We start from the raw sequence: 115343 nt of genomic DNA, 5'->3' as shown, positions 1-115343 counted from the left end.
CCTCCGTTTTATCGGATCTCTTCCACTACAATGTTCGAGTTGGTGAATACACAAATTTCAGCCGCAATGTTCAATGCCTGTTCGGCAATTTCTTTAGCCGATAAAGAGGAATGTCTGGCGAGCGCACGGCCTGCCGCCAGCGCATACGTACCTCCGGAACCAATCGCAAGAATGCCGTCATCCGGTTCAATCACTTCCCCATTTCCGGAAATCAACAGCAGATGTTCCTTGTTCATGACAATCAGCATGGCTTCCAGCTTGTGGAGAATTTTGTCGGAACGCCATTCCTTTGCCAATTCTACGGCCGCCCGCTGCAGATTGCCGTGATACTCCTCCAGTTTCGTTTCGAATTTTTCATACAGTGTAAAAGCGTCCGCCACCGAACCGGCAAAACCGGCCACTACTTCCCCCCGGTAGAGACGCCTCACTTTTTTCGCTCCGTTTTTCATTACCATACTGTTGCCAAACGTAACTTGTCCGTCACCGGCCATCGCCGATTGTCCGTCTTTCTGAATGGCGAATATGGTTGTCGCATGAAACTCGCTGCCCACTAGAACCCCTCCATTACGCGCGCGGATGTGCATTCATATATACGCGCAAAAGTTTCTCTTTAGTCGTATGCGTGTAAACTTGCGTGCTGGAAAGACTTACATGCCCCAGCAATTCTTGGATCACCCTTAGATCGGCCCCCTCATCGAGCATGTGAGTGGCAAACGTATGCCGGAGAGCGTGCGGAGAAATCTGGTACTGCACCGCCAGTTGGTTTACATATTTGTCGACGATTCGCCGTACCGAACGAACGTTTAACGGTTGCCCCCGGTAATTGAGAAAAAGCGCATCCGTTTCGCCAGACGTCTGAGTATCCGCTTCCGCCAAAAGCTGCGGCCTGCTTTTCTCCAGATACATCCGAATCGCATCGCACGCCTGTTGCCCAAGCAGCACGATCCGTTCACGCGCCCCTTTGCCGAACACACGGGCCGTTCCGAGGGAAAGATCCACATCCCCCACAGATAGCCCCATACATTCGCTCACCCGGATACCCGTCGCATACAGTGTTTCCAGAATGGCGCGGTCCCGTATCCCCAAGGGGTCGGAAAGAGAGGGCGCTTCCACCAGCCGTTTCGCTTCTTCAATATAGAGAAACTTCGGTGTCCGCTTCTCCAGTTTGGGTGTGGAAACGGATTTGGCCGGATTGTGATCGACAATCCCCTCCCGCATCAAGAAACGGTAAAATGAACGCAAGCAGGACACCTTCCGGGCAATCGTTTTTCTGGCTGCTTTTGCATAGTGCAATTGCGACAGAAACGTCCGTATGATGACATGCGTCACCTGTTGCAGCGATTGGATTCCCTCTTTTTCCAGAAATTCGCAGAATTGTTGCAGGTCGCTTTGATAGGAATCGACCGTGTACGCGGAAGCGTTTTTTTCGATGCGGAGATATTCAAGAAACAGATCGATCGCCTGCTGTGAATTCATATCTTCACCTCAAAACAGGTTCGCCAAACGTCTCAGTGATAAAACGGCTTAAGGAAGCAAGCGCCCGTTCCGATATCTTTTCGTTCTTCAGCCGCTTGTCCCGAATTTTCTCAGACAATGGCGGCAGCAATCCGAACGTGGCGTTCATCGGCTGAAAATTGTCGGGTGCCGCATGCGTAATATAATAAGCCATTGCGCCAATTGCCGTGTCGGTAGGAAAAATCAAAGGGTCTTGCTGCTTCGCCAGGCGCCCGGCATTGATTCCCGCAATCAAACCGGCTGCTGCTGACTCCACATAGCCTTCCACACCGGTAATTTGACCGGCGAAAAAGAGCATGTCCCGCTGTTTTACCTGATACGTTTGCCGCAAAACACGCGGGGAATTGATGTAAGTATTGCGATGCATCACACCAAAGCGGGCAAATTCCGCGTTTTCCAAGCCTGGGATCATGCGAAGCACACGCGACTGTTCGCCCCATTTGAGATGTGTCTGAAACCCCACCAAGTTGTAGAGAGTGGCGGCCGCATTGTCCTGCCTCAACTGGACGACAGCAAACGGCGTTTTGCCGGTGCGAGGATCAGGCAGTCCAACCGGCTTGAGCGGACCGAACAACATCGTTTGACGTCCTCGCTTGGCCATTACTTCGATCGGCATGCATCCTTCAAAGTAAATTTCTTTTTCAAACTCTTCCACCGGCGCCGTTTCGGCAGTAATCAACGCTTCATAGAACCGACCGAACTCCTCCTCCGTCATCGGGCAGTTGATGTACGCAGCTTCCCCTTTGCCGTAGCGGGAAGCGAGATACACCTTGTCAAAATCGATCGAATCCTTATGAACAATCGGCGCCGCCGCATCAAAAAAATAAAGATATTCCTCGCCAGTCAGCCGCGCAATCGCTTTTGACAAAGAATCGGATGTGAGCGGTCCTGTTGCCACCACTACGATTCCGTCTTCCGGAATGACGGGCAGTTCTTCCCGTATCACTTCCACCAGCGGATGGTTGGAAACACGCTCTGTCACCAGTTCGGAAAATCGGTCTCGGTCAACCGCCAAAGCACCTCCAGCCGGAACAGCCGTCTGGTCGGCAGACGCCATGATCACCGAATCCAACCGTCTCATTTCTTCTTTTAAGAGGCCCACCGCATTCGTCAAACCTGCCGCACGCAACGAATTGGAACACACCAATTCGGCGAAATTGGCTGAGATATGGGCAGCAGTCCTGACATTGGGACGCATCTCGTACAGCCGTACCTTTACTCCCTGTCGGGCAATCTGCCAGGCCGCTTCCGAACCAGCCAGCCCTGCGCCGATTACCGTCACCTGTTCAGCCATCTGTCGAGCCCTCCTTCTCCAGAATGGCGGAAAGGCCAGGTTTCCGCAGAACCCCCAGCCTATCCGTTAATTCTTTGCTTATTCTGCCGCACCGCTCTCGATAAGAACAGCCGGTTCTTCTTTATGGGAACATTCGGTGTTGGAACAGACCCACATTTCCTTTCCTTCCCCTTTGCCGCTCCGCTTGCTGACAAGCGGTTGTCCGCATGTTGGACAATCACGGCCAACAGGACGGTCCCACAATATAAAATCGCAGTTCGGATATTGATCACACCCGTAAAACACACGGCGGCGTTTGCCGCGCCGTTCCACAATCTTGCCCGTTTTGCATTTTGGACAGGCAACTCCCACTTCTTTCAAAATCGGCTTCGCGTTGCGGCAGTCCGGAAAGCCGGGGCAGGCCAGAAACTTGCCAAATCGGCCGTGTTTGTAAACCATCATGCGACCGCATTTTTCACAAGGGATATCGGATACCTCTTCTTCCAGCGTCACGTGTTTCATCTCTTCTTCCGCGACGCGCAGTTCCTTCTCAAAATCCCCGTAAAACTGGTCAAGCATCATGACCCAGTCGACTTGCCCCTCTTCCACGCCGTCCAGATTTTCTTCCAACTGCGCGGTGAAATCCACGTCGATGATTTGCGTGAAAAACTCTTTCATCAATTGCACCACAATTTCGCCCAGTTCGGTCGGCACAAACCGTTTGTCTTCCAGCAGCACATAGCCTCTTTTTTGGATCGTTTCAAGCGTCGGGGCATACGTACTGGGACGGCCGATGCCCAATTCTTCCATCGCTTTCACCAACCGCGCTTCCGTATAGCGGGGCGGCGGCTGTGTGAAATGCTGTTTGGGATCGAGCTTCGGAGCTTTCAACGATTCGCCCTTTTCAAGCGGCGGCAGGAACTTTTCGTCCTCTTCCTTCCCTTCGTCAGTTCCTTCAATGTAGAGCGTCATGAAACCAGGAAATTTGATTTTTGAACCGGTTGCCCGAAAAATCGCATCGTTTGCCTGAATATCAACCGTCATCGTATCCAGAACAGCCGGCGCCATTTGCGACGCCACAAACCGCTCCCAAATCAGGCGGTACAAGCGGAGCTGATCACGCGTCAGATGTTCTTTGATTTTGTCCGGATGGTAATGAACGGACGTAGGCCGAACCCCTTCGTGAGCGTCCTGCGCTCCTTCTTTCGCCGTATACTGACGGACTGTTTTCGGGTAATAGGCATCCCCGTAATTATGTGTGATAAACTCTTTCGCTTCTGCCTGTGCGGTCGGAGAAATACGCGTCGAGTCGGTTCTCATATAGGTAATCAAACCGACCGTTCCTTCCGCTCCGATATCGATCCCTTCATACAGCTGCTGGGCAATCGACATCGTTTTTCCTGCGCGGAAATTCAGTTTGCGGGCCGCTTCCTGCTGCAGGGTACTGGTCGTAAACGGCGGAGACGGGTTGCGTTTTCGCTCGCTTTTCTTGACCTCAACGATCTGGTACTTGGCGCCTTTCAGATGCGCCAACAACTCGTTGACTTCCTGCTCGTTGTGCAGTTCCGCGCTCTGTGCCTGGCCATTTTTGGCATAGCCGTAGAATTTGGCAGAAAACTTCTGCTTATTCGATTCAAAAAGGGCGGTTACCGTCCAGTATTCTTCCGGCTTGAAATTGCGAATCTCGTTTTCCCGGTCGACGATCAAACGCACGGCAACAGACTGCACACGGCCGGCAGAAAGCCCCTTTTTCACCTTTTTCCATAACAAGGGAGAGATTTGGTAGCCGACTAAACGGTCCAAAATCCGTCTTGCCTGTTGGGCGTTGACCAGATCCATATTGATTTTGCGCGGATGCTTAAACGATTCCTGCACCGCATCTTTTGTAATTTCATTGAACACCACGCGGCATTCTTTGGTTGGGTCGATTTCGAGCACATTGGCCAGGTGCCAAGCAATGGCTTCCCCTTCCCGGTCAGGGTCGGCTGCCAGATAGACAGCTTTTACCTTTTTGCTCTGGTCCCGCAACTCTTTAATGACGTCCCCTTTGCCGCGGATTGTGATATATTTAGGAGAAAAATCCTCCTTTACATTAACACCCAATTGGCTTTTCGGCAAATCGCGGACATGCCCCATCGAAGCTTTTACCACATATTTTTTGCCGAGGTATTTGCCAATTGTTTTCGCTTTTGCGGGTGACTCGACAATTACAAGGTAATCTGCCAACGGAGTCTCCTCCTTTCATAAAGAAAACTTGGCGACAAAACGTAAATCGATATATTTTAAAAAATAGTGTATGTCAAGGTTTACCTTCTTTTGTCATGTTTCTAATACTAAACCGCTAAAACATTTATTGTCAAACGTTGTCTCTCATATACATCTGCCCAGGCAGTCTTTTCACAACCCCCTTCAGTTCCATCGCCAGCAAAATTTGATAAAGATCGGCAGATGGGATGCGGCAGCTGTTCAGCAACTGATTCAGGCTAACACCGCCGTAGCCGATGATTTCGACGATCTGTCTTTCCAGTTGGGTGAGCGAAACCGACTGCAAATCTTTTTTTGAATCATTCGTTTCCCATTCGGGATATTCCTCCCAAATATCCTGACTCCCCCCTGTAATTTTTGCCCCTTGGCGGATAAGATCATTCGTTCCAAAGCTTTGCGGTGAAGTAATCGGGCCAGGCACGGCAAATACGTCCCGTCCCTGCTCCAAAGCCAGATCGGCAGTGATCAGGGAACCGCTTTTGCGCGCGGCTTCCGTTACCAATACACCGCGGGAAAGACCGGAGATGATACGGTTGCGTACGGGAAACAAATTGGGCTGTACGGGGGTCAGGGGATGGAATTCGGAGATGAGAGCGCCCTGTTGAATAATTTGACGTGCAAGCGGCTGGTTTTGAACGGGATAAATACGGGCAAGGCCGCCTGCCAAAACCGCAAGGGTCCGACCGCCAGATTGGATCGCCGCTTCATGGGCGACCGTATCTATTCCGTAAGCAAGTCCCGATACGATCGTGATACCGCCTGCCGACAGTTCGGAACAGATTTTGCGGGTGACCAGTATGCCATAAGAAGTTGGGCTACGGGTGCCGACGACTGCAATCGAACGATGGTCTTGAGCGGTGAGCTTTCCTTTTACGTAGAGAATGTGAGGAGGATCGAAGATGGAAAGCAATGCTTGCGGGTAGTCGGGGTCTGTGCGGTGAATGACGGTAATGCCGTTCCGTTTTAAAAAATCAGCTTCCTGTTGAAACGAATAGACTCTCTTTGAACGTTGGATTTCGTCTGCTGTTTTGGCGGTCATCGAGGGAATCTGCCGCAGTTCTTCAGACGACGCCTCCCAGACGGCTGCCGCGCTTTCGAACGATTCGAGCAGCTTTTGACAGCGGACATGGCCGATCTGCGGGACAGCAAGCAGCCATTGGACATATTCTTTTTCGGTTGGCAAATGGAACACTCCTTACGGGGATTGGGTTCTGGAGGGTGAGAAGCAAAGAGGATATAAAGGGAGGCGCTGCCGCCTCCCTGGGTGCCTGCTATTTAACGGTTACTTTTTCGAGCATGCCTTTTTCTTTCAACAGTTCAACCAGGGTCGAGCCCATTTCGGACGGGGTCGGAGCCACGCGGATGCCGCACTCTTTCATGGTCGCGATTTTCTCAGACGCCGTTCCTTTACCGCCGGAAATGATGGCACCGGCATGACCCATCCGTTTTCCAGGAGGCGCGGTTACTCCGGCAATAAAACCGACAACCGGCTTTTTCATATTCTGCTTGATCCAGTGAGCCGCTTCTTCTTCTGCCGTACCGCCGATTTCACCGATCATGATCAATGCATCTGTATCCGGGTCTTCATTAAACATTTTCAGAACATCGATAAATTCGGTTCCTTTTACAGGGTCGCCGCCGATTCCAACGACAGTGGATTGACCGATTCCACGGTTGCTTAACTGAAAAGCCGCTTCGTAGGTCAAGGTACCGGAACGGGACACAACGCCTACACGGCCGGGAGTATGAATATAACCGGGCATGATGCCGATTTTACATTCGCCCGGGGTAATTACGCCAGGGCAGTTCGGCCCGATCAAACGGGTGCGTTTGCCTTCCATATAACGCTTCACTTTTACCATATCGAGGACAGGAATTCCTTCTGTGATACAGATCACCAGGTCAAGGTCTGCGTCTACAGCTTCCATGATGGCGTCCGCTGCACCGGCCGGTGGAACATAGATGACGGAAGCGTTGGCGCCGGTAGCTTCCTTCGCTTCTGCCACCGTGTCATAAACCGGCAAAGTTACCGTGCGGCCATTTTCCAGCGCGAAGTCGACGCTTGTGCCACCCTTGCCGGGAACAGCACCCGCTACCATTTGAGTGCCGTAGTCCAAACCTCCTTTGGTATGGAACATACCGGTTTTGCCGGTCATATTCTGCGTGATCACTTTCGTGTTTTTGTTGACAAGTATGCTCATGGTTTTCCCTCCGTCCCCCTTATTATTTCACAAGGCCGACGATTTTCTCGGCCGCGTCGGCAAGAGAATCGGCCGCTACAATATTCAGCCCGGATTCGTTCAGCATTTTTTTACCGAGTTCCACATTCGTTCCTTCCAGACGAACCACCAGCGGTTTATCCAGGCCAATTTCTTTCGCCGCCGTAATCACACCGTCTGCAATTACATCACATTTCATGATGCCGCCGAAAATGTTTACCAGAATGCCTTTTACATTTGGATCGGACAGAATAATTTTGAACGCAGCAGTCACTTTTTCGGCTGTCGCACCGCCCCCCACATCGAGGAAGTTGGCCGGTTGACCGCCGTAATATTTGATCGTATCCATCGTCGCCATCGCAAGACCGGCACCGTTCACCATACAGCCAATGTTGCCATCCAGCGCAATATAGGACAGATCGAACTTGGACGCTTCAATCTCTTTCGGATCTTCCTCATCCAGATCGCGCATATCCAAAATGTCTTTATGGCGGAACAGAGCATTCGAATCAAAATTCAGCTTCGCGTCGAGCGCTACCACTTTGCCGTCACCCGTAACCACCAGCGGGTTAATTTCGGCAATCGAGCAATCATTGTCAACAAATGCTTGATACAGACCGGTCATAAATTTGACCGCCTGATTCACAAGCTCTTTCGGTATGTTAATCGCGTATGCCAATTTGCGGGCCTGGAACGGCATCAGGCCAACAGCCGGATCCACTTCTTCTTTAAAGATTTTTTCAGGTGTTTTGGCAGCCACTTCTTCGATTTCGGTACCGCCTTCTTCCGATGCCATCATGACTACGCGGCCACTGGCACGGTCTACCACAACACCGACATAGTATTCTTTTTTGATATCCGACAGCTCTTCAATCAGAAGCCGCTTGACCACTTTTCCTTCTGGTCCCGTCTGATGCGTGACCAGCGTCATTCCTAAAATTTGCTCTGCGTATGTACGAACCTCATCCAAACTTTTGGCAACTTTTACACCGCCAGCTTTGCCGCGTCCACCTGCGTGGATCTGCGCCTTGACGACTCCTTTGCCGCCCAATTTCTCGGCAATGCGAACCGCTTCATCCACCGAGAAAGCAACTTGTCCCTGCGGGACGGCTACGCCGTACTTTCTCAGCACCTCTTTACCTTGATATTCGTGGATATTCATCTGACGTATCCCCCTTGACATGTTAAATGGAAAAATCTAACGCTGCCGTTTTGTCTACCTAGTTACTTTAACTCCGTGTCTGGAAAAAATCAAATATTTTTCACAATATTAGGGCTTAAATTTTTGGTCGCTTTCATACTTGACTTTCGCTTCGCAGGCGGGGCAAATATAAACCTGATTCTGTTTTGCCGTCTGCAGCAGATTCATATCGGTTTCAGCCGGCGCGTTAGCGATGCCGCACAAACTGCAGTGGAGAAGATAATCTCCCATCGGTTTCATTCCTTCCTGTTTTGGATATATATAGTATTGACACAAACACAGGCGATTCTTTCCCTAATTCCAAATGTTGTGTATAGTAAAACTAACCAGATTTTGAGGAGCGGAGAATCTTATGAGTCAAACCGGCAACGTTCTTGAAACTATCCGTACGCGGCGTACGATCAAAACATTCAAACCGGACCCGGTTGCCCGTGAACTGCTGCAGGAACTTCTCAACGCTGCCAGTTGGGCGCCGAACCACCGGATGACCGAACCCTGGCAGGTTCTGTTTGTCGGTCCGGAAACACGAGCAAAACTCCACCACAAAACCGATTTTGGCGGCGCACCCGTTTTGTTGGCCATTCTTTGCGAGCCGGGTAAAACGGAAATTGACCAGGAAGAACATTATGCGGCTGTCGCTTGTTTTATCACCAATTTTATGTTGGCCGCTTGGGAAAAAGGAATCGGTACCGGTTGGTCGTCCTTGGCCGCTTCCCAACATGTACGCGAACTGCTTGGCGTACAGGAAGGCACCAAAGTGGTAGGTTTGCTGCCCGTCGGGTATCCGGCAGAAGTGCCGTCTCCCAAAGAGCGGACGCCAATGGAACAGAAAATAAAATATCTGCCTTAAGACAAACATATGGTATAATCGTAAGACAAAAACAAAAGGCAGGTGATGTCCGTTTGGATCTTTGTTGCGGTTTGTCAATGGTGGCCCGACTGCAGCATATTTACACGGAAGGCGGCGTTCTGATACAGGACGTACCGGTTTTGTTCTGTCCAACATGTCTCCATACAGAAATTGCGCCTGACATTGAAATGGATTTCCATCTGTTTGCGCACAATTGCGAGACAGATAGAGTTCGTTCCGCCAGTTTGTCGGATGCGGTTGGAGATGAGAAAATCCTGCAAATCCTTGAAAAGTATCCGGAGGATGAGCGGATTCGAAGCAACCAAAGGGTGCTGCCGGAACAAATCGATGCGACGCTCGATTTGATGATTACGGCCAAACAGCAGAACGACCAGGCGTGGTATAACGAACTGGTCGAACGTCTTCAGATGTTTCGCAGTCTGTTAGGTGTCAAGCGAGGTTAAATTCACCATAAATCGTCCCATGTTCGTAATCCTTGATGTGCTGTTTGTAAACGATCAGATTGTTGTCCCGCAAAAAGGCTGAAAATTGCTCAACACTCATAGCAGCCGTCAAACGGTTGCCTTCTTTTGCCTGAAACCCCCATTTTTGTGTATCCTGCTCCGGTAAACGTGCAAATTGTTCCTGATTCATTTCCACCTGTATCATACGAATCCCCTTTCTGCTTGCCTGTTCTCAATTGCCAAGTTTATCTTTCCCTGCTTGTTTTCCTCTATGATTCCATTTCCCTCACCCTCTTGCCCTTATATCGATAGGATAAAATTTCCAAATTCCTATCGACCAAAAAAGTCAGGAGTGATTTCCATGTATGCGTCTTTTTCGAGTATTGCGCTGCTCGGTATTGAAGGTGAGCCGGTCACCGTCGAGGTGGACATTGCAAATGGCCTTCCCTGTTTTGATCTCGTCGGTCTGCCCAGTTCGTCCGTTCGTGAATCAAAAGAACGGGTCCGCGCCGCCATCCGCAATTCCGGATTTGAATTTCCGCTCGGCCGCATAACGGCCAACTTGGCACCGGCAGATTTGCGAAAAGACGGGCCAGGTTATGATCTCTGCCTGGCGCTCGGTATATTGGCTGCCAACGGAGCGCTGCCAGCCGCAAACGCACAAGGCTATGCCATTATCGGCGAACTGGCGCTTGATGGGACGGTTCGCCCTCTCACCGGAGTTCTGCCGATGGTGGCAGCCGCCAAAACTTTTGGCCTCCAAAACGTAGTGGTGCCAGCCGGCAATCGCAGCGAAGCGGTATTGGTAGAAGGTGTCAAAGTAGTTGCAATCGAAAATCTGAGACAGGCCGTATCTTATTTTCGGGACGACGCTTGGCCCGAACCGGCGCATGATCCCGGCCCGGATGCCAATGTTTCCCTTGCCGACGTACTGCACCGATCGTCAGCCGATTCTGCCGAATCTCCCATTCAGGATGATTTATCAGATGTAAAGGGGCAGCCTCATGTGAAAAGGGCGCTGGAAATTGCAGCCGCCGGCAACCACAACCTGCTCTTGATTGGACCGCCGGGTTCCGGGAAAACCATGTTGGCTCGCCGCCTCCCTTCCTTGCTGCCTCCCCTTTTGCCGCAGGAATCGCTTTCCGTAACCATGATCCACAGTGCAGCAGGCGTTTTGAAAGACACTGTTTCCTTGCTTACCCGACGGCCGTTTCGTGCTCCCCATCATTCCATTTCAAGCGCCGGTTTAATCGGCGGCGGTACCATTCCCCGTCCTGGTGAAGTATCGCTTGCACACGGCGGAATTTTGTTCCTTGATGAGTTTCCTGAATTCCACCGGACTGCCCTGGAAGCTCTCCGGCAGCCGTTGGAAGAGGGGCGGGTAACAATCGCGCGCGCCAACGCCTCTCTTACATATCCGGCCCGATTTTTGCTTGTGGTCACAATGAATCCTTGTCCGTGCGGATTTTACGGGCAAATGGACGAGACGGGCAACAGTCCCTGCACCTGCAGTCCGTTCATGATTCAACGCTATCACAACCGGGTTTCCGGTCCGCTGCTTGACCGCATCGATCTGCACGTGGAAGTGCCGCGCGTAACGTTTGCAGACATGCAACAAACCACGCCCGCCGAAACATCTGCAGATGTATCTGCCCGCGTCCAAAAGGCAAGATTTGTTCAGCAATCACGTTTTGCGGGCCGTCCTATGCCCGTCAATTCCGCGATGAGCAGCGCGGATTTACGACAACACTGCCGGTTAAACCGGCCATCCGCCGAACTGCTCCGCCATGCATTCGAAAAATTGGCCCTGTCCGCCCGTTCACACGACCGGATTCTAAAAGTGGCCCGAACCATCGCCGACCTGGCCGGAGAAAGCGAAATCCAGCAACATCACCTGGCGGAAGCGGTCCAATACAGGACCCTAGACCGGAAATATTTCAAATAATTGCGTGCTATTCAGACATTCACCGCATATTTTACTAACATAACCATTTGAGACGCGACAAATCATGCAGGACACAGCCTCCCGACTGACGAATAGAATGTTAAGAATCGGAAGGAGGAGTTCTAATTGGCGAACCAACAACCAGCTTTGAATCTTCCTTTGGTACTGAAAGGTTTTGCATGGTTGGACGTCTATCTTGACACGATCAACATCGACATTGGCGTACCGGATTTGTATGGTGCCGTCTACGGACAGGAACTGCCTTCCATTCAGATCGACATTTCGGACAGCGAACCGATGCTTTTGTTCGATATCTGCGAAATGTTGGAAAAAAACGGGTTCCATGCGCTGGTTCAGGAATTTTTCTCCCTGCTGGTGGAGAACCGAATCGATGTAACGTCCTGGAAAATGTCCGACATCCCGAATCGAAAACCCAAATAAGCGTAAAAAATTGGCCCCTGAATATCGGCGGGCCATTTTATTTATTGCCTTTTCCACTTATTTGTTGCCTGTTACCACAATCTGCGGCACATGCAAGGACGGGATGTCCAGAACAACGGTACGGATCTGGAAAACATCCTCGATTGCGGGGGAACGGAGCATGATGGCCGGGGCGGCCATTTGAACCAATTTTCCAGCGTCAAGCAATACCAATTGATCGCAAAACTGTGCCGCCAGGTTCAAGTCATGCAAAACGGCAATCCACGCCAATCCATTTTGCTGCTCCTGTTTCAAAAAAGAAAGCAGTTCCACCTGGCGGTGAAGGTCCAGGTACGTGGTCGGCTCATCGAGCAGCAGCAGTTTCGGCTGTTGCGCCAATACTTGCGCAAGCAAAACACGCTGCCGCTCCCCGCCGCTCAGTTGATCCAGATAGCGGTTGCGCAATTCCCATGTATCGGTCCGCTGCAAGGATTGGCGGCAGATTTCATGATCCAGCGGCTGTTCAGACGAAAAACGCTTTAAAAACGGATATCGGCCAAGCATCACCGTATCATAGACCCTATCGTTCAGTTCGTAAACCACATTTTGCCGCATGAAAGCGATGTGCCGGGCCAACTGTTTTTTGCCATAGGATTGGATCGGTTTCCCGGCAAACGTCACTTCCCCCTGCGACGGCATCCATTGCCCTGCAATCACTTTCAACAATGTGGATTTGCCTGCTCCGTTTGGCCCTATAATTCCGATGCTTTGCCCTTTCTCTGCTTGCAAACTGATCTTCTGCAAAATCGACCGGCCGCCAAACGATACGGATACTTCCTGCAGTTGGATCATCTTTCTCCCCTCCGGCTCCTCTGCAATTGCCACGCAAAAAAAGGAGCCCCGATAGCCGCTGTCACGGCTCCAATCGAAAGTTCAACAGGCGCCAACAGCGTTCTGGCAACCGTATCACAAAGCACAAGAAAAATTCCGCCTGCCAATGCAGCGAAAGGAATCAGCAGACGATGATCGGAACCGATCATCCGCCGCATCATATGCGGAATCACAAGACCGACAAAGCCGATGATTCCCGCCACGGAAACAGCGGCCGCTGTCACTAACGAAACGGTCAGCAGCAGCACCCATTTTGTGGGTGTAAGAGGAACGCCAAGCGTTGCAGCCCCTTCCTCCCCCATCCCGAATGTGTTCAGTTCTCTCGCAAACGCCCAAATGACCAGAAAACCTACGGCGAAAAAGGGCAACAGAATCAGATTATGATGCCAACTGCGCAGGCCAAGACTTCCCAACATCCAGAACACGATTTGCTGGGTCTGGTTGCCTGACGACAACGAAAGAAGAAAGGTCAAGGCAGCAGAAAAAAACGAGTTCACGACCACCCCGGACAACAGAAGGGTTTCTGTCCGCAGGCTGCGTGCGGCGCTTGCCACCCCAAACATTGCAAAAACAGCCAACAGCGCACCAACAAAGGCAGCCAGCGGAAGCAAAAATCCGGCTGCCGCCAGTCCACCGCCCACAACCGCGATCACAGAGGCCGCTCCGACCGAAGCTCCCGCCGACACACCTAAAATATAGGGATCGGCCAATGGATTTCGCAACAATCCCTGCAAGGCGGTGCCGGCCAATGCAAGCAATGCGCCAACCAACAGCCCCAACGTAACGCGGGGCAGGCGAATCTGCCAGAGGATCGACGCCTCTGTTTCCGTCCAATTGACAGGCAGCAGCGAGCCCACGACAGGCATTCTGGACAGCAAATAAGATACCGAGTGGGAAAATGGGATCGTTGTGCTTCCGACGGACACGGCAAATCCGACAGTTAAACACAAAACTGCCAAAAGCAAACTGATACCTCCTATAAATTTCCGTTTTTTGTGGAGGCTCCGCGTCCCGCTCTTCATTTCGCAAACCAGTCAGGATGGATCGCTTTGGCAATTGCCACAAACCCCTCCGGTAAACGGGGGCCCGGCCTGGAAACGAGGTTCGGATCCAAAGCAATCACTCTCTTGTTTTTAACGGCTGGGATCGTTTGCCAACCGGGCCGTTGTAAAATATCCTGCACGATCTCCTGCGGATTTCCCATCGTTGTGGTTAGAATCACGTCCGGCTTTTTGGCGGCAACCGTCTCTCCGTCTGTTTTCAGCCAGCCTGATTGTTCACCGAATGCGTTGCGGCCACCCGCCAGCGTCACCAGTTCATCGAGAAACGTATTTTTTCCGGCTGTATAGAGATCCGGCGAAATTTCCAGATAGACGACCGGCTCTTTCTGGCTCGCTGCTGCTGTACGTTTATCCTGAATCGAACGAACCGTTTCCTGCATGGAATGGATGACGGAAACAGCCGCTTGACTCCGGTTAGTCAACTTCCCTATCGTCTCGATAGCCTGCTCCGTTTCCGCCATGTTGGTCGGTTCTGTGGCAAAAACGGTCAGCCCCAGCGAACGAAGTTTGGCGACCCCTTGCGGATCGGCTGTTGCACCGCCTAAAACAAGATCCGGTTTTTGCGCCAATACCAATTCGGGATCTATTGTCATCGCTCCGACAACCGGCTTTTTCTTCGCCTCCGGCGGATAGTCGGACCATTTATCAACCCCTACCACGCGGTCGCCCAAGCCTAAAGCGAACAGAATTTCAGTCTGGCTCGGCAGCAAGGAAACGATCCTCTGCGGTTCCGATTGAATCGTTACCTGATTTCCTGTCGCATCCTGCAGTGTGAGCGGATAAACGGTTTGTCCCGTTTGACTGTGCGGGGCCCCCTGTTCCGGAACGGCCTGTCCAGCCGGTCCACATCCGCTTGACACACCCACTGCAAGCAGGAAAGAAAGAAACAAAACACCACTTTTTATCATGCTTGACCTCTCTTTTCCTAAACCATAAACCCCCGACCGAAGTCAGGGGCACCGCCATTCAAAGCGTCATTTTTTCTTTTTGGACTGGTTGGCCAACGCTTTTGCGTTGACATTTTTCATTTGACGTGAAATGCGAGCCAACTGTTTTTGATTCAAATTGCGCCCCATGCTTCTTGCCATTGCTTGAATGTCCTCATCAGACATCGTCATATTTGCCATTTGCCGTTTCATATATTGCACCGCTATGTAAAATCCGGCGACAATCCCGACTAAAAGAGCCACTATTCCGGTTACCCAATACCACACCATTTGATCCACTCCTCAAAATGCATTCTCTATATGTTCGAGCGCCGGAGTTTGTCCGTTCTCAACCATCCGTATGCTGATCATATCAAATCGGATGCGTGATACGCAAACCGTATTCATCGACAAAAAAATGGACGCTACTTGCCGAATCTTCTTCTGCTTTCGCCAATCGACCGATTCGGAAGGCGAACCAAACCGATTTGAGGTTCGTGTTCGTACTTCGACAAATACGAGACAATTGCCGTCTTGCGCCACAATATCGATTTCGCCTGCCCGGCACCGCCAGTTGGTTGCCACGATGTGCCAACCTTGCGACTCCAGATAACGTTTTGCAAGCTGTTCCCCTTGTCGACCTGTTTGGAGCCGTTGGTCTTTCATTCGTATCACTCCTGACACCAAGAAGCGAAGCATGCATTACTTCGAATGGTTCGATCTGCGCTCCATAGATTGGACGAATGCCAGCACCTCTGCCACCACCTGGTACAGTTCCGGCGGAATTTCGCGACCGATCTCAAAAGCCAGCAATGTTTCCACCAAAACAGGGTCTTCATGCACAGGTACCCCGTTCTGTTTGGCCGCTTCGATGATTTTGCGGCCGATTTCTCCCTGGCCGCTGGCTACCACACGCGGCGCTTGATCAGTCTCCGGATTGTAGGTCAGGGCAGCGGCACGCGGGACCCGATTTTTGTTGCGCTGTTGGTCACTCATTGTTCCACCGCCTCAGATTTTCAGATCCAGCAGCCCATTTGTCAAAATGGGAGAGAGGTTGGCGAACGGCTGCCTTGTGTTTGCCTGTCCCGCCTCCTGGCGGACACCGCCCAACTGATAGCCGATCTGTTTTAATCCATCCCGCAAAGGAGCCAATGTGTCATCGGCAAGCGAGAGATTTTTTTCCCGCTCCGTAATAAAACGGAGGGAAACGATTCGCTCGACGATTTGCACATGAATGCCCAGATCCCCCAATGACGGCAGTTGCAGATGAAAATAAAGAAAACAATTGTAAGGGTCTAATTCGCGCCCTTTTTTGCGCCGGGTCAACAGGTGAACCTTGGCGTCTGACGTCTGTTTGCCTACCAAAACAGGAAGCGTCAAATACTGATAAAGAAACGGGCTGTTGTCGTCTTTTGCAGAATGCATCAACTGCTGCCCTGTTAAATGGGTGAGAATCTGTTCCGCAACCGGCTGTGCCGTACCCGACTGAACCTCGGCCAGCAAAAGCGATTTGAGCGTTTCCGGCACTGCTCCGGCAAAATCCGTTTTCACCAGTTGGGCGACATGCTGTTCGTGCGACAATCCCAATTTTTCTACAACAGCCTTCACTGCCGCTCCCCGTTCACCTGGCGACAGATCGGCCAAGCGATCCAGTTCAATCCGCATATCTGTAAGCGGGAAGGAAGCTGCCAAACGATCGGCCAGTTTGGCAGCATCTTCCGGCTTGGTTTTGCCAAAAAGGTCAGCAGCCGCCGACATCTGCATCCGGTTGTCTGCCGCTTCCAACTGGCGCGGAGAACGGGTCTGGCCGTCAGGAACCGCAGAGGCTTGTCTCCACGCAGACGGTATTCTGTCTGCTGCCAGGTTTATCTCTTCCGCCGTATTTGCCTGTACGACCGTGCTTTGCTGTGCCGCCGTATTTGCCCGCGCTGCGGTTTGGCCGATTTCCGAGGATGATGGCCGATTCGCCATGGGATTTGCCTCTGCTCCCTTTGCATCTGCTCCCTCCCGCACGATGGGCTCTCTCGTTTGATCCGGTTTGCCGTCCGCACGATTCGGAATGTTGGCTTTTGGATCGGGAATTCCCACTTTCGAATCAGGGGGTCCGGCTTTCGGAAGGGACGTTTCCGCTTTTAAGAGAGACGTTCCGCCCCCCTGCTCGTTTTGATTCTCGACCGATGGCGCAATCGGTTGCGACAGCAGCCGGGAGACCATTTCGCTGAGCGATGGCCCCTGCTGCAAGGAATCGAGCGCGCGAAAAGCGGATTCGGTCAGCGGAATCTTTTTCTGTACCATTTGCAAAATGGTGTCCAGCGCAGACTGACTTTGTCCCGCCTGTTCCACCTTGGAATAGAGCTGCTCAATCGATTGCAAAAGAGAAGGGGTAACAGAAATCCCGGCTGACAGCAGGCGACTGGCAACCTGGCGGGTAAAAGCGGAATCTTTAACCTGTAAATTTTGCAGCAGCCTGTCAAGCGGAAGCGCTGTTTCCGAGCCTGTCGTGTCCCCCCGGGCTGGAAGCGCCTGATTCTCTGTATGTGCCATTGCAAACGAATTGATTTTCAGTTCGAACAGGCCGTTATCGGTTGTACCGACCACCACCAACGGCAATACGGCGCCTTTTGTCACGGCAGTATCCGTTTGCGCTCTGACTGTCAGCCCTTTAATGTCCACCAACGCGGTTTCACGGTCAAGCACATCCAGCACAATGCCATTCAACGTTTCGCCGACTGCCAGTTCGATCCGTTTGGCAGAGGTATCCGGACGCAATGTTTGCCCCAAAACCTGCAACAGCGACGGCAAAATATTCATCAGAATCCCCTCCCTCACGGCCGGAATGCCCTGCGTGCCTGTATGAACCCGGTTGCCTGCTGAAAAAACGGCCCCCCGATCAATGGGTTGACAACAGGGCTGTGACCGGGGCAAACGACTTGCGGTGAATCGGACAAACGCCGTATTTTTGCAAAGCCGCGATGTGTTCCGGCGTACCGTACCCCATGTGCTGCTCAAATCCGTACTCCGGATACATGCGTCCATATTCGATCATCATCTGATCTCGTGTCACTTTGGCCAATATCGATGCGGCCGCAATCGAATGGCTCTTTGCATCCCCTTTTATTACAGCCTGTTGCGGGACGGCGACATCTGGAATCGTGACCGCATCGGTGAGCAGATGGTCCGGTTCCGTACCGATCGCGCGGATCGCCCGCCGCATTGCTGCATATGTAGCTTGCAAAATGTTATAGGTGTCGATATAGTCAACATCTGCCATCCCGATCCCATACGCAACCGCTTGTTCCCGTATTTGGTGGAACAGTTCTTCCCGCTGCTGCGGACTGATCTGCTTGGAATCGTTCAATTTCGGTATGACAATGCCGATTGGCAGGATGCAGGCAGCCGCCACTACCGGACCGGCCAGCGGACCGCGTCCCGCTTCGTCGATCCCGGCAATCAGCCGGAACCCTTTTGCGGCAAGCGATCGTTCATAGTCCCACAATCGTTCCATGCGCTCCGCTTCCGCCTGAATGGCTGCCCGTTTGCGCAGCTGGGACTCCACCAGTGCCCGCACACCCGCTCTTGTGTCTTGTCTCAGTTGCTTTATGTCTGTTTCGGATAATTCGGTCTGTGAGGCCAACCAGTTTCTCAGTTGGTCGATTGTCAATTTACGCAGATCGTTCATGCAAGCCTCTCCTTCTAAGTTACTTACCATTTCGGCAGAGGCGTGCCTACTTCCTGCTATTCCGATTGGTTGTCCTGATACGAGATGTTTTTCACATACTCGTCACAATCAGGGCAATAATAAGCACTTTTCACTTCGTGTCCGCATGTATCATGCACCAATTTTTTGTATTTCGGGGTGAGATGACGATTTCCCCAAATCGCCAATGCATTCAGCACATGTCGGAGATCGCTCCCCTTTGCAGTCAATTCGTATTGGTAACGAGGCGGATGCGCCGAATACAGACTGGATGTTACGAGCCCCTGCTGTTCCAGCTCCTGCAGACGTTCCGACAGGATATTGGGCGAAATGCCGTCAAGCGATTTTTTCAAGTCGCTAAACTTGCGGACCCCAAACAGCAGATCGCGAACGATCAGCAGCGTCCACCTGTCCCCCACAATTTCCAATGTTCTCGCGATGTTGCACGGTAAGTTATATTGCTTGCTCATACGTTTCACCTTTTTTGGTTGGATGTTTACGAATATCATAGCATAATTACATTTTGCATAGTTAGTTGTTTTTATATATTAAGTATTATATATTAACTTTAAAATCACATTGGGAGGTTGTATACATATGATTTTACAGCGGTTGTCTTGGGCAGGCGTGTTCGTTCAGTCTGGCGACACGAGCATTTTGATCGATCCGATTGCAAATGTCACACCGGAATTTGCGCAGTTAATGGGCCATCCACTTGCACCGTTAGTATCCCTGGAGCAGATGCGATCCGTTTCTGCCGTACTGGTTACCCATTTGCATCCGGACCATTTTGATCCGCAGCTGATTGCGGGAATGTTCGGCGATCATATCCCTGTTTATCTGCCGAACGAGGCTGTTCTTGGCGCCCCAAAAACTTCTCTGCAAAACGTAAACGGGATGGCTTTCGACCAGCAGGAGAAAATCGGTTCCCTGCAGATAACCGCCGTGTATTCGGCTGACGGATTCGGATTTCCGCAAGTCGCCTGGATCGTGGAAGGAGGAGGCAAAAAGATGATTCATTGCGGAGATACGCTGTGGCACGGGCATTGGTGGCGCATTGCCCAAAAATACGGTCCGTTCGATGCCGCCTGTCTGCCGGTGAACGGGGCCGTTGTCCAGTATCCGGGATTAATTCCGAGCGGAGTGGAAGCCTGCCTGACGCCTGAACAGGCCGCGTCAGCCGCCTCTATATTGCGGTCCGGACAATTGGTTCCGATCCACTATCAGGAATTTGATAATCCGCCTCTCTACTGTGAAACGCCCAATTTGTTGGTACGATTAACGAACCGCGCAAAAGAGCTGGATGTTCCGGTTCGTCTCATGAAACCGGGGGACCGGCTGCAAATCGGGGAATAAGCAGCGGGGAGACGACTGGTCCGACAACAGAGAGGTGAAAACTGAAAACGTGTGAACCGATTTTCTCGATTCACACGTTTTCCGGTTCTTTTTGTTTGATGGTTGAATCGGGTGTGAGGCTGGGCCGTTCCAACGAAATTTTGCCAAGCAGTCCGCCGCGAAACTCGCGTAAAATCAAATCGCAGGCGGCCATTTCGTCAATTACGCCGCCAGATCGAACAGCGCCGCGTTTGCGGCCAATTTCGAGCACGATGTCCCATGCTTCCACCGGCAAATTTTCCAGTTTGTAACGGGATTCCAAAACGCCCGGGTACGTATCCCGCAGCCATTTCACCAGGAAATAGGCGACCTCCTGTTTGTCCGTTTCCAGCACCTCGTCTTTAATGGCACCCGTCAACGCCAATCTGACGCCGACTTCCGGATCTTCAAACTTCGGCCAGAGAATCCCCGGTGTATCAAGCAGTTCAAAATCTTTCCCTACCTTGATCCACTGCTGCGCCTTCGTAACCCCCGGCTTGTCGCCTGTTTTGGCGATGTTCCGGTTTGCCATCCGGTTAATCAGTGACGATTTGCCGACATTTGGAATACCTAAGATCATGGCACGCACGGCGCGGGGACGGATCCCTTTTTTCATCATCGCTTCCATTTTTGGTGCCACCAGACGTTTGGCTTCCGATTCCAGTTTGCGGAACCCTTCGCCCTGTGTGGCGATGACCGGAACGGCAGGGGTACCTGCTTTTTCAAAATAGCGAATCCATTCTTTCGTAATCTCAGAATCGGCCAAATCGGCTTTGTTCAATAGAACAATCCGCGGTTTCTGCTGCGTAATTTCGTTCATCATCGGATTCCGGCTGGAAAGCGGGATGCGGGCGTCCACCAGTTCATACACTACATCCACCAGCTTTAATTTTTCCGTGACTTCCCGCCGGGCCTTTGCCATATGGCCGGGAAACCATTGAATTGTCATCTTGCTTCCCCCTTGTCTACTTAAACGGGAAAAGTTTCATGTTGGAGACCGGCCAGAAAATCAGATCCGCACGGCCCACCACCAGATTATCCGGTACGAAACCGACGGAAGGATCCCGGCTGTCCTTTGAATTGTTGCGGTTGTCTCCCATCACGAACACCTTACCTGTCGGAACTGTCACCGGGCCATAGGCACCAAAGGTCGGTTCGCCCAAATAAGGCTCGTTTAACGCCTGCCCGTTCCGGTACACCTTGCCGCCCTTTACTTCGATCGTGTCACCGGGCAGTCCGATTACACGCTTGATAAAATCTTTGGTTGTGTCAGACGGGTATTGAAACACGATGATTTCTCCCCGTTGTGGAGAATGGATATGGTAAATCAGCTTGTTGACGATCAGACGTTCCTGGTTCTGCATAGTCGGCATCATGGATTCGCCGTCCACCATAAATTGGGCAAATACGAATTGGTGAATGGCAAGCGCCAAGATTATGGCAATTCCCAGTGATTTAATCCATTCCCATGTTTCGTTCTTCTTGTTTTCGGAATGATTTTCTGCCATAGCGTTTCCCTCCCGCCCAACTCTTAAACGAAAACGTGTTTATGAAAAAGGGACTTGCTTCCACAAGTCCCCTCTCAATATCTATTTAGCGAATTTCTTTAATGCGAGCTGCCTTACCTGTCAAGTTCCGCAGGTAGTACAGTTTCGCGCGGCGTACCCGACCGCGGCGAGCGACTTCGATCTTCTCGATCTTTGGGGAGTGGAGCGGGAATGTACGTTCCACGCCAACGCCGTTCGAAATTTTGCGAGCAGTAAACGTTTCGGAAATGCCGCTTCCCCGGCGCTTAATCACAACACCTTCGAACAACTGAATCCGTTCGCGGTTTCCTTCTTTTACTTTCACGTGTACTTTAACCGTATCGCCAGGACGGAAACTTGGGATGTCCTTGCGAAGCTGTTCGTCGATAATTTGACGCAAGAGTTCTTGGTTCATGCTGATTTCCTCCTTCCCTGCAGGCGTTCATGCCACATATTCAGGCTGACAGCGGACCGCCTTGATTAACAAATGACATTTTAACACAGGGTAAAAGGAAAAACAACTGGTGCTGCTTTATATAATTCCAACACCGCCAAAACCACTGAAAGATTGAGGGATCGTTGATGCCAGACATTTATATACGGCCTTATCAACATGCAGATGAACAAAGCGTCTTGCAAATCTGTTATCGGACCGGGTTTATGGGACAGGATTTATCAGGGACAAACCGGTTTAACGACCGCAAGCTTTTCGGTTACCTGTTCTGTCTGTTTTATCTGCGTTACGAAACGGAACACTGTTTTGTCGCTGTCGATCGATCAAATGGCGACAAAGTGGTGGGATATATTTTGGGAACCCTGGACACCCGCAATCAAAACAGACAGTTTGCCTGGAAAATGGGATGGAGAATTGCCCTCCGACTTCTGTTCTATACCGGATGGAGATATACCGAGTCTTTTCGCGAAGTCATCTTCTTTCTAAAGGGCGCCCGTTCCAAAATCGAGCCAAATCCCCTCTATAAGGTGTATCCGGCCCATCTGCATATTAATGTGCTGCCCGAATATCAGCACTGTGGAATCGGTTCCAAATTATTGGATCGATTTGAACAGCATGTGCGAAAAAGCGGCGTGGCAGGCATCCATTTGTCCACGTCCAACCGGAATTTGAAAGCAATTCCCTTTTACCGCAAAAAAGGATATGACTTACTGCTCGAGAAAGAGGATACGTTTTGGAGTAATGTTCCGGACTATAAAACGTTGGTGTTTGCTAAGAAGCTTTAAATGATGGGACAATTCATCACTCTAAAATCTTTCATCAAGTGCTTGCATTAAACTTTTAGTTCCCAGGTTGTTAGGAGAAGATAACCTCAGTAACCCACTGGCACATTTAACTCCATCTTAAAGCAGGCTAAGAGAGACCTAAATACCTCTTCGGATCTGCTCGGGTAATATACCGATAGGATGACCGAGTTTGCGAGCATTTACAAAAAGAAAACAGGCTCTCCATGACGTCGTCGATGTAACGTTAGTGATCTTCAAGTCCTAACAAACACTGAAAAGGGGCAGTCAGCCCAGATGCCGTTGCCCCCTTTTATCCTCCCAAGTTTCTCCGTTTCCCCAGGTTTCTTCATTTCCCCGTTTTCTCCGTTACTTCCCGATTTTCTCCGTCACTTCTCAATCACCCGCAGCTTGGTGGTCCTCGGCTTGACCTTTTTGGTACCGTACTTGGATTGGAAGGTGATCTCCAATTCGAGTTCGTCGTCTTTGCCGCTCATGTCCATAATGACCCCTACGCCATACTGCGGGTGACGGACGCGCAGACCGATGTCCCAGCGGGGGACGACCTGAAAATCGGCCCCCGATTTCTCCGTGTACTCTTCCGGTATTTCAGCAAGGAAACGGGACGGATCGTTCATTTGCAGCTCCCCGTAAATTGTCCGTTCCGAGCAGTACGTCAGATGCAGTTTCTCCTGTGCCCGCGTAATCGCCACATAGCACAGGTTGCGCTCCTCCTCGATTCCCTCCGGGCTGTCCATCGAGCGCGCATGCGGAAAAATCGTCTCCTCCATGCCAATCACAAACACGACCGGAAACTCCAATCCTTTTGCGGCGTGCATGGTCATCATGTGGACGGCGTTGTCTTTCTTCCCCGTTTCCTTGTCCGTATCGGACAACAGCGACGTCTCCGCCAAAAAATCGGCCAATGAACCGCGCCGTCTCTTGTCAAATGCACGGGTCACGGTCAGCAGTTCGTCTATATTCTCCAACCGGCTCTGATCTTCTTCTTTGCCGCTTGCCTCATACATTTCCCGGTAGCCGGTGCGGTGCAGCATCAATTGTAAAAATTCGGTGACCGACAGGCCTTCCTGCGCAAAGTGAAGGTCGCTCATCAGCAAGTGGAATTTTTTGACCGATTCCAGCGCCTTTGCGCCGATATCCGCTTTCTCCGCCTCGCCCATCGCCTGCAGCAGGGAAAGATCTTGGTCACGCGCATAGTCGAGCAGCCGTTTGATCGTGCCCTCGCCAATACTTCGTTTCGGAACGTTGACAATCCGCAGCAGGGAAATTTCGTCCTGCGGGTTGGAGATCGCTTTCAGGTAGGCCATTACGTCCTTGATCTCGCGCCGGTCGTAGAATGTCATACCGCCGATGATTTTGTAAGGAATAGCCGCCTGCAGAAAGACTTCCTCAATCGCGCGCGACTGAGCGTTGGCCCGGTACAGGACCGTGCAGTCACGGAATTGGCCGCCGTTTGCAATGTACTCCTGCACCTTTGCCACCACGTACGCCGCCTCATCCGCCTGGTCGAGCGCCGCGTAAACGGACAGTTTCTCGCCCGGCCCTTTGACGGAGCGCAGATTCTTTTCTTTCCGCATGGTGTTGTGACGGATCACGGCGTTCGCCGCATCCAGAATCATACCGGTCGAACGGTAATTCTCCTCTAACAGAATGACTTTTGCTTCCGGATAGTCCCGCTCAAAATTCAGGATGTTTGAGATGTCCGCGCCCCGCCAACGGTAAATCGCCTGATCCGCATCGCCCACCACGCAGATATTTCGATAGTTGGCCGCCAAAAGGCTGACCAGTTTGTACTGGGCCCGGTTGGTGTCCTGATACTCGTCCACATGAATGTAGCGAAATTTGTCCTGATAGGCGACCAGAACGTCCGGCTGCTCTTCAAACAACTGCACCGTTTTGAAAATCAGATCGTCAAAATCGAGCGCATTCACGCTGTTTAATTTAAATTGATATTCCCGGTATACGTCGGCCGCGACCGAATCGGCCAGCGAGCGCCCCGCCGATTTTCGAAACTCGTCGGGGGTCAGCAGTTCGTTCTTGGCGGCGGAAATTTTCCAATGGATCAAATTCGGGTCAAATTTTTTCAGATCGTAGTTCAGATCGAGCATGCACTGCTTAATGGCGGACATCTGATCGTCCGCATCGAGGATCGAAAAATTGTTCTGGTAGCCAAGCCGCTCCGCTTCCCGCCGCAAGATTTTCACACACATGGCATGAAACGTGCTCATCCAGATGTCGCCAGCCGCTTCGCCGACCAATTTCTCGACCCGCTCGTTCATTTCCTTTGCCGCTTTATTGGTAAACGTGATCGCCAAAATATTCCACGGCTGCACGCCCCGGCGACCCATCAGATACGCAATCCGGCGTGTCATCACGCTCGTTTTTCCAGAGCCGGCCCCGGCTAAAATCAGCAACGGGCCCTCTGTCGTCTCCACCGCTTCCTTCTGCTGCGGATTGAGGCCTTGTGTAATGGAATCGATGTCAATTTGCAACGAATGTGATTCTGTAGACATAAACGCCTCCGAAAGTTATGCATTCTGAGGTAGTAAAAAAGTGCTACCTAAAAGGGTAGCACGAAACACGTTTGGATGAAATACATATCTCACCTGTTTGCCAACACCATTTGTTCCCGAAGTTCCCCAAACGTTTCGATTCCTTTGGCAATCGACTCGGTCAGCAATCGTTTCCACAACTCCGCCGTCATTTTCGCGTCACCGAGTGCCGTGTGACGCCCCAGAACAGGAATTTGGTAGGTCTGCAGCAGATCGTCCAATCCGTATTGATTCCATCTCGGATGCAGCCATTTGGCTACATCGTGCGTATCAAGGATTCGGTGTGTCAGGTGCGCTCTTGAGAACCGCCACAGAGCGGCGTTTAGAAAGCGAATGTCGTGGCTCGCATGATGCATCACCAATACGCCGTCTTTGGCATATTCCAAAAACTGCTGCAGCACCAGTTTGATATCAGGTGCCGCAGCGGCCTGTTCGTTTGTAATACCGGTCAGTTTCGTGACCACCGCCGGAATGAACCGGTCAAATTCCGGTCGAATCAGAGAATGATACGGATTGCCCAATTCGATGCGATCTCCATGCATTTCCACCGCCCCGATCGAAATCAGAACATCGAACGAAGGATTGAACCCGGTCGTTTCCGTATCGACTACCACAAAGCGAGTCTGCAGAAGAGGCGCGTCCCAGCCGTCTTCCGATTTTGCCTCTTTCAGCAGTTGGCGAATAAACGCTTCCCCCTGCATTTTTTCCGGCGAAACGGCAGACAAGGCTGGCAGTACATTATGGGAACGGGTTTGTAACAATCTGCGGAAAAATCCGCTGCGATCTTGACTCATGCCTGCTCACTCCGGCTTGCGAAATTTTTTGGCTGTCAGTTTTTGCAACGCACGGATTCGCTTGATTGCATTTGCGAGTTCCGTTTTGTCTGCGTCAGATAAACGATTTGTTGGAACATAATTGCTCCAGAGCCGATGGCCCATCAAAACCAGAAACGCATTCGCGATCCCATCGGCCGTGACCGGCTCCCAAATACACCGCTGATGCAGTTCCTGAATCCGGCTTAGGGTGGCAACAGCCTCGATTCCGTTTGCGATCGACCAGAGCCGGACACAGTTGACCAATTGCAGATAGGTGTCTTTTAAATGGAACTCGCCTGCATGCTCGCCCCATTTGTCGACCAGAAAACGGCCTCTGAAATCGAGCGGAACCGACTGCTGCAAACCGTGACTGGCGACCTGCCAATGCACGAACGGTTGACAACGCAAATGTTCAATCAACCATCCCCGAAATTGACGAGGCAAATCCGGATCGCCAAAAACGGCCCGGATATCGGCTGCCATCATCAGGAACCTTGTGTGGTCCCAGTTTGGAACATCCGTATAGGATTGGATCTGCTCCTGCCAATTTTGCAACGACAGATTCCATCTTGGGTTGGTGGCCATCACAAAGCCCGGACAATAAGGGTATCCAATCTCGGCCAAACGGGTGACAACCCTCTCGGCTAATGACTTGAAATACAGCTTTACTTCGTCCTGTTCTGCGGCGGATCCACCCAGATACAGCAGTGCATTGTCCTGATCGGGTTGCAAGGTCTGTTCTCGCCGTCCGCCGCTGCCTAATAAAAGCCAGCAAAAAGGGGACGGAGGAGTACCCCAGCCAGCCTGTTCCATATCCGCGAGCACCAATTCGATGACCCGGCCGATCAGCGTATCGTGCCAACAGTTGATAGATGAGTGGATTTCGGTAGAGTGCATTCCCTGTTTCTGCCATGCAAGGGCCATATCCGGCATCTGGTCATGAATCGCTCGCAGAGTACGGACATCATTCGCGCTTCCCACTTCATTTTTGATCCACGTCAAGCTTAATTTCCGGTCTGCCTCCACCCCATCACTTCCTGTCATTTTCATTCTAAATTTACCGATAAAACACTATCTACTTTTGAGATTGTCTGTATGAGTTCCTGCCAATCAAGAGCAGCAGGGCAGGAAAATTCAATCGTGGTGGTAAAAACATCATCATCCGACTGCATGGATACATTGGTGATATTAATCCCATTTCTACCTAAAATTGCTGTTATTTCGGCGAGCAGCGCCGGCCGATCCACAGAGACATATACCAACTGTTTCCGTTGCGGTTTCTGAATCCGCCTCTGCAACGCAGGAATCCAAATCATGCACAGCATAACAGCCCCTACCGTCACAATCGAAACAAAATATTGACCACTGCCGACTGCGAACCCGATAATCATGGCTAAAAGTAACATCCCGGCGGTCGAATATCCGCTAATCGCAAACTTATCATTCCGAAGTACAATCCCGGCCGCCAGAAATCCACCGATACCTCCGCCGACTTGCGCCGCGAGCCGCGCAGGATCAAATCTTGCGTTTGGATGATCTGTAAAATCAATAAACGAATAGGTGGAGAGCCATATCAACAAACATCCGGAGACGGAAACAAGAATGTGAGTTTTTATACCTGCGGATTTATTTTTGCGCTCCCGTTCCCATCCCAGTACGCCGCCTAACAATATACTTAAGCAAAGCCGTAAAAGAAAAGTGAGATGGAGTTCCAATGCTGTAGACATCAAAGTCGTCACTCTCCCTTCTTGGCACTAATCTCTCTCTTGAAAATAGCGAAAGGGGCAACAGTTGTTGCCCCACCCGCATGTACGGAATCCTGTTTTAGAAAGCTTCCGTTGCCTTGCCGTAGGAACCTCCGTTGGGGAGTTGTTCCGGGTAACCGGACGCCCCGTGTTCGCTGACATCCAGACCGATAATTTCTTCTTCCCGGCTGATCCGAAGTCCTACCGTCACTTTAATCACTAACAGAATGATCAGGGAGGCGATAAACACATAAGCGAAGGAAGCCGCCACTCCTAAAAATTGCACCCATAACTGCTCCAACCCGCCGCCGTAAAACAGTCCCGGTTTGCCGACACCCGTTTTTTCCACCAAATCAGGAGCCGCAAAAAATCCGGTCGAAAGTGTTCCCCAAATGCCTGCCACACCGTGCACCGAAAAGGCGCCTACCGGATCGTCCACTTTCACCACCCGGTCAAAGAAGATTACCGAGAATACCATAATAATTCCGGCAATCGCACCGATGACAACAGCCGCCCAAGGTTTTACGAACGCGCAGGACGCGGTAATTGCAACGAGTGCTGCCAATACTCCATTTAACATGTAACCGATATCCGGTTTGCCAAGTACCGCCCAAGCCGTGATCAGCGCTGCAACAGCACCGGCAGCTGCCGCCAAATTGGTCGTCATCGCGACGTACGTGAAGAACGTTCCGTTTGCTGCCATTGTGGAACCTGGATTGAAACCGAACCAGCCAAACCAGAGGATAATTACACCAAGCACGGAGTAGACCGTGTTATGACCCGGAATGTTGTTCGACGTGCCATCCTTGTTGTATTTTCCGATTCTTGGGCCGAGCAGCAATGCGCCCACGAGCGCGGCCGTTCCACCTGCCAAATGCACAACCGTCGAACCGGCAAAATCCTGCATGCCAAGCGTCGACAACCAGCCACCGCCCCAAATCCAGTGACCGACAACCGGGTAGACAAAGCCGATAAACAATGCTCCAAATACGAAGTAGACAATCAATTTTGCCCGTTCCGCAATACCTCCCCAGAAGATGGCGAGCGAAACACCCGCAAACACCAGTTGGAAAAGGAATTTAGCAGCCAGCGGCGTATCCGTCCATGCAAGTGAACTGAACACGTCTTTAACTTGATCCTCGGCAACGTTTAAAAACCAGCCGCTTGTTCCGATAATGCTGTTTCCTGCGCCAAATGTGATAGCAAATCCGACGGCCCAGAACACGAGCGTTGCAATCGCAAAGCTAAGAATGTTTTTGCCTGCGATATGACCGGCGTTTTTCATCCGGGTAGCGCCTGCTTCCAGCAAGGCAAAACCGGCTTGCATGAAAAACACCAGAACTCCCGCCACAATTACCCACATCGCGTCAACCGCATGAATCGCATCGGTGACAGTCGGCTCATCCGCCGCAAACGCGTTACCCGTTAATGCAAAGTAAATCGCAGTCAGCATCAGAAGCATTTTCTTCATTGAAAACCCTCCATTCTCCTATTCAGATTGATTACGAAAACCCCGTCATGCGTTCCATCAGTAAGATGCTTTCCGCAATTTGCGCCATGGTCTTCCGTTGGCACATCGCCTCCGACCGGATTTTGCCAAACGCTTCCGATTCGGTCAGGTGAAGCCGATCCATCAGCAGCCCCTTCGCCTTTTCAATCGTTTTGCGGTGTTCCAGATCGGTCAAAGCCTTTTCGATTTTCTTCCGATAGGCAAGTTCCCTTTGCCAGTTCGCCATTGCCATTTTGATAGATCCCAGCACTGTAGTTCTGTCATGATTGGATGAAACAATTCCGTGACTCCCAGCCTGAATCGCCAAATCCCAGGCCTGTTCATCAAATTTTTTGGTGACTCCCCATAACACGGGGCCTATCCCACACGATACCAATTGCCTGGTCCATTCCTGCAGCTGAAGGAGATCTTCCATCAGAATGACAGTCTTGGCATAAGACTCAGGAACAATCGAGGTTGTTGCAGGAGATGTCTGTACATTCACCGGATGAAATTGAAACGAATACGGGGTATCCTTCAGGATAGCTCTCACCCATTCAGCCGACTTTGCATCTGCACCTACAACAACCGCCTGCATGCAGCGCTTCCTCCTTCCACAGATAGATGTTAACTTTTATTACATGAAATACTTGTGTCTGTATTTTATGATAAAAAAAACAAAAAGGAAACATTTGATGTTATCTTTTATTACATAATAGTTTCAAATGATAACGCTTTCCCTCTTGTTTTCTTCTTTTTTCATAACATGTTATATTTTCTTACACATTAATCTTAACCTGAGCCGTTTTGACTCGACCGCCTTCGCCAATCCAGGTATTTTTCCATTTCCCCTGTACGACGTATAAAATCACCAGCGCACAGACCGCGATGCCGCTCAAAATCAAAAATCCCCATGTGAAGGAACCTGTCAGCAATTTTAAATTGCCGAGAATCTTGGGCAGGAAATACCCACCAAGTCCGCCTGCCGCACCCACAACACCCGTCATGATGCCGATTTCTTTTTGAAAACGTTGGGGCACTAATTGGAATACGGCCCCGTTCCCCATTCCCAAGCTCATCATGGCGACAAACAACATCGCTGTTGTAACGCTAAGGCCCGGCAACGTGGAAATTCCCGCCATCATAGCCGCCACGCACGTATACAGGATCGCAAGCATGCGAACCCCGCCAAATCTGTCAGCCAACCAACCGCCGACAGGACGGAAGAAACTTCCCGCAATCACACACAGCGTTGTAAAGTCAGCCGCTTTGACCGGACTTAACCCATATTGGGTATTAAAGAAAATCGTCAGGTAGCTGGACATTCCGACAAAGCCGCCAAACGTTACACTGTAAAAAACGCAAAACAGCCAGGCGTCCCTTTCTTTTAAAACACGTCCGTAATCAGTCAGTGTCTGCGGAACAGGTTGATTCGGGCTGTCTTTTGCCAGCAGGGTGAACACCAAAAATGTCAGCGCAAGCGGAATCAACGCAATCCCAAACACAGCATGCCAACCTCCATAGTACTCCGCAATCCGGTTGGCAAACAGAGTAGCAAAAATCGTCCCGCTGTTTCCGGCACCGGCGATTCCCATTGCCAACCCTTGGTATTGGGGCGGATACCATCTGCTTGCAAGCGGCAGGGCAGCCGCAAAACTGGCACCGGCCACACCAAGCAAAAGCGCAACAAAATAAAGCTGGTTGACAGAATCAGCAAATTGCCATCCCCAGATCAAGGGAATCATCGAAACCAGCATGCCAATCTGTCCGGTCTTTTTGGGACCAATCGAATCGGTCATCCAACCAAGCACGAGTCGCAACAGGGAGCCTCCCAACGTCGGCAGGGCCACCAGGTTCGCTTTTTGCGCCGCATCCAAATGAAACTGATTGCCGATAACCACCGCCAACGGTCCCAACAGCACCCACAACATAAAACTGACGTCAAAATAGAGAAACGCACTGAATAAAGACGGGGTATGCCCACTCTTCAAAAAACCTTTGCCGGTCATCTAATTCGCCTCCTTTGCAAAATCAGCATAACTACAATATAAACAGAGGACAGGAAAATTCCTACAAAATACGTAAGAATACCTGACATAAAATTCTGCATTTTTATTGTAAATTTTCATTTCCGAGACGAATGGCTTGTTTTTCGATAACAAAATTTCTTTTTGTGTTATGTAACCTGACAATTGCTCTCACAATAAACCTTATTTCCTTTTACAATGGTCCTAACATAAAACGATAGGGGTTGAGTCGTGATGAAGAAAATCGTGGAGGCGATTATTCGTCCGGATCAAGTCGATTCCGTAGCCAAAGCACTTTCCGATCTAGACATCGCGTATCAGATGACAAAAGTGTCGGGTATTGGTTACTCCCATATATCAACCGTTCAACGTAAAGAAAGGGAGTTCTTTTATCCGTTGCCGAAAATCAAATTGGAGATTGTGGTAGATCATCAGTTGGTGGAAAAACTGGTCCGATCGATCATATATTCCGCGCAAACCGGTAATCTGGGGGATGGGAAAATCTTTATTTCCGATGAGGAGGCGATTGCTTATGATGAAGCTCATTTTTGATGTCAAGAAAGATTTGCGTGCAATCAAAGCGGTGTTGACCCGAAACGGGGTAACAGGCATGACCCTACTGGAAAATGAAACGACTGCCTGCTACACAGTGGAAGTTGTCGTACAAAATGAAACCGTCAAGCCGCTAATCGTTCAATTGTCACAAACCTTGGCCCCTGAAAAACCCTGTTTCCGATTGGTTCCACTCGATAATGTGTACCGTATTCGAACAGGCGAACAAAGCGTAAAAGCGATATAACGGAAAGGGGTTGACCACTATGTTTTATTGTGAAAAAACGATCCATGCCGACAAATACTATATGGTCATTCGAAAAAGGTATAAATACGGTGAAACCGCCCAATTTGTTGAAATTTCAGAAGGCCGCTTCCATAAATTAAAACTACCGCTGTACCAAGAAAAGATTTCGTACGTGGCAGAAAACGAGTTAATCTTCCTGTAGATTCGTAAAATAACAGCAGGTTCAAAAGATTGGGGCGAATGACAAAGTGTCAAAATTTTGTCATTAATTCCAATCCTTTCTTCTCCCCCATTTGATTTTTCTCTGTTAAAATATAACCGCTCTAATCGAGATGCTTGAAACGCGACTTGAGAGGGGAATTTCAAAACAGATGGAAAATCAGCAACAAGCTGCGCAACAGGGAGTCGCGCTTCCCATGATCGTTCTGATCCTGGCTACTTTTATGTCAGTCCTGGACACGACGATTATTAACGTATCGATTCCGAAAATGATGTCCGTATTTGGGGTGGGCACGTCTGATATTCAATGGGTGGTTACCGCCTATTCGTTGGTAGTCGGTGCGCTCGTTCCGATCACCGGATATCTGGGAGACAATTTTGGTTACAAACGGATTTTTGTGTATTCGGTTATCCTGTTTACGATCGGTTCGGCATTGTGCGGGATGGCCTGGAACAATAATGCGATGATCATCTTTCGTATCCTGCAAGCGATTGGTGGAGGAGCCATCATGCCGGTGGCGATGGCCATGATGTTCCGCCTGTTCCCGCCGGAACGCCGCGGACTTTCGATGGGGATATTTGGCATTGCGATCATGTTTGCGCCCGCCTTTGGACCGACATTAGGCGGATACATCACGGAATACCTCGATTGGCGGCTGATTTTCTACATCAACGTGCCGATCGGTATTCTCGATACTTTACTCGCTCTAATGGTTTTGCAAGAATTTAAGCAGGACGAAAAGAAAAGATTTGATTTTTTTGGCTTTTTGACTTCTTCTGCCGGATTCGCCAGTTTGCTGTATGGATTGGGTATTGTCGGGGATAAGGGCTGGACTGACATCGAGGTGATCTTCTATATCTCGGTCGGCCTCTGCTGCCTGGTATTGTTTGTGCTGATCGAATTTATAGTCGAACATCCAATGATTGATCTGCGTGTCATGAAAAATTCAATGTTTACCATCTCTCTGGTGATCTCCAGTATTGCCAGCATTGCACTGTTTGCCAGCCTGTTTTTGCTGCCTGTGTTTCTGCAAAACATTTCCGGTCTGTCTGCTGTCGAAACTGGACTCGTCCTATTGCCGCAAGGGATTGCCGCCGGTATTATGATGCCGATTTCCGGAATGCTGTTTGACAAATTCGGTGTGAAATGGTTGGCGATCACGGGCTTGACGATAACCGCCTATTCTTTTTATTTGATTCAATCGTTGGATATCGCCACAAGCTTTTCGACAGTCTCATGGTGGTTAATAATACGGGCGATTGGCATTGGAAGCGTGATGATGCCGGTGTCAACAGCCGGAATGAATACAGTACCGATGCAAAACCTCGGACAGGCCAGCGCACTGACCAACACGGTCCGACAGGTCAGCTCCGCGTTTGGGATTGCATGGTTGTCCAATCTGCTATCGGAGCGCCAATTTTATCACGTTACCATTAACTCCGAACAGATGCCGGTTGGCGGTTACGCGGTTACGAGTGCCCTGTCGCAGCTCAGTCAGTTTTATTCGAGCGGCGGTTTGACAGGCAACCTGGCAAACAGCGCCGCCACATCCTGGTTGATGTCACAACTTCAAAAAGTCTCTACCGTTCAGGCGATGGATGATGTATTCTGGGTTGTCACATGGGTGGTTATTGTAGCGATCGTTTTCGCCTTCTTCTTGAAAGACACAAAAGCGCCGCGTGGTGAAAAGCCGGTGATTATGGAATGAAAAAGATGGGGTGCCCCCCATCTTTTTTATTTGTTTATATCCAGATTTGGTTTGTAAAGTGATCGATTTTTCGCAAAAAGACAGAGCGACACTTTTTTATCACACTATTCTGAAATATAATAAGATAAATACTCTCCTGATGTACCAGAGAGTCGACAAATTCACGCGCAAGGCCGGTTGTCAGCGCGTGTACGCCCCCCTTGGCAGCGTTGTATGCCGCATGGTTATACAAGCCGGTTCGAACCGAATCGGCGCCTATGTTGATAATCCGGCCAAAATTTTGTCCGACCATGTGCGGCAGTACGGCGTGACACGCCCAGATCGTCGTCCACAGGTTTCGATCGATCGTCGTTTTCAGTGTTTCGCTGGTATGTTCCAGAAACGGCAGGATCACACCACCGCCTGCATTGTTAACCAGTACATCAATCTTTCCAAATCGGGCAATTGCCCGTTCCATCATTGCCAGTCCGTGTTCTTCACGGCTTAGGTCCCCCATGTAAAAATCGCTCGCAACCTCAAACTGCGCCGCAACAGATTCCGCTGTTTCCTGCACTTGCTCCTGTACATCGGCAATCAGCAAGCAGGTACCCGCTTCCGCCAACCGAATACAGATCTCTTTGCCGATGCCATTTGCTCCGCCAGTTACAATCGCCACTTTGTCCGCTGATTGGGCCCTGTCTGCAGGCCGATTTTTCCCCATACTGTCTCCCCTTCCCGAACACACACCCGGTTGCCACACCAATTGAATGTGTGTCAGACACAGATTCACATGTTCACCTGAAAACGCCCGCTACACAAGAATGCTGAGTTTGCCATGCGGACGCAGAGCGTCCAGGTCAAGAATCACACGTTTTTCCAGAATCTTGATCTGGCTGTCGTCTGTCTGCAGCAGTTTGTACCTAGTATGGCCGACAAACGTCCAGCACTTGCCGCTTTGTCCGATACGCCACAAAGTTACACTTCACCTGGGCCACACCGTCCGTTATTTTTTCAATCCGTACATTGCTGATCATGTGACGAGTGGTTGAATGCGGATATTCCACGTGGGCAGTCCGTTTCATCAGCCTTTTGGCCTGCTCGATCAGACGGAATCGGTCGTCCGCAATCAGGAACAGGGTGCTGTTTGGATCCGCATCCGGATAGCCGATGGGCGGTACCAGATACTGTCCGTTTTCGGCAAACAACTCGGACCATTCTATCAGTTTCCACTGATCCATCAGATCTGCCTCAAGGTAGAGGAAATCCTCCACCTGCTCCCTCGTAAACGTCATCTCCATTCCCCCTATCTGCCGGTCAACAACCGGTTCCACTGCAGCCAGAAGGCGCGCATATGTTCTTCGTCATCCGCATGGGGGACGACACGCAGCATGCCTTTTGACACATCATACCAATGTAGTTCATCACAGTTTGCATAGCCTTCCTGACAAAGTTCCAACGCTTCCACATCATCCGGTGTGGCAAATCCGCCCGGCCCCAGAAATTCCAAAAAATTGGACAAGCGCCTGCCTCGAAACTCTTCATTCTCTTCCATGGGAGCCAACGCCCAACCGGTAACCTCCATGTAATCGGGTGCAAGCGGTTCGAACGTGCGAATCGTAATCGCCATAATATCGTTGATGATCAGATTCGGGAAAATCAAAAGGTTGCGGTTTTTGTCGCAGATGCGGGCAGCCCGTTCCTCGCCGAACCGTTTCACCAGTTGTTTGCGAACCTCATCCAGTTGCTGTTTTCACTCAGCAGTTTCCAGTTGGCCCGCACGCTGTAATGCTGACTCCCTCCCACCACTTCCATACCAATGGACGACTGGTCGGCAACCAGATCCAGAAATTCCTTCGCATTCCCCAGATACTCTTCCAGAGAAATCGCGTTCAAATCATAATTGACGAAAATGAACCCACGGTAGTTTTCCCGACGTGGCACTTGTTTCAAATTCATGGCGCCGTCACAGTTGAATTCTTTCGGATAACCGCCCTCTTTGGATCCCGGTTGACCGATCAGTTCACCGCAATTGTTGAATGTCCACGCATGATAGAAACATTGGAAAATCTTCGAATTGCCTTCCCGTTCCCTTGAAACAAGCGCACCGCGGTGCGGACAGTTGTTAAAAAATGCATGGATTCCTCCGTCGCTGTCCCGATTGAAAATCAGTTTGCGACCACCCACCCGACGCGTCTTGAAGTCCCCCGGATGGCGCAGCTCCGTTTCATGGCCGAGAAACAGCCAGCAGCGGTTAAAGATTATTTCCCTCTCTTGCTGCAGAATGTCAGAATTCGCAAACGATTTCCGCCATACTTTGAACTTGCCTTTCGCTTGGTCAACCTGAATCAGTTTGTAGGTATCGTATTTACAGCACTCATCGAACCAGCCCCCAAACGCATTTTCGGCTTTAACTTACCGTTTCGATCTTGCCGGTTGTTCCAAACCGCGGATCTGTCCGACCGCCCCATGTGTCAAGGATATCGAGACTTTTTTCCAGCATGCGCGGCTTGCGTGCATCCTGTTCCGGGAATTCTTCCATGCCAAAACTGTACTCATTGGTAAGTCCGTCCGGATCCAGGAAATACAGGAAAATACTGTCTGAAGGCGCGTGCCTCCCTGGTCCGAACACGATTGGAATGTTGTGGTCAATCATCCTGTTACGGGCAATTCCAATATCATTGATGTCCGTCACCATGAAGTTAATATGGTTGAGATTATCCCGAGTGGATTTGCCGAGTGCAAACGAATGATGATAGGGATTCGGGAAACAGCGCATAAACGCAAACGAATCTTCCATATAATCGGAAACCCGGAAATTCATGGTTTCGGTCAGATTTTTGCGCCTGTTTCAGACGGCCTGCCGTCCCCATCAGAATTAATCTTTGAACCAGTTCCGGCTGCTGCTTGGCGGCCCGCAGCGAAGTCGCTCCTCCCATGGAATTGCCGATCAGTGTCACGTTGTCCAGTTCGAGAGATCGAATCAGACTGATCAACTGGTCAACCCGTGCGTTCAGGTTGTATTCGAACCGCTGCGGATCCGGTTTATTCGACTTGCCGAATCCGACAGCATCAAACGCGATCACCCGAAATCCTGTTTCTGCAAATTTTGGCATGATCCGGCTCCAATTGCCAAACGCATCCGCCCCGGCCCCACCCCCGTGCAACAGGATCATTGCTTCTCCGGAACCGATTTCCCAATAGTGTGTGGCGATCCCGTTAGTGTTCAGATACTTTTCTTGCAGCTCCCCCATACTTCACTCTCCTTTTCAGTATTGTCTGTAGTATCTATCGTTGTATCTTGATTCTACGAAGTAAAGAGGAGGAAATCCAATCAAACATTTTTAAAAACCAAAACTTTTCGAAAAAAATTTATGGAATGTCAAAAGAATAGACTCTGGCAGATGATTGGAAAAGGACAGGTTATTAAAACATTCACCTGTCCCGTTGCTCGTGGAAATAATTCATAATCTGTTTGTTTGGTTGCATTATTTTCGGATCCGGTTGAACGGGGTATCTGTTAATGCGGGAAAAATCAAATCGCAGCAGTCCGCAATTACTGCTTGCAAACGGTCCGCCGAATATCCAAGCATTCGGACAACCAGTCCATTGCAGGAGAGCAAGCTTACTCCGGCGTAGACGCAATCCCCATCACTGACCAACATATCCTGCAGCATTCTGACATGTTCTTGCGTAACTCTCTCGGAAAGCACCCATAAAGTTCCCAAATGTGTGTATTCCCCGAAAAACATCCGCATGGACTCCTGATCCTCCGGCTCTAAAACAATCGAATCCCAAACGGTCAGCCTTTCATCCCAATAGACGGAAAATCGGCTGGACAGCCGTTCGTATTCGAAAAATTCGCCGCGTCCCGCTCTGCCGGGTGTGACGATGTCAGCAATAAACGCTTTCCCGCCCGATTCCAAGCAGACCACCGTTTCCCCTTGATAGTTGGCTCCCCGATAAGGAACCAACGGTTCCGGAAAATATTCCAATAAAGACCCTTGCTTTATAAAAAAGGATTGGGTTTGAATGCTGCTTTCCCTAATCAGGGAGGGGTGCAGTTTACAGGATGATTGGTTGGTCAAATAGAGGTTGGACCCTTCTTGCAATGTGCAAAAAATGTCTTGCCGATCCCCGTTAAACAGGCCGGGTGAAGAATCCATCAAGTATACCAACAGTTTCCCGCCAGGACCCGCAAACGGTTTGGCGAGTTTTAAAGGAGCCTGCTGGGCCGATTTCGTCAGTACGGTTCTGCCCTGATGGATGCAAGCTTCTCCTGCCCATTTGCCGCTCACTCTCACGTTGCCACCCGCACAGAACCTTCGTGGTACGTTTGCAAGATGAACCGGACAATTTCCTCTACTCCCACATTTCCGAACAGGTTGCTGAATACAAACGGTTTCCCGCCCCGCATCTTTCGGGAATCCTGTTCCATGACCTGCAAACTGGCTCCCACAAAAGGCGCCAAGTCAATTTTGTTAATCACCAGCAAATCGGATCGGGTAATGCCCGGCCCCCCTTTACGGGGAATCTTTTCCCCCTGCGCCACGTCAATAATATAGATGAACAGATCCACCAACTCTGGACTGAAAGCGGCCGCCAAATTGTCTCCGCCGCTTTCAATAAAAAGAATATCGAGATCGGCAAACCGATTTTCCAATTCTTCGATGGCCGCAAAGTTCATGGACGCATCTTCACGAATGGCGGTGTGCGGACAGCCGCCCGTTTCGACCCCAATGATCCGTTCCTCCGGCAAAACACCCGTACGCAACAATATTTCTGCATCTTCTTTCGTAAAGATGTCGTTTGTAATGACCGCCAGACTGTATGTGTCTTTCATGGCCCGGCATAAACTTTCAACCAGTGCCGTTTTGCCCGATCCTACCGGTCCGCCGATGCCGACACGCATCGGTCTGCCTCCTTGAAAACTGCGGTGTGACCACTCATGATGGTGATGACCATGTCCTTGACACATCTCCGATTCCTCCTGACAACACTCTGCCGAGTGGCTATTTTAAGACATAAACAAACGGGAATACAGCTGCTCATGACGCATCGATGCGATTTCCTGCCGTATGGTCCGTTGAAAAATCTGATCTGGCTGCGGCAAATCGGCAAGCAGCCGATCTATTTCCTGCTCTACAACCGGCAGCAAACGAGCCAGCACTTTCTGCCCTTCCGTCTGACCGATTGGCATCAAACGAATCGCGTTTTGAATAAGGCTATTGACCCCGCCGTAGATAAAACTGACGGCTGTTATGCGCGGCGATACGCCAAGAAAGGAACAAATCCATCCATGTACTACCGGAGAACTGCCATGACAGACTTTCTCCTCAATCCAGCGTGCATATTCCTGCAAACCGGCCAGCGGATACAATTCCTGAGCGATTTGTAAGTAGCGACGGCCGATTTTTATCGCCCCTTCCCGCGATTCTCTCGCCATACGGGAAACGGTTAATCGTTGATCGATCATTTGCAGCTGATCGTCAAACGGTTTAACGCTGCGCGACCGATCCTGCAACCGTTTGGACGCATAATGCCGCGCCCAGACAAGCGCCGCCCCCTCCATCGGAATCAGACTGCCCTTTATATACGCTACCAGCCATTCGGTCAGTTGGTTGCCGTTTGCCACCCACCCCTCTTGAACGGCTGTTTCAAGCCCGAATGAATGGGTGAAAGCGCCTGTCGGAAAAGCGGAATCGGTCAATTGCATGACGGCCAACAGATCGTTCAACCCAATCCCTCCTATAAAACAGCCTTTAAAACAGCCTAAAACAGAAAATACAAACGGGCCATCGGCACTGTCTCTGCCGGCTCACAGGTCACCAGGTTGCCATCCACCTTTACTTCGTAGGTTTCCGGATTCACCTCGATTCGGGGCGTTGCATGATTATGAATCATGTCCTTTTTGCCGATATTGCGGCAATTTTTAACGGGCAGCACCTTCTTCTTGAGTTCCAGCTGTTCATGTACGGCTGCCTCAAAGGCCGACGTGGACACAAAAGTTATGGAACGGCTCTTGGCGGCCAACCCGAAAGAAGCGAACATGGGGCGTCCCATAACCGGCTGTGGAGTAGGGATAGAGGCATTCGGATCGCCCATTGCCGCATAGGCGATAAAACCGCCTTTCAATACCAACTCCGGTTTGACTCCAAAGAAAGCCGGTTTCCATAAGACAAGATCCGCCCATTTTCCCTTCTCAACGGAACCCACATATTCCGAAATTCCATGAGCGATGGCAGGATTAATCGTGTATTTGGCCACATACCGTTTTGCCCGAAAATTGTCGTTCTCTCCCTGCTCTTCCGGAAGTGCCCCTCTCTGCTTTTTCATTTTGTCAGCTGTCTGCCATGTGCGGAGAATCACTTCACCCACCCTGCCCATGGCCTGAGAATCCGAACTGATGATGCTGAAAACCCCGAGGTCGTGAAGGACGTCTTCCGCTGCTATAGTCTCCGGTCGTATCCTGGAATCTGCAAAAGCCACATCCTCCGGGATTCTGCTGTCCAGATGATGGCATACCATCAACATGTCCAGATGCTCCTCAATCGTATTTACTGTGAAAGGGCGGGTCGGATTGGTGGACGATGGAATTACGTTGGTTTCGCCGGCCAAACGAATGATGTCAGGCGCATGTCCCCCTCCGGCCCCTTCCGTGTGATACGTATGGATGGTTCGACCGGCTATCGCCTTGATTGTATCTTCAACAAAGCCCGCTTCATTTAAAGTATCCGTATGAATAGCCACTTGGACGTCATACTGATCGGCGACTGACAGACAGGTATCGATAGCTGCCGGAGTTGTTCCCCAATCTTCATGCAATTTCAAACCGATTGCGCCTGCCTGAATTTGTTCCTCCAGGGCCTCCCTTCCAGAAGCGTTCCCTTTTCCCAGGAATCCAAGGTTCATGGGAAATGCTTCAGCCGCTTCCAACATGCGATGAATATTCCAAGCTCCAGGGGTACAGGTAGTTGCATTTGTTCCCGTAGCGGGGCCGGTTCCCCCTCCAATCATTGTGGTGATGCCGGAGGAAAGGGCGGTATCAATCTGCTGCGGGCAAATAAAATGGATATGCGTATCAATTCCACCGGCTGTTACGATCATGCCTTCCCCGGCGATCACTTCCGTTGAAGCGCCAATTACCAAATCGGGATGTACGCCATTCATAATATCCGGATTCCCGGATTTTCCGATGCCAATGATGCATCCGTCCTTTATCCCGATGTCCGCTTTTACAATCCCCCAATGATCCAGAATCAACGCGTTGGTAATGACCAGATCCAACACGCCTTCCGCACGAGTCGCCCGAGAGGATTGGCCCATTCCGTCACGCAGCACTTTGCCTCCTCCAAACTTGCATTCATCTCCATATACTGTGAAATCCTTTTCCACTTCGATCACAAGTTCCGTATCAGCCAAACGAACCTTGTCTCCCGTCGTTGGACCGAACATGGCGATGTATGCCTCACGGGATACCGGTAGCCCTTCCTGTGCAGATGCCGGATTCTGGTCTAACACTTGTTTTACTGACCCGGATACAAGATCATTATGACCGTAAACTTCCTGCCGTCCTGCGATAGCTACCAAAACAACCGATTTCTGTTCCCCAGGTTCAAACCGAACCGCTGTTCCGGCAGGAATGTTTAACCGCATTCCTTTCGCTTTCTCCCGGTCAAATTCCAACTCTTTGTTCACTTCATGAAAATGAAAATGAGAGCCGACCTGAACCGGTCGATCCCCACAATTCATCACTGTGAGAGTCACCGTTTTTCTCCCGGCATTAATCAAAATCGGTTCGTCTTTACTCATATACTCGCCCGGTTTCATTGTTCGGTTGCCTCCTTTTCTGAAACGATCAGGTGACTTATGGAGCGCGTCTTACTCACTGTTGACGCTGGAGATAACCGGCCGAATCGGCTGATGCACGGTGACCAGTTTCGTTCCGTCAAGAAACGTGGCTTCTACCTGCACTTCCTCAATCAAAGAAGCAACCCCTTCCATCACGTCCGCTTCCGTCAGAACAGTAGCCCCCCATTCCATTAATTCGGTCACCGATTTTCCATCGCGCGCCCCTTCCAGGATTTCATATGTCAGAATCGCCATCGCTTCCGGATAGTTCAGCTTCAATCCCCGTTGCTGCCTCCGCCGCGCCAAATCAGCGGCAAGCACAATCAACAGTTTTTCTTTTTCCCGTTCTGTCAGATGCATTTGTATCCCCCTCTTGCTTTATGAATTCTGCACCTCATTCCGATTGAAAAGCCGCCATAACAATCGGGCGGCTTCTTGATCGCTGCGGGGCAGCCGGTCAATCGGCAGCGCCGGAACCATTACAAACGGTCTGGCGACTTTGGGCAAATGGAGATTGGCCTCTTGAATCCAACGTTTCTCCACCAGCAATTCGGTGCCGCCGCGAGCCAACATTTTTCCCTCTTTCATCAACATGACCTGATCGGCCCAAGCGGCTGCAAAATCGACATCATGTGTGGCAATCAATATGGTTTTCCCCATCAAGTGCAGTCCTTGCAAGAGAGAAGCCACTTCATCTTTTCCCCGTGGGTCCAGATAGGCCATTGGCTCATCCATCAGAATGATGTCCGGCTGCATGGCCAAAACCCCGGCAATCGCCACCCGTTTTTTCTGTCCGTAACTCAGGTGATAAGGGGCTTTTTGTTTGAATTCCCGCATTCCCACCGCCGCCAATGCCGTTTCACAGCGTCGTTCGATTTCTTCCTGCGGCAGCCCCAGATTTCGGGGTCCGAACGTCACATCTTCCCATACGGTCGCCGAGAACACCTGATCATCCGGATCCTGAAACAGCAACCCTACTTTTCTACGAATCTGGTTCATATTATTGCGGGTAACCGGTTCGCCGAAAATACGGACTACCCCTTCGCTCGCCATCACCAACCCGTTAAGATGCTGCAGGAGTGTCGATTTGCCGGCGCCGTTCGGCCCCAGAATCGCCGCTTTCGACCCGACAGGCAGGGAAAAAGACAGATCATGCAGAGCTTTTGTTTTGTCCGGATAGCAAAAATTGAGATTTTCCGCTTCGATGGCCGGTACCCGCATACTCCATTCCCCCTTGTTCTTCTGCCTTCACCGCAAGTTTCTTCCGATCTTCCGCGAGCGTATATCCTCTTGCGATCATCGCCTGGTGTACCCGGATACTCCGCTGCATCGAGCGGATCAGCAATACTCCCAGCAGCTGCCCCGCTCTTTTGTAGTTGCTCCAGGAATCAAAAATACGGAATGAAAATCCTCTTGCTTTCTGGGATAAGATCATGCTATCTACTTCTTCCGCCAAAACGGACAGATAGCGGAGAGTGAAACTCATCATCACGACAAGCACAGGAGGCATGCCCATTGCTTTTAACGTCCGAAACAAACGGTCTTGCGGTGTCGTTCCCAGCAAAAATGTGATGCACCAATTCGCTGCCCACAACTTTTGCACCAGTAATGCCGACTTGCGCATCCCCTCCAGGCTGACCGTCACCATCCCAAACAGGTCCACCGAAGGACCCGATAAAACGAACGGCAAAGACAAAACGGTCAGCAGCCCAAACGGAAGAATAAGAAACGTCCGCCTCATTACATAAGACCAACGGATACCTGATCGGGAAATCAAGCCGGCCAAAACGATCAAAACGCCCAGCAATCCGATTGGGCTCCGCAACGTAACCGCAGTCACAAGCAGTGCCAGTACGAAAGCTACACGCAACCGGTCACTTTCGATCACTCTCCGTTTCGCTTCCCCGCTCGCTGCATCAAATAAACAGCCGCAAAACATCGGTTACCGCCTCCTTGCCCAGTAGCCAAACCATGTAAGAGAACAGATGAGAGTCAGACCGACTCCGATGATTCCTGCCAGACTGGTCGATAAGCCTGGCATACTGACAAAAGAAGCATGATAACCGGAAAATAAAGAAGAAAAAGACATTCCTGCTTCCTTGTCGGAAAACCCCAGTTGGATCGCCGTACGTTTCAACCCATCAGGGCTTGTCGATGCAAACGGAGAAACAATGCCCGCCAACAGCAGGCAGCCCAACAAGCCGATCAGCAGTTTTTTGGGGACTCTTTTCATGCCGCACCCTCCTGACCTTCAGACGATAATGCGGAGGGTACTTTTCTTTCTGCCAGATAGTGGAGAAGAATTGTAGAAACAATTCCTTCTCCGATTCCAATAATCGAGTGCCAGCCCGCCATCGACTTGATTGCGGGGGCGAGTGGAACTGTACCGGAAACTGCCAGTTCCAGCGCAACAAATACGGAGGAGATAACGACAACCGCCCAGGCTGCCAGAAAGGTGCTTGTCAATTTCAGATACCCATCTTTCATTCTGCGAATCGGCTGATAGAGAACGAAGGCAAGCAGGGAGGTTACAATTCCCATATTAAAAATGTTTGCACCTAATGCCGTGATGCCGCCATCCTGAAAAAAGATCGCCTGAATAAAATTGACGGTCGTCATCAAGAGAATCGAAATCCATGGTCCGAACAGAACGGTGGCAAGAAAGGCACCGTTCAAATGTCCGGAAGTGGCTCCTCCAATAGGAAAGTTCACCATCTGTGCGGCAAACAGGAAAGCGGCTGTGATCCCGATCATCGGAACCTTTGACTCATCCAGGCCAATCTTTGATTTTTTTATTGCCAAAGAGATCCCAGAAGCTGAAATGACGCTTAGCGACAACCACGTTTTACTGTCAAGAAATCCATCCGGGATGTGCATCGTGGCTCCCCCCCCAATTAAAATGACTTGCCGATTTTCCCGTGTTTGACCATGGTAGCCAACACGTCGAGCGCTCCCCTGGCGGCCAACAGTGCGGTCGTATCGCTGATGTCGTAAGGCGGCGATACTTCCACTACTTCCATTGCGCAAATTCCTTCTTTCGCAACTAGCTGGAGGAATTTCAGCGCTTCCCGTGGCAGGAATCCGCCCGGTTCCGGCCAACCGGTTCCCGGTACAAAACCGCAGTCAACCGAATCGATATCAAAGCTCAGATAGACCGCTTTCGCCCCTTTCCAGGCAATTTCCAGAGCGATCTCAGCCGCTTTTTCAATCCCCATGCTTTCCACATCACCCACTGTCAAAATCGTCGTGCCGCGTTCACGTGCTACTTTCACGCCCGGACGCGGCACCTGCCAGCCGCCGATTCCCACCTGCACCAGGTTAACGGCAGGGGCATTCGGAATGTTGGTCGCATGAAACCAAGGAGTGGTGTGCATCCGTTCGTCCATGTCTTTTTCCTGTATGTCCGCATGGCGGTCCAAATGTATGATGCCGACGTTGCCTTCCACATTCTCCGCAATGCCGCGCACACACGGATAGCCGATCGCATGGTCGCCGCCAAAAATAATGGGCATGGCACCGCTCCCGAATACGTGAGACACCGCCTTCGTAATTTGGTCAAAACTTTTTTCAATGTTACCGATTGTAAACACGTCGCCTACATCGCACATGTTCAGCGATTCCCGTAAATCGACACCCAATTCGTAGTTATAGGGGGTATATAACGAGGAAATACGGCGAATCGCCTGCGGACCAAAGCGGGTTCCCGCCCGATAAGTGGTCCCGATGTCAAACGGCACTCCCATGAACGCCACGTCAAAGTTACCGACTTGACGTACATCTTCCAAAAAGGGAACTTTCATAAATGTGTTGATTCCTGCATAATGAGGCAACTCGCCCCTGCTGAAGCAGGAGATGGTGCGGTCCTCTATGCTGTCGGCCGCTTCCAACCCGAATTCGAGCGACCGGCGAATTTCTTCCTCGCTTTTGACAGTTGGGATTTTTTCTTCCTCAAATGCCGCCTGAATGCCCATCAAATCCTCACGCCGGAAACTTTCCGCCCCCTGCCGGTTTTTATATCCCAGTCCATGGTTGTCAAAGAAACCCATTTCCATCCATCTCCTTTGATCGTAGGTTCGGCCGTCTTTGGCCTTTATTTTTTATGCAGCCTCGCAATAATGTCCCGTTTCAAACGGATAAACGATTCGGAATCACGGATCTGTTTTTGACGGCTCAAGTCTTTAGGAACCGCAATCTCCTGTTCGATCCGGCCCGGCTGCATAACGTAAATCCGCTGTGAAAGAAAAATCGCTTCTTCAATGTCATGCGTGATAAACACGACGGTTGTTTTCTCCTTCTCCCAGATTTCCAGCAGCAGTTCCTGCATATCGCTTTTCGTTTGCGCATCAAGCGCGGCAAACGGTTCATCCATCAACAGGACTTCCGGTGAATTGGCAAGAGCACGGGCAATCGCCACACGCTGTTTCATGCCGCCCGAAAGTTCCTTTGGATAACGGTCGGCAAACGGGGTCAGGGAAACCAATTCCAGATACCGATCGGAAATTTCGTTTCGTTGTCTTTTCTTCATCTTTTTCAACGAGAGGCCAAACTCAATATTTTCTCTCACTGTCAGCCAGGGAAACAGAGTATAGGATTGAAACACCATCCCGCGGTCCGCCCCCGGCCCTTCGATCAAGCGTCCGGACACTGTCACCTCTCCGGATACAGCTTCCTCCAGCCCCCCCAGAATCCGCAGCAGCGTGGATTTTCCACAACCGGACGGGCCTACCAATGATACGAATTCATTTTCGTACACCGTAATCGAAACATGATCCAAAGCTCGAAAAATACTGTTTTTTCTCCTATACTCCTTGCTGACGTTGCGAACCTCGATTTTAGGCTTGCCTATGACCGGATCAATCGCATAATGTTCCGCCAGATTTAACATCATTTCACTCCTTCCGCCCATGGAAACAGGCGTTTGTTCATGTAAGCGAACAGGCGGTCTGTCAGCAGCCCCAACAGTCCAATTGTGAAAATCCCAACAAAGATCACATCCGTGTTCAGAAACCGCTGCGCTTTCATAATGGCAAATCCGAGGCCGTTATTCGCCGCCACCAACTCGGCAACAACCAGATAGGTCCAAGCCCACCCCATAATCAATCGCAAGGTATTCAGCAAATTGGGCATCAGAGCGGGCAACAACACGCGTCGGATCACTTGCCAGCGGGTAGCCCCCAGCGTGTAGGACGCCTGTAACAGATCATCCGAAACCGAACGGGTATTATCGGCTACCATTAGCACCAATTGGAAGAAACTTCCCACAAAAATGACGAGTATTTTAGCCGTTTCTCCAATTCCTGCCCAAACCATGATTAAAGGAACAAAAGCGGTTGCCGGCATATACCGGACAAATTCGGTGGCCGGGACCACCACCGATTCCATCATCCGGAAGGTGCCCGCCAGAATACCCAGCGGAATACCGATTACACACGCAAGCAGAAATCCCATTGTGACCCGATACACACTGATCCCAACGTGTTGCCAGAAAGCGGACGATTGTATCTGCTGGGATAGCGTTTGAATCACTTTTGTCGGTGTCGGCAAAAAAGTTTGCTCCACCAGATGGCCGTAGCTCAACACGCTCCAGACGACAAGCCCCAGCAAAAAGGTCCCAATCACACCGGACAAGTACGCAGGCCGATTGATTTCACCGCGAATTTTTAACCAACCGTATCGCTTCTTCATTGCTCACCCCCCCCTGCCGTTGAAAGACCTATATACTTCCATCCCGCTTGCAGATGCGCCGTTATCTCATCACTTATTGGCTGACGCCTTTTGGATAAACTGACCGTCTATAATTTTGCTGACGTCAGGAATATTGTCGATAAAACCAACCCGTTTCAAAAATTCGCCTGTTTTCTTGCCCGTAAATAGCAGCGATGTCATATTGTCCGCCTCTTTAAAAGCATTCCGATTATCCTCGAGCGAGAAAATCTTGACTCCCTCGACCGACTTCTTATATTCATCAACAGGGGTTTCAGCCGCTTTCGCCATGATGGCCATCGATTCATCCGGGTGCTCTTTCCAATACTCGAGCGCATCAAACCAGGCGGCAATAACTTTTTGCACTTCTTCCGGCTTGTTTTTCGCCACTTCTTCCCGGAAAACCAGGAGATCCGGAATCAGCCCGGGCGTGTCAGCCGACGAGAACAACAGCTTGCCTTTTCCCTCCTGCACCGCCTTGCTTAAAAACGGCTCCCAGAGAACCGCCGCATCCAGATTGCCTGAAATAAACGCCGGCCCCGCGTCGTTTACCGTCATGTTCGTATACTGTACATCCGACTCTTTCAATCCCGCTTTATCCAAACCGGTCAGCATCAGAAAATGGTCGACCGTACCCAATTCCGTTGCAATCTTCTTGCCTTTTAACTGCTGTAGAGAGGTAATATCGGGTTTCACGACCACCCCGTCACCACCGTTTGAATTGTCATTGACGAGAACCGCCTTGAGCGGAATTCCTTTTGAGACAGGAGTCAACGTATCAATCAAGGTCTGGCTGTTCGCATCGATTTTCCCTGTGTTTAATGCGGTCAACGAATCGCTGTAGACAGGGAACCAAACCAAATCGGCGTTCACACCATGTTTTTCAAAGAACCCTTTTTCCTTCACCAGATACCAAACAAACCAGCCCGGCCAAGGACTTAAGCCGATTTTAATTTTTTCCTGGCTGCCTGTGTTTTGCGGACTGGACGACGATTGCGAACCGGATGAGCAACCGACCACGGCTCCCGCAACCAAAAACAAACTTATCAGGCACGCAAACCATTTTTTCATTGAATTGCTTTTCATTTTCAATAAAACCCCCTCCTGCCTCCAGTTGTTTTTTGGAAATAAAAAAGGGAGAATCTCGCCTATCACCTCGCTTGACTCTCCCGGGCTTTTTTCCCTCCGTGTCACTTTTGCTTCGGCGCAAAAGCTGTCTTCTCTCGGACCTGACCTCAACCGGCGACTTCAGCTAAATAAGGGGGTGGAAGATTGCTTAAAGTCGGGCCGGTTGAGCGGAACCCTAGAAAACACTTTGTATTTATTTGTTCTGTCTGTATCTTACCAACTCAGAAACAGGCTCATCAATCATTTGTGTTAGGAAACATTACATAAAAACCGATTTGTTTTTCATTTTTTTCTTTAGTTATATTTTCCATAGGGAGTCAATGTCATAAATGATGACATTTAGAATTACTTGCGCATCCTGTTGCCTCGTAAAATAGGGGTATCAAATTGAAATTTTTCAAGGAGGCGGAACACTATGCGAATCATGAAAGGTTTAATTGCTCAATTTACAGAAGGGCTCACACGAATGGTGGCCGTGATGGAAAATGATTTGCGCCGCGACTGGTCGCCGTCTCCCGACCCCTACGAAGACTGGAGGATGAAATATTTGCGGAGGTAAATGCAAAACCGGGACAGCAGACGTTAGTCCGCTTCCCGGTTTTTTGTTTGCCAAGCGTATTCACCTGGCCGTTTTTATCGTCTTTTTTGCCGAAAAAACTGTGACAGCTGTCCTTCAATCATGCTGGGAGACGTAGGGTTCCTCCTGGTTTGCAGGCTGCCGCGAATGTCACGCAAAAGCTGTCCATCGTCCAATTCCTGCTCGGACGGCGTCGGACGGATTTTGGGTTCTTCCGGCATAGAAGGCGGCTTCAACACCTGTTTGATCTGCCACATAGGATACTCTTGATCTACCAAATCCTTGATATGCAACAGTCTCGCTACATCATTGATCGAATAGAGCCGCTGATCCCCTTGTGTCCGATAAGGAGCAATCAAGTCTAAATCTTCGTAATACCGGATTTGTCTCAACGAAAAACCGGTCAATTGTTTCACGATTCCAATCGTCAGCACAGCCATATCGCGCGGCACCGGATCCACCATATTTTCCTCTCCCCCTTTATTCCATTGGGATCGGCACCTCGTCCGTACAGTAAACGAAAAGATCCGGCAAGTGACTCAGTTCATCCGCCGGGTTCTAGAAAGACCTCCATTGCTGGAACTGTTCCCATGCTTTCCCCGTATCCAACAATTGTTTGGCTTGTTCAATCCCCGCTTCCATTGATTCGGATTGACCCGTAAACCACAATCGGAGCCCGCTGTTCAATAGAACCATATTACGAAACGAGGCTTCCCCCTGCAGAACGGAGGTAATCAGCTGCGCCTGTTCGGTCGCTGTTAACCTGGCTACTTCATACGGTTCGTCAACTCCATATTGTTTGGGATCAATCAGCTGTTTTTCCGATTTTCCATTCTCGATGATCAAGAAGGCGGACGGGCGGTTGGTCGGAATGTCTTCGGAGCCGTCAATTCCCTGCACGATCATTGCTTTTCGGTAGCCGAGCCGCAAAGTCAATTCGGCCGCTTTATCCAACGCGCTCGTATGGAAAACACCGGCAACCAGATAGTCCGCGTCTGCCACATTCAGGAATTTCTCTGTATAGTTCAACAACGTACGAACCCCCAGATCTTTACGGATCTGGCGAAGCGCCCGAAGCGGCTCACAAAGCAATTCGGTTTCCGCAAAAATCAGTCCGTGCTGCTCCAACACCTCGGCCAAACGTGCCGGTTCCCGTTCAACCGAAACATGCAGTTCCTGTAAGATTTCCAACAAACTGACCCCATATTTGGGCGGCAGCGAGTGGCTGCCGTGCAGCACCACCGGCTGCCCCGCAGCAGCCAGTACGGCCGCAACCGGAATCGTGGCCGCAAATGACTTGCCTCTTCCATCATAAGCGCCCGCGCAATCCAAGACTCCCGATTTCCGGTGCAAAATTTTGTTTGTGCGCTGTCTGGCCTCCTCGACAAACGCGAGATGCTCCTCGGTTGTTTCACTTTTTACACGTTCCGCAATCAGAAAGGCGCCGATCTGCGCATCAGATGCCTCCCCGTCAAAAATCAATTGCGCCGCCTGTCTCGCCTGCTCGTATGAGAGGTCTTGCGCTCCTTTTTTGCCGCGTCCCACTTCCCGGATGAACTGCTGCATCGTATTCGCTCCTTGATCCAAAATCACTCTATATACTGATATACACCTTCTCATCCGTTACGTCTACCCGGTACGTTGTGACGCATCCGCTATCAGGAGCCTGCACGTTGCCATCGTTCAAATTGATTTTCCGATCATGCAAAGGGCAGAACACATACTCACCTGCCACAATTCCCTCTGCCAACGGGCCGTTTTTATGCGGACAGCGATTTTCCACCGCCCGCACATCTCCGCTGGATATGCGAAAAACAGCAATCTCTCTTCCGTTGACTTTGACTACTCGCCCCGTCTGCAAAGGCAGGTCATGGATATTTCCGATTTCCACCATCGTTTTTTGCATACTGTTCATGCGGATCCCTCCGTTCCGGTTCTCATAGTGCGTCTTTCTCCGTCTTAAGACAAAACGGGTTAAGTCAAAACAGGCAGTTCTTCATACATTCGGCTTGCCTGTTTATCTTCCATGATCTGTTGCCAGGGATCTCTCAGCACGGACAGCGCTTTGTCAACCCGTTCATTCAGCTGGCGGCGCATTTCAGAATCCTGCAACACTGCCTGAACAGCGGTCAGTCCGACCCGTTCCATCCATTGGGAGGTTCGCTCGCCGTAATTGGCATTCTCCCGATAATACTGCAGGAACGCTCCTGTCCACTCGAGCACCTCCTGCTCTGTTTTCACCTTGCAAAGCAGTTCTGCGCCTCGCAAATGCACACCGCCGTTGCCGCCGACATAGATTTCCCAGCCGCCGTCGATCCCGACCACGCCGATATCCTTGATGCTTGATTCCGCACAGTTGCGCGGACAACCGGATACTGCCATTTTCACTTTGGCCGGGGTGTTCAGCCGTTCAAATTTCTTCTCGATGTCGATTCCCATTCGGATTGAATTCTGCGTGCCAAACCGGCAAAAGTCGCTTCCCACGCATGTTTTGACGGTGCGGATTGCTTTGCCGTAGGCAAATCCGGATGGCATATCCAGTTCTGCCCAGATTTTAGGCAGGTCTTCCTTTTTCACGCCAAGCAGATCAAGCCGCTGGCCGCCCGTTACTTTCACCATCGGAACGTTGTATTTTTCCGCCACTGCCGCAATCCGCTTCAATTCGGCAGGGGATGTTACGCCTCCGTACATGCGGGGCACCACCGAGTAGGTGCCGTCTTTCTGGATGTTGGCGTGCATCCGTTCGTTGACAAAACGCGATTCCCGCTCGTCTTCATGTTCTTCCGGCCATATCATGTTGAGATAATAGTTCACCGCCGGACGACATTTCGAGCAGCCTTCCGTTTCCTTCCAGCCGAGTACAAACATGACTTCCTTCACAGTGGTCAGTTGTTTTTCCTTGATTTCCGCCACCAGTTCCTCACGGCTGAGCGTTGTGCAGCCGCAGATCGGTTCTTTCCGGGAGACAACGACTGAATCGCCCAGTACCGATTCCAGCAAATTGGCTACCAATGGCTTGCAGCCGCCACAGGAACGGGAAGCGCTTGTGCACTGTTTGACCTCCTCAACGGAACAGAGCCCTTTTTCCCGTATCGCCTGCACAATCGTCCCTTTCGAAACACCATTACAGCCGCAGATAATTTCATCATCCGAAAGCGCGGCCACCAGATCGTTGCCGGAATTTGCTTCTGCCGACCGGTTTTCCAAAATCGACACCCGCTTCAGATCCTGGATGCTGCTGCCGGAACGCATCATTTGCAATATCCGGTTGCTGTCGCTTGTGTCACCAAATAAAACGGCACCTATGATTTTATTGTCGCGAACCATGATTTTCTTGTAGACTCCGGAAAATTCATCATGCACGCGGATCGCCCGCGTTTCTGCACCGTCCATAAACTCGCCCGCCGAAAATACGTCTACTCCGGAAACCTTTAGTTTCGTATATACGACGGAACCTTCATAAGGTGGTGTGTCTATGCGGCACAACCGTTTCGCAAGCACCATCCCCTGCTCGTAGAGAGGGGCCACCAGACCATACACGCCCGTACGGTGTTCGGCGCATTCCCCAACCGCATACACGTCAGGCAGACTTGTTTCCATCCAATCATTTACCATAACGCCCCGATTCACTTCGATGCCGCTTTGTCTGGCCAATTCGACGTTCGGTTTAATGCCTACCGCCATTACGATCAAATCGGCCGATTCCATACTTCCGTCCTTGAAACGCAGTCCTGTTACCCGTTCTTCTCCCAAGACAGCCTCTGATTGTTTTCCCATCAGAAAACGGATCCCCTGTTTTTCAAGTTCCTGCTGAAGCAGTTGGGAGGCAACCGGGTCCAATTGCCGTTCCATCAGGTTTTCAAAAATATGCACCACACTGACTTCCATCGACAGGTTGAGCAGCCCCCTTGCCGCTTCAAGACCTAACAGTCCGCCGCCGATCACAATTGCCTTTTTGTATTGTTTGGAGGCCTCGATCATCGCTTCACAATCTTTGATGTCACGGAAGGAAATCACTCCCTGTTTGTCTGCTCCCGGCAGCGGAAGTATGACCGGCAAGGAACCGGTCGCAAGGATCAGATCATCATACGGCACAACCAGTCCCTGGTCGGTGAAAACCCGCTTTGTCTCAACATCGATTCGGGTTACCGTTTGCCCGGTGTGAAGATCGATTTGATGCTTCTTGTACCATTCGTAATCATTGAGCACAATGTCGCGAATATCTGCGTCCCCCGCCAACACGGACGACAGCAAAATCCGATTGTAGTTTGGGTGCGGCTCGCTTCCAATAATGGTAATTTCAAAAAGGTCCGCATTATGTTTCAAAATCTCCTCAATACAGCGAACTCCGGCCATGCCGTTACCGACCAGCACCAATTTTCGTTTGTTCATGCTCTTTCTCTCCCTCCGTCAGATGATTCTCCCCATTGTCTTCCGGTTCCGAACTGATTTTTGCAAACGAGACCGCGCAGATTTTAAATTCCGGCATCTTCGACTCCGGGTCCAGTTCTGCGCTTGTCAACAAATTGGCCGACTGATCATACTCCCAATGGATCGGGACAAACAGCGTATCAGGCCGAATGTGGGGAGTCAGTTTGACTCGAAACCTGGCCTTTCCCTGCCGGGTGCGCAATTCGACCCAATCCCCGTCCTGCACGCCCTTCTGATTTGCTGTGATTGGATGCATTTCTACAAACGGTTCCGGCGCTTTTGCGTTCAACGATACGGTGCGTCTGGTTTGAACGCCCGTCAGATAATGCAGCATCAGCCGACCGGTCGTCAGGAAAAACGGAAAATCGGAATCGGGCTGTTCTTTCGAATCCTGGTATTCGACCGCATGAAATACCGCCTTCCCATCCGGATGCGCAAACCGTTCTGTAAACATCCGCTCCGTGCCCGGATCTTCATCACTTATACAGGGCCAGAACACTCCTTTTTGCCGTTCAATCTTTTCGTAACTGATGCCGGAATAATCGGCACGACCGCCTTGTGACGCCAGTCGCAACTCTTCAAAGATGTCCTCTGCCGTCTCGTATGCAAAATGCTTCTTTTTTCCGAGTCGCCTTGCCAATTCGCATAAAATCTGCCAATCCAGGCGTGCCTGACCGGGCGGATTTTGCGACGCGCGGCGTAAAATGACCCGTCCCTCCAAATTGGTCATCGTTCCTTCATCTTCCGTCCAAGCAGACCCTGGCAGCACGATGTCAGCCATTTTCGCCGTTTCCGTCAGAAACAGATCCACAACAACCAGCGTATCAAGTCCGGCCAACGCCTTTTTGACGAAACGGCTATCAGGACTGGAGGTCAGCGGATTCGAGGCAAGGATGAACATCCCTTTGATTTCGCCGTCAGCCATCGCTTGAAACAGTTCGTATGCCGATTTTCCTTTGCCGGGAATTTCCTGTTCGTCAACGCCCCAAACGGATGCCAAATACATGCGGTGTTCCGGGTTCTCGATCGATCGGTAGCCAGGCAGTTGATCCGATTTTTGCCCATGTTCGCGGCCGCCCTGACCGTTCCCTTGGCCTGTTATCGCGCCATAGCCGCAGCCCGGTTTGCCGATTTTGCCTGATGCCAAAACGAGATTCAGGCAGCTTACTACATTCTGGACCCCTTTCGCCTGCTGCTCGATACCACGCGCCGTATATACAATCGCCGTTTCCGCTTCCCCATACCAGCGGGCGATTTGCACGATCTGTTCGGCTGGAATTCCGGTGATGTCTGCCACCCGTTCCGGCGAATAAGAACGAACCGTCTCTTTCACCCGCTCAAAACCAGACGTCCGTTCTTCAATAAAGCCGTGATCAATTCGGTTTTCCTGGATCATCACATGCAAAATGCCATTCATCAGCGCAGAATCGGTGCCGGGACGGACAGCCAAATGCAGATCCGCGATTTTAGCTGTGTTTGTATAACGCGGATCGACCACCACAATTTTGCCCCCGTTCTTTTGCGCCTGACGAAAATAGGGCAGCATGGTTGGCTGGCAGTCCGCAACATTTGCACCGACAATCAGGATCATCTTGGCGAGGGGGATATCATGCAGCGGGATCGTCATTCCCCGATCGATACCGAATGTTTTGTTCATTGCCGTTGCTGCAGATGACATGCAGTACCGTCCGTTATAATCGATGTTGCGGGTACGCAAGGCAATTCGGGCAAATTTGCCCAGCAGGTACGCTTTTTCATTGGTTAGCGAACCGCCGCCAAACACGGATACGGCATCGCAGCCGTACTTGGTTTGAATCGACTGAAAGCGGTGAACGATCTCAGACAACGCTTCCTCCCAGGCGGCGATCGTAAGCTGGCCGTTTTTGCGAATCAGCGGCAGGGTGAGACGTTCCCAATGGCGGCTATGTTCGTGCGCCACGATTCCTTTCGGACACGCTTTGCCCGCCGAAACAGGAAACTCCTTGATCGGCTGGACACCCGTTATTTTCATAAGCGTTGGATCCACCCGTAATTCGATCGCACACTGCATGCTGCAAAACGGACAGTGACTGGAGACCCCTACTTCTCTTACCGATTGATCGACCTTATGTTGAAATGCCCTGAGTAACTCCTGCATGGCGGCCCCCCTTGTATTCAGAAAATCAAAAAGCCCTGCACAAACCGGCGGCGAATCGTTCCCGTAGGAAAAAACGCGCATAGTACCGGTTTTACAGGGCATCGTTGCCTCACACAGATCAGACTTCGTTGTCGTCACTGCGCTTTACCGTGTTACGTTTACTTACATGTTTTTTGTTATTATAGCAGATTTCGAGGTTACCAAAACCACCTTTGTGAGGTTTCCTTACAAAAACGAAAATCTGGGTGAAAAGTAACGAAAGCCTCAGTCTGTTACACACCGGACTGAGGCCCTCGAATCGTGGCATTATTTCATTGTCAGACTGACAAGGCGTGTTTATTCAAAATCGAGCAGCCCTTTTTTGACTGCATACCGTACCAATTCCGGGCGTGTTTTCAAATGCAGTTTTTCCATGATCTTCGTTTTGTGTGTTTCCACCGTTTTTACCGATACCACCAGTTGCTCGGCAATCTCTTTGTTGGAATATCCTTTTGCGATCAATGCCAGAATCTCCTGCTCCCGTTCCGTCAGGATGTTGTAATGATCCACATCTTCCCCTTTATGGACGCGCTGCAGAAATTCCTGTATGAGCGATTTGGCAGCGGATGGGTGAAGATAAGCCGCACCTTGTTTGACAGTTCGTATGGCGGTGATCAGGTCCATGTCGGGCGCACTTTTTAAGATGTAGCCGGATGCTCCGGCCTGCAGAACCCGAAACAGATATTCTTCATCATCGTGCATCGTGAGAACCAGAATATCAATTTCAGGCGCATGTTCTTTCAGTCTTGCCGTGGCAGAAAGCCCATTTTCGCCCGGCGGCATGCTGAGATCCATCAGTACAATGTCCGGCCTTATCTGCAGCGCTTTATCAACCGCTTCCCGGCCGTCTGCCGCCGTATCCACCACTTCCATGTCAGATTGCGCGTTGATCAACATCGAAAGACCTGATCTGACAATCGCGTGATCATCCGCGATAAGTACTCGGATCGACATGTAACGGTTCCCCCTTCTCATTTATGGGGATCACAATGTGAACAGAGGTGCCTTTGTTCGGCGCGGATTGAATGTCCACCGTTCCTCCCAATAGACTGGCCCTTTCCCGCATTCCATATAAGCCAAGGCCAGTACCCTTTATGCGAATCTGATCGGTTTCAAATCCACTTCCGTTATCTTCCAGATAGAGTTCCACCTGATGCGGAGTATCTGTCAAACGCACTTTGACTTTATCAGCGTCTGCGTATTTGGCGGTGTTCGTCATCGCTTCCTGGCAGATGCGGTACAGGGCGGTTTCCACAGATGCTCCGTAACGCCGTTTGCTGCCGATCGTTTCCAGTTCGGTTTCGATGCCAAACGTTTGTTCATAACGTTTCATGTAGGAGCGAATGGCCGGAATCAATCCCAGATCGTCCAAAGCGGACGGCCGCAATTCGACCGCCATGTTTTTCACTTCTTCCAAAGCGCGGGTTGTCATCTGCTGCACTTCTTGCAAGTGTTTTCGGATTGGTTCATCGAACTCCAATTCATTCAGCATTTTCAACCCGACCATAACGCTGTAAAGCGCTTGGCCAACACCATCATGCAGATCGCGGGAAACCCGTTTCCGCTCTTTTTCCTGTGCCTCAATCATATATTTGGTCATCATTCGCTGGAAACGTTCGCGTTCCATCCGGTGCTGTTCCGACATGTCACGTAAAATCACAACCAGCATCTTCGTGTCATGATCCTGCAGTTGAGTGGAGCTGGCCGCAACGGAAACTTCCTGTCCGTCTTTGCGGCGGACCTTCATTTCAAACGATGGCATGCTGGGGCGATGGGCAAAACAGTCGACGCAGGAAGCTTCCTCCATACAGTTCGCCATTCCCCTGCAAATATCGCAGAAATGGATTTGCCCGCTCAATTCTTCCGCTGTCCAGCCGGTCATTTTCTCGGCAGCCGGATTGGCGCCCGCGACGACTCCCTGCCCATTGACCACAACAATTGCGTCTGTCACTTGCTGGAAAATCGATCTCAAAACGGAAGTTGTATGATTGGTCAAACCCAAGTTCCCCAACCAAACCATCAGTAACGTCCCCTTTTAATGTTGTTACTATTATTATACTTGTTTAACGAAGCGTTTCGCTATTTAACTTTCTGTGAATGATTAGAAGGAATAAAAGTACAGTAGGGTTCGCTTGTCAAATAATCACCCGTCACCGCATAAGCGCGCGCTCGGGAACCGCCGCAAATATGGCGGTACGGGCATTCCCCGCATTTTCCTTTCAAGTTGTCAGGGTTTCGAAGCGATTGGAAAATGGGTGAATACCAGTATATGTCGACAATCGATTGCTCGCGTACATTGCCCGTCTTAATGGGCAGAAATCCGCTGGGGTAGACATCGCCGAGATGGGAAATAAACACGAATCCGTTACCGTCATTTACCCCGAACATGGGACGACCAATTCCATCCCCTTTCGATTCGTCGTCTCTCTGTACGCCAACCAGATTCATGCGGGAAACGGGCTGCCCCTCTTTCACTCTCGATTGGATGACCACTCTCCTGTAATGTTGCGCTGCTGTTGTTTTAATATCAAACGGAGCCGTGTTTGACAGTTCATACAGCCAGTGAAACACCTGCTCATGCTGTTCGGGTGAAATCATGTCGCTTGCTTTGCCGCGACCCGTCGGCACAAGAAAGAATACGCTCCACAACACCACCTGCAACTCACGCATCAAATCGGCCAGATTTTGCAGATCGTCAAGATTATAGCGGCTTACGGTGGTGTTAATCTGAATCGGCAGCTCCAGCTCATGCAGGTATTTGATCGATTCGATGGTACGGTCAAAGGAACCGGATACACCGCGAAACGCATCGTGAATTTCGGCGGTGGAACCGTCCAACGAAAATGCCCAACGCGACAGTCCGGCTTCTTTCGCCCGCCGCATCGCGTCTTTTGTGACGTGTCTTGTGGCGCTTGGCGTCATGGAGATTTTCAACCCCAGTTTCACACCATATTGGATCAGCTCATAGAGGTCGTGACGCATTAACGGATCACCGCCAGTAAAAACAACAACCGGATCTCCGAACTGTTTGATCTGTTCCAGTAAATGAAATCCTTCCTGTGTGCTTAACTGGCGCGGGTCCGGCATCGGTTGTGCTTCCGCCCGGCAGTGCAGACAAGCCAGTTCGCATGCCCGCGTAACTTCCCAGATCACAATAAATGGAGATTGATCAAACGGACGCATAAATATTTCCCCTTTTTTGGTACGGCCTAATTCGCGCCAAAATTGTACGATTCGGATGAAGCGGACATACAGGCTCCCGGCAGTCTATACGTGCCGCGTATTGCGGCTGCGGTAGACGATGTAACTGCGGCGAAAATACGCCAGAGGCACGCTCCATACGTGTACCAGACGTGTAAATGGCCATACGCCGAAGATGGCGAACGTGAAAAGGATATGCAGCTTGAAAAACAGTGGCACATCTGCCATCAGACCGGGATTCGGTGCAAATGTCAGTATGCCGCGAATCCAGGGAGCAATCGTTTCCCGGTAGTCATAACTGCCCGTCACGTTATAACCGATCGTCGAGAAAATCCCCATGCCGATTACCAAGAACAGCAGAACGGCTACCAAAATATCACTGGCGTCGCTCGTTTTGCGTACACGGGGCACACTGAGCCGACGAAAGAGCAGGATCGCAATCCCGACAAATGTGAGGATACCGGCAAATCCTCCACCGTAAACGGCCCCGGCATGATACAGTTCTTCCGTAACACCGATGCTTTCGGTGAATTCCTTTGGAATCAGAAGACCGGCCAAATGCCCGATTAAGACGAGAAATATGCCCATATGAAACAACATACTTCCCCAGCGCAGAGTTTTCTTTTCCAGGAATTCGCTCGACTTGGCCGTCCATGCCAATTGATCGGTGTTGTAACGGTAAATATGTCCGACTACAAAAGTGGTCAGCATCAGATACGGATAAATCACCCACAAAAATTGGCTCCCAAAGTTCACAATCCCGCCTCCTTTGCTTGCAACCCGCCAACTGCCCGGAACTTGTCGGTCGCTTGGAACCTGTCAGCCGCCGCCAGTACCGCCTCTAACAAACCGGCATACGGACTTTCGTATTTGAGCAGCTCGGTCCGCAGCTTTTCAATCGCTCCGCGAAAATCCCGCATTGCTTTTGCTGTCGCTTCGATCGGTGCAACGGCGGCAAATTCAAGCAGCAGCGGCAAATAGTCAGGCAGTTCCTGATCGGTTACCTCGAAACCGAACTGATGAAAATAATCTTTCAGTCGAACCAGTACCTGCCCGCGTTCCCGCTCTTCCCCAATTGACGAGTAGGTCAAGTAAAGAGTGGTGTTGGCCCGAAAGTCAAATGTGTTCACATATCGTTCGGCCATCTCTTCCATATCGGAATTCGCCAGCACCTCCAGAAAGGAACGCAGCATCGACCTTGGCTCCGGGGCCGTTATTTCTTCCACATCCGCCTCCAGTTCCGCCAGATTCCACCACTCGGAATTCGGATACTCCAGCAGCCAGGAAACCAGTTGAAAAACCCGTCTGCTATCTTCCATCCCGGTCATTGAAAGAGCCGTAGAAGTAGACATTGTCTCCATGATATCCCCCTCCTACTTCGCAAGTATTGCAGCTACCTGCCAGATCGTATCCGGCCATTCCCTGTTCGCCATACAGATTTAAGAACTGCTCTTTATGGGCGGGCGGTATGACAAACCGGTCTTCATATTTGGCAATGGCCAGCAGCCGGTACATGTCGGCCGCCGATTTTTCCGTCATGCCAGTTTGTTTCAACATTTCCGGATCCGATTGGTTTCCGGTCGTTAACGCACGCATATGGTAGCGCATCGCGACCATTCTTTGCAGGGCCTGTGTAATCACCTTTGTGTCGCCCGCTGCCAGCAGGTTCGCCAGGTAGGCGAGAGGAATCCGCATCTGTTCAATCGCCGGGCACAAGTGGTCGGCATCCAGATTGCTGCCCTGACCTTCAAAGACGTTCATAATCGGGCTTAACGGCGGTACATACCAAACCATCGGCAGCGTCCGATACTCAGGGTGCAGCGGCAGCGCAACCCCGTATTCGATCGCCAGCTTGTAAATCGGCGAACGGCGGGCCGCTTCCAGCCAATCGTCAGAGATGCCATCGCGCTTCGCCTGCTCGATCACATTCGGATCATTCGGGTCAAGAAACAGGCTCAACTGCGCTATATACAGATCCTTTTCCGCAGGTGTGGAGGCAACTTCTTCCACCCGGTCCGCATCGTACAGCAAAATGCCGATATAACGGATGCGCCCCGTACAGGTTTCCGAGCAGACAGTCGGCAATCCGGCCTCAATTCGCGGGAAACAAAGCGTGCATTTTTCCGCTTTCTGGGTCTGCCAGTTGAAATAGACTTTCTTGTAAGGACAGCCCGACATGCAGTACCGCCAGCCTCGGCAGGCCTCCTGATCGACCAGTACGATGCCGTCTTCATCCCGTTTGTACATCGCGCCAGACGGACAGGACGCAACGCAGGAAGGGTTCAGACAGTGTTCGCAAATGCGCGGCAAATACATCATGAACGCCTGTTCAAACTCCATCCGAATCTGTTCTTCCAGCTTTACCGCATTCGGATCCCGCTTGCCCGTTACGTGAGCGCCGGCCAGATCGTCTTCCCAGTTCGGTCCCCATTGAACATCCATATATTCGCCGGTAATCACCGACTTGGTGCGGGCGACCGGCTGATGCTTTTTCTGCGGACTGTTGGTTAATGTTTCATAATCATAGGTCCATGGCTCATAATATTCGTCGATCGTCGGCAGATCCGGGTTGTAAAAAATCTTGCCGAGCGCCAGTTTGTTCACTTTGCTGCCGGAACGGAGTTCCAGCTTGCCGTTTTTTAAAATCCAGCCGCCCTTGTGCTTATCCTGGTTCTCCCATTCAATCGGATAGCCGACCCCCGGTTTCGTTTCGACGTTGTTGAACCAGATATATTCCGCACCCGGTCGGTTCGTCCATGTGTTTTTGCAGGTCACGCTGCAGGTGTGGCAGCCGATGCATTTATCCAGATTCATCACCATTGCGACTTGTGCTTTAATCTTCAAGCCAGTTCACCTCTTTCAGCTTGCGTACCGCCACGTACAGATCCCGCTGGTTGCCGATCGGTCCGTAATAGTTGAACCCGTAGCTGAGCTGTGCGTAACCGCCGATCAATTGCGTCGGTTTTAAATGAATCCGGGTCGGACTGTTGTGCGTGCCGCCCCGTTCGTTTGTAATGGTTGAACCGGGCACGTTGATGTGCCTATCCTGCGCGTGATACATATACATCGTGCCGCGCGGCATCCGGTGGCTGACAACCGCTCTCGCTGTGACGACACCGTTTCGGTTATAAACTTCCACCCAGTCATTATCCGAAATGCTCGCTTCCGCCGCATCCTGGTCGTTGATCCAGACGTTGGGTCCGCCACGGAACAATGTCAACATGTGCAGATTGTCCTGATAGGTACTGTGAATGTTCCACTTGCCGTGCGGGGTCAGGTAACGCAGCACAATACTCTGATCCTTCTCAGCCGGTTGTTGATCCTGGCTGGCAAATACCATTTTGGGCAAAGTAGGCTTATAGATTGGCAACCCTTCCCCATACTCCCGCATGATTTCATGATCCAGATAGAAATGCTGGCGACCGGTCAGAGTGCGGAACGGCACCAAATGCTCAATGTTGGTGGTAAACGGCGAGTACCGTCTGTCGCCTTTGTTCGAACCGGTAAATACGGGAGTCGGGATGACCTGTCGCGGTTGCACGGTAATATCGGCGAACGTGACATGTTCGGCCGCCCGTTCCTCTGCCAAATCAACCAGTTCCAGGCCGGTTTTCTTCTCTTCCGCTTGCCAAGCTTTCATTGCCACCTGCCCGTTTGTTGCACTGGATAATGTCAAAATCGCCTCGGGAACCTGCCGGTCGCTCTCAATAGTGGGCAGCCCCTCTGAAACGCCCGGTTTGTCGATCGTTCTGTTTAGTTTTTTCAACTGTTCATACTGGTCTTGGACAGGAAACGAGATGCCGTGCGCCCCGACCGGATTTTTCCGGAGCAGCGGTCCCAATGCGATAAACTTGTCGTAAATCTGCGTGTAATCCCGTTCCACAACGACAAATTTGGGCATCGTCTTGCCCGGTACGGCTTCCGTTTCTCCTTTTTTCCAATCGAGCACTCTGCCGAACGGCTGGGCAATCTCTTCCGGCGAGTCGTGCATCAACGGTACGCTGACGATGTCTGTTTTCGGTTCCGGCAGGTAGGTTTTCGCCATCTCCGCAAAGGTGCGCGCCAGCCCTTTAAAAATCTCCCAGTCCGATTTTGCTTCCCATGGCGGCGCAATGGCCGGATTGAGCGGATGCACAAACGGGTGCATGTCTGTACTGCTTAAATCGTGTTTTTCATACCAGGTAGCGGCTGGCAGCACAATGTCGGAATGGAGCGCGTTGCCCGCCATCCGAAAATCGAGGCTGACCAGCAGGTCCAGCTTTCCTTCCGGCGCCGACTCATGCCATTTCACTTCCTCCGGCCGCAGTTCGCCGCTGTCTTCCGACAGAAGACCGTTCGAAGTGCCAAGCAGGTGTTTCAGGAAATACTCGTGTCCCTTGCCGGAACTTGAGATCAGATTGGATCGCCAGACGAACAGGGCGCGCGGAAAGTTTTGTGAACTGTCCGGATCTTCCACCGCGAACTGCATATGGCCGCTCTTCAATTCGTTGACTGACGGTAACGGGTGCGTCCCGCCAGGGGCGATGCCAATCTATCCATCGACAGATCATCATACCGCCATTGATTGGTGGCGAAGTACCAATAGGAAGTGGCGTTTTGCAGCCTTGGCGGCTGTGACCAGTCACGCCCGAACGCGATAGTGGACCACCCCTCAATCGGACGTAATTTTTCCTGGCCGACATAATGCGCCCAACCGCCGCCATTGACACCCTGCGAGCCGGTCAGCAGAACCAGATTCAGGATAGCCCGGTAGATGGTGTCGCCATGAAACCAGTGGTTGATGCCGGCGCCCATAATGATCATCGAGCGTCCTTTTGTATCCACCGCATTCTGCGCAAATTCCCGGGCGATTTGGATGGCCAGATTACGGTCAACGCCGGTGTGCGCTTCCTGCCAGGCGGGCGTGTACGGGCGGGGATCTTCATAACCGTACGGATAATCCCCCGGCAACCCCCGATTTATCCCGTAATGAGCCAGCATCATGTCGAATACGCTGGTGACATAGATCGTTTCACCGGCCCGTTCAATCTTTTTGGCCGGTACGTCGCGGCGAAATGTTTCCCGTCCTGTCTCATCAAAATAAGGGAATTCCATTCGGACGATTTCGTCCTGACTGCCAAGCAGTGTCAGCAACGGGTCAATCGGTTGACCCTGCTCGTCTTCCAGCTTCAGGTTCCATTTGCCCGTATCTGCCCAGCGGTGGCCGATGCATCCGTTCGGACACACCAGCCGATTTGTTTTGGAATTGATCACAACAGGCTTCCATTCCGGATTGCTGAGCGGATATCCCAAGTCGCTCGCAAGCAGGAACCGGTCGACCGTGAACAAATCCCCGTTTTTGCGCAGTGTAATCAAAAAAGGCAAATCGGTATATCGCTTGGCATAATCTATAAAATACGGGGTCTTCTGATCCACATAAAACTCTTTTAAAATCACATGTGTCATCGCTTGTGCCAGGGCTGCGTCAGTACCCGGTTTAGGAGCCAGCCAATTGTCGGCAAACTTGACGTTCTCCGCATAGTCGGGGCTGATCGACACCACTTTCGTTCCTTTGTATCGGGCTTCTGTCATAAAGTGAGCATCCGGGGTGCGGGTCATCGGCACATTCGAACCCCACATCATGATATAGCCGGAGTTGTACCAATCGCTGCTTTCCGGCACATCGGTCTGCTCGCCCCAAACCTGCGGCGAAGCGGGGGGAAGATCGGCGTACCAGTCGTAGAAGCTGAGCATCGGCGCCCCCAACATGGAAAGGAATCGGGCACCCGACGCGTAACTTACCATCGACATGGCAGGAATCGGCGTAAAGCCGGCGATCCGGTCCGGACCGTATTTTTCGATCACATAGATGAGCGAGGCGGAAATCAATTGATTGATTTCCTGCCAGGATGCCCGCACGAATCCGCCTTTGCCGCGGGCTGCCTTATACTGTTTCGCTTTCTCCGGATTTTCGACAATGTTTTTCCATGCTTGCACCAGATCGTTCGTTTTTTGCAGTTCTTCCCGCCAGAACTTCAGCAGGACTCCCGCACATACGGGTATTTGACACGCAGCGGACTGTATACATACCAGGAAAAACTGGCGCCTCGCGGACAACCGCGCGGTTCGAATTCCGGCATATCAGGGCCGGTCGTCGGATAGTCGGTCTGCTGATTTTCCCAAGTAATGATGCCATCTTTGACAAACACTTTCCAGCTGCAGGAACCGGTACAGTTGACGCCGTGCGTAGTGCGAACCACCTTATCGTGCTGCCAGCGGCGACGATAAACCTTTTCCCATTCCCGTCCTTGCGTGGACAGTTCGCTCCAGCCGTCCGAATACTGTTCGGCCGGGCGGAAGAATCGCAATTTTTTTGATAAAGGAGTCGACTTTTTCTTCATCTGGGTCTCCCTTCCACCATTGGCGGTAAAATCGATTTTTTAAAAAATTCGTTCTTTACAATCAGTTTATCTGACGGACCGTCTCTTTCGTATCAGGGAAAATTCCGATACTGACGGTGAAAAATCCTGATTTTTGCGGTTGTTTAACAAACGATTTGCCGCAGTTCTTCCTTTTCCGTATCGGTCAAAATGCGTTCTGCCATCGGAAACAGCACATGTTCTTCTTTCCTGAAATGGTCGAACAGAATCGAGCATGCCTTCAACAGCGGAGCGACCACTTCATCGACTGTCTCTTTTCCAATCGAATTGCCAATCCGGTCGACTGCCGCTTCAAATTCCGCCAGATTCCGTTTCGCCTCGCTGTGTTCATACTCCATCACGGCAATGGGGCCGGTTTCAGTGCCGATATAGCGTCCCATCATCGGGAACAGTCCGTCTTCCTCTTTGGCCGAATGGACTTCCAACTCCTGATGGAACCGTTTCTCCTTATTCACAAGTTCCTGAAATGCGGAACCAAGTTTGGCATCGGCAACTTCCCGTAACTGGTTCGCGTTCTCCTCCATTTGTTCCATCTGCCGACGAAGCGGCGAATGTTCTTCCCACAACTGTTTTAGGGCGGCGCAATAAGACACGGCGGCAGACGCATCGCCGAATTGGCTCAGGCAGCCTGCATGTTCGTTACGGCTCGGTTCAAACATGACGATCACTCCTTTGAATTGGTAACGTTATTGTATTTCCGGAATGAACCCGCGGTTGTTAAATATGTCACAGATGTGTTGACAAAGCTGTGAACAAACGGAAACAAAAAGCTGAGAGTCCAGTTTGATCTCCCAGCTTCCGTTTTGCATCGGTTAGGCTGCCTTGCGCAGATGCGGTTTGCCGCCATCTTGTTGTTCCCTGCCCATGCCCCGTTTGACCAAAAAGCAGGTCAGCGTGAACAGCAGCAACAGATAGAATCCCAGCGCGTATCCATCCGTTGCGTCTTTGACGATCCCCATTACGACGGGCGGAAAGAAACCGCCAATACCGCCCGCCGCGCCAACGATTCCGGTTACGATGCCCGTCGTTTTTGGAAAATACTGCGGCACCAGTTTAAATACGGCACCGTTTCCGATTCCGACCACAACGGCGGCCAACAGACAGACGAGTGTCATTAGCAGCAATTGTCCCAACGCCAGCCCCAGTGTAACAGCCGACAGGGAAACCAGCAGAAAAACGAACGAAAGCACTTTGTTGGCGCCGAATCGGTCCGCCAGATACCCTCCTGCCGGCCGTGCCAATGTGGCCAATACCACGAACACGGCAGCCCGCATGCCGGCATCCACCGGAGTAATTCCAAATACATCCACCAGCAAACTCGGCAGATAAATACTGAACGAAACGAATCCGCCGAATGTGACAAAATAAAACAGGGACAAAATCCAGACCATTGGCTGCTTCATCGTCGCAAACTGTTCCTGCAGCGTTTTTACCGTTTTCGGCCCGACCGGGTCGCGAGTAAACAGGAAGATCGCGGCGGCTGCCAAGGCGCAGGGAATCACCAAACTCCAAAACGCCCAGGAAATCCCATACTGTTTGGCGATAGTCGGCAGTAAAAATCCTGCCACTGCCGTACCAAAGTTCCCCATACCGGTCACGCCAAGCACCAGACCCTGTTTTTCAGGCGGGTACCACTTGGCCACGGAAGAAATACCAATCGCGAAAGAAGTTCCTGCCATCCCGAGCAGGAATGCCCAGGTGATATACGAAACATACGAGTTCGCATAGCCGAGACCAATCGCCGGGGCGATCAGGAACAGCATCAGCAGCGAGTAGACTTTGCGGCCGCCGAACCGATCGGTCAGAATCCCTAGGGGAATCCGCATGATCGACCCCAAAAGCACGGGGATGGCAACCAGTACGCTTTTCTCCGTTGCGGTTAATCCGTACAATTTCTGCAATTGAGCGGCCAACGGTGACAACGCGGCCCATACGGCAAACGCGATCACCATCGACAAGGTGCTAATCCAGATAACTGCCGAAGCACCTTTTTGAACTGCGGTTTCGGAATTAGACATCTGTTCCACCTTCTTCCAAATAATTATTGACACATGGTACACTCGTGCCAATCCCATTATTTTTTCTCGCCAGTCAAGGCAAGGTGATCAAAATCACACTTCACAAACCTGATACAGTACGGACAATTTGTTCAAAAATGGTTCTAACTTAACCCCTCCTCAATTCCGATTTCCCCACATCCGGATTCGTAAACGTTTACAATTCTGTTTTAGTAAGGGGCGGCATCAAAAGGAGTCGGAGAACTCCCTGAACCGATTCGCGGAATTACCCGATTTAAAGTAGAACCCCCCCTTCCAAACAAACAAAAAAACGCTCGATGACGCCAACCGTGACAAACGGCTGCCAATCTTCGAGCGCTTCTTTTCTGTTCCTCTCATTATCGGACGACCCATACACTGCAAGGTGCATGGTGCAGCACTTAAGAAGGAAGATCTTTCGCATCCAAATGCTCTGCCCGAATGGAAGAAGGCGTATAAAAAGTCGCCTCTCCCGCCACTATCATAGAAGGATAAACGAATCGAATCTTGTATTCAGTCTCAGGCAATTCGGCGAACGTTTTTATCCCCCATTCGACCGCTTTATCAGATCCTGTTGAATTGTCAACAGCCACCCGTACACGTTTCAACATTTGACATCTCTCCCATCTTTGAATAAAAAACTCACGGAACCGCCCGTGAGTTTCTTACTGCCCGTTATGATTTAACGAACCACCAAGACGGAACAGGGCGCATTGTGCAGCAATTTGGCGCTGACGCTGCCAAGCAGCACAGAAGCCACCGCGCCGTGTCCTTCACTCCCTACGACAATCACATCAAACTTGCCTTTTCTCGCCTCTTCGCAGATTACGTTCGCCGGATTCCCCACAAGCGTTTCGTGCGTCACGCGCTGCTTGTCAGGAAACTGCTGGAATGCGAGGTAGGAAGGGGTGTCCTCCGGAATCTCCAGCATACTCTCGATGCGAAAATCGGTAGGAATATAGCCGCCTATATCTCCTACAGGAACGAACGGTTCAAAAACATATAAAATGTGAAATTGAGCTGCAGGCAATGCCCTATATGCATCAATTGCCCAATCGACCGCTTTTTGTGCGGGTTCCGATCCGTCAACCGCCAACAATATTTTTCCTAACATAGGAATGCATCTCCCTTTATCTGGATTTGTTATTCTCCTTGCGCCATTCGTGCTTCCTTACACTTTCATTGTAACGGGAGGCGTACAAAAAATAAGTCAGGGAACTCCCTGATCATGAACCGGAATGTTCCCTGAATTTGGCATCTGTTTTCCCTGTCAAAATCATCAAAAATGAAGGATGGGAGAATTGATCCCATCCCTACGGTTCTTAATCAAGTTTTATTTGACCAATTCCTATTTAATTACGCGGATATAAAAGTAAATGTCCTGACCTACCTTCTTTGGCTCGGTCACAAGTTGGTATCCATGTTTAACCGCCTCTTCCGGAACACTTCGGAATGATTGCGGACAATCTGCAATAACTTGTAAAATCTGGCCGGCTTTCATGGTTTTTAGCGCATCCAGCGCATATATGACGGGGTACGGTCAGGGCTCGCCGCGAATATCCAAGGTGTAATCTACATTTTCAATTTCTTGTGACATACCTAAGCCTCCGTTGTACGGTGAGTAAGGTGTTCAGTTTCTTGATTTTTAAGCCCACTTCCATAACGATATCTGGATTCCCACCAATTGGAGAGTAAAAACCAGACAATCAGCATCACAATCGTTCCAAACAGTGCTCCTGCAGGTCCCCACAGTTCAATCAAGTTCACTTTTGGCCAATTTTTAGCAAGCGCGTTAAAAATTCCAAGGTGATCCCACCCGTATGCCAAAAGGGTAGCCCCGACAATATTGCCTACCCCCACAACCCAGAATAACAATTGCCCTTCCATTGCGCGATACATCATGCCGGTTTCACATCCACCGGCAAGCACGATACCGAATCCAAAAAGCAGCCCACCGATTGCGGTACTAGGAGCCGCCACTTTGATGAGAGCGACGGAACCGGTTTGAATATAGAAAAATGTTATCACAACACTGACCATCATACCAACCGCGATAGCTTTGGACATAATCGCACGACCACTTATCCATAAATCGCGGAAAGCGGAAGTGAAGCAAATTTGTCCTCGTTCAATCAGAATACCAAACATAGCTCCCGCTATACTTGCAACAGCCAAAAGATGCTTACCGGCCGCGAAGAAATACACCACGACTCCGATGTAGAGACATGCAATCAGTAAACCTAAAATAGGTTGAATGTTGAAACTCCGTGAATGATCTTCCACAATCGGCTTCGGGGAACCTTTTCTCAAATTGGGTTTTCCAAGCCACCATCGTGTATTTACCACTTTGACACCGAAGAAGGTTCCAATGGCTGTTGTAAGCATGAAAATCCATGAATGAAATGAAAACTGAGGAACACCGGTGAAAAATGCGGCAAGATTACAACCAAGTGCAAGCCGTGCGCCAAATCCGGCTATAATTCCACCAATAAAACCTTGCACAAGGCGGCGTTTCTGTTTCGGGACGCGGATTTTGAAGTTGTTGCTAAGTAAAATCGTAATAAGTGCTCCCAACAACATTCCAATTACAATCCATCCGTCTGTGCGATCAGTTGGAGTGCCTTGCATGCCAATCAGCTTAAAATAGGCCCAATCCGAAACATCGACCCCGAACCACTTTAAAATGTGTCCTCCGAATCTGGTGAATTCCCCGGTAACGGCCCAAACAGTGCCCGTTATGCCAAAATAGAACGCACTAATCAAGCCGGCAATGCTGATCGCAATGTAAGGGTTCCAATATTGTCGAAATATTTTCGAATACAGATTCATTGAATTTTGCCTCTCCCCTTCAAAAAGTATTATAAATATAATAACTTTATTTTATTATATGTAGGATATATTCCACAATCATCATTTTTGGCTTCTTTAAGTCTTTAGCCCAAAAAACCGGTATTCCTAATCTGAACTGTGACCCTCTTACGGGTGACAGTTCAAATCTAAGGATACCGGTTCAGGTTGTCATCAATGTCTTTGTCAGCTATACCCCTTATCGAAGCTTAGGATTGGCCAAGAGCGGAATGCGTTTTCGCAGCCAAGGGATCACGTACCGATCCAGGCCGATTTTTCCGGCATTCAACCCGGCCACCATAATGATGATGGCCATGATCAACATTTGCGGATTGGTGCTGCTGGTACCGGCCAGCAGGAACATCGTGTTCATAAACGCCCCCGCCAAGGCGGCAAACGTAGTCAGACATCCTGTCAACAGTGCGATCCCGACCAGTACTTCCCCCCACGGAACCAGATAGGTGAATACTTTTGTATTCGGAATCACCGCACCGTTCAGGAAATCCATAAACCACCCCTGTACTTCCGGGTGTGCGCCCGTCCCCTTGCTCAAAGCCCCTTTCAGAAAATTGGTCAGCGCCACCCCTGCCTGGTTGCCTGTCCAAGTAGGGTCCGACACTTTTTCCACCCCTGCTGTGAGCCACTCGTATCCGAGCCATAACCTTCCGATCAATAATAGCCAACTTGCCGCCACCGCTTCGCGCAGCCATCTCACCATAATAATCCCTCCTTGCACCATTTGTGCTTCCTTACACTTTCATTGTAAAGGGAGGCATACAAAAAATAAGTCGGGGAACTCCCCGATAATGAACCGGAATGTTCCCCGAATTTGGCCTCTGTTTTCTCTGTCAAAATCTGTTTTCGCCTGCCGTTACTCCAAGCGCAGCAGCGATTGGGGGTTTGGTGTCTTATACACCAGGACGACTGAATCCTGCTCGGCTGACAGGTTATGATCCAGATTTGCCTTTAGCGTAATACTCATCCCAGGCAGCATCCTGTGTGTTTCTTCCGCCCCATCTTCCCTTACGCCAAACTGGATGACGCCCCGTTCCACAAATACGCTGATCTGCACATTGGCACGATGCCAATCCACCCGCTGCCCTTTTTTCAGATTGATCATCACAACCTTCAGAGCAGGCGTGTCGATCAAAGTTTTGAACAAAGCTCCCGTTTCCCGAAATTCGATATTCGGCTGCACGTCGGTTAATAAAATTCCATCTGCCACCCGCTATCACCCTTTCTGTACCGGATACTCTGATCGTAATAAAAACAAAGGCAGAAAGATTTGATATAAATCACACGTCCAATTGATTGTAAGAGTTAAAATCTGCCCGATTTAAAGATCGAGTACAACAACCACAAAAACATTAATGTTGCTACAACAAATCCAATTTCAATAGCCGGTATTTTCCACAGCAAGGTCGTTTGTCTGCCCAATGATGAGCCGATAATCACTCCGACCATGATAATGCTGAAAGCCAATAAAACGATACTGAATGACAATCGATTGCTTATACGATCCAGCTTCGTTAATAACAGATCGATTTTGGGAAGGTCAATTTCCAGGTGTAAACGCCCACTTTTGATCAAAGAGGTCAATTGTTTCATTTGTTGGGGGAATTCAAAGAGAAACTCTCCGTACTCTGAAACATTCTTCCAAACGATTTCAGCGATTGACCTTGGATGGATCCGATCCATCAACAGTTTGCGCCCGAATGGTTGCGCCAGATCGAGGATGCTAAGCTCGGGATCTAAAGTTTCCACGATTCCTTCGATCGTGAGCAACGTTTTCCCTAGTAAAGTCAAGTCTGCCGGAATTCGAATCCGGTGTCGAAAAGCTACAGTAAATAAGTCATTGACTGCTTCCCCAAGACTGACTTGGCTTAACGGAACGCCGTAATATTTATCCTTTAACTGATCCACATCGTTTCTCAGCCTAACCATATTCACATCATCGGGTACGAGTCCCATGCGCAAGATCGCATGGATCACACCGTCCGTACTTTGTCGCATTAAAGCGATTACGAGCGAAGCAAAATGATATTTCATATCGGAAGTGAGGCGTCCCACCATACCAAAATCCAAAAATGCGATTACTTCTCCCGGCAGCACCCATACATTTCCTGGATGAGGATCTCCATGAAAAAACCCTTCCACAAAAATTTGCTGAAAGATGGCGTTTGCTACACGTTCCGCCAATATTCTGGGATTATATTCTTTTTCCTTCAGTTTTTCGATTTCAGTGAGTTTTACTCCCTCCATGTATTCCATTGTCAATACTCTCTTTGTGGAATAGTCCCAATACACTTTTGGCACGTGTATTTTCGGGTTGCCGCTGAACTGCTTGGCAATCTTCTCCGCATTGCGACCTTCTATGGTATAATCGAGTTCGTCGCGAAGGGACTTTGAGAATTCTTCCACCATTTCGCCAACTTGATACCTGGCCGCCCATTCCAAATGGCGCTCGCTCAAAGAAGCCAAATCCTGCAGGATTTCCAGGTCCGTTTGGATAATGGTTGTGATATGCGGGCGTTGAATTTTTACAGCAACTGTTTGGCCCGAACGCAAGACCGCCCGATGGACTTGTCCGATAGAAGCAGCCGCTAATGGAGACTCATCAATCTGTGCAAAAATTTCTTCCAGCGTAGTGCCTAATTCCTCTTCCATAATCTGGCGAACTTCTTCAAAAGGAAAAGTGGGAACCTTATCCTGAAGTTTGGCCAGTTCCTGAATAATATCGTTCGGGATCAGGTCGGGACGTGTGCTTGCGATTTGTCCCAATTTTACAAAGGTAGGTCCCAATTCTTGCAGGACAAGACGTATCCGCTCGCCCATGCTTTTTGTATCTCTTTCATTGGTATTTGTCAGGAATCGGTAAGGGAAGGAAAGTATATTGGCAAAACCGATTTCCTCCACAAAGAATCCGAACCCGTGGCGAACCAATGCGCCTGCAATTTCTCGATAACGATTGATATGGCGCATTCTTTTTCCAAGCATGAATACGTCCCCTTTAATATCCGAAGACCTGAATGAGCGGTCTCCTTCGTTTACTCGTCTCGTTTGTCCGGATTTAGAATTCGTTGCTCCAATCTACGGATATCATCCTTGGTGGCCAGATTCAATTCATCCATAATCTGTTTCATTTGTTCCTTCAGGATGCGTTTCAATTCATTTTTCTCTTCTTCGCCCCGTTGAATCATTTGATTGACCATGTCTTTTGATTCTGCTTGGGTGAGTTCCCCTTTTTTCACCAACTCATCCACAAACTTTTCAACTTGTTCTTTACTTGTAACAGCTAAACCAATGCCGAGCGCCAATCCTTTTCTAATGAAATCCATGTAAAGTTCCCTCCGCTTGTCACATTTTTAATTGTAAAGAAATTACTTCACAAACCCTGTTTTGAATTTCACGTTCAGCCACTTCGATGCAGTCCGGATGCTGGTAATCGCCCCATAACCCAAGCTAGTCCTGCTTTCATGAAAAAGGCTTCTACCGAAGCCTTCTGGCGAAGGATTTTTCGGTAAATTCTCTGAGCTTCGATCTTACTTTTAGTAATGTATGTTCATAGAGGGATGCAGCATTCATTGTGACCGAAAGAATTTTGCGTGCCTTTGGCTTGGCTTGTTTGATTGCTACTTTTTCAAAATGCGCACTTTCGCAGAACCGTCTTCCATCGCTTCCGTCTCATAGGGAAAGCCTCTCTCCTCCAGTTTTGGAAACAGACAAATCGGCATCCGGTCGTTGTGAATCTCCTGCACCTCACCCGCTTCCAGCTGCTCCAGCATAGACAATGTCCTCGCAGGCGATCGTTTCATCCTGCATGACACGATCCGCATCTGCTGGTTTCTTCAGGTTTCGATGCATGCTATCGGCGAAGCGCTCGTTTTGCCTCATCCGACATCTTGGAAGAATCCCATGGCGGAGAATCCGGTGTTTTTGCGATTTCGTCAGATATGCAGCTGTTTTTCCAGTTGATCCATGCGGATCATCAAACGGTGGTCAGCCGTAATATCAAGTATGCCTTCCTTTTTCAGTTGGCTGAGTGTCCGATTCACCGTTTCGCGCGATGTTCCGATCATGTTGGCCAACTCCTGGTTGGTAAACGGGACATCAATTCGCGTCCAATCACCTGCCGGCACCCCGTGCAGGCGAGACAGACGACTCAACAGCAAGACAATCCGTCCAAATGTGTCATGCATCACCATCTCCTGAAGGCGGGCCTGCAATTCGACAATCTTGCTTTCCATCAGCGACATCATTTTGATCCCTAAATCCGGATTGGACTCCAGCAACGCATGAAAACGGGAGACCGGCAGCGCCAGCAGAACGCCTTTTTCAAGCATGACCGAATGGGCCGGATAAATCCCCTGTCTGAAAAATCCGGCGTGCGGAAACATGTCACCCGCCTGCAGCACATTCACAATCTGTTCATGACCCTGTTCATCGTTCCGATAGATTTTTACTTTGCCGCTGAGAATGAAATATACGTGTTCCAGCGGCTCCCCTTGCATGAATATAACCATTCGTTCCATCATCGAGCGGCGGATCAGCAGTTGTTCGATTTTGGCCAAATCCTGTTCATTCATGTCACGAAACAGTTCGATCTGTTTCAATGCATCACGCGATTCGGAATTCATTTTGTATCTGCCGCCTTTCCAACACGGGTACTTGCCTGCCGCAGACACGCTTTACATTGTATACTTGCCAGCAGCGACCGCCCGTTCCGCAATTTTACGCTTGATCGGAATCAAGCCGAGCGGCGAAATGCGCGTCAACTGGTTTACGAATAAAAGTATTTGTTCCAACATGGCCTCGTCACATACAGTCCAGCAGATGGCTGTCGCCCACTGTTGAATGCGCTGCAGCGACTCGCGCGTATACACGCGGACAATATCTGTCTGTGCAGCAGCCGACTCGCGGTTAGCAGCAGCCGATTTTTCCGCACGCAGGAGCCCGCTCTCCGAAGCAAAAATTTCCATGGCAATATTCGCCAGTCTGCCCATGATCTCCTGCCGTTCGTCAATTTTGCCGCCATGTGCTTGCAGCGCAAGTCCAAACATGCAGAGGAACAATCGTTTTGCCGACTCGACCGCCTGCCGTTCTTCCGCAAGCGCCCCCTTAAAGCCGAAATCAAGCCCTGCAAGCGGAGATTGCTGAATCTGCTGCAGCAGATCAAACAGCGGAAGCTCCCCTTTATTTGCCCGGCGCAACAGCGTACCCGGAATCAACAGGCGATTGATCTCATTGCTTCCCTCAAAAATCCGGTTAATGCGCGACGAGCGGTACATGTTCTCAATCGGATATTCTTTCATGTACCCGTAGCCGCCATGGATTTGCAGCGACTCATCCACAACGAAATCGAGCGTTTCCGAGCCGTACACTTTCGCAATCGAACATTCCACGGCGTATCGTTCAACGAATTTTGGATCATACTTGTCGCCGCCATCCAGCAGTCCGCCGATCCGGTAAATCATACTTTCCGCCGCAAAAATCCGCGTCGTCATATCGGCCAATTTTTCCTGAATCAGACCGAAACTGGCCAGTGGACGATTAAATTGATGGCGAACCGATGCGTATGTCGCCGCTGTCTCGAACGCCGCCTTGGCCGAACCGAGCGTGCCGGAACCCACCTTGTAGCGGCCGATATTCAACGCGTTAAACGCCACCAGATGCCCTTTGCCGACTTCCCCCAGCACGTTTTCCACCGGCACGGCGACATCTTCCAGATACAGCATACGCGTCGAAGAACCGGAAATTCCCATTTTCTTTTCTTCCGGTCCGGTCGTAATCCCTGGCGAATTGGCATCCACGATGAAGGCGGTAAATTTTTCGCCGTCCACCTTTGCATACACGATATACACGTCTGCAAAGCCAGCGTTTGTAATCCACTGCTTCTGCCCATTGAGAATGTAATGGCTGCCTGCTTCGTTCAATCTGGCGGTGCTTCTCGCCCCCAGCGCGTCAGATCCGGAACCCGGTTCAGTCAGTGCGTACGCGCCAAGCATTTCGGCTGTCGCCAGCTTTGCTAAATACTTCTTCTTCTGTTCTTCCGTACCGTAAAAAATAAGCGGCCAGGTCGCGATTCCCGTATGGTTTCCATGCGCCACCGACAAGGAACCGGCCCTTGCAAATTCTTCCGAAATCAAAGTCGTGCTGATCGTATCCAATTCAAGCCCACCATACGCTTCCGGAATATGAGCGCCAAGCAGCCCCAGCTCGCCCGCTTCCCGCAGCAGTTTGGCAGACAGTTCGACATCGAGCGATTCAATCCGTTCCGACTCCGGTGCAATTTTGCCCCCGACAAAATCGCGCGTCGTTTTCCGGATCTGTTTCTGTTCCGGCGTAAACTCTTCCGGCGTAAATACCTCGTTGGGATTTGTCACACGAAACAAAAAGCCGTCCGATTGCGAAACCGTTTTCATTGCTATATCCCCCTGCCTGTCTATTTTTCGGTCGGTCGTCTTATAAAAAAGGCTTCTTTCGAAGCATATTTCAAGAAGAATCGGCGTTACTAGAGGAAGCCTTTTTCGACAGCCGAAAGTATAAAAATGGTGATGGAATATCACATTTTTATACTTTCTAAGCTGTTAAATTGAATGGTGCTTCATGTTTGATGATAAATTTTGAGGGGAACCGGGTCAAGTGAATTTCCGTGTAAAAAGCGTGAACTCGATATGAAAAGAGGATTTCTTTCGGTAAAATCGAAAATACTGAAAAATATTATATCGGGGAGGATTCCATGAGCAATTACACGGTGCCCCATTGGGAACGTTCGATTTTAATCACGATTGACACCCAAAACGATTTCACATTGCCGGGCGCGCCTGCCGAAATCAAAGGGACGGCGGAGATCGTGCCCAATATGAAAAAGCTGCTGGATGCCTATCGAAGCCATCACCTGCCGATTCTGCATGTCATACGATTTTACAAGGAAGACGGCTCGAACGCCGATATTTGCCGCCGGGAGAGCATCGAACAAGGAGCCAAAATCGCGGTTCCCGGTTCCACCGGCGCGGAATTGGTAGATCACATTCGTCCTGTTGGCGCGCCGCCTCTGGATGAGAATGCGTTATTCAACGGGGAATTTCAACAGATCGGCGATAGCGAATGGGTCATGTACAAATCCCGCTGGGGTGCGTTTTATCAAACTCGCCTGGGGCAGTTTCTGAGAGACAAAGGGATTGACACGCTTGTGTTTTGCGGCTGCAACTTTCCAAACTGTCCCCGCACATCCATGTACGAAGCGAGTGAACGTGATTTTCGCGTAGTACTGGTGGCGGACGCCATGTCGCAAGTGTATGAAAAGGGCCTTCAGGAAATGGACAATATTGGGGTTTACGTCTGCCATACGGACGATCTGGTGAAGGTGCTGGAATCTAATTCATAAACAGGCCGAACCAAATGACACCCTGCCGCATATGGTAGATTGGGGTCTTCTCCGACGACAGATCAGGGATACAGCTCATGATGTCAAAGGAGGAGACCCGTCGTCTGTGTAACGGGGCATCGTGATTCATGCTTTTACTCGATGCTCCCTTTTTACTCGGTGCTCTCTTTTTGGCCTGCCGACCCGGCCTGCATCTCTTCCAGCCATTTGCGATCCTGCGAGCTCAATTCTGCGCGTTCCAGCAAATCGGGCCGTCTCCGCCACGTTCGGCGCAACGATTCACGGCGGCGCCATTGTTCAATTTTTTCATGGTGGCCGGAGATTAATATATCGGGCACTTTCCAGCCGCGAAACTCATAGGGACGGGTGTACTGCGGGTGTTCCAGCAAACCGTTGCGAAATGAATCGAGCTCGGCGGACGTATCATTGCCAAGCACGCCCGGCAGCAGCCGAACCACCGAGTCCACAATCGCCATTGCGGGTATCTCGCCGCCTGTCAATACATAGTCGCCAATCGAAATTTCGTCTGTGATCAAATATTCCCGGATCCGCTCGTCATACCCTTCATAGTGGCCGCAGATGATGACGAGGTGCTCCTCTTTCGTAAGTTCCAACGCCAATTGCTGCGTATAGGGCGTTCCCTGCGGACAGGTCAGAATGACACGCGGTTTGCCCGGCGCAGAGTCGGAAGATGTCGTTCCGATCAACGACTCCACCGCCGCAAAAATAGGCTCCGGCTTCAACACCATGCCACCGCCGCCGCCATAAGGGGTATCGTCCACCGTGTTATGTTTATTGTTTGCGAACCGGCGAAAATCGGTAACCTCAATCTCCACCGCGCCAGCCGCCCGCGCCCGTCCCACGATACTTTCCGTCAATACGCCGTCAAACATGGCCGGAAACAAGGTCAAAATATCAATTTTCATCAATCGATCAAACCTTCCATCAGGTGGACGAGCACTCGTTTGTTCGCCACGTCCACATCCAATATACAGTCTGGAATCACCGGCAGCAGAATATCCTTCCCTTTCGGCGGCTTCACCACATACACGTCATTCGCCCCCGGCTGCAGAACCTCTTTCAGTTCGCCCAGTTCCTGGCCTTCATCTGTCACAACGCGGCAGCCGATCAGTTGGTAAATGTAATGGCTTCCCTCCGGCAGCGCCACCAATTCTGACTCGGGCACCATCAGTTCGCCGCCTTTATATTTTTCCACGAGGTTAATGGAAGGATGCCCCTCAAACGATAACAGGTAAAACTGCTTGTGCCGTCTTGCCGACTTCACCTGCAACAACACGGGCTCCGCAGAATCAGGATGTGTCAGCCACAGCTTGGACCCTTTGACAAACCTTTTTTCCGGAAAATCGGTATGGCTGATGACCCGCACTTCTCCCCGCAATCCTTGCGTATTTACCAGCGATCCGACTCGGATCATTCGTTCTTGCATATGTACCACGTCCTTCGCACGCAAAAAGAGTCGGAAACCCGAAGATTACCGACCCGATTTTATAAAATGTCTAATGTAATCCGCTTTTCTGATTGCAGTGCAGCGGCCGCAACGACTGTCCGAATCGCCTTGACGATCCGCCCCTGTTTTCCGATGATTTTGCCGGCGTCACCCGGTGCGACAGACAGTTGATAAACAACCGAATGATCGTTTTCGACCTCTGTCACCTTGACTTGCTCCGGGTAATCGACAAGTGCTTTGGCAATGATCTCAAGCAGTTCTTTCATTTGCCAACCCCCTTACGGGATTCACTTATTTCATCTCGTGAACTTTTTGCAGGATGCCAGTCTTGCTGAACAGGTTACGCACAGTATCAGAAGGCTGCGCACCATTTTTCAACCATTGAATGGCTTTGTCTTCGTTGATGTTGATCTGAGCCGGTTGAGTAACCGGGTTATAGGTGCCGATCTCCTCGATAAAACGTCCATCGCGCGGAGAACGGGAATCAGATACGACAACACGGTAGAAAGGAGCCTTTTTGGCGCCTATCCGCTTCAGACGAATTTTTACTGCCATTGTACATTCACCTCCCATCTAAAGTCAACTTAGGTATTATAGCAGTTAAAAAGGCAATTTAAAACCACCTAATCCTTTTTTTCCTTTTTTCTTGTTCATCCGCTTCGCAAGCCCCGGCAGCTGCTTCATCATCCGCTGCATTTCGGCAAACTGGTTCAAAAGCCGGTTGACGTCCTGCACGGTGGTACCGCTGCCTGCCGCGATACGGCGTCGGCGACTGGCGTTCATCACTTTCGGGTCAAGGCGTTCTTTCGGCGTCATCGAGCGGATAATCGCTTCCACGCGGCCAATTTGCTTATCATCAATGTTGACGTTTTTGAGCGCTTTGTTGTTGCCAAGTCCCGGCAGCATACCCAGAATGTCCTGCAGCGGCCCCATTTTTTTGAGCTGTTGCATCTGTTCCAGAAAATCTTCCAGGCTAAACTCACCGCTCATCATTCGTTTGCTGGCTTCCTGCGCTTTTTCCTGATCGATCGTTTCCTGCGCCTTCTCAATCAGGCTCAGGACATCCCCCATGCCGAGAATCCGGGACGCCATTCGGTCTGGATGAAACGGTTCCAATGCATCCAGTTTTTCGCCCATCCCGGCAAACTTGACCGGTGTGCCTGTCACAGCCCGAATCGATAAGGCGGCGCCGCCCCTCGTATCGCCGTCCAGCTTGGTAAGAATCGTACCGGTGATGCCCAACTGCTGATGGAAATTTTCCGCCACATTGACGGCATCCTGACCTGTCATCGCATCCACAACCAGCAAAATTTCTTCCGGCTGTACGGCATCCCGAATCTGTTTCAACTCATCCATCAACGCTTCATCTACATGCAGGCGGCCCGCTGTGTCGATCAATACATAATCAAACCCGTGCATTTTCGCATGTTCGACCGCTTGCTTGGCGATTTCCACCGGGCTGACCTGATCGCCAAGCGAAAATACGGAGGTTTTCACCTGTTCGCCGAGCACTTGCAATTGCTTGATCGCCGCCGGACGGTAAATGTCGCCGGCCACCAACAACGGATATCGGTTTTGCTTTTTCAAAAGATTGGCCAATTTTCCGGTGGTCGTCGTTTTCCCGGCTCCCTGCAGTCCGACCATCATGACGACTGTCGGCGGCTTGGCCGCTTGCGCGATACGGCTTTGCGTACCGCCCATCAACTCAGTCAGTTCATCATTTACGATCTTGATGACCTGCTGGCCGGGAGTCAGGCTTTTCAACACTTCCTGACCGATCGCCCGCTCCCGCACTTTTTCCACAAACTGTTTGACCACTTTAAAATTGACGTCTGCTTCCAGGAGTGCCAGCCGCACTTCCCGCATTGCTTCTTTTACATCGTCTTCCGTCAGCTTTCCTTTACCGCGCAGACGTTGAAACGTTTCCTGCAACCGGCTGGAAAGTCCTTCAAAAATTGCCATGCCGCATTCCCCTCCTTCCTGTTCTGCGAATGATCCATTTGAACGGCGTTCCCTACAGCATTACCCGCTCGTCGCCGGAGAGTTCGTACCCGTATTCACACCTGTTTCCCGATCTGTGTCGTCCCGCAGAAGCTTTTGAATCCGTTGCCACAATTCGTTTCGATCCGTTTCGGTTAGCGGCAGGGTGGCGATGTATGCCATAATATCGGTCGCCTGCCGCAACCGATTTTCGTGCCGCTCCAACAGGTGCAGCTTCGCTTCATACTCTTCCAACTGCGCTTCCGAACGGCGGACATTATCATGCACCGCCTGGCGGGAGACGCTGTATTGTTCGGCAATTTCCGCCAACGACAGATCGTCGTAATAATAGAGCTCCATAAACGTCTGCTGCTTTTCCGTCAGCAAACTTCCGTAAAAATCGTACAACAGGTTCATGCGCGTTGTTTTTTCCAGCATGTTACCACGCCTTTCGCCTGTCAAGCGAATTTCCTTTACAGCACAAAAACGATCATACAAAATTCAGCGTGGATTGTCAAGTCAATCGCTTCGTGCCGGATGCGCTTGCTTCAAGCCGAAAACAGCGCTTCCACAAACGCCTCCGGATCAAACTCTTGCAGGTCGTCCATTTTCTCGCCCAGGCCAACGAATTTTACGGGAATTTGCATTTGCTGGCGTATTGCCACCACAATTCCTCCTTTTGCCGTACCGTCCAATTTGGTGAGCACAAGACCCGTCACACCGGTTGCTTCCCCAAAAATTTTCGCCTGCTGCAACGCATTCTGCCCCGTTGTCGCGTCTAACACCAGCAGCACTTCATGCGGCGCATCCGGAATTTCCCGTTTCACCACCCGGTAAATTTTGTTCAACTCGTCCATCAGGTTGGTTTTGTTATGTAATCGTCCCGCTGTGTCCACAATCAATAGATCCGCTTTTCGAGCTTTTGCCGCCTGTACCCCATCGAACACAACAGCTGCTGGATCGGAGCCCGCCTGATGCTTGATTACATCCACCCCGACGCGCTGTCCCCAAATGTCGAGCTGTTCGATTGCGCCTGCACGAAATGTGTCGCCCGCTGCCAAGATCACTTTTTTGCCTTCCGATTTATATTTATGGGCGAGTTTGCCGATTGTTGTCGTTTTTCCCACGCCGTTTACCCCGACAATGAGGACCACCGTCAAACCGTCCGGATTCATTGTCAGAGCGGACATGTCCGCGCCCATCATTTCAGCCAATTTTTCCTGTAAGACCGGTTTCAGTTCAGCTGCGTCGGTCAGTTTACGCTTTTTCACTTCCACACGCAGTTGCTCGATTAAAATCGTCGCCGTCTGCACGCCAACATCCGCCATAATCAATTGTTCTTCCAGTTCCTCAAAAAACTCCTCATCTATTTTGCGGCGGGTAAAAACGGCTTCCACTTTGTCCATAAACGAGTCGCGCGTTTTGCTCAAACCTTCTTTAAACTTACTGAAAAAACCCACGTTGCTACCTCCTGACTCTTGCCCGGGAATATAACGAACGGACCTTTAAAACAGGTCCGCATCACGATGTTTTCGCCCCTTATTATATCTTACAAAAAAATAAAAAAACAGGCATGGGCATCTAAATCGCACCATGCCTGTTTTTCACTTTTACCGGCACACCGCAAACAGCCGTAAGACTACGAAGCGCTCGGAACCTCATCCTGCTCCAGCAATTTTACAGACATCAATTTAGACACGCCTGATTCTTCCATCGTTACACCGTACAGCACATCCGCATTTTCCATTGTGCCTTTCCGGTGTGTGATGCAGATGAACTGCGTCTGTGCAGCAAACTCACGCAGGTACTCGGCAAATCGGAAGACGTTCGCTTCGTCAAGCGCCGCTTCCACTTCATCCAATACACAAAAAGGCACCGGTTTTACGTGCAGGATCGCGAACAACAGCGCCATCGCGGTCAATGCCCGTTCCCCGCCGGACAACAGACCCAGATTTTGCAGCTTCTTGCCGGGTGGTTGCGCCATAATGTCGATTCCGGTCGTTAACGGACTTTGCGGATCGACCAGCACCAAATCCGCCCGTCCGCCCCCAAACAATCGGCTGAATACCGTTTGGAACTGTTCCCGGATGGCCGTAAAGGTCTCTTGGAAGCGTCTCCCCATCTCCTCATCGATCTCTGCAATCACCTGCTGCAGTTTTTCCTTGGAGGTCAACAGATCGTCCCGTTGCTCTGACAAAAACCCCAACCGCTCCTGCATACGTGCGTATTCCTCAATCGCCCCAAGATTCACGGTACCCAGCGATTCGATTTTCCGCCGCAGTTCGGCCGCCTCCCGTTTCGCCAACGATGGGTCTTCCGGAACGGGATAGCGCTCTTTCGCCAATTCAAAGGAAATTCGATATTCTTCCGCCAGTTTGCTGAGAGCGTTGTTCAACTCTACATCCAGGCGGTTCAGCTTTACTTCGACCTCATGCAACTGATTTTCCAGATTTTTTTGGGTAAGCCGGGCTTCCCTTACTTTATGTTCCTCATCCGCCATCCGTTTCTGCAAATCCTGTTTGCGGACCAATTCTTCATCCAACGCTTTTTGCGCCGCTTCTTTTCTTTGTTCAAGCAGGGAAAGCTGTTGGCAAGCCGCATTCCATTCCGATTCCGTTTGCTCGATCCGCTCTGTCAGCGAGGCCGCTTCCTGCTCTTTGTCAGACATTTCCTGTACAGTGAGCGCCAGTTCCTTCTCCAAACGGGACACATTAGCCCGCACAGCAGTAAACTCCTGTTCGAGACCTGCCAACTGTACCTTCAGTTCGGTGACTTCCTCTGACACGTCTTCCCGTGCCGTTTGCTGTTGTTTGAGCACCTGCTGCAGTTCGTCCACCCGTCCAGACATTTGCTCGACCTCAACCGCCAGTGTCTCCAATTCCGCTTGAATCATTTCCTGCTTCCGTTCCAAATCGGACGCTTCCTTTTGATATTGCTCCATTTCAAGCAGCACCAATTGAAGCCGTTCGTTGACCGACTGTATTTGCACATCCAGTTCACGTACCTGTGCTTCGGTAGACTGCAGCTGCTCGCGCTGGGCCTGTAACTGTTCCGCAACCGATTCCTGCTCTTGCAGAGCCTGCCGTTCGCGATCGGCAAATTCTGCAAGCTTGTTTTGCAGCACCGCAATCCGGTCGGACAATCGTTTGATTTTTCCGGCCATCTCCTCGATTTCCCGCTGTCTCCCCAAGAGACTGGTGCCTTTTTTCTGCTGACTGCCGCCCGTCATCGAACCGCCCGGATTCACCACATCGCCGTCAAGCGTCACAATCCGGGTCCGATACTGCAAAATCCGCGCCAACTGGTTCGCGTCCTGGATCGTTTTGGCAATCACCACTTGTCCTAACAAATATTCGGCGATCGACCGAAACCGGTCATCAAACCGGATCATCTCAGCCGCGATTCCCACATACCCCGGGTGATTTTCGATCGCGTTCCGTTCGCCTCTTGGCAAAATCCGGCTTTTCATCACATCCAGCGGCATAAACGTAGCCCGTCCACCGCCGCTTGATTTCAAAAACAGGATCGCATCCCGGCCCGCCTTTTCCGTCTCCACCACAATATTCTGCAGCGCGCCGCCAAGCGCTGTCTCTATCGCCGTTTCGTACTCGGTGGGAACCTTCAGCAATTCGGCAACAGCGCCGTGAACCCCCTGCAAACGGCCTTTACCTGCTGCTTGCAGCACGGTTCGAACACCATGCGAAAATCCGTCGTATTCCTGCCGCATGTCATTCAGCAGGTCATGCCGGGAGCGGGAAGCAGCGTGTTCTGTCTGAAGCTGCCGCAATTCGTTCATCAGACGTTCCTTTTGTTCCGTCTGTCGGTTCGACGATAGGCGAATTTCCTCCGCCCGCTGCACCAGCTGCTGTTCCTGGTTTCGCTGGTCACCAAGCGTCGAGCGGCCCGACTCGATCGATTGCTGAAGCGATTCAAGCCGTTGCCTCAGTTCCGTTTCGTCCGCCTGCAGTTTCTCCATCCGTCGCTGCAGATTGGAAAGGCTTGTGTCAATATTTTTCTGCTCGTTTCGCTTGCCGGCCGTTTCATTTAATTTTTCGATCAGATCGCCTTTGATCCGTTCAATTTCCGCTTCCAATTCGGTGCGATCCGCGAACCCTTCGGCACTGGCCAGTTTTTCATCAAGCAAACACTTGCTGGCATCGCGCTTTTCCCCGATACTCGTTAACTTATCGCGTTCCGCCGCCAACAGACCTTCCTTTTCTGCCTGTTCGTTCACCAGTTTCGTCCGCTCGGCTTGTAAATCCTGATGAGCAGCCGTTAAATTGCGCAACCGTTCCTGCAAGACTTCGCGGCGCCCTTCCGCTTTCTCATACTCGGCGACCACTTCGACATGCTTTTTGTTGCTTTCTTCCATCATCTTGTCCAGCTGTTCGGCCTGCCAGCGAAACTGCTCATATTGGGACTCGACCGTCGAGACATGCGCCGATTGTTTGGTCTGCTCGTCCTGCAGTTTGTCCGCCTGCTGTTTTTGCTGATTCCATCGGTCATTTAGCTGTTCAATGTCATACACATACAGAGCGATTTCCTTTTTTTCCAAATCGGCTTTATGCTGCTTGTACAACTTCGCTTTTTCCGACTGTTCAAACATCGGTCCGATCTGATTTTCCAGTTCGCTGATAATGTCACTGATGCGGAGCAAATTGTTGGACGTCTCGTCCAGCTTTTTTTCCGCTTCCCGTTTTCTCGCTTTATATTTGACGATCCCGGCCGCTTCTTCAAATATGCCGCGGCGGTCTTCCGCTTTATTCGATAAAATCTCATCAATCCGGCCCTGTCCGATAATCGAATAGGCCTCTTTTCCGAGACCGGTGTCCATGAACAATTCCACAATGTCTTTCAGACGGCAGGCCTGTTTATTGATAAAATATTCGCCTTCGCCTGACCGGTAGACCCGCCGCGCAACGGTCACTTCTGAAAATTCCAAAGGGAGCGCCTGGTCCTGGTTATCCAGAGTAAGCGACACTTCACAATAATTGACCGCTTTGCGGCTGTCGCTGCCGGCAAAAATGACATCTTCCATTTTGCCGCCGCGCAGGCTTTTCGCACTCTGTTCTCCCAACACCCAACGAATGGCGTCAGAAATATTGCTTTTTCCTGATCCGTTTGGCCCTACGACTGCCGTCACTCCGGGAACAAACTCCAATTCAGTTCGATCGGCAAACGACTTAAAGCCAATCAGTTCCATTCGTTTTAAAAACAACGAACTCCCCTCCATAGCGAGACCTGGCAATTTATTGCCATGGCGAGACTTGTGCCCTTTGGGTACATAGCACGACTTGGCACCTATGGTGCCTAAGCGTGACTTGTGCCCTTCGGGTACTTGTGTCCACAAAAGCATATCCGATTGCACAGGATTTCGGAACCGTCTATAGTCCTATCCAAACTGCTTACGCCTTTCCGATAGGGAATGTAATTCGGAACACTGTCCCTTTGCCTAATTCGCTTTCCACCCGGATATTTCCTTTATGCGCCTCCACGATCCACTTGGCAATCGAGAGACCCAATCCGTTGCCCCCTTCGCTGCGGGTACGCACTTTATCTCCCCGATAAAAACGGTCGAATATAAAAGGCAAATCCTGTTTGGCAATACCGATCCCCGTATCCTGCACAACAATTTCTGCCTCATGCGGATAGCGTTTGCAAGAAATGTTGATTTTCCCGCCAGCAGGCGTATATTTAATGGCGTTGTCGAGCAAGACCACAAGCAGTTGGCGGATACGCTCCTCATCGCCCAAAATCTCAATTTGATGCTCATTTTCGATGATAATATCAATCTGTTTCAGCTCCGCCAGTTGATGGAACGGTTCTGTCACATCGTCAACCGTATGGTTTAGCAGGAAAGGTTTTTTGTCAATCTGCAGTTGATTGGAATCGGTACGGGCCAGCGTCAACAGGTCGGAAACCAGTTTACTGATCCGTTTCGCCTCTTTTAAAATGACGGAAATGTGACGGCTTTCTTCTTGAATCGTACGGTCCGGATGGCGCAGCAGCAGTTCCGCATGCGTTTGCATGACCGCCAGAGGCGTCCGCAGCTCATGCGATGCGTCCGCCACGAACTGCTGCTGCTTTTCCCACGAAATCCGAATCGGTACGAGAGCCCGGCCCGCCAAAAAAAGGCCGATTAGAATCGTGATCGCCCCTCCAATGACTCCGCAAATCACGGTCACACCCAGCAGATTGTCCAACATATCCTGCTCCGGATCAATGCTGCGCACCAGTTCCACGACAGATGTGGCCGAATAGGTGACAATTCCAAGTCTGGTCAGTTGACTTGCCTGGATTTCCACAGGCACCGTCATGACACGATAGCTGTGGTTATCCAGTTCGATCGATTTGAAGCTGCTTTGTGTATACGAGTTCGGTTGAAAAACCTGCACGTCTTTGTCATAGACCGATTGATCCGGAAACTGACCGATCAAATTTCCTTTCGCATCCCACAGAAGATACACAATTCTGCGGTCGACCGCCCTTTCATTCGGGTTAATGCGCACGGCGTTCCGGTCCTGCTGCAGGCGAATACGGTTAGCGGCCGTCAATAACGACTGGTCAACTTCCGACAGCATCCGGTGCTGTGTATAAAAATAAAGGAAAGACCCTAACAAGGCCAATACGCAAAGAAAAACGGTTGTATTCAGAATCACGAGACGAATGCGGACGGTCTGAAACATATTATTTCTCCTTTAGCATGTAACCGACGCCGCGAATCGTTTGGACAAAATGGTCACAGTTGTACACGGCCAATTTTTTGCGCAAATGGTGGACATACACATCAACGACAGTCGACGTCGCCTCCGAATCGAATCCCCAAACCCGATCGAAAATCTGTTCCCGCGTCACGATTTGCTCCCGGTTGCGCAGCAAAAACTCCAGCAGATCGTATTCTTTGACTGTCAACTTTAGCGGCTCTTCACCCACGTAGCCATCGTGCAAATGAGGACGCAGCGAAATCGGACCATATTCCAGCTGCCCTTCCGTCCCCATTTTTCCACCGCGCCGCAGAAGGGCTCTGATGCGTGCCAGCAATTCACTGATTACGAATGGTTTGACAATATAGTCGTCCGCCCCTGCATCCAGTCCGCGGACCCGGTCTTCCACGCTGTCCTTGGCTGTCAGAAACAGGGCGGGGGTTAGAATTCCCTTCTTCCGAAGCTGCCGTATTATCGACAGCCCGTCCATTCCCGGCAGCATAATATCGAGTACCAGCAGGTCATAAATTCCCTGTTCCGCCAACAAATACCCTTCGTCTCCTGCCGACGCCTGGTCCACCTGATACGATTCGTCTTCCAAAAGGCTTACGATAGCCTCCAGCAAATCAATATCATCTTCCACAACCAAAATTCGCATGTCGATTACCCCTTTATTTATATCCATTTTACAAAACAACGGACGGCATGCATAGGATGAGTGTTTATTATGTATAAAAAGGAAAGGCAGCCATTCCCGCCTTTCCCGCTCATTGAAACTTATGGTATCCCGATCCCCGCTTCTTAATTACTGCGCTTGTGTTTGTGTTTGATCAGCTGATTGCTGTGGTTGCTGCTGCTGTTGCTGTTGTTGCGTTTGATCATCCTTCGTTTCTCGATCACCTTTTGCCTCCTGTTCCCAGCCCGTTTTTTCCACAAACTTGGTAATACGAGCTTTTTCCTTATCAAGCAGCGCATTGACTACTTGATCTTCCGTCATTCCTTTGTCCTGTGCAATCTGTGCGATCGACTTGCCTTGCTTCAACTGCGTCATCAAGTCCTGCGGGGTGATTCCCAATACGGTTGCAACCTCTTTCAGTTGACCGCCCTTCTCACCGTGTTCGTGTTTACTAAACGCTGGGCCGCCCTTTTTTTCCACCATGGCTTTCACTCTGTCGGCCAGTTTCGCCTTCATCTGGTCTGCTTTGTCCTGTGTCAGTTTTCCGTTTTGAACCGCTTGGTCAATGCGTTGGGTAGCCTGCTGCACCAGCGTGTCAATCACTTGCTGCTCCGCAACTCCTTTTTCCGCTGCAATATCGGCCAGCGATTTGCCCGCTTTCAGTTCCTGCTTTAATGTAGCCTGGTCAATCTGGAGCAATGAGAGCAGAGCCGAATTGTCAAATTGAGCATGGTGCGCTTTTGGCTGAGATTGATCAGTTGTTGCGGCAGTTGTTGTCGCGGCTGTTCCGTTATCTGACGCCGCCATTGCGGTTCCTGTCAACACAGCAGCTCCCGCCACCAGTCCTGCTGAAATCCACATTTTCATTTTCTTGTTCATTTTGCACTCATCCTTTCGTTATGTTCTTCATTACATTTCCAAGTATGGACAATGTTTCTTAAAGGATCATTAAAAGCCAAGAAAGCATAAAAAGCCGAGAACGCAAAAACAGCACCCGATGGTGCCGTTCTTTCCGCGCAAATCATTTCCGTTTACGATTTCTATGGTCTGGGTTTCCCGGTTTGTTCGTCAGAGTGGGGCTTCAAGTCGGGATGAACCGATTCCGCAAACAGTTTTTGCAGGTCGATATGCATTTCCGACATATCCCAATCGTACACATCGGGGATTTCATACTGCTCCGTCCCTTTTTTTGTCGGTTTGTCCGTCATACAATCGCCTCCTTCGCATTGCTAGTATGCGTTGGAACGGCAAAAACTAACGGCCAAACATCGTCAAAGTTTCATGCGCCGCATGCTGCTCCGCCTCTTTTTTGGAACGTCCGGTTCCCGTTCCATACGGAGCCCCATTAATAAACACTTGTGAAACAAATTCCCGGCTGTGGGCGGGGCCGCGCTCCTCCAAAATCCGGTAAGTCAGCATCCCCAAGTTCTGACGTTGCACATGCTCCTGCAGCAGTGTCTTAAAGTCAGAGAGCAGCAGGCCGTGAACGTTTTCCAAATCGTTTAACACTTGCATCTGCAAAAACGATCGCACCGCCTCCAACCCTTGGTCCAAGTACAACGCGCCCATAAACGCCTCGAAAACATCGGCCAACAACGCCGGCCGTCTGCGTCCGCCGGACAGTTCTTCGCCTCTTCCCAATCGGATATATTTATAGAATTCCAGTTTTTCAGCAAATTTCACCAGCGACGGTTCGCACACAATCGCTGCCCGCATACGGGTCAATTCACCTTCCGGCAAAGTGGGGTAGCGGTTGTAAAGAAATTCGCTGACCAGCAATTCAAGCACCGCGTCGCCCAGAAATTCCAATCGTTCATTATCCTGCCCATTTTCACCGCGGTGTTCGTTCCGGTAGGACGCATGCGTGAACGCCTGCTTTAATAACGAGTAATCGCGAAAGCGAATTTGCAAGGATCCCTGCAGCAAGTCAAATTTTCCCAAGACGGCTCACCTGTACCTCATCAGCATAACACCCTGGCACGATCTGTTTTGTCTCGCGCCAGGGAGCAACTCAGTCATTATATTTTCGCAAAATAATGCACGCATTATGCCCGCCAAATCCAAATGAGTTAGACATTACAATGTCAGCTTTTGCCGGTCTTGCCTGATTCGGGACATAATCCAAATCGCATTCAGGGTCCGGATGTTCATAATTGATGGTGGGCGGCAGGATTTGATTTTCGATTGCTTTCAGGCAAGCGACCGCTTCCACGGCGCCAGCAGCGCCCAGCAGGTGCCCCGTAACCGATTTTGTAGAAGAAACCGGGAGTTTGTAAGCATAGTCACCAAACACTTTTTTAATGGCCATGGTTTCAAACTTGTCGTTAAAATCGGTAGATGTGCCATGCGCGTTGATGTAATCCACCTGTTCCGGCTGAATTCCTGCATCGCGCAGCGCTTCTCGCATCGCACGTGCCGCCCCTTCCCCTTCCGGAGCCGGTTGCGTGATATGATACGCGTCGCCGCTCATGCCATAACCGATAACTTCTCCAAAAATCGGAGCGTTTCGCCGCTTGGCGTGTTCCAGCTCTTCCAAAATCAGAACACCGGCGCCTTCTCCCATTACAAATCCATCCCGGTCGCGATCAAACGGTCGACTCGCCTTTTCCGGCCGATCATTAAAATTGGTGGCCAACGCTTTCGCCGAACAGAACCCGGCAACCGCAATCGGCAGAACGGTGGCTTCCGCCCCGCCCGCAAGCATGACATCCGCTGCGCCGCGTTCGATAATCTTGAACGCATCGCCAATCGCGTTGGTCGCTGTGGCACAAGCCGAAATCGGCGATGAGTTGGGACCTTTTGCCCCCAGGTAAATGGAGATTTGACCGGACGCCATATCACCGATCATCATCGGGATCATGAATGGCGAAACCCGTCTCGGCCCTTTTTCCAGAAGGATTTGATGATTCTCCAACAGCGATTCGAGGCCGCCAATGCCGGAACCGACATACACACCAATTCGTCCCGCATTTTCCGGTGTAATCTCGAGTTTGCTTTGTTCCATCGCCTGTTTGGCAGCCGCCACGGCGTATTGTGTGAAACGGTCAAGACGACGGACATCTTTCTTCTCAATATAATCTTCCGGGTTAAAACCTTTTACTTCACCTGCAATTTTGCAGGGATAATCGGTCGTATCAAAACGTGTAATAGGACCGATGCCCGATTTGCCGGCCACCAGGTTTTCCCAAAAGGTCGATACCGTGTTGCCTACCGGCGAGATTACACCCATACCGGTCACAACCACTCGCCTTTTCATGCGGGTTGTTCACCTCATTTCACAGTTTTCCCAAGCATCTTTATCCCAAGCATCTTTATCCTAAAAAAGCTTCTACCGAAGCATATTCAAGAAGAAGCGGCGTCTAATAGAGGAAGCCTTTTTCGACAGCCGAAAGTATAAAAATGGTGATGTTATATCACATTTTTATACTTTCCAGGCTGTTAAAATAAGTCCCGAGGCGACCTGCGGGACTTATTATATCCGACTTGGAAAATTTACGCTTTGTGGGACTCTATGTATCTTACGACTTCCCCTACACTGCTGATTTTCTCCGCATCTTCATCGGAGATTTCCAGATCGAATTCATCTTCCAGCTCCATTACAAGCTCTACCACATCGAGCGAATCTGCGCCCAGATCATCTTTAAACGTTGCTTCCATGGTTACAGCAGATTCGTCGACCCCTAAACGGTCCACGATAATCTTTTTGACTGTATCAAAAACGGACATGTATTTCACCTCCTCCACCAAGTATACACGATAAACAGGTACAAGTCAGCACTACATCACCATACCGCCATCGATCGACAAAACTTGCCCAGTAATGTAGGAAGCATCGTCAGAGGCAAGGAATGCCACCGCCTTCGCCACATCCTGCGGGTCGCCCAATCGGCCCAGCGGAATTTGCTGATTCAGCGCCTGTTTCACATCTTCATTCAAGGCAGCCGTCATATCGGTCTGAATATATCCGGGCGCCACTGCATTCACCGTGATATTGCGGGAAGCGAGTTCCCTTGCGTTCGATTTGGTCAAACCGATTACGCCCGATTTTGCGGCCGTATAGTTGGCCTGGCCCGGATTTCCCATGAGCGCGACTACGGAAGTGATGTTGATAATCCGACCATAACGCTGTTTCATCATCGGTCGGGTGACCGCTTTCGTACAGTTGAATACCCCTTTTAGGTTAATGGCGATGACTTCGTCCCACTCTTCCTCTTTCATGCGAATCAAGAGATTGTCACGTGTGATACCTGCATTGTTGACAAGAATATCGACACGCCCGAACGTTTCAAGCGCCGTATTGACCAGCTTTTCCGCATCCTGAACCACTGCCACATTGCCTTGCACAGCGATTGCTTGCCCGCCCGACTGCTGAATCTGACTGACTACTTCTTCAGCTGCCGATTGATTTCCTGCAAAATTGACCACGACTTTAATGCCGCGAGCTGCCAATTCCAGCGCCACAGCCCGGCCGATCCCACGGGAAGCGCCTGTCACAATTGCTACTTTTTCGCTCATTCCGCTTCTCCCTTCAAAGTGGATACCGCTTTCTCCAAAGATAATGGGTCCTGAACGGACAGAGTCGGTGTGCGGCGATTTACTTTTTTGATTAATCCGGACAGCACTTGACCGGGCCCAATTTCAACAAACGCCTCAACGCCCTGTTCGAGCATGTAATTGACCGATTGTTCCCAAAGCACGGAGGATGCCACCTGCTCGTACAGCGCGCCGCGAATTTCGCCAGCGGAGATGACCGGTTTGCCCGAAACATTTGCCACAACCGGTATTTTGGCGTCCCGTACATTGACAGCTTCCAACACGTTGACCAATTTATCGGCTGCAGGCTGCATCAGGGAACTATGAAACGGCCCAGATACGACAAGCGGAATTACACGCAAACCTGTTTCCGCCAGCTGTCGGCCCGCCTCCGCGACCGCTTCCGCTTTGCCGGAAATGACCACCTGGCCGGGACAGTTGATATTCGCCAGTTCTACCGCGCCGATGGAACCGGAAACCGATTGACAAATCCGCTGGATCTCCGCCCGATCGCCTCCGATTACAGCCGACATCGCGCCAAGTCCGGCAGGAACCGCTTCATCCATGAATTTGCCGCGTTGATGAACCACCTTTACCGCATCGACAAAATCGATTGCATCGGCGGCCACCAAAGCGGAATATTCACCCAGCGAATGGCCTGCCACAAAGCTTGGCAGGTACCCTTCTTTCGCAAATACTTGATACAGTGCAATACTCGTCGTTAGAATCGCCGGTTGCGTATAATACGTCAATCGAAGCTGGTCTTCCGGCCCTTCAAAAATGATCCGGCTCAGTGAGAAGCCAAGCGCATCATCGGCCGCTTCAAAAACCTGTCTCGCTTCCGGATAGCGGTCTGCCATCTCTTTCCCCATCCCGACAACCTGTGCGCCTTGCCCCGGGAAAACAAAGGCCAATTTTTTCATACGAAAACTCTCCTTTCCACCTGCGAAATGGAACCCGAAGCGTGGATCTACCAACGCACCAGTGTGGAACCCCATGTCAACCCAGCGCCAAACCCAACCAACAGAAGCAAGTCGCCCCCGTTTAGGCGTCCCGCCCGGTTCGCTTCATCAAGCGCGATTGGAATCGAAGCGGATGACATGTTGCCGTACCGGTTGACATTGACAACCACTTTTTCTTCCGGCAAACCGAGCCGTTCTCTTGCGTAGTCAATAATTCGGATATTGGCCTGGTGAGGAATCAACAAATCGATATCCTCTTTATGGAGACCCGCTTTCCGCAGCACTTCTTCTGTCGCTGTGTTCATCACGCGAACGGCAAACTTGAACACTTCCTTGCCGTTCATCGCAATTGTGTTCTCTTTGTTGACCACGACTTCCGGCGTAATTCGACCGCGCGAACCGCTGTAGTTCTGAATCAGGTGCTGACTGCCGCTGCCGTCCGAACCGATATCAAACGCCAGGAACCCGTGTCCTTCCGGCACTTCTCCAATCACCACCGCCCCTGCGCCGTCGCCAAACAGGACGCATGTATTGCGGTCAGTGTAATCCGTAATGCTGGAGAGAAGGTCCACACCGATTACCACCGCGTTTCGAATCGCACCCGCCTGAATCATCGGAACCGCACAGGACAACGCATACAGGAAACCGCTGCAGCCGGCCGACAGGTCAAATGCACCCGTTTTCTCAATTCCCAGACGGTCCTGCACGAGACAGGCGGTCGCCGGGAACATATAATCAGGAGTAACAGTCGCACAGATAATCAGATCGATATCCCGCGGCGAAATGCCTGCGTTTTCAATCGCTTTCCTGGCAGCTTCGGACGCCAGATCAGATGAAGCTGTATTTTCATCGGCGATACGCCTTTCCCGGATGCCCGTTCGGGAGACAATCCATTCGTCAGACGTATCGACCATTTTTTCAAGGTCCTGATTGGTTAATACACGTTCGGGCAATGCCGAACCGGTTCCTAAAATACCGACTGATTTCATCCTTTATCCTCTCCTGCCCCAAGACGTATTTGATCGAGCACTCCGTGCAGTAAGAACTGGCGCGCCTGTGAAATCGCCACCTCTAAAGCACGCGCATTGGAAGAACCGTGCGCTTTGATGCATAAGCCGTCGACGCCAAGCAAAGGGGCGCCGCCGTATTCCAAGTAATCGAACCGCTTTTTAAATTGTTTCAACTGGGGTTTGAGCGCCAGCGCAGCCAGCTTAGACACAGTATTCGCCATAAAAACGTCTTTTAAAGCGTTAAACATGCCTAAGCCCATGCCTTCCATCAGTTTCAGCATGACATTGCCGACAAACCCGTCACAGACCACCACATCACACACACCGTAAAGAATATCCCGCGCTTCCACATTGCCGACAAAATCAAACGACCTGCCGGACAGAAGCTCAAACGATTCTTTTGTTAACTTGTTCCCTTTCCCCGCTTCCGTTCCTACACTGAGCAGACCGACTCGCGGTCGATCAATGGAAAGCACATATTTCGCGTAGAGATTGCCCATTACGGCGTACTGCAGCAGATGTGCCGGATCCGCGTCCATATTGGCTCCCAGGTCAAGCACCAGGACTCCATTGCTGCTAAATGTCGGCAGAACGGATGCTAAAGCGGGACGCTCTATCCCTTCAATACGCCCCATCAAAAGCAGTCCAGCCGCCATCAAAGCACCTGTATTACCGGCGGAAACAAACCCATCAACCTGACCGTCTTTAACCATTTGGGCGGCAACTGTCAGGGAGGCATCTTTCTTTCGCCGGACAGCCTTCACCGGTTCATCTTCCGCCCCAATCACTTCCGTCGTATGGACAAGAGAAACATTCGGCAAACTTTCTGCTGCCAGCAGAGGACGAATTCGCAGAGAATCGCCGACCAGTATCAAATGCAGATCAGGATTCGTTTTTGCCGCCTGGACGGAGCCTTTTACGATTTCATCCGGCGCATGGTCTCCGCCCATCGCATCGATCGCCAGTTTCATCATCCGCCTCCTATCATCGTATCAAGCGCCATTTTAACTACTATGAATTTGCCGAAGAAAACAATATCCTCGCCAACCCGTGTTGTGACCTCCACATGGGCGCGATCCGTTTGATTGGAAGTAACAACCGCTTTACAAACCAACCGCTCCCCAAGTCTGCCTGACCTTACAAAGCGGATATTCGCTGTACGGGTCAACACCACATCGGCGTCAATTACAGCGACAGCCAATGAGTTTGCCTGCGCGAACAAATGATGTCCACGAACAATTTTGGTTTTGCTGAATACATGAGCCGGTTCGATATCAAGGATCGAAATCGCCATTTCATTCAAATTCAGTTCGATCAACTGACCGATTACTTCAGTTCCTTCCAATGATCGCAGATCGGTCTGTTTTTGTTCGGCCACCGCTTTAATGCGTTCGCGTACTTCCGGTATTCCTAAAGCCAGCCGATCAAGCCGGATAGTTTGTATGCTGACCTGGAATTTCCCTGCCAACGCCTCGTCCGTAATGAAAGGCTGTTCTTCCAACAGACGCAACAATGCTGTCTGGCGTTCTTTCTTTGACATTCCCGCCACATGCAAACCTCCAACCAGAATATACCTGCATTTAGTACCTAGTGCTAATAACAGTATATAACGCAATCCTTGTCCAACACAACTGCATTTTATACAAACTCGGAAAAAAAAGACAGACTTTCTTGTGAAAAGAAAACTTGTTGCCCAACCTGCCCCATAAATGCTCTGCGTTGTTCCTGTTGGAAAGATAAGAGGTGGAGGAAAGGAGCGGGGGATAGTAGAATCGGGTTTAGTAAATCACATGCAGCGCTTGTGGACGAATATAGATTTCACCCGGAGTTTTGCCTAAGATTTCTCCATCTCCGTGAACCGGAACTGCCGGATCTGTCTGGATTCGAACCGATCTTCCCTGCAAACAGAGTACATTGGGATGAAGAATGTGCTTACCTGTGAACACAGAGGGAAAAAGTTTTATCAATTGTAAGTGCGTAAGGTTATGTACGATGCAAACATCCAGCAAGCCATCGTCAAATTTGGCATTCGGGCAGATTTTCATACCTCCGCCATAAAACTGTGAATTTCCAATCGCAACAAGCCAACACCCCTGAAAATCGAAAACCTGACTATCGATTTCCAAATGTACGGAAAAAGGAGGAAAAGTAAAAATCAGCTTCAGCATGCTAAGCACATATCCAAACGTCCCCATTCTCTTCTTCCAGGACACCCGGTTGATATCCTCCGCCACCGCCCCGTCGAGTCCAATGCCAACGGCCCCGGCCACATAACCGCCGTTCAGTTGCAAAAGATCCACCGGTCTATGCACTTCCGTACCTATTTTCTTGACGGCTAAAAACGGGTCAACGGGAATCTGCAACATGCGTGCAAAATCATTGCCCGTTCCCGTCGGCAGCACACCGAAAACGATATTTTGACCAGCGATCCCATTCACCACTTCATTCACTGTGCCGTCACCGCCTACTGCTATGACGTGCGTATACTGGTTGGCCGCCGCGTGCTTTACCACCTCAATAGCCGCTTTGGGTCTTGTAGTGAAATGGACATCATAATGGATACCGAACGTTTGCAAATAGCCTTCCAACCGGATCCAACGTGTCCGCGTTTTTCCTTTTCCCGCTTGTCCATTAACGATTAGCAAAGCTTTCATCAGTCGTGTTTCTCCTATGCTTGTATTTCCATATTTCCAATTTTATCAAATTCGGGCAGTCGTATTCAAACATCCTAAAACAGATTGTATTTTTCGTAAAACAAAGGGAAATACTGCTATCTGTTGAAAATCGACCCATTATTTTATAGGAGGTCCGTATGGGGAATTACGCTTTTTACGGTGAATTTCAAAATGACTTTCAGAAATGGTTTGCCAATGGACTTAATCAAAAACTCGCCGCTCACGGGTATCGGTTAGCTGAACACCCCGATCAGGATATTCGTTTGGTGCTGAATTTCGCGGATCCGAGAAGCCTGCGCCCATACCGTCGAAAAGCACAGGCCACATATGTCGTTACAGTCGTGGAAACCGATCAGATACCGGATAACATCCTTAAAAACGGGTACCCGATGTTGATTCGTACACTATCCAACTTGTTGATTTATATCGTTCGTACACCGGAAACTTTCGACACCTATTTTGTAACGCTTGAGCAGGGATACTACAAAGTGCCTTTTCAAACAGGTCAGGAAGAGACATTCTTTGATAAAATTTTTGAACGGCTGGAGCCCTTGGCCGCATCCAATTTAATCATTAACAATGACTTTCATCCGGATCTTCCGGAAGAACTGCAAGAAGGCGATGAGATAACCGAACAAATTTGGAAAGCCGGGCAAAAAATCGAAGCGATGAATTTGTGGCCCGCTCCTTTCCCCATTCAGGAAATCCTGCCTGCGGAAGATTTTCGGCATGTGAAACGTTTATACGGAATCGGCGGGCTTAGTTATGGAAACTTGAGCGCCCGTAAAACAAAAGACCGCTTCTGGATGAGCGGCAGCGGCGTCAACAAAGGGGATCTAAGAAAAATCGGCCAAGATATCCTCTTGATAAAAGGGTTTGATGAAAAACGCAATACGATGCTGTTAAGCGTCCCGCCAGAAGTTCAGCCGCGCCGTGTATCTGTTGACGCGATCGAACACTGGATGATCTATACCGAACACCCGCAAGTGGGCGCCATCGTTCACATTCATGCCTGGATGGAAGGAATCCCTTCCACTCAAATCAATTATCCCTGCGGTACAGTTGAACTCGCTAAATCGGTAGCGGATCTTGTTCGTAACGCCGAGGATCCGTCACGCGCGATCATTGGGCTGAAAAATCACGGATTGACAATTACAGGGAAGGATTTGGACGATATTTTTGAACGAATTGAAGGGCGTATTATTCCTCAGGTTCCGATGACATAGAAATCCCTTTTTTAAACATATAAACCAGTTCGCGGCGAACTGGTTTCTTTGGTCTTCTCAAACACGTTCTTTTAACCACTTCATAATGTGTTCATACACATGCTGCCTATTGTGATCCTGCAGGAGACGATGTTTTGCATACGGTAACAACAAGAAGCGTTTATCCGGTACCTGCAATAAATTATGAAATTGTTCAATGGCAGCCGGATCGACGACCGGATCCTCCTCACCGCACAGGCATAATACAGGAATTCGAAATTGATTCGCTCTGCTCATTGCTTGGCGGGCGTTCATCAACAGTTCCGTACACCAGCGAGCCGTAAACCGATTGATCGATAACGGATCGGCATCTTCGGAAATGGTGTCAGAAAACTCGAATTGGCAAATCGCGGATAAGGCTTTCCCCCATCGGGTCAGATCAAAGCTCAATTCTGGAGCTACCCTGGACAATACGTATAATGGATACAGTACGGATTTCGGAATAAACGGGCGTATTTTTAAGGCGGGCGCTAACAGAATCGCCCCCTGAACGCTGCTCCGCCGTTCTTGTCCATAACGAACCACAATCGTCCCACCCATACTGTGCCCCATCAAGAAAACAGGATCATCCGGATGTATCTTTCTCACATGCCCGATAAAATGATCAAGGTCTTCCAGGTATTCCAAAAACGAATATACATGCCCGCGTTTTCCTTTCGATTGACCAAACCCTCGCAAATCCGGAGCATAGACGGCAATACTTTGTTGTGAACAATGCGTCCCCAAATCCCTAAACAGTCCCGAATGCTGACCCGCTCCGTGAAGCGTTACCAAAGTGAGCTTTGATCTCTGCGGGACCCATGAACGATAAAAGAGCTCCGGTAACATGGCATTTGTCAAGCTCCTTCTTTGGTGGTTTGAAACTTCCCCTTAAGTATGAGCAATGACCGCTGCTCTTAGTACCGGAAAGTCAGTAAAAAATTAGATCGGACGCCTTCCTACCAGTGATTCTATATGTTTCCTCCAACCGGGAATCGACAAGCGGTAGTAGGTCTCTACCAGGGAAGGGAATGCGGCGGCAAGCCTGGCTGCGGCAGCTATTCTTGCGGGGACAACAAGATCTCCTTTCCGCGTTTTTACACTTCTGAGAACGGCTTTGGCTGCTGATTCCGGTTTCAACACAGGGATCCCAAAAGGCAAACGATACATATCCTGATGCAGATCCTTTTCAATTAAGGGAGTCTGTACCGGACCCGGTGAAACCATTCCGACATGAATTCCTTCCGGCCTGAGTTCCTGACGTAATGACAGCAGAAACCCTCGCAGCGCATGTTTGGTGGCTGCGTACGCTGTAAAAAAAGGCGGCGTGCACTGGGCAGACAGAGAAGAAATATAGACCATCGATTTACGCTCCCCTTTTCGGATTACGGGCAAAAATGCTTGGGTCGTGTGCAAGGCCCCCCAATAATTGATCTCCATCAACTGTTTGGCAACGGTTAGATCCATCGTTTCAACCGGTGATAAATAAAAACCTGCCGCACTGTAAATCAGGACATCCAATTTTCCGTATGTTGCTTTGATTCGTTCCGCCGCCGTCCGCATTTCATCCAGGGAAGCAACATCAGCTTTCATAACGTCCGCTCTTCTGCCCTGATTCTGTATTTCCGCCGCTGTTTCACGCAAGCGGTCGGTTCCTCTGGCAATTAATACAACTTGCGCTCCTTGATCAGCAAATAATTTGGCGGATTCTTTCCCGATCCCGCTTGATCCTCCAATAACAGCCACTACGTCGTTCACCATGTTTCTCATAGACCTATACGCCAACCTTTCTAACCCGTTTTTAGACTTTACTTCCAATATGCCCCGGGTTCGTACAGGTCTAATCAACAGATTCAGCGGAAAAATGATTGAGCCGCACAAACAGGAATAGGCGCCAAAAGAGGCGCCCACTTTTATATAGATTTGTTTGATTGTTACTGCTGACGGCCAGACAAAGCCTGTTCAGCAAATTTCACCAGACGCTTGGTGATTTCTCCACCCACCGAACCGTTTTGGCGGGAAGTTTGGTCTGCGCCCAGCTGCACGCCAAACTCCTGAGCAATTTCATATTTCATTTGATCAAGAGCTTGAGCTGCACCAGAAACCAGCTTTTGATTTCGATTTCCTCCTGGCATCCTAATCACTCCTCCAATAGTTTAGTTTTGCCACCAACAATGTAGTTAGTAGCATGCAGCACACTTAAAACTTAAAATTCAAGTGAGCTCCATGCCACACACCACTGTGCAGTAACGTGTTTTTTCTAAGCCGCAACAGATCCAAATTGTTTCTGTTGGGTATTCATGCATGTTTTTCTCTCCATTCAGTGGTGTACCTATACGATGTGCAGTCTATCCCCTCTTTATAACTTGTAAATTTTGGTCCTAAAAGAAAAAAGAGTCCTGTAACGAATGCCCAAACGGGCATGTTACAAGGACTCTTGCTTCAATTGAAAATCAGTCTTGATTCACCACTGCACGACCTTTATAATAGCCGCAATTATTGCAGATGCGGTGCGACAATTTCATTTCTCCACACTGGGGGCATGCGATCATGCCTGGAACCGTCAATTTAAAGTGAGTGCGGCGCATGCGTTTGCGGGTTTTCGATGTACGCCTTTGCGGTACTGCCATTTGCTCCACCTCCTTATACAGAGAGACCTAAACTTTTTATTCCGGATTTAACAGCTTAGCCAAATCGGCTAAACGGGGATCCATCCGTTCCGTTGTACAATTGCAGGTTTGCTCATTCCGGTTGATTCCGCAGACCGGACACAGCCCGGCGCACGATTCCTCACATACCGGATTGAGCGGCATGGCCAACAGGATTTCCTGTTCGAGATAAGGATCAAACTCGATCGTATCGCCTGTTACCAAAATCCGATCCTCGTCTTCCTCCATCTCCTGCTCCGTCCGTACAAACTGCTCTGAAAACGGTACATCCAGCGAGAGTTCCGTTTCTGTTAAACAGCGGGAACAGCGGTAGGTCACTTCCGTATGAAGTGCCCCCAAAACCGAAAGGGTATGTGAAACCTCTTGCGCATGCAAATCGACGACCACCGGTCGCATCGATATCACTTGCCGATTCTCTTTTACCAGATTTGGCAATTCAATGGTTTCGTTCAAATCAATGCCCTGCGGTTGTTCGTGCACATCGCGCCATCGCAGTTTCAACGATATCACCTCATAAGCAACGTTTTTAATTATATCGAGCAGGCGATAAATTGTCAACGATAGGGAGGATTGCTATAATATCGAAGAATTCTCAAACGGGGGTGTCCTATGCGGGCTGCCGGTGTAATTGTCGAATACAATCCCATGCATAACGGACATTGTTATCATATCCAGCAAACCAAAAAGGTAACAGGTGCCGATGCCATCGTAGCAGTGATGAGCGGTCATTTTTTGCAGCGGGGAGAACCAGCGATCGTAAACAAATGGGCCCGGACGGAAATGGCCCTCCAGAACGGTGTGGATCTCGTGTTGGAACTCCCGATTTTTTACAGCATACAAAGCGCTCGTTTGTTTGCGTTCGGCGCGGTTGCCACTCTCGACCGTTGCGGGGTAGTCGATTCGATTTGTTTTGGCAGCGAAAAAGGGGATCTGCGCTCCCTGCAGCAACTGGCTGCTCTCATAGCAGATCCGCCACCCGCCCTGCAATCGATTCTTCAGACAAAAATCAAGCAGGGACTTGCCTATCCCGCCGCTTATGCCGCATCCTTGCGGGAATATGCAGCGACTACAGGGACCCTCGACCCGGAAATCGTGGATCACCCAAACAATATGTTAGGGATCGAATACCTGCATGCCCTGCAAAAACTGAACAGTTCGATTCGCCCTTTTACAATCGGCCGAATGGCAGCCCATTATCATGATGCCACCTTCAGCGACCGATCGATCGCCAGCGCCACCGCGATTCGCCGCGCGATTGCTGACGGTCAACCGATCGATTCCTATCTGCCCGCCGTCAATTTGGAAATTATGCGGGGAGAGTTCGCCGCCGGTCGTGGACCCGTCGACTGGGATTCCTTCACCCAGCCGATTTTTGCCCTGTTGGCCCGTTCTACTGTGCGGGAATTGGAAACGTATCTGCATGTGGATCAAGGTCTGGCCGTTCGCATGTTGGAATCGCTTCCGTATGCATCACGTACTTCCGAGTTGCTATACCGGGTGAAGACGAGAAGCTATACATGGACACGCATACAACGCGCTTTGACCTCTCTTCTGCTGGGCATCCGAAAACAGACGGCTGATTCTCTCCATTTGGAAAATGGGCCGGATTCGATCCGGGTACTCGGGTTTACCGAAACAGGCAGACACCTTCTGAAAGAGGCGGCGTCGGTCAGTACCCTGCCGATTTTTACATCCATCGCAAAAGAAGTTCCCCCGATGGTGGAAATGAATCTGCGGGCGTCTGATCTATACGGGCTCGCCTATGTCAACCGGACGCCGGAAAATCGGCGGCGGGAGGCGGAGGTGCCTGTTGTTCGATTGGGCAGTTAAACCCGGAGACCCGGAAGCAGACGTACAGACTCCGTATCTCGCGGACAAGATGCGAAAGGCTGCTTTCCTTCACGGCAGCTTCTGCAGATAATCGACCGCTTCTGCCAGATTTTTGACGGGCACGATTTTCATCTTCGTCTTGATTTCAGCCGCTTTTTTCATCGCGTCTTTCGTGTTTGTGAGTTCCGGATTATTTGGCGGATCGGCCGGGGCAAAAAAGATTTCCGCGCCTTTTTCATCGGCTGCCACAATTTTGTGCTCAATCCCGCCGATTTGACCCACATTTCCGTTTGCGTCAATCGTTCCGGTACCTGCAATGCGATGTCCTTTTGTCAAATCGCCAGGCGTTAACTGCGAAACGATTTCAAGAGCAAACATCAATCCAGCGGAAGGCCCTCCGATATTTTCCGTATGGAAATCCACTTTCAGCAAATTCTCCACTTTCTGCTTGGTAATCGGCTGAATCCCCAAACCGGGCCGCGTCGGCTGCCCGCTATTGCCTTGGCTAGGCAGCCCAATCAATTCCACATCGGCTGTTTGCCGTTGGTTATCCCTCGTAAACTCGATCCGTACTTTATCGCCTACTTTTTTATTGGCCAGATAACTGATCAGATCTTCCGATTTCAGCATGGGTTTGCCGTCGACCTGTTCGATCAGGTCACCCGGCTGCAAGACCCCTTTCGCTTTCGAGTCAGGCAGCACCTGTGCCACAATCACCCCAAAATAAGACATTTGAACCGGCATTTTCAAATAGCGCATCGCTGCTACAATCGCGCTTTCCTGCGAGGAACTCATCATGTGCTGCAGCACTTTCTGGTAATCGGCGCCCGACATCCCCTGGTCTACCTCCTGGCGGGGAACCACTTGCCGATTAGGCCAAACCAACCCGTAAAGATAATAATATATATTTCGAGTCGGTACCGTCATCACCGTAGTCATCATCAATGTGCCTTTTTCATCCTTCTGTCCGTTAGCTACCGACAGCATCGGCTGCAGTTCGTCTGCCGAACCGGGCTGAAAAACGTAATATGGCAGCGGGATAAACAGAGAAGCAACCAGCACCAGCGCGACCAGTGCCCGGATAACTCTTTTCTTAGCTGTCGATTTCGTAGGCAACCGTCTGTTCTCCTTTCCATTTTTCAATCAACTGACGGATCGGTTCCACTGCCTCTAACGCGGCCTGGCGGCCCCGTTCAATACATTCCTCAATCTGCGTAAAAGCGGTTGACGATATATGCCCGACATCTGGCCGAATCACATGACTGGCATCCAAAATGCGGGTTTTCAGGATCTCCCGTTCCATAATTTCGATCGATTGGAAAAACACGTCAAAAATGCTTTTCACCTGAAGCTCCTGGTCATACAGCCCCACATCCACCGCTATCACCAAATCAACGCCCAGTTCGCGGCAAGGCGTAATCGGTACCCGATCAATGACGCCACCGTCCACCAGCAAACGATCCCTGTAGGGATAAGGAACGAACACGCCCGGTATGGAGATGCTGGCGCGAACCGCCTGGTACATCGGACCTTCGTGAAAAATCACCCGTTCCCCCTTTTCAATGTCGGTAGCCACGATCGCCAAAGGGATCCTGGCGTTTTCAATATGCATCCCTTTTGTCAATAGTTTCAGCATTTCCGTAATCTTGTTGCCCGACACAAATCCGATTTTGGGGATCGTGAAATCAATCCAGTGCTTTCGTTTCAAGTTTACCGCTAGCATTTCCATATATTTGGTTTCCATTCCGCTTGCGTAAAAAGCGGCCACCAGACTGCCCATCGAGCTGCCGGCTAACGCATCCACGGGAATTCCGTTTTCTTCAAACACCTGCAACACGCCCACATGAGCAAATCCGCGAGCGCCTCCAGCACCGAGCGCCAGGCCGATTTTTGGCATCGTCATGAAGCGGTCGCCTCCTGTCTGTTAGTGTTGATTTACTTGGCGCAGCGCCTGACAGACATAAGGAGTTACAAAATCTTCGATCGGCCCGTTGTGGCGGGCAATTTCTTTCACCAGACTGGAACTGATATAGGAATATTTTGAATTTGTCGGAATAAAAAACGTTTCGGCGCCCGAATACATCGCCCAGTTAATCGAGGCCATTGACAGTTCCGATTCAAAATCGGACACCGCGCGCAGCCCCTTGACAATCACTTTGGCACCTTTGTTCTGTACGTAGTGGACCAACAAACCAGGGAAACTGTCGACTTCAATATTGGGAATATGCTTAACCGCTTCTGAAATTAAATCCTTCCGCTGCTCAACGGTGAACAGCGCATTTTTGTGCGGATTCACCATTACGGCAATAATCACTTTGTCAAAAATTTTCGCCGCTCGCTCCGCAATGTCAATGTGGCCCAACGTAACTGGATCGAAACTTCCTGGATAAACAGCAATCGTCATGGAAAACCCGTTCCTTTCTGATAAAAACTGATAGACGTATCACCATATGTAACAAACTTCCACCGATGCATCGCATCAATTTCTTCGGGGAGTTCGCTGCTCGCGCTGTGTTCCGCTACCAACAGCGCTCCCTCCTTCAATAATCGGCGTTCCGCCAATCCTCTTACCAACTCCGGAATGATCGTCAGATGATAAGGAGGGTCGAGGAAAACGAGGTCAAACGAACAGCCTTTCTGCGACAGCCAGGACAGCGAACGCCTAGCGTCCGAACGGTGGATTTCCACCCGATCCGACAACTGGCATGCCTCTATGTTCCGCCTGACCACCTGCAATGCTTTGGGGTCCTGGTCAATAAAAACAGCCTGTTCCATCCCGCGCGACAACGCTTCAATCCCTAAGCCTCCCGTACCGGCAAACAGATCGAGTACGCTTCCCCCGTCAAAATAAGGTCCGATAATGTTGAACACTGATTCTTTTACCTTGTCGGTGGTAGGGCGTGTGCTGCGGCCGGGTACAGCGGCCAGACGTCTGCCCTTCAGATCGCCTGCGATAACTCGCATCAAGACTTCAACTCCTCGTACCTACTTTACCACAAATTGCAAAAAAAAAAAATTCCTGCGGTTAGTATATTTTCCCCAACCAACGGGTCATATTAGAACTAGCAACGGCGAGAGCTGTTGCAGGCAACCGCGGAGAAGACTTAGGTTTCCCCATAAGCTCTTCCTCCGGTTTCTCCTCTCCCAGTATCTGGAAACAGAGACAAAAACCCGCGTATACCCGGACGCGGGTTTTTGTTTTCCATTCAAAAATCGATCACGGCTGTTCGTACATCCACGTGTTTTTTTCCGGTATCTCCGTATCCCGCTCGTGATCCTTCAGAAACTTAAAAAATTCGGTGCTGCCCGACCCGGTCGACACCTGCTGCGCCAGTTTCTGCTGATCCTCACTGCCAAGCGATGTACCCATTAACAGCGCGTTGTCCGCCGTAATGTGAATCGTTGCTTGTGCGATCGGTACACCTGAACGGTAGACAGCCAATGTGAACTGGTAGGCCACCTCTTTGGCCACCTTCTTTTTGTCCGGATCGCCGCTGGGTCCCACTTCAGCCGTCGCTGCGACAATCATTTTGCCGTCGGATGCCTCATCAAACAATACATCGGTTATATAAGGGACTTGCCCCACTTGCTGCATCACCTGCTTTTCCTTGTCACTCAGAACGTACGGCTGACGTTTGGCCCCATTCGCCAACGGCGATGTGCCGCTTGCCGTCGATACGTCAGGACTCTCTTGCAACTGCGGATTGTTTGGATTCCCTGTGTCCGGATTCGATTGCGGCTGCGGACTGTTTGTGTTCGGTATCAGCGATCCGACAGCAGGTACCGTATTTTTTGAAAAAAGCGGTACATAGTTCCCCATTAGCACAGCAGCCAGAATCGCCACCAGAACTAAGAAATAAACTGATCGACGTTGCACTCCCGCTCCCCCCTGTCTCCGTACAAGCCTATGCGACAGTGGGGATAATGATTCCAGCATATCACCCAGGCAGTCCTGCCATGCTAAAAACGGGGTGATGCAGAGATGAAATGGACGTTTGCCAATATGTCAATCATCGCATCTTTGCTGTTTATGGTGGTTATTCTGTTCAACTTTTTTGTGGCGATCACCATGCCCACGAATCGCCGGGACGACCGGAAAAAAGATTCGAAGTAAATACCGGGACCCTGCTGTCAGACTGCAGGGTCCCGAAACTTACGTTAGCCGTTTATTTGCAAACACCCGTTTCTCAAATTGACCGAACGACCTAAAGGAAACTCAGAGAGTCTTTAAGCGACTCTATTTAACGACCATTAGCAAGCTTTATCAACTCTACAACGAGAGTGACCCCAGCCATTAGAGACATGACGATGTAGAAGGTTTTTATCTGCCTCTTCAATCCGGAATCGGCGCCTGCAGCACACGCTCCTGCTTTAGATAATCGACCAGCCCTTGATATTCAGGCAGTATCCAGAAATCGGACTGTTCGGTCAACCGCTGCGCCTCTTCGCGCGCCACCTTCATGATGTTCGCGTCATTCACCAGATCGCCCAGCTTGAATTCCGGCATGCCGCTCTGCCGAATCCCGAAAAATTCGCCCGGTCCCCGCAGTTCCAAATCCTTCTCCGCCAATATGAATCCGTTCTGCGTCTCCACCATCGCCTGCATGCGCTGTTTGCCCGCATCGGTCAACGGATCCGCAACCAGAATACAGCGGGAAGCATGTTCCCCCCGACCGACGCGTCCCCGCAGTTGATGGAGCTGCGCCAGCCCAAACCGGTCCGCGTTATAAATCACCATCACGGTGGCGTTCGGCACATTTACCCCCACTTCAATCACTGTCGTGGAAACAAGCACCTGCAGTTCGTTTGCTTTGAACCGCCGCATTACCTCATCTTTCTCCCTGCCGGACAACCGCCCATGCATCAGTCCAACCTGAAAACCGGCCAATGGGTCGAGCAGACGCTTGTACAGTTCAACCGCATTTTCCACGCCTTGTATCTTCTCCGATTCCTCAACCAATGGAGCGACGATATACGCCTGGCGCCCCTTCGCCAACTCTTGCCGCAGGAAGCGAATCACCTGCTCCTCCTGCCGCGCCGCCACCCAGTACGTTTGAATCGGCTGCCTCCCTTCCGGCATCTGCTCCAGCACCGATACGTCCAAATCGCCGAACAATGTCATCGCAAGCGTGCGGGGAATCGGTGTGGCTGACATAAACAGCACGTCCGGATGATGCCCCTTTTGCCTGAAAATCGACCGCTGCTCGACGCCAAACCGGTGCTGTTCATCGGTCACCACCAGACTCAAGTTGGCAAACTGAACACCCTCTTCCAAAATCGCATGGGTTCCGATCACCAAATCAATGTCACCTGCCGCCAGCTTGTCCAAAAGTTCTTTCCGTTCTTTATCGCGGGTGCTTCCTGTCAAAAGCCCCACCTTTACTTCCGAACCGGCAAACAAGCGAACAGCCGATTCGTAATGCTGTTCCGCCAAAATTTCCGTCGGCACCATCATCGCCGCCTGAAAACCGGCCCGGACCGCCGCATACATCGCACAAAAAGCGACCACCGTCTTACCGGAACCCACGTCCCCTTGCAGCAACCGGTTCATCGGATGCGGCTGTCTCATATCCTGCAAAATTTCCTGCATCACCTGTGTTTGCCCCTCTGTCAAGGCAAACGGCAGCCGTTTCTCATAATCGGACCACAAGCGGTCATCAACCGGATGCGCGACACCCGGCTGGTTCGTTTTATGCAGGTGGCGGAACGACTGAAGTTTTAACTGGAACAGGAAGAATTCCTCAAAAATCAGCCGTCTGCGAGCTTGCCGCAACGATTCCGCATCTTTTGGAAAATGAATCTGGAGGGTCGCTTCCTGTCTGGAGAGCAGTTTATATTTGGTCATCAGGCTGTAAGGAAGGGGATCGTCCAATAACGGTCCGTATTGTTTGAGAGCCCTTGCGAGGAGAGACCGCAGGATTTTGGGAGTCAGTTCGCCCCGTACTTCGTAGATCGGCACCAACCGATTGCTGTGCACCGACTGATCCGCATGCGCTAATTCATATTGAGAGACCACCAGACTTCTTTGTCTGGCGTCAAACTTGCCGGTCAATGTAACCTGAGTACCTGGCAGCAATTTTTCACGCACGAACAGTTGATTGAACCAAATGGCTGTCAGAGGCAGGCCATCCGTTGTCCGAACTCTTGCTGACACGATGACAAGCCGTCCTTTGTGGCGCACAGTCGGCGGCGCCTCCACAACCGCCTCCACCGTCTGGCGGGAATCATGCTGAAGCATGTGCCCCGACTGTACCGTCCGGTCATCGTACCGGAACGGATAATAGCTAATCAGATCAGAAACCGTGTAAATGCCAAGCAAAGCAAGGTCCCTCGCCCGGGAAGGACCGATGCCCGCTATATGGTTAACCGGTTTTTGCAGCTCATTCACTGTTCAAAACACCTATTCCACAGAAAATAAATACTCGTACAACGGCTGACCGCCGTAATGCAGTTCGAACTCACAATGCGAGAACTGTTCCATCAGCGAATCGACAAATCGTTCCGCCTGCTCCTCCGATACATCAGCGCCGTAAAATACAGCAACAATTTCCGAGTCGGCATCCACCAGTTTCTCCAGCAGCGATTTGGCGGTCGAGTCCAAATCGGCGCCAACTGCTATAACCTGGCTGTCCGACAGGCCCAAATAATCGCCTTCCTTAATGTCGAAATCCTGATAGTGGGAATTGCGAACTGCCCGCGTAACCTGTCCGGTTTTGATTTTCTGCGCCACATCCTGCATGCGCCGCGCGTTTTCGGCAACTGTCTGTTCCGGTTTCAAGGCCAGCACAGCAGCAATTCCTTGCGGAATCGATTTGGTCGGGATGACTTCAATCCGGTCGCCGATAATTTCCTTCGCCTGCTGTGCCGCCAGTACAATGTTGGAATTATTGGGAAGCACAAATACATGGTCAGCATCGACGCTTTTGACCGCATTCACGATATCTTCCGTACTGGGGTTCATCGTCTGACCGCCCTCAATCACCTTGTTCACACCTATACTTTCAAAAATGTCGACAAGTCCTTCGCCGGCCGCTACCGCCACAATCGCATAAGGAGGACGGATTTGGGACCGAACGGGTGCAGCAGGTTCCCCGGTGTCTTCGTAATCATTTTTTAAATTGTGATGCTGTTCGGTCATGTTGTCAATCTTGATTCTTGTTAAAGAACCGAACTGAATGGCTTCTTCCAACACCAGCCCCGGATGCAGCGCATGGATATGAACCTTGACCAGCTGGTCTGCCGCCACTACCAACATCGAGTCGCCCAGATTCATCAGGGCGTTTCGCACCCGATTTTCCATTTCGGTCTCATCTTGCGATTGCCGGTCCAAACGGATGATAAATTCGGTACAATATCCAAATTCCTGTTCCGTTACTGCAGGATTCTGATCCGACTTGGCTGCCGGCATGCCATGCGGAATAGGACCGACCCATTCCTGGTAGGGCAGATCGACAGGCTCAGCAACCCGTTCCCCTGTCAAAGCCGCCAAAAATCCCTGGTAAATAGCGACCAGACCTTGTCCACCAGAATCCACCACCTTGGCCTGTTTCAACACAGGCAATAAATCGGGCGTCCTCTGCAAGGATCTTTCCGCTTCTGCGAGTATTGCTTCCATCACCGATCGAATTGATGCCTGGGCAGATTTTGCCGCCTGCAGAGCCGCTTTTGCAGCATCTTTGGCAACTGTCAAAATAGTGCCTTCGACCGGTTTCACGACCGCTTTGTACGCGGTTGTTACACCATTCTGAAAACATTCCGCAAACAGCTTGGCATCCGCCTGCTGATGGTGAGAAACCGCTTTCGCGAAACCGCGAAACAATTGTGACAAAATGACGCCCGAATTGCCGCGGGCTCCCATCAGCAGTCCGGCGGCCAGTGATTCTGTCACTTTATCTAAAGATCGGCTGGCCGCACGCCGCATTTCCGCAACGCCGGAAGTTAACGACATGCTCATATTTGTGCCGGTATCTCCATCCGGGACGGGAAACACGTTTAATGCGTTGACTTTCTGTTTGTTGGTTTCCAGATTTTGATGTCCCGACAGAACCATTTGCACAAACAGCGGACCATCCAAAAACTTGTGTGTCATTCTATCTCCCCTTACTTGTCAGTCACCCGGACGCCCTGAACGTTCACGTTAATCTGATCAACTTCGATACCCAGCGCGTTTTCCAGTGTATATTTAACTTTGTCCATCACGTTATTGGCCACAACTGAAATTTTCGTGCCGTAGCTGACAATGATAAACAGATCAACCGTTACGCGGTCGTCATGGATGTAGACTTCCACACCGCGACCGGGGTTTTCACGACCCAACAGTTCGGTAATGCTGTCTTTCACCCTTTTTTGTGATGCCATTCCCACCAAACCGTAACAATCCAAAGCTGCAAAACCGGCAATCGTAGCGATGACATCCTCTGTCACCGTAATTTTCCCCATTTCATTTTGCATAACTTTTGGCATAAAATGACCTCCTACCAATTCAAACCAATCACAGCCAATTGCAACCTAAGTTTACTACATAATCCGACAAAGGAAAAGCTGTCTTGCAACGTCTCTCGGATCTATGGTAAGATAAGCAGGTCAGCCTTATGCAGGGAGGTGCGAAAGATGGCTAAACGTTGTGAAATCTGCGGGAAAGATCCGAAAACGGGCAACCAAGTTTCCCATTCTCATATTTTGACGAAACGTCGCTGGATGCCAAACATTCAACGCGTTCGGGCGGAAGTGAACGGCTCGGTGAAACGAATTCAAGTTTGCACCCGCTGTTTGAAAGCAGGTAAAGTAAAACGCGCGATCTAATCGGTTCGCGCGTTTTTCTTTTCTCCTCCTATTCTTTTTTCTGAAACGCGCCTAACATCGCTCTCACAAGGCCACCCAGAAACCTAGGCAATTTAATGGTATAAAAACGCAATTGTACCCCTCCTCCCAGTATCCATCCGTACCCCACCCGCTCAAATCGCCTAGGCGGGTTGATTCATGCCGCTTGCTGGGCGGTATTGACGCTACTATATATATTCCCATTCGGGCAAATTGTGCAGAGCAATCAAAAAGAGCCCCACCTTCTTTTCAGAAGATATGAGCCCATTGATTGAAATATTCGTTTTACTCTCCCCGAATCTGGCGTATCGCAACAGCCGCATCCGGCGCTCCGTAGACAGCCGACCCAGCCACCAGCACGTTCGCACCCGCTTCTCTCACAACGCGGGATGTGTCCGGATTGATCCCTCCGTCCACTTCGATATCCACATGCGACAGCCCCTGATCATTCAGCATCTTCCGCAGGGAGCGAATTTTGGGAACCACCGATTCGATAAATTTCTGGCCGCCAAACCCCGGATTGACCGTCATCAGCAGCACCATATCCAGATCCCCAAGAACGTGCTCGATGACCGACAGGGGGGTGTGGGGATTCAGAGCGACTGACGTTTTGGCGCCCAGCGAGCGAATCAACTGCAGGGTCCGGTGCAGATGCGGACTTGCTTCCACATGAACCGATACCAAATCTGCTCCCACTTTCACAAAATCCGGCACGTACCGTTCCGGTTGTTCGATCATCAGGTGCACATCGAGCGGCAGTTTGGTGTGTGGCCTGATGGCTTGGACAATCAGTGGACCGATCGTAATGTTTGGAACAAACTGCCCGTCCATCACATCGACATGCACATAGTCCGCTCCACCGTCTTCAATTCGTTTGATTTCATCTGCCAGTTTTGCAAAATCAGCCGACAGGATAGAAGGCGCAATTCGGATCATTTAGGAATACCTCGTTTCTTTCAATTCGCGCAACTCTTTTAAAAATTCAATGTAATGCCCGTAGCGGGTTTCGTTCACCTTGCCTTGCCGGAGCGTTTCGATCACCGCACAGTCATGTTCTGTCTCATGCAAACACTCTCGATAGTAACAGTTATCGCTCAAGCGGGCAATCTCTTTAAAATAGTTGTCCAATTCTTCCGGTTCCATATCGCCAAAATCCAACTGGCTAAAGCCTGGCGTGTCGGCAATATAGGAGTTTGCATCGACTGCAATCAGTTCGACATGTCGCGTCGTATGGCGGCCGCGGCCCAACTTCTGGCTGACTTCCCCCATTTTAAGCTGGAGTGAAGGATACAGCCCGTTAAGCAAAGACGATTTGCCGACCCCCGACTGTCCGGCCAAGACGGAAATTCGATTGTGGAACAAGCGGCGGACTTCCTCAAGACCGATCGCCGATTTTACAGATACGGCGTAAACGGGATAGCCAATCCCCTTGTAGAGGCGCATCTGTTCGTCCAACGACTCTCCCTCCTGCAGCAGGTCGATTTTGGTAATGACGATGGAGGCCTCAATATGCGCCTTTTCGATCAGCACCAGCATTCGGTCAAGCAGTCGCCGATTTAACGCCGGTTCTTTTGCCGAAAAGACGAGCACCGCCTGTTCCACATTGGCAATCGGCGGTCGAATCAAGGAAACGGAGCGAGGAAAAATCTCCTCCACCACACCTTCGACCGAACCGGTCACCGAGATTTTTACCCGGTCGCCAACCAAAGGCGTGATTCCCCTTTTTTTAAAGATGCCCCGCGCCTTGCATTGAATAAGCTGATCCGCAACCTGCACATAGTAAAAACCGGACAGCGCCTTGACAATCATTCCTTCCGGCATGCCAATCCTCCCGTCAATTCATGTACGGAATTACTTTTTTATCCTTCAGATTGCCGTTTTCGTATACGTCGATCTCACCTGTAACAGACGGTGTCACATACAGTTCCACTTGGTACTTTTTGGTCCCGGTAACTTGCTCGTTGTTGACGATCGTCTGATTTCCCCGTGCGTCAATCCGTTTAATCGTGATTTGAACCGGCTGCCCGTTATCCGGACGGGCTGTAACCTCGTAGGAACGGACCTGCGTTTCGGGCGGAAGTCCGCGTGAAATCCACAAATCGATTTTCGATCCTTCCTGCAGCTGGTCGCCAGGCTTCGCGGGCCCCTGTTTCGTAATGCGGTCTTTCGCCACCGTAAAGCTGTATTCCTGCTGTACATCACCCGATAAAAATCCGGCTTCTTGCAGCTTATTTAACGCATCCGGCAATGTCAGATTCGTCAGATCGGGAACCGGTTTTTGGGCAGGTCCCGTTGATACATGCAATTCGATCTGCGTCTTGCCCGGAATCAGGACTACCTGCGCTGGCGGATTTTGGGCAAATACGATTCCTTTGTCCACATCTTTGCGGGCTTCCTCAATAATCTTTACCGAATTCACATCCCAGTGGAGAGCCGCAAGTTCATTTTTAGCCTCTTCTACTTTCCTGTTCGTAACGTTCGGCATCAAAATCGTATCCGCACCCGTACTGATTTTGAGTGTCACCGTTCTGGTATTTTTTACCTGTTTGTTCGATTCCGGATCTTGTGCGAACACTTTACCCGCTTCAAAAGGCGGCCGGTTGACATCACCAGGATCTTTTAACTCCTGAAATTGAATGTTGGATTCCTTAAAGCCGAACTTCTTCAATTCATCAATTGCCTGTTCGCGGGTCATGCCCACCACTTTCGGCATCGTCACTTCCTGTCCTGCCAGCACTTTCGTCATCAGCATATAGCCGGCAGTCGTGGCAACGCCGCCAAGCACCAATACTCCAATCGCG

At 50.6% G+C, this 115343-nt stretch carries 125 protein-coding genes, 1 pseudogene and 1 riboswitch (1 of these 127 cut by a window edge); of the genes and pseudogenes, 16 read left to right on the top strand and 110 right to left on the bottom strand.

Features of this window, described 5'->3' with window-relative positions:
- Positions 1 to 8: 8 nt before the first annotated feature.
- The 8 genes from hslV to skT53_RS01140 all read right to left on the bottom strand — a co-directional run bounded on the left by hslV (position 9) and on the right by skT53_RS01140 (position 8704).
- A complete protein-coding gene (hslV, locus tag skT53_RS01175) occupies positions 9 to 584 on the bottom strand; it encodes an ATP-dependent protease subunit HslV (protein WP_200759396.1) in 576 nt (191 codons plus the stop codon).
- Positions 565 to 1476 (bottom strand): tyrosine recombinase XerC, encoded by a 912-nt coding sequence (xerC, locus tag skT53_RS01170; RefSeq protein ID WP_200759395.1) that lies wholly within the window; start codon positions 1474 to 1476, stop codon positions 565 to 567. The genes hslV and xerC overlap by 20 nt, the downstream gene beginning before the upstream one ends.
- A 4-nt stretch (positions 1477 to 1480) precedes the next feature.
- Positions 1481 to 2809 carry an FADH(2)-oxidizing methylenetetrahydrofolate--tRNA-(uracil(54)-C(5))-methyltransferase TrmFO gene (trmFO, locus tag skT53_RS01165; protein ID WP_200759394.1) on the bottom strand — a complete coding sequence of 443 codons (1329 nt, stop codon included), beginning with the start codon at positions 2807 to 2809 and terminating at the stop codon, positions 1481 to 1483.
- Positions 2810 to 2887: 78 nt separating this feature from the next.
- Positions 2888 to 5014 carry a type I DNA topoisomerase gene (gene topA / locus skT53_RS01160; protein ID WP_200759393.1) on the bottom strand — a complete coding sequence of 709 codons (2127 nt, stop codon included), beginning with the start codon at positions 5012 to 5014 and terminating at the stop codon, positions 2888 to 2890.
- A gap of 130 nt (positions 5015 to 5144) precedes the next feature.
- Entirely contained in the window at positions 5145 to 6236 is a 1092-nt protein-coding gene (gene dprA / locus skT53_RS01155; RefSeq protein WP_200759392.1) for a DNA-processing protein DprA, read from the bottom strand.
- 88 nt (positions 6237 to 6324) lie between these two features.
- Entirely contained in the window at positions 6325 to 7254 is a 930-nt protein-coding gene (gene sucD, locus skT53_RS01150; protein WP_200759391.1) for a succinate--CoA ligase subunit alpha, read from the bottom strand.
- A 22-nt stretch (positions 7255 to 7276) separates the two neighbouring features.
- Positions 7277 to 8434 carry an ADP-forming succinate--CoA ligase subunit beta gene (sucC, locus tag skT53_RS01145; RefSeq protein ID WP_200759390.1) on the bottom strand — a complete coding sequence of 386 codons (1158 nt, stop codon included), beginning with the start codon at positions 8432 to 8434 and terminating at the stop codon, positions 7277 to 7279.
- Between the two features lie 108 nt (positions 8435 to 8542).
- The gene (locus tag skT53_RS01140; RefSeq protein ID WP_200759389.1) at positions 8543 to 8704 is read right to left on the bottom strand and encodes a hypothetical protein; all 162 of its coding nucleotides are present in this window, start codon (positions 8702 to 8704) and stop codon (positions 8543 to 8545) included.
- Between the two features lie 121 nt (positions 8705 to 8825).
- On the opposite strand from skT53_RS01140, the gene skT53_RS01135 reads away from it, so the two are divergent.
- Positions 8826 to 9323, top strand: a complete 498-nt coding sequence (locus skT53_RS01135; protein ID WP_200759388.1) for a nitroreductase family protein — start codon at positions 8826 to 8828, stop codon at positions 9321 to 9323.
- A gap of 53 nt (positions 9324 to 9376) precedes the next feature.
- Positions 9377 to 9787: a hypothetical protein gene (locus skT53_RS01130; RefSeq protein WP_200759387.1), complete on the top strand. Its 411-nt coding sequence runs from the start codon at positions 9377 to 9379 to the stop codon at positions 9785 to 9787.
- Here skT53_RS01130 and skT53_RS01125 read toward each other — a convergent pair.
- Complete coding sequence (locus skT53_RS01125; protein ID WP_200759386.1) at positions 9774 to 9992, bottom strand: hypothetical protein; 219 nt, start codon at positions 9990 to 9992, stop codon at positions 9774 to 9776. The two genes, skT53_RS01130 and skT53_RS01125, sit on opposite strands and share 14 nt — an antisense overlap.
- Before the next feature lie 156 nt (positions 9993 to 10148).
- On the opposite strand from skT53_RS01125, the gene skT53_RS01120 reads away from it, so the two are divergent.
- Positions 10149 to 11732, top strand: coding sequence for a YifB family Mg chelatase-like AAA ATPase (locus skT53_RS01120; protein ID WP_200759385.1), 1584 nt, complete (start codon positions 10149 to 10151; stop codon positions 11730 to 11732).
- 126 nt (positions 11733 to 11858) lie between these two features.
- Entirely contained in the window at positions 11859 to 12173 is a 315-nt protein-coding gene (locus tag skT53_RS01115; protein WP_200759384.1) for a hypothetical protein, read from the top strand.
- 57 nt (positions 12174 to 12230) lie between these two features.
- On the opposite strand, the gene skT53_RS01110 is transcribed toward skT53_RS01115, so the two are convergent.
- The 9 genes from skT53_RS01110 to skT53_RS01070 all read right to left on the bottom strand — a co-directional run bounded on the left by skT53_RS01110 (position 12231) and on the right by skT53_RS01070 (position 19197).
- Positions 12231 to 13004 carry an ABC transporter ATP-binding protein gene (locus skT53_RS01110; protein ID WP_200759383.1) on the bottom strand — a complete coding sequence of 258 codons (774 nt, stop codon included), beginning with the start codon at positions 13002 to 13004 and terminating at the stop codon, positions 12231 to 12233.
- Positions 13001 to 14008, bottom strand: coding sequence for a FecCD family ABC transporter permease (locus tag skT53_RS01105; protein ID WP_226375300.1), 1008 nt, complete (start codon positions 14006 to 14008; stop codon positions 13001 to 13003). The genes skT53_RS01110 and skT53_RS01105 overlap by 4 nt, the downstream gene beginning before the upstream one ends.
- 53 nt (positions 14009 to 14061) lie before the next feature.
- Positions 14062 to 15012, bottom strand: a complete 951-nt coding sequence (locus skT53_RS01100; RefSeq protein ID WP_200759381.1) for an ABC transporter substrate-binding protein — start codon at positions 15010 to 15012, stop codon at positions 14062 to 14064.
- Between the two features lie 66 nt (positions 15013 to 15078).
- Entirely contained in the window at positions 15079 to 15321 is a 243-nt protein-coding gene (locus tag skT53_RS01095) for a YneF family protein (protein WP_200759380.1), read from the bottom strand.
- 12 nt (positions 15322 to 15333) lie between these two features.
- Positions 15334 to 15696 (bottom strand): YraN family protein, encoded by a 363-nt coding sequence (locus tag skT53_RS01090; protein ID WP_200759379.1) that lies wholly within the window; start codon positions 15694 to 15696, stop codon positions 15334 to 15336.
- 36 nt (positions 15697 to 15732) lie between these two features.
- Positions 15733 to 16026, bottom strand: a complete 294-nt coding sequence (locus skT53_RS01085; protein WP_200759378.1) for an EscU/YscU/HrcU family type III secretion system export apparatus switch protein — start codon at positions 16024 to 16026, stop codon at positions 15733 to 15735.
- A gap of 12 nt (positions 16027 to 16038) precedes the next feature.
- Positions 16039 to 17841 (bottom strand): flagellar hook-length control protein FliK, encoded by a 1803-nt coding sequence (fliK, locus tag skT53_RS01080; protein WP_200759377.1) that lies wholly within the window; start codon positions 17839 to 17841, stop codon positions 16039 to 16041.
- A gap of 79 nt (positions 17842 to 17920) precedes the next feature.
- Entirely contained in the window at positions 17921 to 18700 is a 780-nt protein-coding gene (locus skT53_RS01075; RefSeq protein ID WP_200760820.1) for a ribonuclease HII, read from the bottom strand.
- Positions 18701 to 18765: 65 nt separating this feature from the next.
- Complete coding sequence (locus skT53_RS01070; RefSeq protein WP_200759376.1) at positions 18766 to 19197, bottom strand: winged helix-turn-helix transcriptional regulator; 432 nt, start codon at positions 19195 to 19197, stop codon at positions 18766 to 18768.
- Positions 19198 to 19324: 127 nt separating this feature from the next.
- Between skT53_RS01070 and skT53_RS01065 the strand changes: the two genes are divergently transcribed.
- Entirely contained in the window at positions 19325 to 20083 is a 759-nt protein-coding gene (locus skT53_RS01065; RefSeq protein ID WP_200759375.1) for an MBL fold metallo-hydrolase, read from the top strand.
- A gap of 70 nt (positions 20084 to 20153) precedes the next feature.
- Here the strand turns inward: skT53_RS01065 and ylqF are convergent, their stop codons facing one another.
- The 3 genes from ylqF to rplS all read right to left on the bottom strand — a co-directional run bounded on the left by ylqF (position 20154) and on the right by rplS (position 22042).
- Positions 20154 to 21050, bottom strand: coding sequence for a ribosome biogenesis GTPase YlqF (ylqF, locus tag skT53_RS01060; protein WP_200759374.1), 897 nt, complete (start codon positions 21048 to 21050; stop codon positions 20154 to 20156).
- A 16-nt stretch (positions 21051 to 21066) separates the two neighbouring features.
- The gene (gene lepB, locus skT53_RS01055; RefSeq protein WP_200759373.1) at positions 21067 to 21609 is read right to left on the bottom strand and encodes a signal peptidase I; all 543 of its coding nucleotides are present in this window, start codon (positions 21607 to 21609) and stop codon (positions 21067 to 21069) included.
- An 85-nt stretch (positions 21610 to 21694) separates the two neighbouring features.
- Complete coding sequence (gene rplS, locus skT53_RS01050; RefSeq protein WP_200759372.1) at positions 21695 to 22042, bottom strand: 50S ribosomal protein L19; 348 nt, start codon at positions 22040 to 22042, stop codon at positions 21695 to 21697.
- A 167-nt stretch (positions 22043 to 22209) separates the two neighbouring features.
- Between rplS and skT53_RS01045 the strand changes: the two genes are divergently transcribed.
- A complete protein-coding gene (locus skT53_RS01045) occupies positions 22210 to 22866 on the top strand; it encodes a GNAT family N-acetyltransferase (protein ID WP_200759371.1) in 657 nt (218 codons plus the stop codon).
- Between the two features lie 386 nt (positions 22867 to 23252).
- Here skT53_RS01045 and pcrA read toward each other — a convergent pair whose 3' ends face one another.
- From pcrA to skT53_RS01010, 7 genes are all read right to left on the bottom strand, one after another.
- On the bottom strand, positions 23253 to 25397 hold the full coding sequence (gene pcrA / locus skT53_RS01040; RefSeq protein ID WP_200759370.1) for a DNA helicase PcrA: 2145 nt from the start codon (positions 25395 to 25397) through the stop codon (positions 23253 to 23255).
- An 89-nt stretch (positions 25398 to 25486) separates the two neighbouring features.
- Entirely contained in the window at positions 25487 to 26230 is a 744-nt protein-coding gene (locus tag skT53_RS01035; protein ID WP_200759369.1) for an exonuclease domain-containing protein, read from the bottom strand.
- Between the two features lie 6 nt (positions 26231 to 26236).
- Positions 26237 to 27277, bottom strand: a complete 1041-nt coding sequence (locus tag skT53_RS01030) for a DUF294 nucleotidyltransferase-like domain-containing protein (RefSeq protein ID WP_200759368.1) — start codon at positions 27275 to 27277, stop codon at positions 26237 to 26239.
- A gap of 20 nt (positions 27278 to 27297) precedes the next feature.
- Entirely contained in the window at positions 27298 to 27978 is a 681-nt protein-coding gene (locus skT53_RS01025; RefSeq protein WP_200759367.1) for an MgtC/SapB family protein, read from the bottom strand.
- A 97-nt stretch (positions 27979 to 28075) separates the two neighbouring features.
- A complete protein-coding gene (locus skT53_RS01020) occupies positions 28076 to 29458 on the bottom strand; it encodes an ammonium transporter (protein ID WP_404828947.1) in 1383 nt (460 codons plus the stop codon).
- A gap of 40 nt (positions 29459 to 29498) precedes the next feature.
- A complete protein-coding gene (locus skT53_RS01015) occupies positions 29499 to 30083 on the bottom strand; it encodes an ANTAR domain-containing response regulator (protein ID WP_200759365.1) in 585 nt (194 codons plus the stop codon).
- A gap of 181 nt (positions 30084 to 30264) precedes the next feature.
- On the bottom strand, positions 30265 to 31494 hold the full coding sequence (locus tag skT53_RS01010) for a nitrate/nitrite transporter (protein WP_200759364.1): 1230 nt from the start codon (positions 31492 to 31494) through the stop codon (positions 30265 to 30267).
- Between the two features lie 252 nt (positions 31495 to 31746).
- Between skT53_RS01010 and skT53_RS01005 the strand changes: the two genes are divergently transcribed.
- The 4 genes from skT53_RS01005 (at position 31747) to skT53_RS00990 (ending at position 34239) form a co-directional block, all read left to right on the top strand.
- The gene (locus skT53_RS01005) at positions 31747 to 32064 is read left to right on the top strand and encodes a P-II family nitrogen regulator (RefSeq protein ID WP_200759363.1); all 318 of its coding nucleotides are present in this window, start codon (positions 31747 to 31749) and stop codon (positions 32062 to 32064) included.
- On the top strand, positions 32045 to 32311 hold the full coding sequence (locus skT53_RS01000; RefSeq protein WP_200759362.1) for a hypothetical protein: 267 nt from the start codon (positions 32045 to 32047) through the stop codon (positions 32309 to 32311). The genes skT53_RS01005 and skT53_RS01000 overlap by 20 nt, the downstream gene beginning before the upstream one ends.
- Positions 32312 to 32330: 19 nt before the next feature.
- A complete protein-coding gene (locus skT53_RS00995; protein WP_200759361.1) occupies positions 32331 to 32513 on the top strand; it encodes a hypothetical protein in 183 nt (60 codons plus the stop codon).
- A gap of 169 nt (positions 32514 to 32682) precedes the next feature.
- A complete protein-coding gene (locus tag skT53_RS00990; protein WP_200759360.1) occupies positions 32683 to 34239 on the top strand; it encodes a DHA2 family efflux MFS transporter permease subunit in 1557 nt (518 codons plus the stop codon).
- Positions 34240 to 34273: 34 nt separating this feature from the next.
- Here skT53_RS00990 and skT53_RS00985 read toward each other — a convergent pair whose 3' ends face one another.
- From skT53_RS00985 to skT53_RS00900, 19 genes are all read right to left on the bottom strand, one after another.
- The gene (locus tag skT53_RS00985; RefSeq protein WP_200759359.1) at positions 34274 to 34939 is read right to left on the bottom strand and encodes an SDR family NAD(P)-dependent oxidoreductase; all 666 of its coding nucleotides are present in this window, start codon (positions 34937 to 34939) and stop codon (positions 34274 to 34276) included.
- Between the two features lie 199 nt (positions 34940 to 35138).
- Entirely contained in the window at positions 35139 to 35510 is a 372-nt protein-coding gene (locus tag skT53_RS00980) for an aromatic-ring-hydroxylating dioxygenase subunit beta (RefSeq protein WP_200759358.1), read from the bottom strand.
- A gap of 11 nt (positions 35511 to 35521) precedes the next feature.
- Positions 35522 to 35935 carry an SRPBCC family protein gene (locus tag skT53_RS18345; protein WP_226375299.1) on the bottom strand — a complete coding sequence of 138 codons (414 nt, stop codon included), beginning with the start codon at positions 35933 to 35935 and terminating at the stop codon, positions 35522 to 35524.
- Complete coding sequence (locus tag skT53_RS18340) at positions 35932 to 36402, bottom strand: aromatic ring-hydroxylating oxygenase subunit alpha (RefSeq protein WP_264175989.1); 471 nt, start codon at positions 36400 to 36402, stop codon at positions 35932 to 35934. The genes skT53_RS18345 and skT53_RS18340 overlap by 4 nt, the downstream gene beginning before the upstream one ends.
- A 223-nt stretch (positions 36403 to 36625) precedes the next feature.
- Positions 36626 to 36994 (bottom strand): VOC family protein, encoded by a 369-nt coding sequence (locus tag skT53_RS00970; protein WP_226375477.1) that lies wholly within the window; start codon positions 36992 to 36994, stop codon positions 36626 to 36628.
- Positions 36933 to 37469 (bottom strand): alpha/beta fold hydrolase, encoded by a 537-nt coding sequence (locus skT53_RS00965; RefSeq protein WP_200759356.1) that lies wholly within the window; start codon positions 37467 to 37469, stop codon positions 36933 to 36935. Before skT53_RS00965 ends, skT53_RS00970 begins: the two co-directional genes overlap by 62 nt.
- Before the next feature lie 234 nt (positions 37470 to 37703).
- Positions 37704 to 38513, bottom strand: coding sequence for an urease accessory protein UreD (locus skT53_RS00960; protein ID WP_200759355.1), 810 nt, complete (start codon positions 38511 to 38513; stop codon positions 37704 to 37706).
- Positions 38514 to 38515: 2 nt separating this feature from the next.
- Positions 38516 to 39193, bottom strand: a complete 678-nt coding sequence (gene ureG / locus skT53_RS00955) for an urease accessory protein UreG (RefSeq protein WP_200759354.1) — start codon at positions 39191 to 39193, stop codon at positions 38516 to 38518.
- Between the two features lie 39 nt (positions 39194 to 39232).
- Positions 39233 to 39952 carry an urease accessory protein UreF gene (locus tag skT53_RS00950; protein ID WP_200759353.1) on the bottom strand — a complete coding sequence of 240 codons (720 nt, stop codon included), beginning with the start codon at positions 39950 to 39952 and terminating at the stop codon, positions 39233 to 39235.
- 35 nt (positions 39953 to 39987) lie between these two features.
- Positions 39988 to 42045, bottom strand: coding sequence for an urease subunit alpha (gene ureC, locus skT53_RS00945; RefSeq protein ID WP_200759352.1), 2058 nt, complete (start codon positions 42043 to 42045; stop codon positions 39988 to 39990).
- Positions 42046 to 42096: 51 nt separating this feature from the next.
- Positions 42097 to 42426 (bottom strand): urease subunit gamma, encoded by a 330-nt coding sequence (locus skT53_RS00940; RefSeq protein WP_200759351.1) that lies wholly within the window; start codon positions 42424 to 42426, stop codon positions 42097 to 42099.
- 18 nt (positions 42427 to 42444) lie between these two features.
- Entirely contained in the window at positions 42445 to 43287 is an 843-nt protein-coding gene (locus tag skT53_RS00935; RefSeq protein ID WP_200759350.1) for an ATP-binding cassette domain-containing protein, read from the bottom strand.
- Positions 43217 to 44005 carry a cobalt ECF transporter T component CbiQ gene (gene cbiQ, locus skT53_RS00930; protein WP_200759349.1) on the bottom strand — a complete coding sequence of 263 codons (789 nt, stop codon included), beginning with the start codon at positions 44003 to 44005 and terminating at the stop codon, positions 43217 to 43219. The genes skT53_RS00935 and cbiQ overlap by 71 nt, the downstream gene beginning before the upstream one ends.
- Positions 44006 to 44008: 3 nt before the next feature.
- On the bottom strand, positions 44009 to 44299 hold the full coding sequence (locus tag skT53_RS00925; RefSeq protein ID WP_200759348.1) for a PDGLE domain-containing protein: 291 nt from the start codon (positions 44297 to 44299) through the stop codon (positions 44009 to 44011).
- The gene (locus skT53_RS00920; RefSeq protein ID WP_200759347.1) at positions 44296 to 44943 is read right to left on the bottom strand and encodes an energy-coupling factor ABC transporter permease; all 648 of its coding nucleotides are present in this window, start codon (positions 44941 to 44943) and stop codon (positions 44296 to 44298) included. Before skT53_RS00920 ends, skT53_RS00925 begins: the two co-directional genes overlap by 4 nt.
- A 17-nt stretch (positions 44944 to 44960) precedes the next feature.
- Positions 44961 to 46112, bottom strand: coding sequence for an agmatinase family protein (locus skT53_RS00915; protein WP_200759346.1), 1152 nt, complete (start codon positions 46110 to 46112; stop codon positions 44961 to 44963).
- A gap of 44 nt (positions 46113 to 46156) precedes the next feature.
- Entirely contained in the window at positions 46157 to 46951 is a 795-nt protein-coding gene (locus tag skT53_RS00910; protein WP_200760819.1) for an ABC transporter ATP-binding protein, read from the bottom strand.
- On the bottom strand, positions 46951 to 47751 hold the full coding sequence (locus skT53_RS00905) for an ABC transporter permease (protein WP_200759345.1): 801 nt from the start codon (positions 47749 to 47751) through the stop codon (positions 46951 to 46953). Before skT53_RS00905 ends, skT53_RS00910 begins: the two co-directional genes overlap by 1 nt.
- Before the next feature lie 69 nt (positions 47752 to 47820).
- Entirely contained in the window at positions 47821 to 48855 is a 1035-nt protein-coding gene (locus skT53_RS00900) for an ABC transporter substrate-binding protein (RefSeq protein WP_226375298.1), read from the bottom strand.
- A gap of 78 nt (positions 48856 to 48933) precedes the next feature.
- A riboswitch (guanidine-I (ykkC/yxkD leader) is annotated at positions 48934 to 49087 on the bottom strand.
- Between the two features lie 225 nt (positions 49088 to 49312).
- Here skT53_RS00900 and skT53_RS00895 point away from each other — a divergent pair.
- Positions 49313 to 49456 carry a hypothetical protein gene (locus tag skT53_RS00895; RefSeq protein WP_200759344.1) on the top strand — a complete coding sequence of 48 codons (144 nt, stop codon included), beginning with the start codon at positions 49313 to 49315 and terminating at the stop codon, positions 49454 to 49456.
- Positions 49457 to 49530: 74 nt separating this feature from the next.
- Here skT53_RS00895 and skT53_RS18955 read toward each other — a convergent pair whose 3' ends face one another.
- The 25 genes and pseudogenes from skT53_RS18955 to skT53_RS00770 all read right to left on the bottom strand — a co-directional run bounded on the left by skT53_RS18955 (position 49531) and on the right by skT53_RS00770 (position 77006).
- Complete coding sequence (locus tag skT53_RS18955; RefSeq protein WP_318978578.1) at positions 49531 to 49938, bottom strand: MerR family transcriptional regulator; 408 nt, start codon at positions 49936 to 49938, stop codon at positions 49531 to 49533.
- Between the two features lie 94 nt (positions 49939 to 50032).
- Positions 50033 to 51040: an anthranilate phosphoribosyltransferase gene (locus skT53_RS00885; RefSeq protein WP_200759343.1), complete on the bottom strand. Its 1008-nt coding sequence runs from the start codon at positions 51038 to 51040 to the stop codon at positions 50033 to 50035.
- Positions 51041 to 51068: 28 nt separating this feature from the next.
- Positions 51069 to 51380 (bottom strand): nitrite reductase small subunit NirD, encoded by a 312-nt coding sequence (gene nirD, locus skT53_RS00880; RefSeq protein ID WP_200760816.1) that lies wholly within the window; start codon positions 51378 to 51380, stop codon positions 51069 to 51071.
- Positions 51381 to 51448: 68 nt separating this feature from the next.
- Positions 51449 to 53866, bottom strand: coding sequence for a nitrite reductase large subunit NirB (gene nirB, locus skT53_RS00875; protein ID WP_200759342.1), 2418 nt, complete (start codon positions 53864 to 53866; stop codon positions 51449 to 51451).
- Positions 53835 to 56042, bottom strand: coding sequence for a formate dehydrogenase subunit alpha (fdhF, locus tag skT53_RS00870; protein WP_200759341.1), 2208 nt, complete (start codon positions 56040 to 56042; stop codon positions 53835 to 53837). The genes nirB and fdhF overlap by 32 nt, the downstream gene beginning before the upstream one ends.
- Before the next feature lie 336 nt (positions 56043 to 56378).
- Positions 56379 to 57035 carry a response regulator gene (locus skT53_RS00865; RefSeq protein WP_318978577.1) on the bottom strand — a complete coding sequence of 219 codons (657 nt, stop codon included), beginning with the start codon at positions 57033 to 57035 and terminating at the stop codon, positions 56379 to 56381.
- Entirely contained in the window at positions 57007 to 58101 is a 1095-nt protein-coding gene (locus skT53_RS00860; RefSeq protein WP_200759340.1) for a PAS domain-containing sensor histidine kinase, read from the bottom strand. The genes skT53_RS00865 and skT53_RS00860 overlap by 29 nt, the downstream gene beginning before the upstream one ends.
- Before the next feature lie 59 nt (positions 58102 to 58160).
- Positions 58161 to 59264: a TIGR04053 family radical SAM/SPASM domain-containing protein gene (locus tag skT53_RS00855; RefSeq protein ID WP_200759339.1), complete on the bottom strand. Its 1104-nt coding sequence runs from the start codon at positions 59262 to 59264 to the stop codon at positions 58161 to 58163.
- Between the two features lie 84 nt (positions 59265 to 59348).
- Positions 59349 to 60038, bottom strand: a complete 690-nt coding sequence (gene narI, locus skT53_RS00850; protein ID WP_200759338.1) for a respiratory nitrate reductase subunit gamma — start codon at positions 60036 to 60038, stop codon at positions 59349 to 59351.
- Positions 60035 to 60643 carry a nitrate reductase molybdenum cofactor assembly chaperone gene (gene narJ, locus skT53_RS00845; RefSeq protein ID WP_200759337.1) on the bottom strand — a complete coding sequence of 203 codons (609 nt, stop codon included), beginning with the start codon at positions 60641 to 60643 and terminating at the stop codon, positions 60035 to 60037. Before narJ ends, narI begins: the two co-directional genes overlap by 4 nt.
- Entirely contained in the window at positions 60591 to 62126 is a 1536-nt protein-coding gene (gene narH, locus skT53_RS00840; RefSeq protein WP_200759336.1) for a nitrate reductase subunit beta, read from the bottom strand. The genes narJ and narH overlap by 53 nt, the downstream gene beginning before the upstream one ends.
- A pseudogene (locus skT53_RS00835) lies at positions 62116 to 65662 on the bottom strand (nitrate reductase subunit alpha). Before skT53_RS00835 ends, narH begins: the two are co-directional and overlap by 11 nt.
- Positions 65663 to 65805: 143 nt before the next feature.
- The gene (locus skT53_RS00830; protein WP_200759335.1) at positions 65806 to 66360 is read right to left on the bottom strand and encodes a hemerythrin domain-containing protein; all 555 of its coding nucleotides are present in this window, start codon (positions 66358 to 66360) and stop codon (positions 65806 to 65808) included.
- Between the two features lie 153 nt (positions 66361 to 66513).
- On the bottom strand, positions 66514 to 67719 hold the full coding sequence (locus tag skT53_RS00825; protein ID WP_200759334.1) for an MFS transporter: 1206 nt from the start codon (positions 67717 to 67719) through the stop codon (positions 66514 to 66516).
- 419 nt (positions 67720 to 68138) lie between these two features.
- Positions 68139 to 68348: a hypothetical protein gene (locus skT53_RS00820; protein ID WP_200759333.1), complete on the bottom strand. Its 210-nt coding sequence runs from the start codon at positions 68346 to 68348 to the stop codon at positions 68139 to 68141.
- Positions 68349 to 68419: 71 nt separating this feature from the next.
- On the bottom strand, positions 68420 to 68851 hold the full coding sequence (locus tag skT53_RS00815) for a universal stress protein (RefSeq protein ID WP_200759332.1): 432 nt from the start codon (positions 68849 to 68851) through the stop codon (positions 68420 to 68422).
- 234 nt (positions 68852 to 69085) lie between these two features.
- Entirely contained in the window at positions 69086 to 69265 is a 180-nt protein-coding gene (locus tag skT53_RS00810) for a sulfurtransferase TusA family protein (RefSeq protein ID WP_226375476.1), read from the bottom strand.
- Positions 69266 to 69336: 71 nt separating this feature from the next.
- The gene (yedE, locus tag skT53_RS00805) at positions 69337 to 70566 is read right to left on the bottom strand and encodes a selenium metabolism membrane protein YedE/FdhT (protein ID WP_200759331.1); all 1230 of its coding nucleotides are present in this window, start codon (positions 70564 to 70566) and stop codon (positions 69337 to 69339) included.
- 217 nt (positions 70567 to 70783) lie between these two features.
- A complete protein-coding gene (locus skT53_RS00800) occupies positions 70784 to 71305 on the bottom strand; it encodes a DoxX family protein (protein ID WP_200760814.1) in 522 nt (173 codons plus the stop codon).
- Between the two features lie 150 nt (positions 71306 to 71455).
- Positions 71456 to 71809 carry a cupin domain-containing protein gene (locus tag skT53_RS00795; RefSeq protein ID WP_200759330.1) on the bottom strand — a complete coding sequence of 118 codons (354 nt, stop codon included), beginning with the start codon at positions 71807 to 71809 and terminating at the stop codon, positions 71456 to 71458.
- Between the two features lie 95 nt (positions 71810 to 71904).
- Complete coding sequence (locus skT53_RS00790; protein WP_200759329.1) at positions 71905 to 73581, bottom strand: ABC1 kinase family protein; 1677 nt, start codon at positions 73579 to 73581, stop codon at positions 71905 to 71907.
- A 50-nt stretch (positions 73582 to 73631) separates the two neighbouring features.
- Positions 73632 to 73922: a phasin family protein gene (locus skT53_RS00785; RefSeq protein ID WP_200759328.1), complete on the bottom strand. Its 291-nt coding sequence runs from the start codon at positions 73920 to 73922 to the stop codon at positions 73632 to 73634.
- Positions 73923 to 74216: 294 nt separating this feature from the next.
- Positions 74217 to 74399, bottom strand: a complete 183-nt coding sequence (locus skT53_RS00780) for a DUF2249 domain-containing protein (protein ID WP_264175988.1) — start codon at positions 74397 to 74399, stop codon at positions 74217 to 74219.
- A gap of 132 nt (positions 74400 to 74531) precedes the next feature.
- Positions 74532 to 75221: a Crp/Fnr family transcriptional regulator gene (locus skT53_RS00775; protein WP_200759326.1), complete on the bottom strand. Its 690-nt coding sequence runs from the start codon at positions 75219 to 75221 to the stop codon at positions 74532 to 74534.
- A gap of 51 nt (positions 75222 to 75272) precedes the next feature.
- On the bottom strand, positions 75273 to 77006 hold the full coding sequence (locus skT53_RS00770) for an acyl-CoA dehydrogenase family protein (RefSeq protein ID WP_200759325.1): 1734 nt from the start codon (positions 77004 to 77006) through the stop codon (positions 75273 to 75275).
- Between the two features lie 317 nt (positions 77007 to 77323).
- Here skT53_RS00770 and skT53_RS00765 point away from each other — a divergent pair, with 317 nt between their 5' ends.
- Positions 77324 to 77971 (top strand): cysteine hydrolase family protein, encoded by a 648-nt coding sequence (locus skT53_RS00765; protein ID WP_200759324.1) that lies wholly within the window; start codon positions 77324 to 77326, stop codon positions 77969 to 77971.
- A gap of 152 nt (positions 77972 to 78123) precedes the next feature.
- Here skT53_RS00765 and trmD read toward each other — a convergent pair whose 3' ends face one another.
- The 21 genes from trmD to skT53_RS00660 all read right to left on the bottom strand — a co-directional run bounded on the left by trmD (position 78124) and on the right by skT53_RS00660 (position 97958).
- A complete protein-coding gene (gene trmD / locus skT53_RS00760) occupies positions 78124 to 78897 on the bottom strand; it encodes a tRNA (guanosine(37)-N1)-methyltransferase TrmD (RefSeq protein ID WP_200760813.1) in 774 nt (257 codons plus the stop codon).
- Complete coding sequence (gene rimM / locus skT53_RS00755) at positions 78897 to 79418, bottom strand: ribosome maturation factor RimM (RefSeq protein WP_200759323.1); 522 nt, start codon at positions 79416 to 79418, stop codon at positions 78897 to 78899. The genes trmD and rimM overlap by 1 nt, the downstream gene beginning before the upstream one ends.
- 59 nt (positions 79419 to 79477) lie before the next feature.
- Positions 79478 to 79705, bottom strand: a complete 228-nt coding sequence (locus tag skT53_RS00750; protein ID WP_200759322.1) for a KH domain-containing protein — start codon at positions 79703 to 79705, stop codon at positions 79478 to 79480.
- Positions 79706 to 79730: 25 nt separating this feature from the next.
- Positions 79731 to 79994 carry a 30S ribosomal protein S16 gene (gene rpsP / locus skT53_RS00745; protein ID WP_200759321.1) on the bottom strand — a complete coding sequence of 88 codons (264 nt, stop codon included), beginning with the start codon at positions 79992 to 79994 and terminating at the stop codon, positions 79731 to 79733.
- A 45-nt stretch (positions 79995 to 80039) separates the two neighbouring features.
- Complete coding sequence (gene ffh, locus skT53_RS00740) at positions 80040 to 81401, bottom strand: signal recognition particle protein (RefSeq protein WP_200759320.1); 1362 nt, start codon at positions 81399 to 81401, stop codon at positions 80040 to 80042.
- A gap of 60 nt (positions 81402 to 81461) precedes the next feature.
- The gene (gene ylxM, locus skT53_RS00735; protein ID WP_404828946.1) at positions 81462 to 81836 is read right to left on the bottom strand and encodes a YlxM family DNA-binding protein; all 375 of its coding nucleotides are present in this window, start codon (positions 81834 to 81836) and stop codon (positions 81462 to 81464) included.
- 131 nt (positions 81837 to 81967) lie between these two features.
- Positions 81968 to 82825, bottom strand: a complete 858-nt coding sequence (ftsY, locus tag skT53_RS00730) for a signal recognition particle-docking protein FtsY (protein ID WP_226375475.1) — start codon at positions 82823 to 82825, stop codon at positions 81968 to 81970.
- Between the two features lie 233 nt (positions 82826 to 83058).
- The gene (gene smc / locus skT53_RS00725; RefSeq protein ID WP_200759317.1) at positions 83059 to 86637 is read right to left on the bottom strand and encodes a chromosome segregation protein SMC; all 3579 of its coding nucleotides are present in this window, start codon (positions 86635 to 86637) and stop codon (positions 83059 to 83061) included.
- A gap of 187 nt (positions 86638 to 86824) precedes the next feature.
- Positions 86825 to 88105 carry a sensor histidine kinase gene (locus skT53_RS00720; RefSeq protein WP_200759316.1) on the bottom strand — a complete coding sequence of 427 codons (1281 nt, stop codon included), beginning with the start codon at positions 88103 to 88105 and terminating at the stop codon, positions 86825 to 86827.
- Position 88106: 1 nt separating this feature from the next.
- Positions 88107 to 88781 carry a response regulator transcription factor gene (locus skT53_RS00715; RefSeq protein WP_200759315.1) on the bottom strand — a complete coding sequence of 225 codons (675 nt, stop codon included), beginning with the start codon at positions 88779 to 88781 and terminating at the stop codon, positions 88107 to 88109.
- 147 nt (positions 88782 to 88928) lie between these two features.
- Positions 88929 to 89678, bottom strand: a complete 750-nt coding sequence (locus tag skT53_RS00710) for a hypothetical protein (RefSeq protein WP_200759314.1) — start codon at positions 89676 to 89678, stop codon at positions 88929 to 88931.
- A gap of 161 nt (positions 89679 to 89839) precedes the next feature.
- Entirely contained in the window at positions 89840 to 90007 is a 168-nt protein-coding gene (locus skT53_RS00705) for a hypothetical protein (protein WP_200759313.1), read from the bottom strand.
- 46 nt (positions 90008 to 90053) lie between these two features.
- Positions 90054 to 90740 (bottom strand): ribonuclease III, encoded by a 687-nt coding sequence (gene rnc / locus skT53_RS00700; RefSeq protein WP_200759312.1) that lies wholly within the window; start codon positions 90738 to 90740, stop codon positions 90054 to 90056.
- A 70-nt stretch (positions 90741 to 90810) separates the two neighbouring features.
- Complete coding sequence (fabF, locus tag skT53_RS00695) at positions 90811 to 92055, bottom strand: beta-ketoacyl-ACP synthase II (protein WP_200759311.1); 1245 nt, start codon at positions 92053 to 92055, stop codon at positions 90811 to 90813.
- Positions 92056 to 92291: 236 nt separating this feature from the next.
- A complete protein-coding gene (gene acpP, locus skT53_RS00690; protein WP_200759310.1) occupies positions 92292 to 92525 on the bottom strand; it encodes an acyl carrier protein in 234 nt (77 codons plus the stop codon).
- 51 nt (positions 92526 to 92576) lie between these two features.
- Complete coding sequence (gene fabG, locus skT53_RS00685; protein ID WP_200759309.1) at positions 92577 to 93314, bottom strand: 3-oxoacyl-[acyl-carrier-protein] reductase; 738 nt, start codon at positions 93312 to 93314, stop codon at positions 92577 to 92579.
- The gene (gene fabD / locus skT53_RS00680; protein WP_200759308.1) at positions 93311 to 94255 is read right to left on the bottom strand and encodes an ACP S-malonyltransferase; all 945 of its coding nucleotides are present in this window, start codon (positions 94253 to 94255) and stop codon (positions 93311 to 93313) included. The genes fabG and fabD overlap by 4 nt, the downstream gene beginning before the upstream one ends.
- Before the next feature lie 47 nt (positions 94256 to 94302).
- Positions 94303 to 95283: a beta-ketoacyl-ACP synthase III gene (locus tag skT53_RS00675; RefSeq protein ID WP_200759307.1), complete on the bottom strand. Its 981-nt coding sequence runs from the start codon at positions 95281 to 95283 to the stop codon at positions 94303 to 94305.
- Complete coding sequence (gene plsX, locus skT53_RS00670) at positions 95280 to 96275, bottom strand: phosphate acyltransferase PlsX (RefSeq protein ID WP_200759306.1); 996 nt, start codon at positions 96273 to 96275, stop codon at positions 95280 to 95282. The genes skT53_RS00675 and plsX overlap by 4 nt, the downstream gene beginning before the upstream one ends.
- A complete protein-coding gene (gene fapR, locus skT53_RS00665; RefSeq protein ID WP_200760812.1) occupies positions 96275 to 96844 on the bottom strand; it encodes a transcription factor FapR in 570 nt (189 codons plus the stop codon). The genes plsX and fapR overlap by 1 nt, the downstream gene beginning before the upstream one ends.
- A gap of 238 nt (positions 96845 to 97082) precedes the next feature.
- A complete protein-coding gene (locus skT53_RS00660) occupies positions 97083 to 97958 on the bottom strand; it encodes a diacylglycerol/lipid kinase family protein (RefSeq protein WP_200759305.1) in 876 nt (291 codons plus the stop codon).
- 158 nt (positions 97959 to 98116) lie between these two features.
- On the opposite strand from skT53_RS00660, the gene skT53_RS00655 reads away from it, so the two are divergent.
- Entirely contained in the window at positions 98117 to 99205 is a 1089-nt protein-coding gene (locus skT53_RS00655; protein WP_200759304.1) for a class II aldolase/adducin family protein, read from the top strand.
- A 57-nt stretch (positions 99206 to 99262) separates the two neighbouring features.
- On the opposite strand, the gene skT53_RS00650 is transcribed toward skT53_RS00655, so the two are convergent.
- From skT53_RS00650 to skT53_RS00630, 5 genes are all read right to left on the bottom strand, one after another.
- Positions 99263 to 100072, bottom strand: coding sequence for an alpha/beta hydrolase (locus skT53_RS00650; RefSeq protein WP_200759303.1), 810 nt, complete (start codon positions 100070 to 100072; stop codon positions 99263 to 99265).
- 93 nt (positions 100073 to 100165) lie between these two features.
- Positions 100166 to 100993 carry an SDR family NAD(P)-dependent oxidoreductase gene (locus skT53_RS00645; RefSeq protein ID WP_200759302.1) on the bottom strand — a complete coding sequence of 276 codons (828 nt, stop codon included), beginning with the start codon at positions 100991 to 100993 and terminating at the stop codon, positions 100166 to 100168.
- 164 nt (positions 100994 to 101157) lie between these two features.
- Positions 101158 to 101358, bottom strand: a complete 201-nt coding sequence (locus skT53_RS00640) for an alpha/beta-type small acid-soluble spore protein (protein WP_200759301.1) — start codon at positions 101356 to 101358, stop codon at positions 101158 to 101160.
- 318 nt (positions 101359 to 101676) lie between these two features.
- The gene (gene rpmF, locus skT53_RS00635) at positions 101677 to 101853 is read right to left on the bottom strand and encodes a 50S ribosomal protein L32 (protein WP_200759300.1); all 177 of its coding nucleotides are present in this window, start codon (positions 101851 to 101853) and stop codon (positions 101677 to 101679) included.
- Between the two features lie 36 nt (positions 101854 to 101889).
- Positions 101890 to 102393 carry a YceD family protein gene (locus skT53_RS00630; RefSeq protein ID WP_200759299.1) on the bottom strand — a complete coding sequence of 168 codons (504 nt, stop codon included), beginning with the start codon at positions 102391 to 102393 and terminating at the stop codon, positions 101890 to 101892.
- A gap of 108 nt (positions 102394 to 102501) precedes the next feature.
- On the opposite strand from skT53_RS00630, the gene skT53_RS00625 reads away from it, so the two are divergent.
- Entirely contained in the window at positions 102502 to 103722 is a 1221-nt protein-coding gene (locus skT53_RS00625; protein ID WP_200759298.1) for a nucleotidyltransferase, read from the top strand.
- A gap of 69 nt (positions 103723 to 103791) precedes the next feature.
- Here skT53_RS00625 and skT53_RS00620 read toward each other — a convergent pair whose 3' ends face one another.
- From skT53_RS00620 to skT53_RS00600, 5 genes are all read right to left on the bottom strand, one after another.
- Positions 103792 to 104838 carry a SepM family pheromone-processing serine protease gene (locus skT53_RS00620; RefSeq protein WP_200759297.1) on the bottom strand — a complete coding sequence of 349 codons (1047 nt, stop codon included), beginning with the start codon at positions 104836 to 104838 and terminating at the stop codon, positions 103792 to 103794.
- Entirely contained in the window at positions 104816 to 105625 is an 810-nt protein-coding gene (locus skT53_RS00615; RefSeq protein ID WP_200759296.1) for a patatin-like phospholipase family protein, read from the bottom strand. The genes skT53_RS00620 and skT53_RS00615 overlap by 23 nt, the downstream gene beginning before the upstream one ends.
- Before the next feature lie 21 nt (positions 105626 to 105646).
- Positions 105647 to 106126 (bottom strand): pantetheine-phosphate adenylyltransferase, encoded by a 480-nt coding sequence (coaD, locus tag skT53_RS00610; protein WP_200759295.1) that lies wholly within the window; start codon positions 106124 to 106126, stop codon positions 105647 to 105649.
- Entirely contained in the window at positions 106123 to 106686 is a 564-nt protein-coding gene (gene rsmD / locus skT53_RS00605; RefSeq protein ID WP_200760811.1) for a 16S rRNA (guanine(966)-N(2))-methyltransferase RsmD, read from the bottom strand. The genes coaD and rsmD overlap by 4 nt, the downstream gene beginning before the upstream one ends.
- Before the next feature lie 253 nt (positions 106687 to 106939).
- The gene (locus skT53_RS00600; protein ID WP_200759294.1) at positions 106940 to 107599 is read right to left on the bottom strand and encodes a hypothetical protein; all 660 of its coding nucleotides are present in this window, start codon (positions 107597 to 107599) and stop codon (positions 106940 to 106942) included.
- Positions 107600 to 107704: 105 nt separating this feature from the next.
- Between skT53_RS00600 and skT53_RS18735 the strand changes: the two genes are divergently transcribed.
- Complete coding sequence (locus skT53_RS18735) at positions 107705 to 107836, top strand: hypothetical protein (protein ID WP_264175987.1); 132 nt, start codon at positions 107705 to 107707, stop codon at positions 107834 to 107836.
- A gap of 219 nt (positions 107837 to 108055) precedes the next feature.
- On the opposite strand, the gene recG is transcribed toward skT53_RS18735, so the two are convergent.
- From recG to skT53_RS00585, 3 genes are read right to left on the bottom strand one after another with little or no spacing between them, the layout of a single operon-like run.
- Entirely contained in the window at positions 108056 to 110110 is a 2055-nt protein-coding gene (gene recG, locus skT53_RS00595) for an ATP-dependent DNA helicase RecG (RefSeq protein WP_200759293.1), read from the bottom strand.
- Positions 110111 to 110122: 12 nt separating this feature from the next.
- Positions 110123 to 111811 carry a DAK2 domain-containing protein gene (locus skT53_RS00590; RefSeq protein WP_200759292.1) on the bottom strand — a complete coding sequence of 563 codons (1689 nt, stop codon included), beginning with the start codon at positions 111809 to 111811 and terminating at the stop codon, positions 110123 to 110125.
- A gap of 11 nt (positions 111812 to 111822) precedes the next feature.
- Entirely contained in the window at positions 111823 to 112185 is a 363-nt protein-coding gene (locus skT53_RS00585) for an Asp23/Gls24 family envelope stress response protein (protein ID WP_200759291.1), read from the bottom strand.
- A gap of 147 nt (positions 112186 to 112332) precedes the next feature.
- On the opposite strand from skT53_RS00585, the gene rpmB reads away from it, so the two are divergent.
- Entirely contained in the window at positions 112333 to 112524 is a 192-nt protein-coding gene (gene rpmB / locus skT53_RS00580) for a 50S ribosomal protein L28 (RefSeq protein WP_200759290.1), read from the top strand.
- A 28-nt stretch (positions 112525 to 112552) separates the two neighbouring features.
- Here rpmB and spoVM read toward each other — a convergent pair whose 3' ends face one another.
- The 4 genes from spoVM to pknB form a co-directional block, all read right to left on the bottom strand.
- Positions 112553 to 112636, bottom strand: coding sequence for a stage V sporulation protein SpoVM (gene spoVM, locus skT53_RS00575; RefSeq protein WP_200760810.1), 84 nt, complete (start codon positions 112634 to 112636; stop codon positions 112553 to 112555).
- Between the two features lie 191 nt (positions 112637 to 112827).
- On the bottom strand, positions 112828 to 113478 hold the full coding sequence (rpe, locus tag skT53_RS00570; protein WP_200759289.1) for a ribulose-phosphate 3-epimerase: 651 nt from the start codon (positions 113476 to 113478) through the stop codon (positions 112828 to 112830).
- Positions 113479 to 114363: a ribosome small subunit-dependent GTPase A gene (gene rsgA, locus skT53_RS00565; RefSeq protein ID WP_200759288.1), complete on the bottom strand. Its 885-nt coding sequence runs from the start codon at positions 114361 to 114363 to the stop codon at positions 113479 to 113481. It lies immediately after the preceding gene.
- Between the two features lie 13 nt (positions 114364 to 114376).
- On the bottom strand, positions 114377 to 115343 hold the end of the coding sequence (gene pknB, locus skT53_RS00560) for a Stk1 family PASTA domain-containing Ser/Thr kinase (RefSeq protein ID WP_200759287.1). 998 nt of this gene lie beyond the right edge of the window; the window shows 967 of its 1965 coding nt (coding positions 999–1965); its start codon lies beyond the right edge, outside the window — the gene reads right to left on this strand; its stop codon occupies positions 114377 to 114379.

The sequence above is a fragment of the Effusibacillus dendaii genome (assembly GCF_015097055.1).
Taxonomy (GTDB): Bacteria; Bacillota; Bacilli; order Tumebacillales; family Effusibacillaceae; genus Effusibacillus; species Effusibacillus dendaii.
Note: the sequence above shows the minus strand (reverse complement) of the source record. Positions and strands in the feature narration are given on the sequence as shown.

Coding starts and splice junctions, on each gene's coding strand:
- fapR (WP_200760812.1), bottom strand. CDS start 96,844: ATGTCAAAGAAAGAACGCCAGACAGCATTGTTGCGTCTGTTGGAAGAA.
- skT53_RS01140 (WP_200759389.1), bottom strand. CDS start 8,704: ATGGGAGATTATCTTCTCCACTGCAGTTTGTGCGGCATCGCTAACGCG.
- skT53_RS00970 (WP_226375477.1), bottom strand. CDS start 36,994: ATGCGCTGTTTCCCGAATCCCTATCATCATTCGTTTGCACTCGGCAAA.
- skT53_RS01120 (WP_200759385.1), top strand. CDS start 10,149: ATGTATGCGTCTTTTTCGAGTATTGCGCTGCTCGGTATTGAAGGTGAG.
- skT53_RS00855 (WP_200759339.1), bottom strand. CDS start 59,264: ATGCGTCCGTTTGATCAATCTCCATTTATTGTGATCTGGGAAGTTACG.
- skT53_RS00940 (WP_200759351.1), bottom strand. CDS start 42,426: ATGCATCTGACAGAACGGGAAAAAGAAAAACTGTTGATTGTGCTTGCC.
- skT53_RS18955 (WP_318978578.1), bottom strand. CDS start 49,938: ATGGTGGATCCGGTGCCGCGCGATATGGCTGTGCTGACGATTGGAATC.
- fdhF (WP_200759341.1), bottom strand. CDS start 56,042: ATGCAGGAGTTACTCAGGGCATTTCAACATAAGGTCGATCAATCGGTA.
- skT53_RS00865 (WP_318978577.1), bottom strand. CDS start 57,035: ATGTCGATCCGAGTACTTATCGCGGATGATCACGCGATTGTCAGATCA.
- skT53_RS00675 (WP_200759307.1), bottom strand. CDS start 95,283: ATGAAATCAGTCGGTATTTTAGGAACCGGTTCGGCATTGCCCGAACGT.
- sucC (WP_200759390.1), bottom strand. CDS start 8,434: ATGAATATCCACGAATATCAAGGTAAAGAGGTGCTGAGAAAGTACGGC.
- skT53_RS00990 (WP_200759360.1), top strand. CDS start 32,683: ATGGAAAATCAGCAACAAGCTGCGCAACAGGGAGTCGCGCTTCCCATG.
- skT53_RS00650 (WP_200759303.1), bottom strand. CDS start 100,072: ATGTTACCGGAGCTCTTTTATCGTTCATGGGTCCCGCAGAGATCAAAG.
- skT53_RS00750 (WP_200759322.1), bottom strand. CDS start 79,705: ATGAAAGAACTGCTTGAGATCATTGCCAAAGCACTTGTCGATTACCCG.
- ureG (WP_200759354.1), bottom strand. CDS start 39,193: ATGTGTCAAGGACATGGTCATCACCATCATGAGTGGTCACACCGCAGT.
- skT53_RS01095 (WP_200759380.1), bottom strand. CDS start 15,321: ATGGTGTGGTATTGGGTAACCGGAATAGTGGCTCTTTTAGTCGGGATT.
- coaD (WP_200759295.1), bottom strand. CDS start 106,126: ATGACGATTGCTGTTTATCCAGGAAGTTTCGATCCAGTTACGTTGGGC.
- rpe (WP_200759289.1), bottom strand. CDS start 113,478: ATGATCCGAATTGCGCCTTCTATCCTGTCGGCTGATTTTGCAAAACTG.
- ylxM (WP_404828946.1), bottom strand. CDS start 81,836: ATGAACCTGTTGTACGATTTTTACGGAAGTTTGCTGACGGAAAAGCAG.
- ftsY (WP_226375475.1), bottom strand. CDS start 82,825: ATGGACAAAGTGGAAGCCGTTTTTACCCGCCGCAAAATAGATGAGGAG.
- skT53_RS01090 (WP_200759379.1), bottom strand. CDS start 15,696: ATGAAAGACCAACGGCTCCAAACAGGTCGACAAGGGGAACAGCTTGCA.
- skT53_RS00710 (WP_200759314.1), bottom strand. CDS start 89,678: ATGAACAAGAAAATGAAAATGTGGATTTCAGCAGGACTGGTGGCGGGA.
- skT53_RS00830 (WP_200759335.1), bottom strand. CDS start 66,360: ATGTTTGAACCGAGCCGTAACGAACATGCAGGCTGCCTGAGCCAATTC.
- skT53_RS18735 (WP_264175987.1), top strand. CDS start 107,705: ATGAAATGGACGTTTGCCAATATGTCAATCATCGCATCTTTGCTGTTT.
- skT53_RS01085 (WP_200759378.1), bottom strand. CDS start 16,026: ATGAGTGACCAACAGCGCAACAAAAATCGGGTCCCGCGTGCCGCTGCC.
- skT53_RS00885 (WP_200759343.1), bottom strand. CDS start 51,040: ATGCAGCAGTTCATCCGGGAAGTGGGACGCGGCAAAAAAGGAGCGCAA.
- rpsP (WP_200759321.1), bottom strand. CDS start 79,994: ATGGCAGTAAAAATTCGTCTGAAGCGGATAGGCGCCAAAAAGGCTCCT.
- skT53_RS00905 (WP_200759345.1), bottom strand. CDS start 47,751: ATGAAGAAGCGATACGGTTGGTTAAAAATTCGCGGTGAAATCAATCGG.
- skT53_RS00590 (WP_200759292.1), bottom strand. CDS start 111,811: ATGACACACAAGTTTTTGGATGGTCCGCTGTTTGTGCAAATGGTTCTG.
- rsgA (WP_200759288.1), bottom strand. CDS start 114,363: ATGCCGGAAGGAATGATTGTCAAGGCGCTGTCCGGTTTTTACTATGTG.
- skT53_RS00705 (WP_200759313.1), bottom strand. CDS start 90,007: ATGACGGACAAACCGACAAAAAAAGGGACGGAGCAGTATGAAATCCCC.
- skT53_RS01020 (WP_404828947.1), bottom strand. CDS start 29,458: ATGCTTCTGATGCTGACTGCGATTTACTTTGCATTAACGGGTAACGCG.
- rpmB (WP_200759290.1), top strand. CDS start 112,333: ATGGCTAAACGTTGTGAAATCTGCGGGAAAGATCCGAAAACGGGCAAC.
- acpP (WP_200759310.1), bottom strand. CDS start 92,525: ATGTCCGTTTTTGATACAGTCAAAAAGATTATCGTGGACCGTTTAGGG.
- skT53_RS00815 (WP_200759332.1), bottom strand. CDS start 68,851: ATGTTAGGAAAAATATTGTTGGCGGTTGACGGATCGGAACCCGCACAA.
- nirB (WP_200759342.1), bottom strand. CDS start 53,866: ATGAACAAACGAAAATTGGTGCTGGTCGGTAACGGCATGGCCGGAGTT.
- hslV (WP_200759396.1), bottom strand. CDS start 584: ATGCACATCCGCGCGCGTAATGGAGGGGTTCTAGTGGGCAGCGAGTTT.
- rsmD (WP_200760811.1), bottom strand. CDS start 106,686: ATGCGAGTTATCGCAGGCGATCTGAAGGGCAGACGTCTGGCCGCTGTA.
- trmD (WP_200760813.1), bottom strand. CDS start 78,897: ATGAAAATTGATATTTTGACCTTGTTTCCGGCCATGTTTGACGGCGTA.
- skT53_RS00900 (WP_226375298.1), bottom strand. CDS start 48,855: ATGAAAAGCAATTCAATGAAAAAATGGTTTGCGTGCCTGATAAGTTTG.
- skT53_RS01000 (WP_200759362.1), top strand. CDS start 32,045: ATGATGAAGCTCATTTTTGATGTCAAGAAAGATTTGCGTGCAATCAAA.
- skT53_RS01070 (WP_200759376.1), bottom strand. CDS start 19,197: ATGAGCAAGCAATATAACTTACCGTGCAACATCGCGAGAACATTGGAA.
- skT53_RS01025 (WP_200759367.1), bottom strand. CDS start 27,978: ATGTCTACAGCATTGGAACTCCATCTCACTTTTCTTTTACGGCTTTGC.
- narJ (WP_200759337.1), bottom strand. CDS start 60,643: ATGGAGACAATGTCTACTTCTACGGCTCTTTCAATGACCGGGATGGAA.
- skT53_RS00625 (WP_200759298.1), top strand. CDS start 102,502: ATGCGGGCTGCCGGTGTAATTGTCGAATACAATCCCATGCATAACGGA.
- skT53_RS00995 (WP_200759361.1), top strand. CDS start 32,331: ATGTTTTATTGTGAAAAAACGATCCATGCCGACAAATACTATATGGTC.
- skT53_RS00770 (WP_200759325.1), bottom strand. CDS start 77,006: ATGAAAACGGTTTCGCAATCGGACGGCTTTTTGTTTCGTGTGACAAAT.
- skT53_RS00915 (WP_200759346.1), bottom strand. CDS start 46,112: ATGGGTTTCTTTGACAACCATGGACTGGGATATAAAAACCGGCAGGGG.
- lepB (WP_200759373.1), bottom strand. CDS start 21,609: ATGGCAGAAAATCATTCCGAAAACAAGAAGAACGAAACATGGGAATGG.
- skT53_RS00935 (WP_200759350.1), bottom strand. CDS start 43,287: ATGCGGGTACCGGCCATCGAAGCGGAAAATCTCAATTTTTGCTATCCG.
- skT53_RS00910 (WP_200760819.1), bottom strand. CDS start 46,951: ATGTTAAATCTGGCGGAACATTATGCGATTGATCCGGTCATAGGCAAG.
- skT53_RS01045 (WP_200759371.1), top strand. CDS start 22,210: ATGCCAGACATTTATATACGGCCTTATCAACATGCAGATGAACAAAGC.
- skT53_RS01110 (WP_200759383.1), bottom strand. CDS start 13,004: ATGATCCAACTGCAGGAAGTATCCGTATCGTTTGGCGGCCGGTCGATT.
- skT53_RS01135 (WP_200759388.1), top strand. CDS start 8,826: ATGAGTCAAACCGGCAACGTTCTTGAAACTATCCGTACGCGGCGTACG.
- skT53_RS00715 (WP_200759315.1), bottom strand. CDS start 88,781: ATGCGAATTTTGGTTGTGGAAGATGATATTGATTTGCTGGAGGCTATC.
- cbiQ (WP_200759349.1), bottom strand. CDS start 44,005: ATGTTTTGCGGCTGTTTATTTGATGCAGCGAGCGGGGAAGCGAAACGG.
- skT53_RS00985 (WP_200759359.1), bottom strand. CDS start 34,939: ATGGGGAAAAATCGGCCTGCAGACAGGGCCCAATCAGCGGACAAAGTG.
- rplS (WP_200759372.1), bottom strand. CDS start 22,042: ATGAACCAAGAACTCTTGCGTCAAATTATCGACGAACAGCTTCGCAAG.
- skT53_RS00645 (WP_200759302.1), bottom strand. CDS start 100,993: ATGAGAAACATGGTGAACGACGTAGTGGCTGTTATTGGAGGATCAAGC.
- skT53_RS00660 (WP_200759305.1), bottom strand. CDS start 97,958: ATGAAAGCTTTGCTAATCGTTAATGGACAAGCGGGAAAAGGAAAAACG.
- fabD (WP_200759308.1), bottom strand. CDS start 94,255: ATGAAAAAATTGGCCTTTGTTTTCCCGGGGCAAGGCGCACAGGTTGTC.
- skT53_RS00615 (WP_200759296.1), bottom strand. CDS start 105,625: ATGACGATGCCAAAAATCGGCCTGGCGCTCGGTGCTGGAGGCGCTCGC.
- skT53_RS00920 (WP_200759347.1), bottom strand. CDS start 44,943: ATGCACATCCCGGATGGATTTCTTGACAGTAAAACGTGGTTGTCGCTA.
- skT53_RS01100 (WP_200759381.1), bottom strand. CDS start 15,012: ATGATAAAAAGTGGTGTTTTGTTTCTTTCTTTCCTGCTTGCAGTGGGT.
- skT53_RS01065 (WP_200759375.1), top strand. CDS start 19,325: ATGATTTTACAGCGGTTGTCTTGGGCAGGCGTGTTCGTTCAGTCTGGC.
- skT53_RS00775 (WP_200759326.1), bottom strand. CDS start 75,221: ATGAATTCCGAATCGCGTGATGCATTGAAACAGATCGAACTGTTTCGT.
- plsX (WP_200759306.1), bottom strand. CDS start 96,275: ATGAAACTGGCGATCGATGCGATGGGCGGAGACCATGCGCCGGATGAA.
- skT53_RS01005 (WP_200759363.1), top strand. CDS start 31,747: ATGAAGAAAATCGTGGAGGCGATTATTCGTCCGGATCAAGTCGATTCC.
- fabF (WP_200759311.1), bottom strand. CDS start 92,055: ATGAAAAGGCGAGTGGTTGTGACCGGTATGGGTGTAATCTCGCCGGTA.
- skT53_RS01125 (WP_200759386.1), bottom strand. CDS start 9,992: ATGATACAGGTGGAAATGAATCAGGAACAATTTGCACGTTTACCGGAG.
- ylqF (WP_200759374.1), bottom strand. CDS start 21,050: ATGACAATTCAATGGTTTCCCGGCCATATGGCAAAGGCCCGGCGGGAA.
- rimM (WP_200759323.1), bottom strand. CDS start 79,418: ATGCAAGAACGAATGATCCGAGTCGGATCGCTGGTAAATACGCAAGGA.
- skT53_RS00790 (WP_200759329.1), bottom strand. CDS start 73,581: ATGCTTGGAAAAAGAATGCGCCATATCAATCGTTATCGAGAAATTGCA.
- pcrA (WP_200759370.1), bottom strand. CDS start 25,397: ATGTCTACAGAATCACATTCGTTGCAAATTGACATCGATTCCATTACA.
- skT53_RS00965 (WP_200759356.1), bottom strand. CDS start 37,469: ATGGGGGAGCTGCAAGAAAAGTATCTGAACACTAACGGGATCGCCACA.
- skT53_RS01015 (WP_200759365.1), bottom strand. CDS start 30,083: ATGCAGGCGGTTGTTGTAGGTGCAGATGCAAAGTCGGCTGAATGGGTG.
- skT53_RS00720 (WP_200759316.1), bottom strand. CDS start 88,105: ATGTTTCAGACCGTCCGCATTCGTCTCGTGATTCTGAATACAACCGTT.
- skT53_RS00820 (WP_200759333.1), bottom strand. CDS start 68,348: ATGTTGAAACGTGTACGGGTGGCTGTTGACAATTCAACAGGATCTGAT.
- skT53_RS00925 (WP_200759348.1), bottom strand. CDS start 44,299: ATGAAAAGAGTCCCCAAAAAACTGCTGATCGGCTTGTTGGGCTGCCTG.
- fliK (WP_200759377.1), bottom strand. CDS start 17,841: ATGAATATTTTGCCGTCGCTGTTGCAGGTTTTGGGGCAAACATTGCGT.
- skT53_RS01010 (WP_200759364.1), bottom strand. CDS start 31,494: ATGACCGGCAAAGGTTTTTTGAAGAGTGGGCATACCCCGTCTTTATTC.
- skT53_RS00860 (WP_200759340.1), bottom strand. CDS start 58,101: ATGGTTTGGTTGGGGAACTTGGGTTTGACCAATCATACAACTTCCGTT.
- ffh (WP_200759320.1), bottom strand. CDS start 81,401: ATGGCAATTTTTGAAGGACTTTCCAGCCGGTTGCAGGAAACGTTTCAA.
- ureC (WP_200759352.1), bottom strand. CDS start 42,045: ATGAAACCGGGCGAGTATATGAGTAAAGACGAACCGATTTTGATTAAT.
- skT53_RS00785 (WP_200759328.1), bottom strand. CDS start 73,922: ATGGATTTCATTAGAAAAGGATTGGCGCTCGGCATTGGTTTAGCTGTT.
- trmFO (WP_200759394.1), bottom strand. CDS start 2,809: ATGGCTGAACAGGTGACGGTAATCGGCGCAGGGCTGGCTGGTTCGGAA.
- fabG (WP_200759309.1), bottom strand. CDS start 93,314: ATGAGCGAAAAAGTAGCAATTGTGACAGGCGCTTCCCGTGGGATCGGC.
- skT53_RS00585 (WP_200759291.1), bottom strand. CDS start 112,185: ATGCCAAAAGTTATGCAAAATGAAATGGGGAAAATTACGGTGACAGAG.
- skT53_RS00780 (WP_264175988.1), bottom strand. CDS start 74,399: ATGAAACGATCGCCTGCGAGGACATTGTCTATGCTGGAGCAGCTGGAA.
- skT53_RS00765 (WP_200759324.1), top strand. CDS start 77,324: ATGAGCAATTACACGGTGCCCCATTGGGAACGTTCGATTTTAATCACG.
- yedE (WP_200759331.1), bottom strand. CDS start 70,566: ATGAATCTGTATTCGAAAATATTTCGACAATATTGGAACCCTTACATT.
- sucD (WP_200759391.1), bottom strand. CDS start 7,254: ATGAGCATACTTGTCAACAAAAACACGAAAGTGATCACGCAGAATATG.
- rpmF (WP_200759300.1), bottom strand. CDS start 101,853: ATGGCAGTACCGCAAAGGCGTACATCGAAAACCCGCAAACGCATGCGC.
- skT53_RS00980 (WP_200759358.1), bottom strand. CDS start 35,510: ATGACGTTTACGAGGGAGCAGGTGGAGGATTTCCTCTACCTTGAGGCA.
- skT53_RS00895 (WP_200759344.1), top strand. CDS start 49,313: ATGCGAATCATGAAAGGTTTAATTGCTCAATTTACAGAAGGGCTCACA.
- skT53_RS00655 (WP_200759304.1), top strand. CDS start 98,117: ATGGGGAATTACGCTTTTTACGGTGAATTTCAAAATGACTTTCAGAAA.
- xerC (WP_200759395.1), bottom strand. CDS start 1,476: ATGAATTCACAGCAGGCGATCGATCTGTTTCTTGAATATCTCCGCATC.
- skT53_RS00640 (WP_200759301.1), bottom strand. CDS start 101,358: ATGCCAGGAGGAAATCGAAATCAAAAGCTGGTTTCTGGTGCAGCTCAA.
- skT53_RS01035 (WP_200759369.1), bottom strand. CDS start 26,230: ATGAGTCAAGATCGCAGCGGATTTTTCCGCAGATTGTTACAAACCCGT.
- nirD (WP_200760816.1), bottom strand. CDS start 51,380: ATGCAAAAAACGATGGTGGAAATCGGAAATATCCATGACCTGCCTTTG.
- skT53_RS00825 (WP_200759334.1), bottom strand. CDS start 67,719: ATGTCTAATTCCGAAACCGCAGTTCAAAAAGGTGCTTCGGCAGTTATC.